Genomic DNA, 112,313 nt, shown 5'->3' on the forward strand with positions numbered 1-112,313 from the left:
CGCCGACTACGGCCGGCACACCGCGGGCGCCCTGCGGCCGCTCCTGGAGGAGGCCGCCCGCCGCACCCCGCTGGTGTGGGACCCGCACCCCGAGGGCGACCCGCCCGTGCCCGGAGCCCGCCTCGTCACCCCCAACGCGGCGGAGGCACGGGCCCTGCACCCCGGCTCAGGAGAGACCACCCTGGGCGCCTACGCCGAACGCGGGGCACGACTGGCCGAGCGCTGGCGGGCCGCCGGTGTCGCCGTCACCCTCGGTGAGCGCGGGGTGCTGCTGGCCCGGCCGGGTTCAGGCACCCCGATGCTCGTACCCGTGCCCTACCGGGCCGTCGGGGATCCCTGCGGCGCGGGTGACTGCTTCGCCGCCACGGCGGCGGCGGCCCTCGCCGACGGACTGCTCCCCGAGGAGGCGCTGCAGCGGGCGGTCGCCGAGGCGGCCTCGTTCGTCGCGGCGGGCGGCGCGGGCAACCCCGACCTGTGGCGGACCGAGCCGGTGCCCGGCGCCGAGGACGACCCCGCGACCGACGCGTTCGGCCTCGCCGAGAGGGTCCGGGCCGGCGGTGGCACCGTCGTCGCCACGGGCGGCTGCTTCGACCTGGTGCACGCCGGTCACGTCGGCCTGCTGGAGAGCGCCCGGCGCATCGGCGACTGCCTCATCGTGTGCCTGAACTCCGACGCGTCCGTCACCCGCCGCAAGGGCCCGGGCCGCCCGCTCAACCCGGCGGCGGACCGCGCCCGCGTCCTGGCCGCGCTCGGCAGCGTCGACGCCGTCGTGGTCTTCGAGGAGGACACCCCCGAGGCGGTACTGGCCCGGCTGCGGCCGGACGTCTGGGTCAAGGGCGGCGACTATTCCGTCCAGGACCTGCCCGAGGCGGAGGTGCTCCGTACCTGGGGCGGTCAGGCCGTGGTCCTGCCCTACCTCGACGGCCGCTCCACGACCCTGCTGGCCCGCAGAGCGGCCAAGGCGGCCGAGGAGGCGCTGCGGCCGTAGAGGGCCGCATGGGGACGGGGCCGCGCGGACCGCGTGTCGAGGGCTGCCCTCGTACGGAGCCCGCTCAGGCCGCCGGGCTCAGCGCCGGCCGGCCCGGCACGTCGTGCTCCTCCGTGCGGAGCATCACCGGTGCCGCGGCCCGGCGCTGCCGCAGCAGGGCGCCCGCCCCGATCGCGCCGGCGATGAGCAGCCCGCCGGTGACGAGGGCGCCGCGGGGTCCGGCCACTTCCATGAGGAGGCCCAGTGCGGGCGGGCCGCCCAGGCCCCACACCGTGCCGATGCTGCCCCACACACCCAGCACCCGTCCCCGCAGATGCGGGGGCGGGTCGGTCTGCAGGACGGCCGTGCCGGCGGTGTCGGAGACGGACTCCACCACGGCCATCGGCAGCACCAGCGCGATCAGCACCGCCAGCGACGGCGACAACCCCGCCACCACCTGAAGCAGCGCCCCCGCGGCCGCCAGCGCGCCCACGAGCCGAACGGACGGCCGGCGCAGCCGGGCACCGAGCACCGCGCCGAGGATGCCGCCGACGGCGAGCACCGTCGACACCGTGCCGAAGGAACCGGCACCTCCCGCGAGCGGCCCGGTGACGAGCACGGCCAGGGTGAGCCCGTAGTTGCGGCCGAACACGGAGCTGATCCCGGTCACACCCGCCAGCGCGACGAGGCGCGGCCGCCGCATGAAGTAGGCGAGCCCCTCGCGCACGGTCAGGGCCGGGCCGGTGTCCTTCGGGGCCGGGGCGTCCTGACGCACCGCGCCGGCCGCCGGGCGCAGGAACGGGATGACCGCGGCCACGAACAGGAACGACAGCCCGTTGCCGAAGTACGCGGCCGACGTGCCGAGGAATCCGACCGCCACACCGGCCAGAGCCGCTCCCACCAGCCGGCCCGCCTGGTGCACCAGCGCCCCGACCCCGATGGCCGAGGGCACGTCCTCCGCCGGCACGAGGTCGTTGCCCAGCAGGGCGCACGCCGGGTTGTCGACGGTCGCGACGACGCCCGTGACGGCGGCCAGCACCATCAGCGAGGTCATGTCGATCCGGTCCAGCGCCACGAGGACGGCCGTGGTGAAGGCGATCGCACCGAGCACCGCCTGGCTCACGGCTGCCGTGAGCTTGCGGGGCCACCGGTCGACGGCGGCCCCGCCCAGCACGCTGATCAGCAGCGCCGGAGCGGCCTGCACGGACATGGACAGCCCCGTCGCGGCGGCGGACCCGGTGATCTGCAGGACCAGCAGGTTCTGCACCGTGAGCTGCATCCACGTACCGGCGTTCGACACGAAGTTCGCGACGGACCACCAGCGCATGCTGCGGTACCGCAGCGACCGCCACGGTGAGCGGGAGGCGGGCAGGGCAGGGGAGGGTGAGGGAGAGGAAGACACAGTGCGGTACTCGAAGACGAGTCGGAGGACTCAGCAGAAGGAGGACGAGGGAGCGACTCGCACCGGCGGCGCTGCGCGGTGGATCCCCTCGACGGGTACGGCGCCGACCATCGTGGCAGAGGGGACCGGAGAAGCGGTTCCACCGCACCTTGATCCGCCGTCCCGCGCCTTCCAAACGTCCTGCCGGGCAAGGGCCTTGAGGCCACAGTGCGTTTGATCACACGCACACGAAAGCGGGGCCCGTCGCCTCGGCGACGGGCCCCGCTCAGCGCGGTGGGTGCCTACTCGAACTTGCCGCGGCCGCTCAGCGCGTCGCGCAGCCGGTCCACCATGCCGGCGCCCGGAGCCAGGAGCTTGTTCGCCGGAGGCTTGTCGGGGGCGGCCGGGTGCGGCCGGGTCGGGGCGGTCTTCTTCGCCTTGCGCACCTTGTCGCCCAGCTCGTTGAGCGTGTCCATCGGACAGGCCTGCCGCAGACGCGGGAAGAGGTTGCCCTCCTCGTCGGCGATGTGCGAGCGGATCTCGCTCATCAGCATGCCCATCAGCCGGTCGAAGTCGGCGTCGCCCGCGTCACAGCCCTCCAGATCCTTCATGATCTGCTCGGCCGTGGCATGGTCCTTGAGTTCCTGGTCGGCGAGGGTGTCCCCGCCCGCCACGTGCTCCCGTACGGCCGGGTAGAGGTAGGCCTCCTCGGCCACCGAGTGCCGCACGAGCTCCATCGTGACCTGGTCGGCGTACACCTTGCGGTCCTGGTGGCCGGACGGCAGCGCCTCGATCCTGCCGAACATCTCCTCGACCTCGCGGTGATCGCTCACCAGCTCGTCGATGACGTTTCCTCCGTGTCCCATGTCCTTCACCTCCAGAGCTCGGGTCCCCCCGGCCTCAGGGGGATAACGCGCGGTCCCGCCGCGGCCGTGCCGACGGCTCAGGCGGGCAGCTTGGCCCGGACGCGTCCGGCCGCCGCGGCCGGGCGGGCGGTGGCGCGGACGGAGCGGCGCACCAGACCCGCGTCGCGCCGCAGACCGCGGGCGGCGTGGGTGCCGCGCCACACCACGGAGGGGCGGGCGCCGGTGTCATCGGCGGCGATCAGCAGTCCGCCCAGCATGGACAGGTTCTTGAGGAAGTGGATGCGCTGCTGTGCCCGCTCCTCGGGGTCCTCCGCCTCCCAGAAACGGTGCCCCGCCAGCGTGGTGGGCACCAGCGTGGCCGCGATGGCCAGGGCGGCAGGACGCGGCATGCGCCCCGTGGCGAGCATCAGCCCCGCGGCGACCTGCACGGCGCCGCTCAGCCGCACGATCTGCTCGGTGCGGTCCGGCAGCGCGGGGATGCGCTCGGTGACCGGTTGGACGACAGGCTCGGCGGCGTCGGCGACCTGTTTCGGGTCGCGGACGGAGTTCATGCCGCCCGTGAGGAACATCGAGGCCAGCATGGGGCGGCCGAGCACACGCAACAGACTCATGGCCCTCTCCAGAGAGTCGGTGGGTACAGCGCTCGCCGGGTTCCCCAGCCGGAGCCGAACCACTCACCCCGTCCGGTGCCGCGCCCACGCCTCCTCGCGCAGCTCTGCGGACAACAGGACGTCGGCGGCGGTGCACGCGAGGGCCTCGGCCGCCGCGAGCAGCACCTCGCGGGCCCGGGGAGAGGCGGCCGCCTCGGCGAACTCCGGAGTGTGGTCGGAGCCGTCCTCGCCCGTGATGGCCACGAACGGATGGATGGCGGGCACCCGCGTGCTGACGTTGCCGATGTCGGACGATCCGAGGTACACGCCGGGCGTGGGCGGTGACAGCGGGATACCGGCCCGGGCCAGGTGCGCGGCGAACCGCTCGGACAGCACCTCGCTGTCCCGGAAGTGCTCGTAGCGGACGGTGGCCCGCTCCACCTCGGCCGTGGTGCCGGTGGCCCGGGCCACCCCGTCGGCGCACACCCGCAGCCGCTCCGCCAGGTCCTCCAGCGCCGCCGTGGTGGCCGCGCGCAGGCCGAAGAGGCCCTCGGCGTACTCCGGGACGATGTTCGTCGCCGTACCGCCGTGCGTGACGATGCCCTGCACGTGCGAGCCCTCCGGCAGCCGGCGCCCCAGCACGGCCAGCACGTTGAACAGCTCCACGAGCGCCGCCAGCGCGTCGACCCCCTCGGCCGGATTGCCCGTGGGGTGGGCGGCCCGCCCGCGGAAGGCCACCCGGTACTGCACCTGCGCGGTCAGCGGTGCCCGCGTCCAGCTGTACACCCCCGGGTGGAACATCAGCGCCGCGTCGACGTCGTCGAAGACGCCGGCCTCCACCTCGACGGCCTTGCCGCCGCCGCCCTCCTCGGCGGGCGTGCCGACCGCCAGCACCGTCCCGTCGGACGCCTGGGGCAGGGGGGCGGCAACGGCCAGTGCGGCGCCCAGTCCGGCCGCCGCGATGAGGTTGTGGCCGCACGCGTGTCCGAGACCGGGCAGGGCGTCGTACTCCATCAGCAGCGCCACGGCGGGCCGGCCCCGGCCCGAGCGCGCGGTGAACGCCGTCGGCATCCCCGCCACGCCCCGCTCCACGGCGAAACCGGCGCGTTCCAGCTCGCCCGACAGCAGGCTCGCCGCCCGGTGTTCGGCGAAGGCGTACTCGGGGTCGGAGTGCAGGCGCCGGGCCACACCCCACAGTGCGTCGGCCCGGGCCGCCACCTCCTCATGGATGGCCTGGTGCACGGCGTCACGCTCAAGGGTCACGGGGTCTCCTCGACGTCGGCCGGCGGTGCGGTGCGGGCCCCACCGGCGGTTCCGCGGCGTTCCCGCCCCGGGTTTCTCCGCCCGCCGCCGCGACACCGCCGCGTTTCGGCCGGGGCAGAGGACCCGGGAGGAACCACGGACCACTCGCCCGTGCCCGTCCTGGAGGCGCTGGAGGACTTCCGGCGCCGCGGCGCCATCCCCCACGGCTCCATCCCTCAGCCTGAGATGTTGAAGATGTTATTTAAGTGAATTCTGAGAAAGTTGGCATGCTTTGTCCGATTCCGGTGATCCGGAAGGTGAAGGTACTTCGCTTCACTCAGGGAGATGGTGCTATGCCTTCCAAGGAAAAGGTCATCGAAGAACTGACCGGTGTGCCGAGCGTCGACATCGAGGCGGCACTCGACCCGGCGGAACTCGACGGCGTCTACCGCGACAGCCGTGAGTGCGCAGCACTTGCTCTGTCCTCCGGGGCGACCAAGCTGCTGCTGTCGCCGCCGACCCCGCGCCCGAAGAAGGGCTAGTGATCGACGGGAGTAGTCAATGGAGCAGTCTGGCACTTCGACCCTCTTGCAGGGCGCGGTGCAGGACCTCGCCTCCAGTGTGGTCTCCGCCCTCCGGGGCGGAGACCACGCGCGAGCGGCCGCCACCGGGCCGGTCGACGCGCAGGAGGGAAGTCTCGCACTCGCGGCCGTCCGCGTGCTGGGAGCCGATGCGCTGCTGCCGGCCGTCCTGCTGGGCACCCCGCCCGACCCGGACGAACTCGCCGTGTTCCGCAAGTCCGTGGAGTCCTACCCGCCGCGCGCCGACTCCGCCCCCACCGTGCTGTGGAGCCACTGGGCCATGGCACGCACCCTGCGCCGGCTCGACCCGCCGTCCGCGGCCGGAACCGCCGACGGCACGGAACCCGGTGCCGAGTGGCTCGCCGACGCGAGCTGGCAGGTCCTGACCCATCAACTCGCGGTGCTGGCCCCCCTCGCCCTGCCCGGCGAGGACTGCGCCGTGTCCCGCGTGGCACAGGGCCGCCCCGTGGACGTGGCCCGCGGATTCGTGCGCGCGGTGCGCCGCAGGGACTGGCGGCAGGCCGCCGGTGCCGGCCGCTGGCTCACCCTGCTGCACGGCGTCCCCGAGACCCTGGGACTCCCGGCCGGCCTGGACTTCGTGGAACTCATGGCCGGCCACGACCCGCTCGTGGAACTCCAGGTGGCGGCGGCCCGCCGCCTGCGCGCCGGAGCACCGGTGTGACGACGGCACAGGCCACGCAGCTCCGGCAGGTGGCGCGGACCGCGCTGGCCTGGGCGTCCACGCACCGCGCGGACTTCGCCCTCGGCGAGGACGCGCTGGCCGCCGACGCGCAGGTCAACAGCAGCTGGAAACCGCTGGGCGAACTGGCCCAGGTGTGTGCGAGCGTCACCCGCCGCACGCCCCCCGCCGACCCCCTGCACACGTGTGCGGCCGACCTGCTGGCCTTCGCCTGGCGGCAGACCGGCGACGGCGAGCTGTTCCTCCTGCTGCAACGGCTGGAGCCCTTCGCCACCTACCCGCTGGAGGTCTACGCCGCCCTGGCCGCGGCCGGATTCCGCCACGCCACGTACGAAGCCGCGACCGCCACGGTCGCCCGCACCCGCGGCTGGCAGCTCACCGAACAGGAACCGACCCGCCGCCTGGGCGTCCTCAAGGCCGAGGAACGGGGCGGCGTCCACCGGGACGGGCCCGGCGAGCAGGTGCTGCGCCGCACCTGGCTGGGCGGCCTGCCGGAACCCTGGACCTTCGAGCGGTCCGCCGGCTACGCGCTCACCCACGTCGTCTTCCACCTCACCGACTGGGGACGCGCCCCGCAGGGCTTCCCCTCCGACCTGACCGCCTACCTCGCCGACTGGCTGCCGCCCTGGCTCGACACCTGCCTGGACGCGCGGATGTGGGACCTCTCCTGCGAACTGCTCGCCGTGGCCGCGAGCGTGCCCGGCCTGCCGGACGACGCCGTCCCCGGCGACGCCTGGGAGCGGATCGCGGCGGCGCAGGACCCGTCCGGCGCGCTCCCCGAGGAGGCAGACGCGGGGGACCCGGACCGGTACTTCGCGCACCACTACCACTCCACCCTCATGGCGGCCTTCGCGGCGGCACTCACCGCCGGACAAGGAGCACCGGTATGACCGACACCCGCCTGATACACACCGTCGGAGTGGGCGCCATCGAATGGCTGTGGGCCCACCGGGACGGATTCCGCCTGGAACCCGACGTGGACCCCGAGATCGGCTTCCTGGAGCGCTTCAAGCCCGTCGGCGAACTGGCCCTGATCTGCAAAGTGCTGTTCCGCGAGGGAGTGGCCGGCTCACGCCAGGCCCAGCTCGCGCGCCAACTGCTCGACCACGCCTGGCGCGAGACCCTCGACGGCGGCACCATGCTGGTCCGCGGACAGCGGACGGAGCCGATCTCACCCATCCCGTTCGAGGTCTACCTCCCCTTCAAGGAACTGGGCTACAGCCAGCCGGACGTCGAGAGGGCCGCCGTCCTGAACCACCGGCTGGACAGCTGGATCGCGTTCGAGACGACCCCGACCCGACGGCTCGGCCTCTCCGCGTTCCAGCGCCGCTACGGCCTCACACCCCGCCCGCCCGAGGCCGACCTCGTGGGCACGACCTGGCTGGCCCGCACCCCGGAACCCTGGACCGTGGAAGGCCACATCGCCTACGACGTCACCCACACCGTCTTCCACCTCACCGACTGGGGCGAGAACCCCGACGGCCTGCCGCCGGACATCGTCGACTACCTCGCCACCTGGCTGCCGGTCTGGATCGACGACTGGCTGGACCTGGAGCGCTGGGACCTGCTCGGCGAGCTGCTCGTGGTCGACGCCTGCCTGCCCCGTCCGACCCTGGACGACCGCGCCTGGCGGGCCTTCGCCGCCGCGCAGCAGCCCGACGGGGCGATGCCCGCGATCCGCACGATGCCCGAGGGCACACCCGACGAGGTGTTCGACATCGTCTACCACCCGACCCTGGTCGCCGCGTTCGCCTCGGTCCTGGCCACGTCCCGGGCCCTGTCGGGGCTGGCGCACGCGTCATGACGCTCCGTCGGCCGCTCCCGTGGCCGGGCGAACCCGAACCGCTCGACGATCAGGCCACGGCACCGGCCGGCCCCTCCGCATGGGGGACCGTGTCCACGACCGGCGCTCCCGCCTCGCGGGCCGCGCAGCCCTCGACCCCGCGCGACTCACCACCGGGGGGTACGACTCCTCGGGCCGCTGCCACGACCCGGGCCCTGCGTGTCCCGCCCGCGGACGTTCCCCCGGACGACCTGCGACCGGCCGAGCGCCTGGCGGACGCCGTCACCGCGTCCGACGCCCCGGACGTCGTCTTCGCCCTCTCACGGCACGGCCACCGCACCGTCGTGAGCGGCGGCACCGCCCCGCCCCCACCGCTGCCCCGCGAGGACCTGCGCCACGAGATCGGCTCGGCCACCAAGACGTTCACCGGCCTGCTCCTGGCCCGGCTGATCCACGCCGGCGAACTGTCGGGGGGTGAACCGGCCACCACCCTCCTGGACGCGGGCCGGCCCCCCGGTGCGACCCCGGTGACGCTCGCCCACCTGATCACCCACACCTCGGGACTGCCCGCGCTCCCGGCCGGCTTCTTCCTGCGCGGCCTGCCCGCCTGGCACTCCAACCCCTACGCCCGCTTCCCCGCCGCCCTTGTCGTCGACGCCTACCTGCGCCACCGGCAGCGGCGCCGCCCCGGCACCCGCTGGCGCTACTCCAACTACGGCGTCGCCGTGCTCGGACACGCCCTGGCCGCCGCGACCGGCACACCCTGGGAGGACCTGCTCACCGACCAGGTGCTGCGCCCGCTGAACCTCGGCGGCACGACCCTGCGCGCGGACGACTCCGGACTCGACGCCGTCGGACACGGCAAGGACGGCGAGACACCCGTGCCCCCCTTCGACGCCGGCGGCTTCCAGGCGGCCGGTGCCGTACGCGCCACGCCGCACGACCTGCTCACCTTCCTCGAAGCCCACCTCTACCCGGACGACGCGCCACCGGCCCTCGCCCCCGCTCTGCGCGCGGTGCGCCGCCCCGTGCTCCGCCGGGGCCTGACGCACCGCCACGTGCACACCATCGCCTGGTTCCGTCACCCCACCGACGGCGGGCCGATGTACTTCCACAGCGGCGCGACCCTGGGCCAGCAGGCGTTCCTGGGCTTTTGCCCCGGCACCGGCACGGCACTGGCCGCCGTCTGCACCCGCCGCTTCCGCGCCCACGACCCGTTCGTCGCCACCGCGTACGCGCTGCTGGCGGGCGAGTAGCGGGGCAGGCCCGGCGCCGACGGCACGTGCCGCGCCGGCACCGGACAGCCCTGACCCTTCGTCACACCCGCTGCCAGAGGGCAGGGGTGGCGGTGGGCGCCCAGGGGCCCTGGGCCTGGTGCGTCTGAAGACACTGGTAGCGCACACCGGCGTGCGTCACCGTGACCCCGGCCTCGTAGACGCGGCCCGCGGCCCAGGTCTGCGCGGCGTTGCCCTGGGGTGGCGGGGACTCCTCCTCGGCGGTGGCTAGGGTGAGGCCGAAATCGCTGAGCAGCGCGTTGATCGGCTGGTAGAATGTGGTGCCGCCGGTCGCGCAGTCGCCGGAGCCGCCGGACGTCACGCCCTGTGCCTGGACGCCCGAGACGTACGGCCCGCCGGAGTCGCCCGGCTCGGCGCACACCGTCGTCTGCGTCAGGCCGTCCACCTTGCCCTCGGCGTAGCTGACACTCGTGTCGTGCTGCTCGACCTTGCCGCAGTGCCACCCCGTGGTGGAGCCCGAGCGGCAGATCGCCGCCCCGACCAGCGCCTGGACCGAGCCGGTGATCTGCACCGCCTGCCCGCCCTCGCCCTTCACGTTCGGCGTGGCCTTCCACGGGTCGTTGACGGCCACCCACGACATGTCCTTGCCGGGGAAGGTGGAGGCCTGGAACGTGCCCTGGTCCGCCTTGTTGTGCCCGGTCGTCTTGGCGCCCGGCTTGCCGCAGTGGCCCGCCGAGGCGAAGCCCTCCTGCTCGCCCTTGGTGACGGAGAAACCGATGGAGCAGCGAGCGGTGCCGTCGATGTAGTAGGCGTCGCCGCCGGTGATGTCCTCCATGAGCCGCGGCCGGTTCGCCGTGAGCTTCACGCTCACGCTCCTGGCGTCGAGACCGGCGGCCTTGACGAACGCGGCCGCCGCGGCCTTGGTCCCGGCCTCCACCACGACCCGGTTGGCCGGAATGTCGACGTACCACAGGGGCGTCTCGCGGGTGCTGACCCGGGCGGACGCCGCGTCGAGCTTCTGCTTGGCGGCCCGCAGGTCGCGCAGCGGCCTCTTCACGACGATCGCCTTCGCGCCCTGCGCCTTGATGGCGGCCACGTCCGCGGCGTCCGTGGTGGCCACGACGAGCTCCTGCGACGTCGTACCGCGCAGCCAGGCCCCGGCGAAGCGCTCACCCAGGGCGTTGCGCAGCCGCCCCGCCCGCGTGCCCGCCTCCGCCTCGTTGACCAGTCGCCGGGACGCCTGGGCCGGCGTCAGCCCGAGGTCGCGCTCCATGGCGCGCAGTACCGGGGTCGAGGGCCGGTCGGCGCCGAGGGTCTGGGCGGCCGAGGGCAGGGGGCCGGCCGCGGGCGTCGGCTCGGCCGCCACGGCGGCGGGGATCCCGGTCGCGACGAGCGCGCCGAGCGCGGTCAGCGCCACCCGGCGACCGGTCACGGCATGTCTGTGGACCATGCGATGCGTCTCCTTCGATCACAGCGTCGGTGCGTGTTGCGGTGCGGTTTTCGGTGCAGGCCTTGCCGGAACGGCGCGGTGTGATGTCCCGGGCCGCACCGTTTCGCGCTTTGGTGCGGGGAACGGCGCCATGTGCAGTACGGCGGACGCCTCACGCGGACTTCAGGCCGGGCGAACCCGCCTCCGTGACGAAGGACGCGGTCGTCGAGATGCCGCCCCCGGGCGTCGTGATGGCCGGGACGGTCCGGAAGTCGACCTGCGAGAGGTCGCGGTCCATGTCGACGCGGACGTATCCGCGCCGGCCGTCGAAGTACTTCATGTGGGGGTTGGCCTTCATGTAGGTGTCCCACTCGGCGGGCTTCGCGGCGCCGTTCCCGCCACTGGCGACGGAGGTGCAGGTGAACTCCGTTCCGACCGTCTTGGAGGCCGGGTCGTCGAAGTTCTCCTTGATGTCGAAGGCGTATCCGACGTGGACGTCGCCGGTGAGGACCATGAGGTTGGAGATGCCCGCGGCCTTCGCGCCGGCCATGACGCGGTCGCGGGAGGCCCGGTAGCCGTCCCAGGCGTCCATGGAGACCCGGGCCGGTGCTGTCAGGTCGAACTTGCGCTGCGAGAAGCACACCTGCTGGGGCATCACGTGCCACAGCGCGTCGGAGTCCCGCCAGCCGTTCAGCAGCCACTGCTCCTGAGCGGCACCGGTGAGGGTACGGGCCGGATCGTCCGACTCCGGTCCCGGCGCGTGCGGCCGGTCGCTGTAGGCCTGGTCGGAGCGGTACTGGCGGGTGTCGAGGATGTCGAACTGGGCGAGCGAACCCCATGCCAGCCGGCGGTACAACCGGGCGTCGGGCCCGTTCGGCAACTGCTCGGCGCGCAGCGGCTGGTTCTCCCAGTACGCCCGGTAGGCGGCGGCCCGGCGTACCAGGAACTCCTCCGGGGGGCTGCCCTTCTCGTCGTAGGAGCCCGCGTAGTTGTTCTCCGTTTCGTGGTCGTCCCAGGTGACGACGAACGGGTGCTGGGCGTGCGCGGCCTGAAGGTCCGGGTCGCTCTTGTAGAGCGAGTAGCGCAGCCGGTAGTCCGCGAGCGTGGTCGTCTCGCGGTTGAACACGTCGGGCAGTTTGCGGTCGGTGTAGCGGCGGGCCCCGCCGGCGGAGTCCACGGCGTACTCGTACAGGTAGTCGCCGAGGAAGAAGACGACGTCGACGTCCTCCTGCGCCAGATGCCGGTGGGCGGTGTAGTACCCGTCCTGGTAGGCCTGGCAGGCGACGGCGGCGAGCCGCAGGCGGTCGGTGTCACTGCCCGGCGGCGGGGCGGTGCGGGTGCGGCCCACGGGGCTGATCCACGAGCCCACCCGGAACCGGTAGTAGTACTCGCTGTCCGGCCTCAGGCCCTTGACGTCGACGTGCACGCTGTGGGCGTACTCGGGGTGGGCCGTGGCGGTGCCCTCCTGCTCGACGATGACGAACCACTCGTCCATGGCCACTTCCCAGGAGACGGCGACCCGCTCCTGGCCGAGGCCGCCGTCCTCCGCGAACGGCTGGGGCGCGAGCCGTGTCCAGAGCAGCACCGAGTCCGGCAGCGGGTCCCCGGAGGCCACGCCGAGAGTGAACGGGTCGTCGGTGATCCGGGCCGCGTCGAGTTCGCGAGCGGCGGTGGCGCCACGCGCCGGCCGGTTGGTGCTGAAGGCGAGCATCGCGGCGGCCGCGGTGACGGTCAGGAAGCGACGGCGGGCGACGTGCGGCGCCGCACCGCGCAGTACGGCGTCGTGCGGGGAGAAGGCGTGCTCGGAGGGTGGTTTTTGACGGCCCGTCAGCGCCATCTGATGTCCTCTCGTACGGGGCACGTGCGCCCCGGGCGGACGCGTGGGGACATCGCCGACGTGCGGAGCGCGGAGCTCGCATGCTAAGCAGACAAAATGCCTGAAACGGGCTCGACGTGCGGGGGGTTCACACCACAGGCGGTACACGAGCGGTCCGGCGCGCCCGGGGGAGGACAACACGAAGCGCCGCCGGCGTTCGCCGGCGGCGCGAGGGTAAAGGGGTGGCTCAGCGGGCCTGTTGTGCGGCGGCTCCGGTCGTGGCGCGCTCGTGGACCGGAAGGTGGTAGACGTGGAAGGCCCGTCCGATGACCGGCTGGGCGACGTTGCGCACCCGCACGCCACCGCTCGTCATGCCGTGTTCCGTGCCGGCGTGCGCGTGCCCGTGCACCGCGAGGTCGGCACCGGCGGTGTCGATCGCCTCCGCCAGCAGATAGCTGCCCAGGAACGGGTGGATCTCCAGCGGCTCGCCCGCCAGTGTGTCCGCGACGGGGGAGTAGTGGGTCAGGGCGATCCGCGCGTCACAGTCCTCCTCGTCCAGTTGCTCCAGGGCGGTTCGCAGCCCGTCGGCGCATCGGCGCGAGTGCCGGACGAACTCCTTCATGACCGGCTCGCCGAACTCCCCCGCGCAGCGACCCACGAAGCCACCGCCGAACCCCTTGGTCCCGGCGACGCCGATCCGCGCCCCGCCGCTCTCGACGACCGTGCCCTGCCCTTCCAGGACATGGGCGCCCGCGTCCCGGAGGATGGCCGTGACCTCGTCCGGGCGGTCGTCGTGGTGGTCGTGGTTGCCCAGGACGGCGACGACCGGAACGGCGAGGCCCTCGATCTCCCGGGCCACCACCCGCATCTCCTCGGGCGTGCCGTGCCGGGTGAGGTCCCCGGCCAGGAGCAGGAGGTCGGCGCACTCGGGCAGGGTCTCGAAGGCGGGGCGGAGCACGCCCTGGCTGTCGGGCCCCATGTGGATGTCTCCGACGGCTGCGATGCGGATCATGAGAGTTCCTCCGCGTGGTCGGGGGAGGACGCCTCGGTGACCACGAGGTCGCTGTGCACGGGGAATCCGGCGAGCTCCTCGTGGACGGTGCGCACGATCTCGTCGCGGCAGGGCGTCGAGGGCACGGTGCCGGTCAGCAGGACCGTCCGGCCGCGGGCCTCGACGCGTACGCCCAGTTCACCGAGTTCGCCGGAGGCGAGGCGGTCCTGGAGGTGGGCGATGCGGTATTCCAGGTTCTCGGCGGGCGGCCCGCCGCCCGCGTCCTGTGAACCGTGGGTGCTCATGGGTGCTCCTTCAGATGACGTTCAGGCGCTCCAGGAGGAAGAAGAAGGCCGCGGGCATGGGCTCGTCCCCGCACTCACGCCGTACCTTCTCCCAGTCGACCTTCTCCCGCAGGGCGCGCGCGATGGGCAGGGCCGCCCCGAAGTCGCAGTGGTGCTCGGAGAACGCGGCGGTCAGGCTCCACAGCAGATCGGTGGGGGCCAGCACGGGCATGCGCACCGAGTCGACCGACAGCTCCTCCGCCCGCTCCAGCATGTCCGTGCCGACCGGCCGGTGCGCCAGTTCGAAGATGATGTCCACCGGCTGCCCGAAGCACGTGGCTTTGATCAGCCAGTCCTCCGGCGGGGTGTACACCGTCAGCCCGGCTTCGTGAAGCGTGGCCGCCACCGCTTCCGCGTCCTCGGGGCGGATAGCGAAGTCGACGTCGTGCTGGAGGTTCTTCTCGCCGCCGTGGGCGTACGCGGCCACACTGCCGGCCAGTGCGAACAGGTGCCCCTTGCGTTTCAGCAGGGCGCCGACCTGCTTGGCCGCCTCCAGGAGCGCCTGGTTGCGGTCCTGCGGGAGTTCCTGCAGCGGCTGGTCCGCCTGCGGGTCCTGTGGTGGCGCGGGCTCGTCCCCGTCCGGTGCCGTGCGGAGATCGGGGATCCCCGGTCGCCGGACGAGCGTCGCGTCATCACCGTTCTGCGTCATGACCACTCCTTCGCCGAACCGGACACGTCGCTCCCGTGCGGTGCCCGGACCCGAGACGGCTGTTTGCCTGCATTGAGTACCCGGCGCTCCCGCCCCGACACGGACGGCTTCCGAAGAGCGGCGGAGCCCTGCCCCTCACCGGCCCGGGCGGTGCGCCACCACGGGTTCCCCCGGAGACCTGCCGCAGGTCGTTCGCCGCGCAGTGCACCTCGCCCCCCGCCGGATGCGACCGGGCGAAGTCCTCCGCCCGGTGCATCCGCACTCCGTCGGCGGCGAGGGCCTCCCCGGTGCGCACCCTCGGCCCGGGTGGATCGGGCGGGGCGTAGTCCCGGGGTGTCAGCGACAGGCCGGGCCGTCGGCGACGCCGGGGGAGTGGGCGATCGCACCCCGGGCCTGCCCCGCTCCCCGGAGATCGTCGCGTACCGGACCGGCATCCGTACGAGGACGCCGCGGGGCAGCGAGGAACCCAACCCCCGGTCTGCCGGCGGCGCGCCGGCGGTGGGCCTGCGCTCGGCGTCGGTGTCCGCGAACAGACCGCTGCCCACCCGCTCCGGCGCGCTGCGGGAAGCCCGCCGCCGGGCGGGACGGCGACGGCCGGAGTCCGGCCGCGCTCGTTCGCGACCGCACCGCGGGGCTCGGCTCGTCCTCGCGGCCGACCGGCAACCGCGAGGCGTCGACCGTGACGGCCGGCTGCCTGCCCTGCGCCGAGGGCATCCGCACGAACACCGGACCGGGTGCCCGGTGCGCCGTTCGTGGCGTTCGTGACGGCGGACGAGGGGACGGTGCCGGAGGACGTCCGCGGACCATGCTCCGGACCGCCGGGCGCCGAGGCGACGGCGCCATCGATGGCCCCACCGGCCCGGCCCTCCTCCCCGGGTGGCGACGACCGCGCACTCTGGCGAGCCTGATACGGCGGACCGCCCGGCCGCCCGCCCGCTGAAGGAGCCCCGATGCGCACGCTGCCGTACGCCCTGCTCACCGCCCTGACCGTGTCCCTGCTCGCCCTGCCCGCCCACGCCGCCGCCCTGCCGGCGGACGTCACCGCGAGTCAGTGCGTCGCCGGTGGCGGCATGATCATCATCTCCGCCGTGGGCGACGGCGCGCAGGGATACACCAAGCGCTGCATGGGCGGAGTCCACGACGGCGAAACCGTCATCTGACCTCCCGGCCCCACCGGGTCCGGCCGAACAAGACAAGCGCATACCCCACCAAAGACGGAATATGGGTCACAGAGCTGGGAAACCGGATGAAGCCGCTGGACGACGCGCTTGTGGAGGTCGACATGAACCAGGAGACACCACGTTCGTCCGATCTTCCGCAGCCGTTGCGGGCCGTGGCCTCGGGCCTCAGGCACCTGCCGGGTGCGGAGCAGGTCGGCAAGGTGGCCACCGACGCCCTCGACAGGATCGGCGCGGTCTCGCCGCGCGGCCGCCGGATGGCCGTCTACGCCGGTGCCGGCGTGCTCGGCGTGGCCGGAGTCGTGGAGTGGCCGGTGGCCGTGACCGGCGCGGCCGTCGCCTGGCTGACCCAGCCGCGCCCGGGCACACGGCCCGACGGCGCGTCACCGAACGGCGCGACGCCCACGGGCACGACCGGTGACGCCGGCTCCGCCCAGGAGGCGCCGGACGACCAGGACACCTCCTCGTACGGACCGGGCGGCAGACTCGCCGCTTCCCACTACCGTCGCGAGCGGCCGGACCAGCACGTCCACGAACAGCCCGCCAAGGTCGGCGACACCGCCACGGCCTCCGCCCTGAAGCAGGTCGCGGAGGCCACCGCCCACCACCCGCACGGCGAGGAGCCGGACCAGGCCCCCCGGCCCGGACACGACAGCCGGTCCACCGGCTGAGTCGGGACGGCAGCAGATGCTCACACGCTTCGACGCCGCCCCGCTCGTCGGGGCCGTGGCCGGCGCGGCCGCAGGGGCCGCCCGCAGCACCGCCCAGTCGGTGACGTCCGTCTACGACACCACGCGCCGCGTCCGCAACGTCGCGCGCAACGCCCTGACCGGCGACCGGCACTGGAAGGCCGGTCAGCGCCTCCATCTCGCCCTGCGACACCCCGACGGCGACGCCGCGGCGCTCGCCCACAAGGTCGCCGAGGAACTGGTCGAGCACCCGGACGTGCTCACGGCGTACTGGGACGGGGGGCTGGCCCGCCTGGTCGTCACCGTGGCGGAGGACGCCGCCACCGACCAAGTCACCGAACAGGCCACCGCGCTCGCCGCCCGCTTCGGCCTCGACGAGAGCGTCGACCCCACCCTCCGGGACACCAGCCACCCCGGCGACCCCGCAGAGGTGCGCGTGAGCGCGGCGGCGATCCTGCTGGACGCCGCCGGCGCGGCCGGTGCCCTGGCCGGCCGATCCCTGCGGCTCCCGCCCGGCTCCCGCATCATCACCGCCGCCGTCACGCTGCTGCGCGAGAACCCCCGTTTCCGGGCCGTGCTCCGGCAGCGGTTCGGCACGTCCGGCATGGAACTCGTCCTCGCCGGCGCGAACGCCGCCGCCCATGGCATCGGCCAGACCCCGCTGGCACTCGTGCTCGACGGCATCCTGCGCGGCAACCAGCTCACCGAAGCCGTGGCCAGGGCCGCGGCCTTCGAGGCGCTCCACGACGACGTCTGCCACCACCGGCGCACCAGCCTGCCCTGCCCCACGGACACCCGGCCGCCGCTCAAGGTGACCCCCGCCGCGGAGTACGCCTCCCACGCCAGCACCGGCAGCCTCGCCGGCGCCGCCGCCACCCTCCTCGTCACGCACAAGGCGACGGACGCGGCCGAAGCCGTCCTCGCCGGATCCCCCAAGGCGGCCCGGTACGGACCGGCCGCCTTCGGCGCGACCCTCGGCACCTACCTCGCCCACGCCGGGATCCTCCTGCGCAACGGGGAGCGCCTGCGGCAGCTGGAGATCGCCGACGCCCTCGTCCTGCACGCCGACGCGCTGCGCAGCCTGCGGCAGGACGACACCGGGGACGGCCTGCCCGACGACCTGGTCCACCCCTTCGCCGAGGCCGTCCTGGACGCCGCCCGCCGGGCAGGACTGCACGTCGTGATCGCGGGCGGCTCCGACCTGAAGGACATCACCCGGCTCGCCGACGAGGTCGCCCCGAGCGTCAAGCCGTTCGGAGACGTCGTACGGGCCCTGCAGGACGAGGGGCGCGTGGTGGTGACCGTCGCCCGCCTGGACGAGTCCGGCGACGGGCACGTCGCGGCCGGACTGCCCGCCGGTGACGTGGCCATCGCCCTCATCGACGGGCGGGCGGCCGTCTCCTGGGGAGTCGACGTGCTGGCCCCGGGCGGACTCGCCGACGTCTGGCGGCTGCTGACCGCCATCCCGGCGGCCCGGCGCGTCGGACGCCGCTCACAGACCCTGGCCCGCGCGGGCGCGGCCCTCTCCGGGCTCCTCGTCGCCCGGGGCGGGCAGCCCCCCGGCCGGCACCTCCTGTGGCCCCTCTCCCGGCACGCCCCCGTCAACATCGCCGCCGCCAACGCCCTGATCACCGGCTGGCTCGAAGCCACGCGTGTCGCCCGGGCGACCCCGCCGCCGCCCCGGCTGCACATCCCCTGGCACGCCCTCGAACCCCACGAGGCCCGCGACCGGCTGAGGCGACCCGACCGCGACGACGAGCCCAGCGGACTCGCCCTGCTCGCGGACCGCTCACGGCAGCAGGCCGCGCGTCTGACCCGCCATCCCGTCGCCGCACCCGCCCGCTGGACGTGGCAGGCGGCCGGAGCCGTCCGCCGCGAACTCGACGACCCGCTCACACCCGTCCTCGCCACCGGGGCCGTCGCCTCCGCGCTGCTCGGCTCGGTCGTCGACGCGCTGCTCGTCGTCGGCGCCATGGACCTCAACGCCGTGACCGGAGGACTGCAGCGGCTGCGGGCCGAGCAGGCCCTGGCCCGGCTCGCCGCCCGGCAGCAGCCCAAGGCCCGCAGGCAGGACAGCCGCCGGCGCACGGTCACCGTCGACGCCGCCCGGCTGCGGCCCGGCGACGAGATCAGCCTCGGCGCCGGCGACGTCGTACCCGCCGACGCACGGCTGCTGGAGGTCGACGGTCTGGAGGTCGACGAGTCGGCGCTCACGGGCGAATCCCTGCCGGTGACCAAGTCCGTCGACGCCACGCCCGGCCTGCCGGTGGCGCAGCGCACCTGCATGGTCTTCGAGGGCACCACCGTCGTGGCCGGACGGGCCACCGCCCTCGTCGTGGACACCGGCGACCAGACCGAGGCCGGCCGGGCCGTCACCCTCGCCGCCCGGACCCCGCCGCCCGCCGGAGTGCAGGCCCGGCTCCAGGAACTCACCCGCAAGGCCCTGCCGGTCACCTTCACCGGCGGCGCGGCCGTGACCGGGCTGTCCCTGCTGCGCGGCAGCCCCGTCCGGCGCGCCGTCAGCGGCGGTGTCGCGGTCGCCGTCGCCGCCGTCCCCGAAGGCCTTCCGCTCGTCGCCACCGTCGCGCAGATGGCGGCGGCCCGCAGGCTCTCCCGTCGCGGCGTCCTGGTCCGCACCCCGCGCACCCTGGAGGCGCTCGGCCGCGTCGACACTGTCTGCTTCGACAAGACCGGCACCCTCACCGAGAACAAACTGCGTCTGGTCCGCGTCGCCACCGCCGACGGCACCGTCCTCGCCACCGACACCGACGAGGCCACCCCCGTCGTGCGTCTGGCCGCCCGCGCCTGCCCCCAGGAGGAGACGGGGCAGGGCCGCCGCATCGCGCACGCCACCGACGAGGCCGTCCTCGACGTCGCCCCGCCCGACGAGCGCTGGGCACCGACCGGGGAACTGCCCTTCGAGACCCGCCGCGGTTACGCCGCGGCGGTCGGCCGCGACGGCGACCCGGACATGGGTGAACTGCTCGTCGTCAAGGGCGCCCCCGAGACGATCCTGCCCGCCTGCCGGGACCTGCCCGGCCACGCCTGGGACACCGCCCACGCACTGGCCGGACAGGGACTGCGTGTCCTCGCCGTCGCCCGCCGCCCCTGCCGGGCCGACGACGCCGAACACGAACTCGACACAGCACTGGCCGAGTTGGAGTTCAGCGGTTTCGTCGCGCTCGCCGACGTCCCGCGCGACACCTCGCACGCCCTGCTCGCGGAACTGCGCCGCTCCGGCATCCTGCCCGTCATGCTCACCGGAGACCACCCGGAGACCGCCCGCGCCATCGCCCTGCAACTGGGCTGGCCGGAGGAGACCGAGGCGGTCACCGGTGACGAACTCGTCGCCATGGAACGCCGCGAACGCGTCCGGGTCCTGCGCGGCGCGGGCGTCATCGCCCGGGTCGCGCCCGAGCAGAAGCTGCACGTCGTCGAGGCCCTGCAACAGGCCGGGCGGGTCGTGGCGATGGCCGGCGACGGCGCCAACGACGCCGCCGCCATCCGCGCCGCCGACGTCGGAGTCGGCGTCGAGTCCCGCGGCTCCGCGGCCGCCCGCAACGCCGCCGACCTCGTGCTCACCACCGGTGACCTGTCCGTCCTGGTGGACGCGGTCGCCGAGGGCCGCGCCCTGTGGCGCAGCGTCGCCGACGCGGTGAGCATCCTCATCGGCGGCAACGCCGGCGAGGTCGGCTTCAGCGTCCTCGGCACCCTGCTCGCCGGCGCCTCGCCCCTGTCGACCCGTCAGCTGCTGCTGGTCAACCTGCTCACCGACATGTTCCCGGCCATGGCCGTCGCGGTCACCCCCAGCGACGACCCCTCGACCGCGCAGCACGCCGAGACCGGCCCGATGGGCCTCGACGCCCTCGGCGCACCCCTGTTGCGCTCCATCCGCCGCCGCGGCATCACCACCTGCCTCGGGGCGGTCACGGCGTACCTCATCGGCCGCCTCACCCCCGGCACCGAACGCCGGTCGACCACCATGGCCCTGTGCGGGGTGGTCGGCGCCCAGCTCGTGCAGACCCTCTCCGGGCGGCGTCACAGCGCCCTGGTGTGGGTCACCGCCCTCGGCTCGGCCGCCGTCCTCGCCGCCCTCGTCCAGACCCCCGGGGTCAGCCACTTCTTCGGCTGCACCCCGCTCGGCCCCGTCGCCTGGGCCGGCGTCGCCCTGGCCATCGCCCTGTCGGCCCTGGCCCCCCGCCTGGAGCGCCTCCGGGCCGTCCACGCCCTCTACGACGGGGCGGCCCAACTCGCCCTGCGCCTGGGCGACCTGAGCGGGCAGGCCCGGCGGTTCCTCCAGAGCGGCATCGCCGGACCGGTGGCGGCATGACGGGCGGGCACAGCAGGAGGCCGCCACCACGTGCAGTGGTGGCGGCCTCCTGATGCCGGGTCAGACCTTGCCGCGGGTCAGACCGTGCCGCGCCAGGCGCCCGTCTCCGCTCCGCGGGTCTCCATGAACTCCTTGAACCGCTTCAGGTCACCGGAGACCTGCCGCTTCACGAACCCGAGCTTGTCGCCCACGGTCTCGGCCACACCACTGGGGTCGAAGTCCATCTGCAGCATGACCTTGGTCGTGTCGTCCTGGATGCGGTGGAAGGTCACCACACCGGCCTGCCGCGCCTCGCCGCCCACGGTGGTCCAGGCGACGCGCTCGTCCGGGACCTGTTCGGTGATCTCCGCGTCGAACTCCCGCGCCTGTCCGCCGACCTTCGTCACCCAGTGCGTGAGGGTGTCGGTGCGCTGCTCGATGCGCTCGACACCGTCCATGAACTCGGGGAAGGACTCGAACTGCGTCCACTGGTTGTACGCGGTGTGCACCGGCACGCGGACCTCGATGGATTCCTCTACCTGCGACAAGGCGATACCTCCCTTTCTCGTACGTGAGCGACCGACGGGTACCGGATTTCGCGCCGCTCACTCATCGTCAGCAAAAGTCGTCCGACCAGGTGTTCTTTGCGCCTTCGCTGGTACCCGTCCCGGAACTACGGACCGGGAGGTGATCGCCATCACGGACACACATCGCACGGCCCCCGCCGCTCCCCGCGCGGGAAGCGCGCAGGAGGCCGGGGAAGAACCGGTGGGCGAGCTGGTGCAACGGGCCACCGAGCAGCTGACCGAGCTCGTGCGCGGCGAAATGCGCCTCGCACAGGCGGAGATGACCGAGAAGGGCAAACGCTACGGCAAGGGTGGCGGCCTGTTCGGCGGAGCCGGCGTACTCGGTTTCGTCACCCTGCAGGCCCTGGTCGCCACGGTGATCGCCGCCCTGGCCGTACCGCTGCCGGTGTGGGCCGCGGCGCTGATCGTCACGGCCGTCCTGGCCCTCGCCACGGGCCTGACGGCGCTGGCCGGACGCAAGCAGGTGCGCAGCGCCGCCCCGCCCGCCCCGCAGCGGACCATCGACAGCGTGAAGGCCGATGTGGCCGAGATCAAGGAGAGTGCACAGCGATGACCCAGCCCCCGCACGACGAGCCGACCGCCCGCAGCCAGGAGGAGTTGCGCGAGCAGGTCGAGCACACCCGGCACGAGCTCGGCGACACCGTTCAGGCACTCGCCGACCGTGCCGACGTCAAGACCCGCGCCCGTGAAAAGGCCGTCGCGGTCAAGGAGCAGGCCGGGGCCAAGGCGCAGGAATGGAGCGGGCAGGCCAGGGCCAAGGCAGCGCATGTCGCCCACACCGTGGAGGAGAAGCTGCCCGAGCCGGTGAAGCAGAAGGGCGCCGCCGCCGCTCAGGGCGCCAAGGAGAAGGCCGCGCAGGCCGAGCAGGTCTGGCAGGACAAGGCCCCGCAGCAGGTGCGCGACCACCGTGCCGCCCTGCTGGCGGGCGCCGGTGCCGTCCTGGTGGCCGTCCTGCTGATCCGCCGCCGCGGCAACCGCTGAGCCACGACACCGACATCCGGCCCCCGTCACCGCTTGCGGTGGCGGGGGCCGGACGGCAAGGTCAGGTGCCGTGGCCACCTTGCTGATCGTCCATCACACGCCCTCGCCCCACTGCCAGGCGATGTTCGAAGCCGTCCTGTCCGGTGCGACGGACCCCGAGATCGAGAACGTCAGGGTCGTCCGTGTGCCCGCCCTGTCGGCCACCGCCTCCGACGTCCTCGCCGCCGACGGCTTCCTCCTCGGCACCCCCGCGAACCTCGGCTACATGTCCGGGGCCCTCAAGCACTTCTTCGACCAGGTCTACTACCCGTGTCTGGACGCCACCCGCGGACGCCCCTTCGGCTACTGGGTGCACGGCGGCAACGACGTCACCGGAGCCGTGCGCGGGATCGAGTCGGTCACGACGGGCCTCGGCTGGCGCCGCACCGCCGAGGCCGTGACCGTGACCGGCGAGCCGGACAAGGGCGACCTCGGGCGGTGCTGGGAACTGGGCGCGACGGTCGCCGCCGGACTCACCGGCTGAACCGTCCGGCCCCGTCAGGTCTCTTCCAGCCGGCGCCGGTCCTGCTCGTCCCACGTCCGGGTGTCACGCGGCTGCGTGTACGGCTCGGCCTCCGGCGGGTGACCACCGGCGATGGCCCGCTGCCGCACCGTCTCCGCGTCGAACTCCAGACCCAGCAGGATCGCCAGGTTGGTGATCCACAGCCACACCAGGAAGACGATGACACCCGCCATCGTGCCGTAGGTCTTGTTGTACGAGGCGAAGTTGGCCACGTAGAACGCGAAACCGGCGGACGCGATCATCCAGATCAGCAGGGCCAGCAGACTGCCGGGCGTGATCCAGCGGAAGCCCTTCACCTTGGCGTTCGGGGTCGCCCAGTACAGGATCGCGATCATGGTCGTGACCAGCAGGACCAGGACGGGCCACTTCGCGATCGACCACACCGTCAGCGCGGTGTCGCCGATGCCCAGGGTCGCCCCGACCTGCTGGGCCAGCCCACCGGTGAAGACCACGATCAGGGCGCTGACCACGGCCATCACCAACAGCACCACCGTCACGGCCACCCGCACCGGCAGCAGCTTCCACACCGGCCGGCCCTCGGGCATGTCGTAGACGGCGTTGGCCGAGCGGATGAACGCGCCCACGTAGCCGGACGCCGACCAGACCGCCAGGACGAGGCCGACGATCGCCATCAGCGAGCCGATGCCGGCGTTGCCCTGCAACTGCTCGACGGCCCGGGTGATGATGTCGCGCGCCGAGCCGGGGGTCAGCTTCTGGACGTTCTCCAGCACCTTGTCCGTGGTCGACTTCCCGGTGAGGCCCAGCATGGACACCAGCACCAGCAGCGCGGGGAACAGCGCCAGCACGCCGTAATAGGTCAGCGCCGCCGCCCGGTCGGTCAGCTCGTCGTCCTTGAACTCCCGCAGGCTTCCCTTCAGTACCGCGCCCCACGACTTCCGGGGCAGGTCCGTCGGTGTGTCGGGCGCCGCACGCTCCACCTCGGGGCTCGGCCCGGGCTCCTCGGACACGGGGGCGGAAGCCTCTCGGCGTTCGGCTTCGGCAGGTCCTCGGCGTTCGGCCTGGGCGGGTCCTCGGCGTTCGGCCTGGGCGGGTCCTCGGCGTTCGGCCTCGGCAGGCTCTCGGCGTTCCGCCTCGGGGCCCGGTCGCGGGCTCTCCTGAGGCGGGGCCTCACCCTCGTGGTGTTCTTTTCGTCCTGGAATATGCAGCTTCACCATGTGAGCCGGGTAACCCCTGACGGGGCCCTTAAGCCGCGCTCGTACAAGCCGAGCTCAACGCGTGTCACAAGTGGGTTGAGGGAGCGCTCCCACGGCGTGCACCATGCCGTCATGACAACATCGCCCGTCATCCGGCCGTACCGCCCCGAGGATCGCCCCGCCCTCGACGACATCTGCATCCGCACCGCCCACCACGGCGAGGACAGCCGACCCCACTACGCGGACCCGGGCATCTTTCCGGCGGCCTTCGCGGCGCCGTACGTCCATCTGGAGCCGGACCTGGCCTTCGTGCTGGACGACGGGCGGGGGCAGGCGGTCGGGTACATCCTCGGCACGGCCGACACCCCCCGTTTCGCCGAGGCCTTCCGCACCACGTGGCTGCCCCTGGTGGCCGACCGCTACCCGGAGCCGCCCCGGCCGCCGCGCACCCCGGACGAGGTGATGGCGGGCCTGCTGCACGATCCCGAACGGATGGTGCTGCCCGGGCTCGTCGCCCATCCCGCGCATCTGCACATCGACCTGCTGCCCGACTGGCAGGGCCGCGGTCACGGCCGCCGCCTCATGCGGACGTTCCTGCGGGCCCTCCAGGACAGGGGGGTGCCGGCCGTCCATCTGGCCATGTCGACCGCCAACACCCGGGCAAGGGCCTTCTACGACCGCATGGGCTTCGAGGAGATCGACATCCCCGCGCCGGGCGAGGTCTGCTACCTCGGACGCGCCACGAAGGAACTCGACCGGCTCTGACGGTCCTGCCCACCGAACGTATCGAACGCGTCGAATGCGCCAGGAGGCACGGAAGTGGCGCAATCAGGCGTTGCCGAGCCGTGCCATCGGACGCAGCCTGTGCGATGCGGGAGCGCTCCCACGCTCCCGTACTCCCCACGTATCGAAACATGATCGAAAACGGAAAACGAGCACGGTCGAAGGTACGAAAACCCCCACACCCGAAAGAAGGAGATCATGAATTGTCATGGTCATGATCTGCGCCTCCCCAGGCTCAGGTCCCGTCTGGCACTCGCCCTGAGCGCGCTGGTCGCCGCACTGCTCAGTCTGATCCCCTGGAGCGGCACCGCCGTCGCCCACGGGTCGGTCGTGGACCCCGCCTCCCGCAACTACGGCTGCTGGCTGCGCTGGGGGAGCGACTTCCAGAACCCCGAGATGGCCCGTCTCGACCCCATGTGCTGGCAGGCGTGGCAGGACAATCCCAACGCCATGTGGAACTGGAACGGCCTGTACCGCAACGGCTCCGGCGGGAACTTCCAGGCCGTCGTCCCCAACGGCCAGCTGTGCAGCGGCGGACGGACCGAGGGCGGCCGGTACAACTCCCTCGACACCGTCGGCGCCTGGAAGACCACCGACATCACCGGCAACTTCACGGTGAAGCTCCACGACCAGGCCAGCCACGGCGCCGACTACTTCCTGGTATACGTCACGCGGCAGGGCTTCGACCCCACCACCCGCCCGCTGACCTGGAACGACCTCCAGCTCGTCAAGCGCACCGGCAGGTACGCGCCCAGCCAGAACTACGAGATTCCCGTGAGTACTTCGGGGCTGAGCGGCCGACACGTCGTGTACACGATCTGGCAGGCCTCGCACATGGACCAGACCTACTTCCTGTGCAGTGACGTGAACTTCCGCTGACCTGCGCGTCCCCGCCGGACGGTGCGTCCGGCGGGGCTCGGGCCGGGCCGTGTTCCATGAGAGTTCTCCGAAAGTTTTCGAGGTGAGTGAACACGCCGGTGCTCCCGTACGTATGGGGCGAGGGGATTTTCATGCCCGGCACGCCACAAGCGCAGGAGAGCACCCTTGGGACGCAACACGCGAAGACGCCCTACCGGCCCACGACGCGCGACCTTCGCCGCATTCGCACTGATCCTGGGCGGAGGCGGCCTGATGGCCGCGAACGTCTACGCCTCGGCCACGGACGGGGGTTCGGGCGGCGACTCCGCCCAGACGCGGTCCGGCACGGGGGTTCGGACCGCGGGCGCCACGATCGACTGCCCGGACGTCGGCAGCAAGCTGACCTCGGTCCCCGAACCGGCCCGAGGGGAGGTCGACAAGGAACTCGCCCTCCTGGACGAGCAGATCGCCAAGGCCTACCAGCGGCTGAGCGAATCGGCGCAGCAGGTGCAGCAGGACCCCGGCTTCGCCGACAACGCGGTCGTGAACCCGCTGAAGGAGAAGCGGGCCGCGACCCTGGAGCGCATCGCGATCGCCATCGACCGGGTAGGGGAGCGCCCCGAAGGGCTGGAGGCCCTCGCCGCCTGCACCGTGGAGGACGGCAACCAGGCTCCCGCGCAGGCCGAGGGCCAGGACGGCGCCGGAGCCGGGCAGTCCGGCCAGGAGCAGGGCGGGCCCGGTCAGGAGCCGGGGAACGGCCAAGGCCAGGGCGCCAACGGCGGGCAGGCGGGCAACGGCCCCGTCGCCGCCGACTTCGCGGACATCAAGAGCGTCCAGCCCAACGTGAACAACCCCGGCCCACAGGGCGACGCGTCCCGGGGCTCCTTCGCCACCAGTTGTGGCGTGAACGAGAACGGCCTGTTCAACTCCGACAACATCATCGCCGCCCCGGGTGTGAGCAACGGCGCCCACCACTTCCACGACTACGTCGGCAACCAGTCCAACAACGCCTTCGCCAGCGACCAGGACCTCGCCAAGGCGGAGACCAGCTGCGACGACCAGGGCGACAAGTCGTCCTACTACTGGCCCGTCGTGCGTCTGCAGAACGGCGCCCAGGAGCAGGACGCCGACAAGCCCGGCGGCGGCATCGAGGGCAACGCCGGCGAGATCGTCACGCCGAAGCAGGTCACGCTGACGTTCGTCGGCAACCCGCGCGAGAAGGTCACGGCCATGCCGCGGCTGCTGCGCATCATCACCGGCGACGCCAAGTCGTTCGTCAACGGCCCCGCCAACGCCAACGCCTCCTGGAGCTGCACGGGCTTCGAGGACCGGCAGCTGAAGGACAAGTACCCGCTGTGCCCCCAGGGCAGCGACGTCGTACGGACCTTCAAGTTCCAGAGCTGCTGGGACGGGCGCAACATCGACAGCGCCAACCACCGCACCCATGTGGCGTTCGCGGACGCCGCCGGCAACTGCCCGTCCGGCTTCCGCCCCATCCCGCAGCTGGTCCAGCGCATCGTCTACGACATCGACGCGCCGAGCCTTCAGGACGGCGGCCGTACGACACCGCTGTTCGCGGTCGACTCCTTCCCGGAACAGCTGCACAAGCCGGTCACGGACCACGGCGACTTCATCAACATCTTCGACGAGGATCTGATGGGGGAGATGGTCGACTGCATCAACGACGGCCGTACGTGCGGAGCCGGAGCGGACGGCGGGCAGAACCCGGGGCCGTCCGAGGAGCCCCAGGAGGAGCCGACCAAGACGCCGGAGGCCCCGCAGGAGGAGCCGACGAAGACCCCCGAGGCCCCGCAGGAGGAGCCGACGAAGACGCCGGAGGCCCCGCAGGAGCAGCCCACCCGCACGCCCGACGCCCCGCAGGGCGGGAACGACGCCGGCAAGCCCGGTGACAAGGGCGACGGCGCTGACGACGGCAAGGGTGAGGCTTCGAAGCCCCCGGCGGACAAGCCGGCGCCCGAACCGGAGTCCGCAGGCGCGTCCACGGCCCCCGGCCGGGCCGAGCCCGAGGTGAAGGCGACCTCCACGGCCGGTGGCGGCAACGCCGCCGAGCAGGGCGGCGGTTCGAAGGACGACTCCGGTGAGGACGCGGACGGACTCGGTGAGTCCCAGGCCGTCGGCACGGCGACCAGTGCCGCACCGACCCCGTCGGCTCCTTCGCAGACGGAGCCGCAGGCGGTCGGCGGGGGCGGCCTGGCCGACACCGGCGCCCAGCTCTGGCCGGCCGCGGCGGGCGCAGTCCTGGTCATCGCGGGCTTCGTCGTCCTGCGCCGGGTGAGGCGCGGCTAGGAGTCACGCCCGGGCACGACCCACGAACGGCGGCGGGATCCCCCCGGATCCCGCCGCCGTTCCGTGCGCCCGGTCGAGGCCGCGCCCGGCACCCTTCGACGACCGCCGAAGGACCCACCCCCTACCGTGACCTCATGAACCTCATGCGGAACGGCGCACGCGGCGGAGCGGCAGCGTGACGCCGTGGGAGATGGCCGCCGTGCTGGCCGCCGGCACCGGTGCCGGGGCCGTCAACGCCGTCGTCGGCTCGGGAACGCTGATCACCTTTCCGGTCCTGCTGGCCGCCGGACTGCCCCCGGTCACCGCCACGGTGTCCAACGGCCTGGGCCTGGTCCCCGGCTCCATCACCGCGGCCGTGGGCTACCGCGAGGAACTGCGCGGCCAGGGTCGGCGCGTCCTCCTGCTGGGCATGGGAGCGGTGCTGGGTGGTCTCACGGGCGCGGTGCTGCTGCTGACCCTGCCCGCGTCGGCGTTCGAGCGGATCGTGCCGGTCCTGGTGGGGCTCGCGCTCGTCCTGGTCGCCTGCCAGCCCTGGATCGCGAAGCGAGTGCGCCGCCGACGCGAGTCCGGCAGGCCCGTCCGCCGTGACGGCGGCCCCCTGCTCTTCACCGGCCTGACGCTGGCCAGCGTCTACGGCGGCTACTTCTCCGCCGCGCAGGGCGTCATCTACGTCTCCCTGATGGGCATGTTCCTCGACGAGACGCTGCAGCGGCTCAACGCCGTCAAGAACGTGCTGGCGGCCGTCGTCAACACCGTCGCCGCCCTGCTCTTCGTCTTCTTCGCCGACTTCGACTGGACGGCGGTCGTGCTCATCGCCGGCGGCTCCGCGCTGGGCGGCCTGGTCGGAGCCAGAACAGGCCGCCGCTTCAGCCCCGCCGTCCTGCGCACCCTGATCGTGTCGGTCGGCACCGTCGCCCTCGTCCACCTGGTCCTGCACTGACGCCCCTACGACGCCGGACGCGCCCGCGCCCGCGTCGCCCCCTCGGCGTCGATGTGCGGCAGCACCCGGTTCAGCCAGCGCGGCGTCCACCAGGCGTGCCGCCCGAGCGGGGTCATCACCGCCGGCACCATGAGCAGCCGTACGACGGTCGCGTCGATGAGCACGCTGACGGCCAGCCCCAGCCCGAGCATCTTCACCACGATGGTGTCGCCGACGATGAACGCCGCGAACACGCTCACCGTGATCAGCACGGGACAGGTGATGACGCGGGCCGTGAGCTCCAGGGCGTGGGCCAGGGAGGCCTTCGCGTCCCCGGTGCGCTGCCACGCCTTGTGGACACGGGAGAGCAGGAAGGTCCGGGGCGTTCGGTGCCGCCCATGAGAGGCGCGCGGGATCACTCCGGCGTGTCAGGCACGCGCACGGCCCGGGAGTCCCGGCGGCCGTTCCCCCGAAAGGCCCGGCTCCGTGACCGGCGCTCGCGCCCCGCCCGTCGCAGCGCTCCCGACCCGAGTGCCACCCCGAACCCCACCAGCGCGCTGCCCGCCGCCTGCGCGAGACCGTAGGAGCCCGTGCCGACGAGCGGTGCGGTGCCGGCCGCCGCGACGGGGATGAGGCCGGAGAACAGGGTGGCGCGTTCCGCGCCGATCCGCTGCATGCCCATGTACCAGCACACGAAGCCGACCACGGTGACCACCACCGCCTGCCACAGCAGCGCGGCCGTCTCGACGCCGTCCGGCCGCCGCAGCCAGGAGCCCCCGTCGGCCCACAGCCCTAGCGCCGCCGACTCCACTGCGGCGACCGCGCACACCGTGGCGGACAGCAGCCGGGGCCCGAGCGGCCGCAGCACGGGGACGGCGAGCACGGCGAACCCGACCTCCCCCGCCAGGGCGCACACGGAGAAGGCGATGCCCACGCCGTCCGTGCGGCCCCACCCTTGGACCGTGAAGGCGCCGACGGCCACGAGCGACGCCCCGTACAGCACCGTGCGCCTGGGCCTGCGCCCGTCCAGGAGGGGCACGAGCACGGCGACGGCCACCGGCGCGCAGCCCACGAACACGCCAGGAACCGCCGGTTCCGCCGTGCGCTCCGCGGCGATGACGGCCAGGTTGAAACCGACCATGCCGACCGCCGCGAGCAGGGCGAGACGCCCCCACCGGCGCAGTGTGAGTGCGCGCAGCCGGTCGGCGGCGCCCTTCCCCGCCGCCGGGACCAGCAGCAGGCAGGCCAGCCCGTAGCGCAGGAACTGGCCGCCCGCGTACGGGTAGTCGCCCAGCACGCTGTTGGCGGTGAAGGACCCTCCGACGAGGACGCAGGCGAGCGCGGCGAGCAGGGCGCCGCGCGTGGTGGTGGCGTTCATGCGGGTGACGCTAGGCAGCCGGGCGGCCCGGGAAGGAGTCCACTCGCGTGCCTGCTCGATGGACCAATTTCCCGCCCGGGCCGCGGTGGTCAGCCGATGTGGTAGCTGTCGCCGTAGACCTTCCAGTCCAGTGGCGGGTTCAGGTCGAGGTTGCGTTGGCGCAGGAACACGCGCTGCGCCGTGTCGACCCGGCTCGTGTCGCTGTGTGCCTCCTCCTGCTTCATGGCCCACACCCGTGCGTCGAGGAAGGCGTCGAGGTACCTCACCTCGTCACCGCCCTGGGCCGGGGGCTTCGCCGTGCGCAGGGCCCGCTTGCGGATGTTGCGGAAGCTCGTGGGATCGCCGCCGTCGCCGTGCATGACGAGGGCGTCGTAGTAGGCGAACTGGCCCAGCACCCGCAGCCCGTCCGCTTTCCCCTGCCGGACCGCCGGGTCGAAGTACACCCGGTCACGTTCGTCGTCCTGGGCGCGCCGGAACTCCACGTCGCGCGCAGCCCGGCGCCAGTCGCCGGGGAAGCCGGGGTCCAGTCCGTCGTGAGAGTCGGAGCCGTCGACCTCGCGCAGGGCAGGGAGGTACTTCGCGAGGACGTTGCCGGGCTTGCGGGCGGTGTAGAGCTCGACGAGGTCCAGCATGTCGCCGGTGCCGGAGCAGAATCCGATGATGCCGGCGGTGTAGCCGCGGCCGTCGCCGATGTCCTCGATGTACTGGTACTGCGCCTTCCAGTCGAGCGAGGAGTTCTCCGCGCTCGACACGAGCTGCATGGCGATCTCCTTCTTCGCCGGGTCGTCGAGTCCGACCGCGCGCCCGGATGCCGTGGCGTGCGCCGGCTTCAGGAGGGGGGTGGCCACGAGGGCCGCGCCGAACAGCGCCAGGACGGTGCGGCGCGTGGCCGGGGCAGAGGGGTGTCTCACGGTGCCTCCAAGCAGGGTGGGGGATTGGGAGAGCGGGCCGTGCGGAACTGATAGGAAGGTTTCCTATCATTGGGAGGGCGGAAGGGAAACAGCGGAGTTGAAAGTTCGTAGGGTCGAACAAGCCGGCGCCCGCCGAAACCGCCGTGATCTCCGGCGGGTGATCGCCTGAGGTGGGTGCAGCCGACGGCACCTGCCGTCGGAGGGCCGCCGAGCCGTGGAGGTGCACCGCGGAGCGACGAATGGGCCGGCCGCGGCGACCGGCTGGAGACGGTCGACACCGTCCACGTCATCTACGACATCGTCGACCAGCCACCGGCCGAGCACCTGCTCCCCGCCTGCGCGGAACACGACGTCGGCGTCATCGTGCGCGCCGCCCTCGACGAGGGGGGAACTGACCGGCCGGATCACGGCCGGCTCGACCGTCCCCGAGGGCGATTTCCGCAACCGCTGCTTCCGCTACGACCGGACCGCCCGGGTCGAGCGGCGCGTCGCGGTGATTTGCGCCGACCTCGGCATCGGGCCCGACGACATGGCCGAGACCGCGCTGCGCCTCGCCCTCGGCGCCCCGCCGTCTCGACCGTCGTCCCCGGCATGCGCAGCGTCCGCAACGCCGAGCGCAACACCGCCCCGAGCGACGGCCGGCCGCTCACGGAAAACCAGCTGGCCACCCTCGCCCGGCACCGGTGGCAGCGCAACTTCTACGGCTGAGCGCCGCCACGGGAACCATGAACCGCTCCCGCACGTCCACTCTTTGCCCAGCAAGGGCCGAACGGTCGATCCGACCAGCCGGAGAGGGGAATCGCCGTGGACGAGGCGACGTCGCAGCAGGGGAGCGAGGCGGAGACGGCCGCCCGCCGGGCCCGTTTCGGGACACTCCCGGAACCGGTGCGTGTGGAGGACATGGTCGAGGAGCGGGCGGCCAGCGTGCCCGACCCGGCGCGCACCGCGTACAACCAGGACGAATGGCTCGTGCGCTACTGCCTGTGAGCCGCCCCGCCCGGCCGGGACGCTAGGAGCCGACCTGCCCGTCCAGGCCGTGCAGCCACCGCACGACGTCGTCGGCGTCCCGGGCGCGGGCGATGTCGAGCGGGGTCATGCCGTCGTAGCCGCGCCAGTGGGGGTCGGCGCCGCGTTCGTGGAGGTACCGCGCGGTGGGCAGGTGCCCGCCGTGGCAGGCGCCCCAGAACGCGCTGGTGATCTCCTCATGCTGAGGGCGGCTCGTCCGCCTCGGCATACGCCCGCACCCGGTCGAGCAGGCCGAGCGTGGCGGCGTCCTGGAGGGTGACGTGGGCGCCGTGCTCGACGAGCCGGTGCGCGGCGCGCCACTGGCCGAACCCCCGGGCGTCGGCCAGCGGGGTGCCACCGCCGATCACCGCCCCTCGCGCTTCGATGTCGGCCCCGGCCGCGATGAGCGCGTCCAGGGCGGGCACATCGTCGCTACTGGCGGCCCAGGGCAGCGGCGTCTCCGCGTGCGCTCCGCCGAAGCGGGCGTCGGGATCGGCCCCGGCGGCGACGAGGATCGCGATCACTTCGGGACCGTGGGGGAAGTGACCGGGCCAGTCGGTCGCGATGTGCAGCAGACTGCGCGTGCCCGTGCCGTCCTCACCGTGCTCGGTGACGCGTGCGGCGGCGAGACCGGGGTGGTCGGCGAGCAGCCGCCTCAGCCAGGGCAGATCCCCGGCCCGGATCGCCTCCGTGACGGCCACGGCCGGCGGGTCCTGCGATGTCAGCGTCAGCAAGCCGGCCTCCCGATGCCGTCCAGGGCTCCCGATTCTCGCAGCGGGCGCCCGCACGCACAGCCGCCCGCACGAATCGGCCGGACCACCGTCCCCGGCAGCGCCCCCGGCTTGCGCATCCCGGTGTCGAAGGCGGGCACCCCCGCCGAGGACATGCCCGCAGCCCTCGCCAGGCGTAGCGTCCGGGTAGGAGCGGGAGGACACCATGCCCGGGAGCGACGAGCAAGCCGGAGGCGCCGGATCGCTGGACGACGCCCTGGGAGCGGCCCTGGCCGACACCGTGCGCGGTACCGGCGCCTCGATCGGCGGCCTCTACCTGATCGAGGAGGCGGAGCCGGTGCTGCGCCTGGTGGCCCAGTGCGGCCTGCCGGCGGCCTTCACCGCCCCGTGGCAGCGGCTGCCCCTGACCGCACCCGTCCCGGTCACCGACGCGATCCATGACGACACCCTGGTCAGCGTCACCGGCCAGGACGAGATGGCCCGCCGCTATCCCAGGGCCGCCGCCGTCCTGCCCTACCCGTTCGCCCTGGCCGCCGTCCCGCTGACCGGGGTACGGCGTTCCTGGGGCGGCCTCGTGCTGATGTGGCCCGCCGGGCGACCCCGAAGGATCACACCCCGCGAACACGGACACCTCACCTCCAGCGCCCGCCGCATCGCCCGCCTGCTGGACGACACCACCCAGGCGCCGCAGCTGCCCGATGTGCCGCGCGTCGTCCCCGTCGACGCCTCACGCCACCCCGCGCAGACCGGCCTGGCCGCCGCCGACTACCTCGAACGCCTCCCCGAAGGCGCCCTGGCCCTCGACCTGGAGGGCCGCATCATCTTCGTCACCGCCACCGCGGCCCGCCTGCTCGGCCGCGGCGCCGACCTGCTCCTCGGAACCCGGCCCTGGCACGCCCTGCCCTGGCTCGACGACCCCATTTACGAGGACCACTACCGCACGGCGCTCGTCAGCCGCGCACCCGTGTCCTTCACCGCGCTGCGGCCGCCGGACCAGCCGCTGACCTTCCAGCTCTACCCCGACACCAGCGGCATCAGTGTGCGCGTGGCCGCGAGCGCCCGGCAGACCGAGGACCCGCCGCCCGCCCCGGCGCGCCCGGCCGTCGTGGCACCGACGGGACGCCTCTACCAGCTCGTGCACCTCGCGGCCGCGCTCACCGAGACGGTGACCGTGAGCGACCTCGTCGCGCTGATCGCCCACCAGATCCTGCCCGCCTTCGGCGCCCAGGGACTCGTCCTGTCCGGCGTCGAGGCCGGCCGGCTGAAGATCACCGGCCACCACGGCTACCCGACCGACGTCATGGAGCGGCTCGACGCCCTGGCCCTGGACACCGACCTCACCCCCGCCGGCCAGGTCCTGGCCGACGGCACCCCGGCCTTCTTCGCCCACCCCGCCGAACTGGCCGCCAGCTACCCCAGAGCACCCCAGATCAGCGGCAAAGAGGCCTGGGCGTTCCTCCCCCTGATCATCTCCGGCCGGCCGGTCGGCTGCTGCATCCTGTCCTACGCCCGGCCGCACACCTTCACCGCCGACGAACGCGCCGTCCTCACCTCGCTGTCCGGCCTCATCGCCCAAGCCCTCGACCGCGCCCGCCTCTACGACACCAAACACCGGCTCGTGCACGAACTGCAGCGCGCCCTGCTGCCCCGGGCCCTGCCCCGCCTGCCCGGCCTCGACGTCGCCGCCCGCTACCTGCCCGCCGGCCACGGCACCGAGGTCGGAGGGGACTTCTTCGACGTCCTGCGGCTGAACGACACGACCGCGGCCGCCGTCATCGGCGACGTGGAAGGCCACAGCGTCGCCGCCGCCGCCCTCATGGGCCAGGTCCGTACCGCCATCCACGCCCACGCCACCGCCGGCGCCGCACCCGGCGAGGTCCTCACCCGCACCAACCGGCTCCTGGCCGACCTCGACTCGGAACTGCTCGTCTCCTGCCTCTACGTCCACCTGGACCTGGCGGGCCGGCAGGCCTCCTTCGCCAGCGCGGGGCACGTGCCGCCGCTGCTGCGCCACGCCCGGCACCCGGCAGGCGCCCTCGACGTCGAGCCCGGCCCCCTCCTGGGCATCGACACCGGCGCCCACTACCCGGTCACGACCGTGCCGCTGCTGCCCGGCACCACCCTCGCCCTCTACACCGACGGTCTGGTCGAACTCCCCGGCACCGACGCCACCCGCACCACGGCCGACCTCGCCGGGCACCTGGACGGCGCCGACGGCCACGATCTGGAACGGCTCATCGACCGGCTCGTCCGCCACACCACACCCACCGGACGGCACACCGACGACATCGCCGTGCTCCTCCTGCGCGTCTCCCGACTCCGGGACGGAGCGCTGTGAGGCCGCTGCCCGGGCCGGCCCGTCAGGCCGGATCGGGATGGCCGGCCCGGACCCGCCGCGCCACGTCGCGCAACTTGAGGTTGTGGTCCTGGGAGATGCGCCGCAGCACGCCGAAGGCCTCGTCCTCACCCAGCCGATGCCGCTCCATCAGGATCCCCATGGCCTCGCCTATGGCGTGCCGGGTCTCCATGGCGTTCTCGAGCTGGTCGACGGTACGGGCCGTGGCCAGCGCCACCGCGGCGTGGGAGGCCAGCAGCCACCCCGCTGCCTCGGTGTCCTGGCCGAACGCCCCGGGGCGGCGCGAGTAGAGGTTCAGCGCGCCGAAGTCCTGCCGGTCGGTGTACAGCAGGACACCGGTCATGCTGCCGATACCGAGGTCGCGGGCCGCCTGGCTGTACCGCGGCCAGGACGGCTGCGGCAGGGTCATGTCGGCGATACGGAACAGCCGCTCGCCGTCCACGCGGCATGCGGCGTCGAAGCACGGCCCCTCGCCCAGCTCGCCCTGGAGCCGGTCCGACTCCTCGACCATGTCACCGCACACGGCCAGCGTCACGGACCGGCCCTTCGAAACGGTCAGGATCCCCGCCGCGTCGCACCCCTCGACCAGCTCCACCGCCGCTGCCGCGATCGCGTCCAGCGTCGCCTGAACCGAGTCCGCCGCGACCAGGTCACGGGCGAGCCGTGCCATCTGCTCGGCGTACCGCTGCCAGTCCACCGTCACCACCGCCTTGCTCGCCGGTCCCGCCTACGCTACCTGGCGCCCCTCACGTGGGGCCGTTCGCCCGCCCGTCCGGGCAGCCTGCCCGGCGTCGAGCGCCGCGATCACCGGTACGCCGTCAGCAGCAGCGCCACGTCGTCCGGCCGCTCCCTGGCCTGCCGGGCGGTCCCCACCAGCCGGTCGGCGAGATGCTCCACGGAGTCCGCCGGGGTCTCGGACAGACGGCGGCGGACCGCGTCGATGCCCATCTCGATGTCACTGCCGGGCCGCTCCACCAGTCCGTCGGTGTACAGGGCGAGAACGCTGCCGGGGGCGAGCGTGAGCGCGGTGACGGGATAGACCGAGTCGGGCTGCACGCCCAGCATCACGCCGCCCACGAGGTCCAGCGTCTCGACCCGCCCGTCGGGATGGCGCAGCAGCGGCGGGGGATGGCCGGCCCGCACGGCGAGGGCGCGCCCGGTGGCCGGGTCGAGTTCGATGTAGCAGCAGGTGGCGAAGACGTCCGACTCCAGCTCGGTCAGCAGCCGGTTGGTGTGCGTGATGACCTCCTGCGGCGGGCGCTCGCTCGCGGCGAAGGCGTGCACGGCGCTGCGCAACTGCCCCATCACCGCGGCGGCGCCCACGCTGTGGCCCTCGACGTCCCCGATGACCAGCGCCACGCCACGCCCGGTGGTGATCACGTCGTACCAGTCGCCGCCGATCGCCATGCCCTGCGTGCCGGGCAGATAGCGGCCGGTGGTGCGCAGGCCCTCGACGGCGGGCAGCCGGTGCGGCAGCAGCCCCTCCTGGAGGCCGCGGGCGACGGCGGACTCCGAGTCGTAGAGCCGCGCCCGCTCCATCGCCTGGGCGGCCAGGCCGCTGAGCGCGGTGAGGGCCGAGCGCTCGTCGGGCGTGAACCGGTGCGGGGTGTCCCAGCCGAGGATGCACGAGCCGACCGAATGACCGGAGGCGATCAGCGGCAGGAACGACCAGGCGTTCATCCGGTCCAGGACGATGCCCGGATAGGCGAGGGAAAGGTCCTCGGGCGACTCGAAGAACAGGGGGAGCCGCGTGGTGAGCGCGTGGACGCCGGGCAGCTGCGTGTCGAGGGTGACCCCTTCGAACGGGGTGAGGAAGTCCTCCGGGTAACCCGACTCCCACAGCAGGTACATCCGGCCCTCGCGGACGGTGTACAGGGCCAGCTCCCGGGCGCCGAAGGCGGGCAGCAGCTGCTCCGACACCGCCCGGCAGACGTCCTGCACGGTGACCGCCTCGGTGAGCACGCTCGCCATCTGCACCACGTGGTACAGCGCCCCGGCACGCGCGGCGGCGACCGGCCCGGGCGGCGGGGCGACGGCGCCGATGCCGGGACCGGCGCCGGAGCCGGCTTCCTCTCCCGCTTCGGCCCCCGTGGGCGGTCCGGTCGGAAAGACCCGGCCGGTCAGCCCGTGCACGTCCGGATACAGCACGAAGCTCAGCCAGTTCCCCTCCGGATGCCGCACGAGGAAGGACACCTGCTCCTGCGACAGCATCGCCGCCCGGTAGCGGTCCTCGTAGGCGGGATCGCGGAGCCAGGTGACCACCTCCCACGGGTAGCGCCCGAAGAGCTCTTCCCGGCCTGATCCCAGCAGTTCCTCGCAGCGGCGGTTGGCGTACGTCAGGCGGCCGTCCTGGTCCAGGGAGAACAGCCCGTCGGGAAGCCGCTCGGCCGCCTCGGCCGCGGTGAGCCCGCCCGCCGCGTCGACGAGGGCGCCGACCAGGATCCGCCCGGAGCCGGCGCCGCCGTGCACGAGGTGGCCCCACAGTTCGACCGGCCGGTAGCTGGTCTTCTCCTCGCCCCGGGACTCGTCCCGCAGCCGGAAGTGCCGGGACCTGACCCGGCCGCTGCCCAGTGCGTCGTGCCGGCTCTCCCGCAGCTCGTGCAGGTCGTCGGGGCTGACCCGGGCCTCGATGTCCGCGATGGTGCCGCCGTAGTCCGCCCGGTCGACGCCCAGCAGTTCGAGGGCCTCGTCGTCCGCCGCGCACCGGTCGCTGTCCAGGTCCCAGTCGATGAGCCCCACCCGGACCGGGCGGGCGGCGGAGGTGGGCAACCGCACGCTGACCGGGTCGTCGTCGTACTCGACCCGGTACACGGCCGAGCCCGAGCCGGGCCGGCCCGCGGCGAGGCGGTCGAGGCGCTCCTCCATGGCCCGCTCGGCGGGTCGCAGCGCGATATCCACCGTCTCCGCCTCGACCGGCGTCCGGGCCGCCGAGCGCAGCACGACGAGGACGCCCACGGTCTCGCCGCCGGCCCGGACGGGCTGGTAGGCGGAGCCGAAGGAGTACGGCAGCCCGGCGGTGAAGTGCGGGAAGCGGACCATGCTGGCCCGTTCGTCCGGCAGCCACAGCGTCTCGTCGCGCCGGTAGGCCTCCGCCATGGGCAGGGCACCGCCCACCGGCACCCGCCACCAGCTCTTGAGCAGTGACCGGGGCACGCCGGTGACCATCGCGAGAACCAGCGAGCGCCGGTCGCGGGAGCGCAGGTAGACCAGTCCGCCGTAGCCGTCGAGGTCCCGCACGGCCTCCACCAGCGGGGTCGTCAGGGCATCCTCGATCCGGCCCGTGTCCCCGCTCGGGACCCGGCCGTCAGCCCCGTCCCGGCTCCCACCACCGGCTGACCGTGGCCGGTCCGGTACGGCGGCTGCCTCATCCATGTCGCGTCCTCCCGGTACGGACGCACCGGACACCAATCGCTTCCCACCAGGATGTGCCATCGTCGGCGGTCCGGCGCGGCAAGTGCAACCTTTCGGTCGGCCCGGTCGTCTCACCCGACATCAGCCACATGCAAGCCTCGGGGGCGGCAATGGTAAGAATCAGAACAGCATGCGCGACGCTCGCACTCGTGGGCGCCACGGTGGCCGTGGCGACGGTTCCGGCCGGCGCCGCACCGGCCGCAGCCCAGCGGTCCACCACACAGGCCACGTGTCCGACCGGCTGGGGAAGCCTCGCCAAGACCGACGCCGGCGCCACGCTCGCATCGGTGACGAACATCAGGACCGGCCGCCACACCTGTTTCGACCGGATGGTCATCGACGTGCCCGGCGGCGGCAGCGGCGTCGGCTACACCGTGCAGTACGTCGACCGGCTGTACCAGGACGGCTCGGGCCGGCACATCCCGGTGGCGGGCGGCGCCGTCCTCGAGGTGCGCGTGACAGCGCCCGCGTACGACCCGGAGACCGGCGCGGCCACGTATCCCGGACGTCCGGCGCTTCCCCTGCCGGGCGTGGACCTCACCGGCTACCGCACCTTCCGGGACACCCGGTTCGCGGGCAGCTTCGAGGGGGACACCCAGATCGGTCTCGGCGTCCGCGCGCGGCTGCCCTTCCGGGTGCAGCAGCTGGACGACCGCGTCATCGTGGACGTCGCACACAGCTGGACCGCCACGGGATGACCGCGCGGTGCCCGGCCCTCAGGGGCCGGGCACCCGGGCCCCGATCAGCGGGCCCGGAGCCGGACGGCCCGGCCTCAGCCGCCTCGCAACCGGCTCAGTTCCTCAAGGGTCCGTGCGGCCGCGCCGGCCAGGCGGGGCCGGTTGCGGACGAAGCGGCGGGCGGCCCGTGCGGGCTCCCGGCCCAGCCAGTGGGCGGCCCCGCCCGGCACCGGCCGTAGCACCGCTCCTTCGTACACCCGCAGGTCCCGGGTCTTGAGCGAATCCTTGTAGCGGGCCGGACCGCTCCCCAGGTCCACCGTCTCGACCCCGTCGGCCGCCGCGGCCTCCAGCATCCTCAACTGCAGCACGAGGCCGGGGGAGTACTTGGCGTACGCCCGGTCGTACGCCGGGAACCACCAGGACAGCACCGAGCGCGAGCGCAGCCCGAAGTGCGCTGCCACGGGCCGGTCCGCGGCGTACAGCACGGACAGCACCCCACGGCACTCAGGGTCCTCGCTCTCCCCGAGCAGCCCCACCAGCCGGGTGATCCACTCCTGCGCGAACCGGTCCCGGCGGCCGGTCCGCCGGTACTGCGCCGACTTCCACCGCATCAGCGCCCGCAGCGCCCCGGGATCCGCGGTGTCGTACGCGAACCGCACCGTCCCGACCTGCCGCGCCAGTTTGCGTTCCTTCGCCAGCGTCTGTCTGAGGAATCCCGGCGACTTCGCCCGCAGCCGCTCCGTGTACGCCTCGAACCCCCTGCCGATGTCGACGACCGGGGAGGCGAGCTCCTCGACCGCGTGCGGCACGAACACCCCCTGACCGGCCTCCAGGTTGTCGAACTCCCAGGACGACAGCCCGCAGACCCGTAACAACCGGCGAGCGTCCAGCCGGATCCCGGGACGCAGCACGGCCCCCTGACTGTCGGACACCCCCAGTCCGATGGCCCGGCCCCGCCCCAACGCCCCCGCCTCGTAGGGGAAGAACCCCACCGGGGAACCGTCGTCCTGCAACACCGCCACCCTGGCTCCCGGCCTGACCCGTCCCACCGCGACGGTGAATCCCGGGTCGAGAAAGGGATTGGCCGGGGCGCCGGACTCCGTCCGGATCTCACGCCACATCTTCTGGTCGTTCGGGCTCAGTTCGTCCGGCCTCAGAACGAGAACGCGCTTACCGGGCAACTCTGCCTCCTGTGTCATCGGCGTGGGGACACACGAAGGCCTGCACATCACCGCGTACCGGCACCAGGCAGTACTCGGGCCGCACGGCGCAGGCCCTGGTCGGTACTGCCGTCACTCAGCAGCGAAACGTCTGCAACCGGGCGGCGCTCGGGGCGGATCCGGCCGCCCCGGGACACGAGCCCATTCGTCCCGCGTGGACGTCCGTACCGCCCCGGTCCACCACGGCCGCCCCGGTCACCACCGGGCTCACACCGGCCGCTCCCGCGGCCCGCGGCGTCCGCGCCGCGAGCTGCCGCCCGGACGGTGCGTCCTCACAGGGACACGGTTCTTCGACCTCTCCGGGGCCTTCGGCCCCGGCACGCGAAGCCGCGCCCGGTTCCATCGCGTCCGCAGTGACCGCGACCGCCGTGCGCCCTTCGCCCGCGAGTCCCGGAACGACGAGGTGCAGCAGCAACAGGCAGGCCACCAGACCCGCCGCCGCTGCCCATCGTCGCCGCACCCTCAGACCCCTGACCTGCGTCTCGGCGGGGGAGTACGGAAGCCTCGACCCCCAGGGCCGGCACCGGGCCGGACCCCCGCCCCGGCCGGCTGCGCCTTCCAGTAGGCCGACCCCCGTCCCGCCCCGTCAAGCCCCGGTGAGCCGATTTGCCCCACTCGACCGGTTGCTACCGGAAATCCAACGGAAAGCGCTACCGGGACACGAGTTCCTCGCGGCGACCTCCTGACCGGCTCAGCCGGCGTCGCCCACGCTCAGCACCTCACCGGGCTTCGGCGCCCGCACGTCGAGCGGTTCGCCGAAGCCGCTGAACGACGTGGTGGTGCGCTGCCCGCCGTTCTCGTACACCGTCTTCAGCAGGTACGGCTCGCCCTCCTCGGCCACGTAGAACGTGTACGTCCCTTCCTTGTCCGCCTTGTCCGTGACGATCAGCTCGACGGCCGTCGTGTCCGCGACGCGCTTGGTTCCGCCCTTCCTCGCGGTGCCGAAGGAGTCGAAGGGCCGTTTGCAGGAGGTGAGTCCGTCCCCGCCTGCAGAGGCCGGGTCCACGGGCGTCTTCACCCACAGTCTCTGCTCGCTGCTCAGGCCGGGGTTGTTCTTCCACTTCCGGAGGTACTCCCGGTTGGGCCGGACGTAGTCGGTCGTGCCCAGCCGGATCTGCTCCAGGGCGCTGCCGCCGGGATAGGTGGTCCTGGCCCTGCACCTGCTGTCCAGGTCGGTCACGAGGTGGCTGGTGACCGTGCCGCCCGTGGTGCGGTTGGTGATGTCGACGGTGACGGAGTCCAGCTTCCGCATCGTCGCGTTGGCCTCGTCGAGGATGTCGCCCGCGGACCTCTCCTCGCCGGTGCCGCCGGCTCCGCATCCGGCCAGGACCGCGCCCGCCACCAGGCAGAGCGCGGTCGTCGTCACGGTGGTCATGGCCCGCACGGAGCCCCCCTGTTGTTCATGTCGGCCGATGATCAGCAGGGGAGCTTACCCGCCCGCGTCACGGCTGGGTTTCGTGCACCAGCTCGATCGCCCGGCCGAGGGTGTCGAGCCGGTCGTCGAGGGTCTCTCCGGCCGGGTAGAGGCGGACCGTGTCCACACCGGCGGCACGCCAGACGCGCAGGCGCCGCCGCACCATCTCCTCCGTGCCGATGAGCGTGGTGGCCAGCACCATCTCGTCGGTGACGAGACCGGCCGCACCGTCCCGGTCGCCCGCCTGCCAGCGCTCACGGACCTCCGCCGCCACCTCGGCCCAGCCCTGACGGCTGTACGCCCGGTTGTAGAAGTTGGTCGACGCGGAGCCCATCCCGCCCAGACTGAAGGCCAGTTCCCTCTTCCGGCCCGCGACCATGGCGGTCAGTGCCTCCTCGTCCCGGGCGAACGCGACCTCGGCGCCCTGGCAGACATCGAACCCGGCGCGCTCGCGGCCGGCGGCGGCCAGGCCCTCCTCCAGAGGCGCGAAGTAGGCCTCCGCCGCGCCCTCGGGGACGAAGCTGGTGCCGAGCCAGCCGTCCGCGACCTGGCCGGTCAGCCGCAGCATGGCGGGCGACAGCGCGGCCAGATGGACGGGGACGGGATGCTCGGCGCGCATGGACAGGCGCATCGGCACCGCCTCCCCGCCGGGCAGCGGAATGCCGAACTCCGAGCCCGTGTAGGAGATTTTGCCGCCCGCGACCACCTGCCGCACGATCTCCACCGTCTCGCGCATCCGCGCCAGGGGACGCGCGAACGGCACCCCGTGCAGGCCCTCCATCACCTGCGGGCCGGACGGGCCGAGCCCCAGCAGGAACCGTCCCCCGGACAGGTTGGACAGGGTGATCGCCGTCTGCGCGAGGGCGACCGGTGTGCGCGTGCCGACCTGCATGACCCCGGAGCCGAGCAGCATCCGCTCCGTACGGGCCGCGTAGAAACCCAGGGCGGACGGGGCGTCGGATCCCCACGCCTCGGCCACCCAGCAGACGTCGAGTCCGAGCTTCTCGGCCTCCACGACGAAGTCGGCCTGCCGGGACCAGGAGCCGAGAGCCGCCGCCTCGACGGTCGTCGCCGCGCGCATCAGGACTCCGCCCGCTGCCTGATGTGCTCCAGCGTGGCGGTCATGCCCCGCTCGAACTCCCGCAGCCTCACGAACACGATCTTCTGCTCCTTCTCCGGCATGGCGTCGATCGCGAACGACAGGCCGGAGCGTCCGGGGCCCATCCGCATCCACTGCGACAGATCGGTTCCGCCGTCCCTCGGCTCCAGCCCGAACCGCCAGAGGGCACTGGGCTCCGCCGGATCCCCGACCGCCCAGGCGAACACCCGCTCCGGATCGCACGCGACGACGGTCGAGGTCGTCTCCCACTCCCCGAACTGCTCGTGCCTGCTCCGGCCGACGAACCGGGCTCCGACGGCCGGCCCGGCGGCGCCCTCCGCCCATCGCGCCGCCAGCAGTTCCTCACTCATCTCCGGCATCCGCGTCACGTCCGACACCAGCGCCCACACCCTTCCCGGCGGGGCGGCGATCCACGTCGTCACCTCGACCGTCGGCTGATCCGCGTACCGGGCGCCCGTCCACTCCATCGTGTTCCGGCCTCCTCGTCGGACTGGGACTTGGGCACAGAGTTGCGCAATAAGACTCAACAGGTCAATAGCGGGAAGCGGGAAAGGGAGTGCGTGTGCGTGCCGATGTGCGCCGGTGCGCGGAACCGCGCCCGGAGAGCCGCGTACGCTACCGATGGCTCCGCCCTCAGGGATCTTCGCGTCTGACGTGCCCGGCGGAGGGGGAGCCGTCCAAGGACGGCAGTGGCAGAGCCGAGGCGTCGGCGGGCACCATGGTCACGGCCGGGCGCGGTCTCGACAGTCCGCCCGCGCCTGCCTTCGAGCGGAGGGACGAGATGGGATCGGCGATGAACGAGCGGTTTCACCGCCGGCAGAGATGGGCCGCCAGGGGTGCCCTGGCCGCGGCCGCTCTCGCGGCCCTGCTGCCCCTCGTCTCCGGCGGTCTGCGAGGGCTGCTGCTGCTCCTGACGGCCCTCGCGGGCCTCGCCCTGACCGCGGCCGCGCTGTGGTGGGTCCTGTCCCGGCGCGGAGTGGTCCGCGTCGCCGCGGCCGCGCTGGTCGTCGTCGCGCCCGTCGGCCTCATCACCCTCTTCGCCACCGCGAATCTGCTCTGGGTGGTCTTCCTCTCCCTGCTCCTGTGGTGCGGGGCGGTCTGGAGCGGCCGCTACGCCCTGCGCAGCACTGGCCTGCGGTCCGTACGGGTCAAGGAGTACCGCACACCGCCGCCGCTACGGCCCTTCCTGCTGCTCAACCCGCGTTCCGGCGGCGGCAAGGTGGAGAAGTTCAACCTGAGGGAGAAGGCCGAGTCGCTGGGCGCCCAGGTCGTCCTGCTCGACCCGGACCAGCACCAGGACGTCACCGCCCTGGCCAAGGCCGCCGTGGCCGACGGAGCCGACCTCTTGGGCGTAGCGGGCGGCGACGGCACCCAGGCCCTGGTCGCCGCCGTCGCCGCGGAGCACGGCCTGCCGTTCCTCGTCATCGCCGCCGGCACCCGCAACCATTTCGCCATGGACCTGGGCCTGGACCGGGAGGACCCGGCCACCTGCCTCGACGCCCTCACCGACGGCGTCGAACTGCGGGTCGACCTCGGGTTCGCCGACGACCACCCGTTCGTCAACAACGCGTCGTTCGGCGTGTACGGGGCGGTCGTCCAGAGCCCCGGCTATCGGGAGGACAAGGTGGGCGCGGCCCTGGAGCGTCTGCCCGACCTGCTCACCCGGCAGAGCGGTCCGCGTCTGACGGCCACCGCCGACGGCATCACCGTCGCCGACCCGCAGGCGATCCTGGTGAGCAACAACGCGTACCGCATGGACGACCCCTTCGGTTTCGGCCGGCGTGAGCGGCTCAACTCCGGGCGGCTGGGTGTGGTGGCCGTCCGTGTGGACAGTGCCGTGGAAGCGGCCGAACTCCTGCTGTCGCCGCGCCCGGAAGGGCTCACCGTGCTCACCGCGCAGCACGTCGTCGTCGACGCCGACGAACCGCAGCTGGAGGTCGGGCTCGACGGCGAGGCGCTCACCATGTCCGCCCCCGTCCACTGCCGCATCGCACGCCGCGCCCTGCGTGTCCGGGTGCCCCGCAATCGCCCGGGAGTCCCGGAGGCGCCCCCGCGCCTCGACTGGCGCCGGTTGCGCAAGCTGGCCGCCGCGGTCGGCCGCACCGCCGCGCCCGCCCGCTCCCGCCGTACCTGAGCGCCGGTCACGAGGCCACGCACGAGGTCCCCCATGCGTTGCGGCACGGGGGACCTCGTGCATGCGCGGCCGGTCAGGCCTCCTTGGGTCCGGCCTGCTGCACCACCTCGAAGGACCACAGCGTCGAGCCGCTCGCCGCGGGCTTCGGCCGCTCGCCGCCCTCACCGCCACCCTGGTGTGCGGTCTTCATCGGCCCCTCCATCCAGGCCTGGAACGACTCCTCGTCGCGCCACCGCGTGTAGACGAGGTAGGTGTCGGTGCCCTCCACCGGGCGCAGGAGCTCGAACCACTCGAATCCGTCGGAGTTCTCCACGGCGTGCGCACGGGAGGCGAACCGCTTCTCCAGCGTCTCCCGCTGCTCGGCCGGCACGGTCAGCACATTGATCTTCACTACGCTCATGGGCCCCATCTTGCCCGACGGCGCATCCGCGCAGGTTGAGCGCTCCACCCTCAAGGGGTTTTGAACGCGTTCAAATATGGGCTAGGGTCGCTGTGACACGTCGAGGGGGAGACCTTCATGAAGTTCGTGATACCCGGTGGGACCGGACAGGTCGGTGTGATCCTGAAGCGCGCCCTGGGCGCGGCGGGGCATGACGTCGTGGTGCTCAGCAGGCACCCCGCCGGACCGGACGAAGTGCACTGGGACGGCGCGAACCTCGGGCCGTGGGCGGCGGAGATCGACGGCAGCGATGTCGTGGTCAACCTGGCCGGCCGGAGTGTGAACTGCCGCTACACGCCCGCCAACCTCCGGGAGATGATGGACTCACGGGTCCACTCCGCCCGGGTCGTGGGCGAGGCGATCGCCGCGGCCGCCCGGCCGCCCGCGGTCTGGCTGCAGATGAGCACCGCGACCGTCTACGCCCACCGCTTCGACGCGCCCCACGACGAGGCCGGCGGCGTGATCGGCGGCGCCGAACCCGGCGTCCCCGGCTACTGGGGATACAGCGTCGACATCGCCAAGGCCTGGGAGCGCGAGCAGGAGAGCGCCGACACCCCGCACACCCGCAAGGTGGCCCTGCGCGCCGCCATGGTGATGAGCCCGGACCGAGGCGGCGTCTTCGACGTCCTGCTGCGGCTGGCCCGGCTCGGGCTCGGCGGCCCCGTCGCCGGTGGCGGCCAGTACGTGTCCTGGATCCACGACCGGGACTTCACCCGGGCGGTCGAGTTCCTCGTGGCCCGGGACGACATCGAGGGCCCGGTCAACCTCGCCGCTCCCGGGCCCCTGCCGCAACGCGCCTTCATGCGCGCCCTGCGTACCGCGTGGGGCGTCCCGGTGGGCCTGCCCGCGACACGCTGGATGGCGGAGATCGGCGCCTTCGTCCTGCGTTCGGACACCGAACTGCTGCTGAAGAGCCGCCGCGTCGTCCCCGGCCGCCTCCTCGAAGCGGGCTTCGCCTTCGACCACCCGGCATGGCCGACGGCCGCGAAGGACCTCGTAGGGCGCCTCCGCGGCCGGGCGGTGGGGTGACCTCGGGTCAGCTCTGCCGCTTGCCCTGCTCCAGGGCCTTGCCGGTCATGTCGGTGACCTGCCCGGCCGGGGGCGCGTCCGCCTCCACCTCGGTGCCGAAGTCGGTGAAGTCCATGACCGTGCGCACGGTGACCTTCTCGGGCGCGGACGAGGCGTCGGTGGAGGACCGCTGCGTCGCCGCCGGGGACTTGACGGTCATGTCGATCTGCTGGCGGCGCATCCGGCCCTCGTCGTCCAGCCAGACGTCCATCGGCAGGGTCGGACCGACCTGCCTGCGCAGGGTGTCGCCATTGGGCAGTTCGGCGACGTCGACCAAGACGCGGTAGTGCGTGGTCTTCACGCCGTCGATCGTGTCCGTGCCCTTCTCGGTCACGTCCTTGTCGGTGATCGCCTTGGCGTACGCGGCGGACTGCGCCGGGTCACTCATGGACTGGTCGCCCGAGCCCTGCTGTGCGGCGACCTTCCCGAGATCGATCTTGATCCAGGGCTTGCCGCCGGGCGCCTGCCCCTTGGGCATCTTCTGGTAGAGGATCCGGTCGACCACCCGTTGCTCGATCTGCTGCCCCTGCATCGTGAGCGTCATGACGCTGTCACCGTCGTCCAGGTCGACCGCGCCCTGCCCGTTCGCGGTCTGCGAGGTGCCCTGGGCGGAGGTCCGCACCTTCAGCCTCACCTTTGCGGTGTCCTCCTCGGCCGTCCTGTCGTAGGCCGACCGCACCGCCCGCGTGCCCTGCTCCTGGGCGCCGGCGCTGGTCTTCGCCGACGATCCCTGCGCGTCGTCGCCCGAGTCGCCGCCGTCGCCGCAGCCGACCAGCACCGTCCCCGCCAGGACTCCGGCGACGCCTAAGGCGCAGACCCGCGTGCCGTTACCTGCCCTGCCCATCGGACCATCCCCTCTCAGGTGTGTGGTGCGACCCAAGTGCCCCAGTCGGACATGAACACACCTGTGTGCCCGAGGAGTTGGATACCGGGAGGAACCGGCGTCCCGGTCAGTGGCCGCGGCCCCTGAGCTTGCCGAGCAGACGCTGGGCCTGGGCCCGCTTGCGGGGGTCGGCCGCTGCCCGCCGTGCCTGCTCCGCAGCCCGCCGTCCCTGCGGGCTCTTGGCGAACTCCTTGATGCGATTCAGCATTCCGGCCATGACGCACCTTCCTTCCTGATCCGACGTCGGTTGCCTGTAGCTCGTCTACCCCTCGGGTGAGGGGCTCAGGCACCCTCCTGCCCGGACGGTCCGCGACCGAACGTGTTTGCCGCCGGAGTCAGAGGCAAGTCGGTGTCCATGACTGAAGAGAACAAGCGCACGAATCAGAAGCCGACCACCGTACGGACCGCCGAGTCCAAGACCCGCCGCACGGCGGACAAGGCCACCGCGCCGGCCTCCCAGGCGGCCAAGGGCGCGGCGGGCAAGGCCGGTGAGGCGGCGTCAGCGGCCAAGTCCGGCGCGGAGCGCTCCGCCGAGACGGCGAAGTCGGCCGCGCAGACCGCGGCCAAGGGCGTCGAGGCGGGCCGCCAGGCGGTCGTCACGGCCTCGGGCCATGTCGCCACCACGGCGAAGACGGCCTGGACGGTCATCGCCCACCGCAAGCTCGTGGCCGCGGGCGTCGGAGCGGGGCTGACCGCTCTGAGCGCCGCGTCCTACGCCGTCGGACGCCGCGCGGAACGCGGCGCGCACGGCCCCCTCACCCGGCTCACCGGCGGACGCATCTGAGGACGGCCGGCGCGATGGACGTGCCGGCACGAGGGAAGCAGGCGGCGCGACGCACCACCGGGTGTCCCGGTGGTCCGTAGCGCCGCCTCCTCGTGCGCCGTGCCGCTTCCCGCGTGGTGTGGCGCACATCCGGCCCTCACTGGGGTGCCCCCCTCGCGCGGCACCGCTGTGACGAGGAAGGATGGGAGCGCAAGCGAAGGATCAACCCATGCGGAGGAGCGGGCCCATGCAGCACGAGCGAGCGGGAAGTCCGGCCGGACCCGAAGATCTCGTCGATGTCGCTCGGCTGGTCACCGCGTACTACGCGCTCCGCCCCGACCTGGACGACCCGGGGCAGCGCGTCACGTTCGGGACCTCCGGACACCGCGGATCGTCACTGGCAGCCGCGTTCAACGACGACCACATCGCGGCGACCAGCCAGGCCATCTGCGAGTACCGCGCCGGCCAGGGCATCGACGGCCCCCTCTTCCTGGGCGCCGACACGCACGCCCTGTCGGAGCCCGCGCGCGTGACCGCCCTGGAGGTGTTCGCCGCCAACGAGGTGACCGTGCTGATCGACGACGCGGACGGCTACACGCCGACCCCGGCCGTCTCGCACGCCATCCTCACCCACAACCGGGGCCGCACCACCGGTCTCGCGGACGGCGTCGTCGTCACGCCCTCGCACAACCCGCCCGCCGACGGCGGGTTCAAGTACAACCCGCCCAGCGGCGGCCCCGCCGCCTCCGACGCGACCTCCTGGATCCAGGACCGCGCGAACGAGATCATCCGGGGCGGCCTGAAGGACGTACGGCGCGTCTCCTACGCCCGCGCCCTCGCCGCCCCCACCACCGGCCGGTACGACTTCCTCGGCACCTACGTCGCCGACCTGCCCGGCGTGCTCGACCTGGACGCGATCCGCTCGGCCGGCGTCCGCATCGGAGCCGACCCGCTCGGCGGGGCGTCGGTCGCCTACTGGGGCCGCATCGCCGAACAGCACGGCCTGGACCTGACCGTCGTCAACCCGCACACCGACCCCACCTGGCGGTTCATGACGCTGGACTGGGACGGCAAGATCCGCATGGACTGCTCGTCGCCGTACGCGATGGCCTCGCTCATCGAGCAACGCGACCGCTTCCAGATCTCCACCGGCAACGACGCCGACGCCGACCGGCACGGCATCGTCACCCCGGACGCGGGCCTGATGAACCCCAATCACTACCTGGCCGTCGCCATCTCCTACCTCTACGCCCACCGCGATCGCTGGCCGGCCAGCACCGGCATCGGCAAGACCCTGGTCTCCTCCGCCATGATCGACCGGGTCGCCGCCGACCTGGGCCGCGAGCTGGTCGAGGTGCCCGTCGGCTTCAAGTGGTTCGTGGACGGGCTGGCGGGCGGCACCATCGGATTCGGCGGGGAGGAGTCCGCCGGGGCGTCCTTCCTGCGCCGGGACGGCTCCGTGTGGACCACCGACAAGGACGGCATCCTCCTCGCGCTGCTCGCCTCCGAGATCACGGCGGTCACCGGCAAGACCCCTTCCGAGCACTACGCGGCGCTGACCGCCCGCTTCGGCGAACCGGCCTACGCGCGCATCGACGCTCCCGCGACCCGCGAGGAGAAGGCCCTGCTCGCCAAGCTCTCTCCGGCCCAGGTCAGCGCGGACACGCTGGCCGGGGACGCGGTCACCGCGGTGCTCACCGAGGCCCCCGGGAACGGAGCCGCCATCGGCGGCATCAAGGTGACCACCGACAACGCCTGGTTCGCGGCCCGCCCCTCGGGCACCGAGGACGTCTACAAGATCTACGCCGAGTCGTTCCTCGGCCCCGACCACCTCGGCCGGGTCCAGGAGGAGGCCAAGTCCGTGGTGCTGGCGGCCCTGTCCGCCTGACCACGAGCACAGCACGGCCCGGGCCACCGCACGTGGTCCGGGCCGGCCGCCGGTCAGCCGCGCAGGCTGCGCGCGGGCAGGACGACATGCGCCGCCGAGGCCATCGCGTCCTCGTCGGAGGTGAAGGCGGCGAGCGTCTCGACGTCACCGGGCTCGGCGCCCTGCGGCCACGGCCGGGTGGTGAAGATGAGGTAGGCGAAGCCGAGTTCGCCCACCGCCTCCAGCCAGGTCTCCGGCGGGACGAACTGGGACTTGAGGTGCTGCACGGTGAGGACGGCCGACCCGGGTACGACGAGCAGGCTCACCGGCAGACTGGGCCGCTGGGCCGCGTGGACGAGTCCCTCGCCCAAGGGGAGCCCGGCGTTCAGCAGCAGCCGCTCGATGGCCTTCGAGGTGCCCTCCGGACCGTTCGCACCGTCTCCGAGAGAACAGGCCAGGAGGTAGGGGACGTCTCCGGCGGGGGTCGTGCCCCGCCAGGACTGGACGACGAGGGAACCCAGGTCGTCGGCGGGCACGGACTGCGTTTCGGGTGAGATCGTGGTCACCGCGGAACCGTACCGGCGCCCCGGGAGGCACCCGGGCCGCCGTCACCCGAGTGGACCAGCCCCCGCCGGGCTCTCCACACGAACGAGGGGCTCACGCCCCGGGCGTGCCCGCGATACAGGACACTGGGTGAAGATCCGACCCGGGAAGGACCGACACGTGATCATCTTCGGCACCAAGGGATACCTGTACCAGCTGGCGATACTGACGCTGGTGTGCGGCCAGTGCGGAAATCCAGCCGCCCACACGCTTCGCAAGCGCGTCACGAAGTTCACCCTGTTCTTCGTCCCGCTGTTCCCGATCTCCACGAAGTACCTGACGCAGTGCACCTTCTGCGGTGCGGAACAGAAGGTGACCAAGGAACAGGCGGAGCAGTTGCAGACCCAGAACGCGGACGGCCCGAGCGGCCAGGCCCACGGGCAGCCGCAGCAGCACGACCGGTTCTGATCCGGGGCCGGAGCGCTGCGGCGAGCGCCCGTAGGCCGGTCACCGGCCCCTCCTCACCGGCCGGCACTTCGGCGGGCGACGAAGTGTTCCGCCCGTAGCGTCCTGAGCCATGACGACCGACGCCCACCTCGTGATCCAGCCGAGCATCCTCTACTTCGGCACGCCCGTGGTCCTGCTGACCACGGAGAACGCCGACGGCGGCTTCAACCTCGCCCCCATCTCCTCCGCATGGGCCCTGGGCCGGCACCTCGTCCTGGGGCTGGGCAGCGAGAGCCAGACCGTGCGCAACCTCGCACAACGGCCGGAACTGGTGGTCAACGTCGCCTCGCCGGAGCTGTGGCAGCACGTGGAACGCCTGGCACCGCTGACGGGGGCCAGCCCGGTGCCGGAGGCCAAACGGCCCGTGTACCGGCACGAGCGGGACAAGTTCGCCGCGGCCGGACTGACCCCGGCCGCCGCCGACCTCGTGAAGCCCCCGCGCGTCGCCGAGTGCGCCCTGCAACTCGAGGCCCGGGTCCGGGCGCTGACACCGGGCGGAGCGGGCCTCTTCGTCAGCGTCGAGTGCGAGGTGCTGCGCGTCCACGCGGCCGAACGCATCGTCGTGCCCGGCACCCAACACATCGACCCGGCCGTCTGGAGCCCGCTCGTCTACAACTTCCGCCACTACCACGGATTGACCCCCGAGCTCGGCCACGGCTTCCGCTCGGAGACGTCGAGGACCACCGGCCCCGCGGCCTGAGCCGCACGGAGCCGGTGAGGTGCGGGAGGTGTCCCGTCCGTCGGGGCGCCTGATCGCATTGCGATGTGGCAACCGCGGCTTCCCGGGTACTCGGCCTCCGCGGGCCCGGACCTGAGTGGGCCGATGGGCCTCCTGCAGTCGATCAGTGAAAACGGAGGCATACGGATGAGCACCATCAAGGAAACCGTCGAAGTCGACGTCCCCGTCCATACCGCCTACAACCAGTGGACGCAGTTCGAGGAGTTCCCGAACTTCATGGAGGGCGTCGAAGAGGTCAGGCAACTGGACGACCGCCACAACCACTGGACCACCAAAATCGGCGGAGTACGGCGCGAGTTCGACACCGAGATCGTCGACCAGCTGGCCGACGAGCGGGTCACGTGGCGCACGACCAGCGGAGACACACATCAGAGGGGCTCGGTCCGCTTCGAGCGCCTCGACGACACCCACACCAGGGTGGAGCTCGTGATGGATGTCGAGCCCAGCGGAGCCGTGGAGAAGGCCGCTGACATGATGGGCACGATCGACCGCCGGATCAAGGGCGACATGAAGCGCTTCAAGCAGTACATCGAGGAGCGCGGAGTCGAGTCGGGCTCCTGGCGCGGCCGAGTCCAGCCGGGCGGCCCCAGCGGCTCCGGCCCCATCCTCTGACACCAGCGACGCGCCCTTCGAACCCGGCCTCCACGCGGAGGCCGGGTTCTTCGTGCCCGGATGTCCCGTTCCGTGCGGGGCGGGCGTGAGGTTTTGGCCATCGTCGTGACATGCACCTGTCCATATCGGTCTCCGGGTGGCACGCTGCCTCCTGACTGTCCGCAGTGACACCCCCTGCCTGACCGGGTGACGGCTCCCCGTCGCCCGGCCCCCACAGCAGAAGGAGACCGCGTGATGGGCGAACCCCGCAGAATTCCCTCCACCGGCGGCACCACCCGCGTCCGCCGCTCCGTCCTCGGCGCGCTCGCCGGCGTCGCCGCGCTCCTCGCCACCGGCGTCACCGCCGCACCGGCGAGCGCCGCACCGGACCCCGGCCCGACGACCCCCTCGGCACAGGAACGCGCCCTGGCCTTCTGGACCCCGCAGCGGATGCGCGAGGCCACCCCGCTCGACGTCCTGACCGTCGACCGCTCCGACGTGCGGTCACCGGCACTCCGCAAGGGCAAGGCCACCGTCGTGGCCCCCAGCGCCCCCGCCTCCGCCATGGGCCCGCTGGCCTTCCCGCACGGGGGCGGACCCTGGTCCGGCGGGGGAGCGGTGACCAAGACCGCCGGACGGGTGTTCTTCACCTACCAGGGCCGCACCGCGTCCTGCTCCGGCAACGCGGTCACCAGCGCCAACAAGAGCACCGTGATGACCGCGGGCCACTGCGTGAAGCTGGAGGGAGCCTGGCACACCAACTGGGTGTTCGTGCCCGGCTACCACGACGGGCAGCGCCCGTACGGAACCTGGGCCGCGTCCAAGACCCTGTCCACACCGCAGTGGACGGCCAGTGAGGACATCAACTACGACATCGGCGCGGCCGTGGTCGCCCCGCTGGACGGGAAGAAGCTGACCGATGTCGTCGGCGGTCAGGGCCTGGCCTTCAACACCGGCTACAACAAGGCCATGTACTCCTTCGGCTACCCGGCCGCCGCGCCGTACGACGGCGAGAAGTTCATCTACTGCAGCGGCACCACCACCCGGGACTTCCTGCTGTCCAACGACCACGGCCTGACCTGCAACATGACCGGCGGCTCCAGCGGCGGCCCCTGGTTCACCCAGTTCAACGAGGCCACCGGAACCGGCCTGCAGTCCTCGGTGAACAGCTTCAAGTACAACTTCTTCCCGAACGCCATGTACGGCCCGTACTTCGGCGCGGACGCCCAGAACCTCTACCAGAGCGCCCAGTCGTCCTGATCCGACCCCCCCACCGGGAGCCGGGTCCTCCGCCCGAGCAGGGCGAAGGACCCGGCTCCCGGTGTCGGCGCGACCACTTTTCCGGCCCCTCGTCGGCAGGTCGGCGCCGGTCGCGTGTGACGCAGAGAGCATGGACGGCCGGAATTCCGCGGGGATGCGTTGGGCATGCATCGATCGTTTGCCGACGCCCCCACAAGGAGTGAAACCGGCCATGAACGCTCCCACGACGTCGCCCACCCGCACCGCCCCCGGAGGGCTCCCCCTGATCGGCCACGGCCTCCGGCTCGCCCGCGATCCCTTGCCTTTCATCAACTCCCTGCGCGACCACGGCCCCGTCGTCCGCATACGCATCGGCCCCACGCCCGCCTACGTCGTCACCGACCCCGCCCTGACCCGCAAGGTCCTCGTGACCGACGCCGCGCACTACGCCAAGGGCGGCAGGATCATCGACGCCCTGCGCGTGTTCTTCGGAGACGGCCTCGCCACCATCGCCGACGGCGACGCCCACCTGCGCAACCGCCGCCTGATGCAGCCCATGTTCAACAAGGCGCACATCGCCGACCGTGGTGACGCCATGATCGAGCAGGTCGCCGCGACGGTCGGCGCATGGCCCGAGGCGCAGCCGCGCGCGGTGTACGAGGACATGAACGAGGTCACGCTCGCGGCCTTCCTCGTCGCCCTGTTCGGCGCGGACCTGCCCGAGCATCTGGCGGGCGAGTTCACCGCGTTGATGCCGGAGATCATGAAGGGAACGATTCGGCAGACGATTCTCCCGCCCTGGGTGACCCGGCTGCCGCTCCCCGCCAACCGGGCGCACGCGCGGCGCGTCGCCCGCCTGCGTGCCCTCATCGACCAGGCCATCGACCACCGTGCGAGCCGGCCGTCCGGCCCTCCCACCGACGCCGGGGCCGCGGCGGCCGAAGCGGGATGCCCGCACGCGGCGGCCGCCCGGGAGCAGCGGACCGGCCTCTTCGACACGCTGCTGACCGCCGAGGAGCCGCTGCCCCGCCAGCAGCTCCAGGACGAGGCCATCACCCTGCTGACCGGTGCCATCGAGACCACCGGCACCACCCTGGCCTGGACGCTCTACGAGATCACCCGGCACCCGCGGGTCGAGCAGCGGCTGCGCGAGGAACTCGCCTCGGTGTGCGCGGACCGCCCCCTGACCTACGGCGACCTCGATCATCTCCCGTACGCGCGCCGGGTGTTGCAGGAGGCCATCCGCAAGTACGGCCCGGCCTGGCTGGTGACCCGGACCGCCACCCGCGACCTCGACCTCGGCGGGCATCTCGTTCCCGAGGGTGCCGACGTGGTCTGGAGCCCCTACCTGCACCAGCACGACCCCGACGTGTTCGCCGACCCCGACGCCTTCGACCCGGACCGCTGGACACCCGAGAACGTGTCGGCCACCCGCGGTTCGTTCCTCGCCTTCGGCGACGGCCGCCGCAAGTGCATCGGTGAGAACTTCGCCTGGGCCGAACTCCAGATCATCCTGGCGACCATCCTGCGGACCTGGCCGTCCTTCCGGCTCACGTCCCGGGCGCCGCGGCCCCAGGCCGTGGTCACGGTCAAGCCGGACCGCATGACCATGGAGTTCCACCGGCAGGCGGCCTCGGCCCGGCATGCGAATGACGCCCCGGCCCGCACCGCGACGGTCCCTGATCCCGCCACGAAGCCCTCACCGTCCGCCGGCTGATCCCGCGGCCGGTCGGGGCGGTCCCCGCGGGCAACCTTCGCGTCCCCCGGCGGTCTATCTCTTCGGGGGTGGCCATGGGGGCGGACCATCAGATCGCTTATTTCCTGCGGGAGTCGGCGCGGCCGGAGCCGGAGCGGCGGGCTGCGGCCCTGAAGGGGCTGGGGAGAATCGGCCGGGCCGAGCACGTTCGCGGGATCGCGGGCGCGGCCGACGATCCCGTCCCCTCCGTGCGCGCGGCCGCCGCCCTGGCCCTGGGCCGGCTCGGCATCCCGGAAGCCGCCGCAGAGGTGCTGCCCCTGCTGATGCGGGACGCGCATCCGCAGGTGCGGCGCAGGGCTTCGGCCGCCGCCGTCCGACTGCGGCTCGGCACACCCACGCTCACCCGGGCCTTCGCCCGGCTGCTGTCCGACCCGGACCACCACGTGCGGATCAACGCCCTGGACGGACTGGCCGCCCTGGGCGTGCCCGGTGACGTCACGGCCCTGGCCGCCCTGCTCGGTGACCCCCATCACGCCCTGTGGGGACGGGCCCGGGCCCTGCTGTACACGTGCAGGGAAGACCCGGCCGTGCGGGCGGAGTTGATCCGTACCGCCCGGGAGGGCATGGGCGCCGCCCGTGCGCGGGCCCTGGAATGGCTGCCGGCGCGCTGCACCGAGCAACTCCTCGACTCACTGCTCTTCGGCCTGCACGATCCGTCCCCCGCCGTACGGATCGAGGCTGCCCGCCGTTTGTTCCCCGTGGAGCAACGGCAGGTACAGGACACCTTGACCGCGGCGTTGCACACCGAGGAGCACCCCGAGGTCGCCGCGAGACTCCTGAGCGGTCTTGCCGGACCGGGCGAGGACCGGGTGACCGGACCGGCCGTGCGATGGCTGCGCGATCCCGTCGCCGGACCCCCGGCCGCACGTGCCCTGGGCGCCGCCGACCCGGCCACGGCCGCCCCGCACCTGCGCACCGCCCTGACCGACGAGACGCTGCCCGCCCGGACGCGGGCCGCCGTCGCGGCGGCCATCGGGACGGCAGGACGCTGGGACGCGGTGTGGCTGCTGCTGCCCCTCCTGGACGACCCGGACGACGACCTGCGCGCGGGCGCACTCGACGGCCTGGAGACACTCGTCGAGAACGGCCTCCGCCCCTGGGAACGCCACCCCGTGGCCTGGGCCCTGGCCGCCCACCTGGCCACCGACGAAAAGCACGTCTGGCGCACACGCGACGCCCTCGACGGCCTCACCCAGGCCCTGCCCGACGTCCGGCGCCTCGCGGACAACGCCCCGTCCGGTGAGGTCCTGGCCGCCGCGCTGTCCCTCCTCGACGGCGACGACCCGGCCGACGAGCACACCCGCCACGACGTACGGCGCTTCCGGCGCGGCCTCGACGACCCCCACGAACCGGTCCGCTACCAGGCCGTCCTCGGGCTCGAACGCTGGGCGGGCGCCACCGGTTCACTCCCGCAGGACAGCGACAAGGCCCATGGCCGGCTGACCGCGCTCACCGAGGACGAGTCCCCGCGACTGCGTCAGGCCGCCACCCGCCTCCTCGGCACACTGGACAGCGGCCCGCCGTGAGCGGACGCGGCCGGAGAACAGCCGCACCGGCGATTTTCGTCCACGTGCGGCCGTGCACCGCGTGTCGCCCGCCGGGCAGGTCCACACTGGGACCCATGCGCGTGGTGATCATGACGGCGGGATCGCGCGGCGACGTCGCGCCCTACACCGGGCTGGGCGTGGGACTGGCACGCAGCGGGCACGAGGTCACGCTCGCCACGCACGCCCTGTTCGAGCCCCTGACCGCCGGCTCGGGGGTGCGCTTCCACCCGACGCCGGTCGACCCGCACGCCGTGTCCCACTCCGACCGGGGCCGCGACCTGCACGCCAGCACCACAGGCGTCGGCAAACTGCTCCGCGCGGCGTCGATGGCCCGGTCCGCGGCCGAGGAGATGACCGACGCCCTGGTCCAGGCGGCTCGCGGCGCCGACATCGTCCTGGCCGCCGGAGCCGTGGCACCGCTGGGCCGTGCCATCGCCGAGGGGCTGAAACTGCCCAGTCTGGGCCTGTTCCTCCAACCCCAGCATCCGACCCGCGAGTTCGGCGCACCCATGCTCGGCGGCCGCTCGCTCGGCACGGTGGGCAACCGTCTGGGCGGACGCGCCGTCCTCTCCGCCGTCGACCGGGTCTTCACCCACGCCATGCACCGGCTGCGCACCCGGCACGGCATGCCCCTGCGCGGCCCCTCCGCGAGCCGCAGGGCCCACGAGCGGGCCCACTGGCCCGTGCTGCACGGCTTCAGCGAACGGGTGGTGCCCCGCCCCGAGGACTGGCGCCCGGGACTGGAGATCGCCGGGTACTGGTGGCCGCACGACCCCCGCACGCTGCCCGCCGAAGTGGAGGAGTTCCTGGCCGCCGGGCCCCCGCCGGTGTTCGTCGGACTGGGCAGCGCGACGGTGCCGGACCCCGGCCGCCTCAGCGGTGAGATCGTGCGGGCGCTGCGCTCGGCAGGGCTGCGCGGCATCATCCAGCAGGGCTGGGCGGGCCTCGCCGCACCCACCGGCGACGACATGATCACCGTCGGGGACGTGCCCCACGCCCTGCTGTTCCCCCGTACCGCCGCCGTGATCCACCATGCCGGAGCCGGCACCACCGCCGCCGTCCTGCGGGCGGGCGTCCCCACGATCGGGGTGCCGGTGCAGTTCGACGGCTTCTTCTGGGCGGCGCGCCTGGTCGCCCTGGGGACGGCTCCGGACGCCGTCCCCCTGCGGCGCCTCACCGCCGGCACCCTCGCTACCGCCCTGCGCCGCGCCACGGACGACCCTCACCACCGAAGCCGCGCCCGGGAGCTTGCCCGGTGCCTGGCCGAGGAGGACGGCGTGGCCCCGGTCCTGGCGGCGCTGGACCCGCTCTCCTCCTGACCGGTCCGGCGCGGCCATGTCCGGGCGGCCGTCGCCGACCGGGTCAGCGAGAGCGGCGGGCCTTCCCCCGTGGGAAGCGGTGGTGCAGCCGGATCGCGACGGGGGCGGCGGTGAACACCGAGGAACAGGTCCCGACGGCGAGGCCGATGAGCAGCGCGAGCGCGAAGTCCGTGAGCGAGGAGCCGCCCAGCACGGCGAGGGCGGTGAGCATGAACGCGGCGCCCATGCCGGTGTTCACGGTGCGGGGCAGGGTCTGCAGGATCGCCTGGTTCACGCTGCCGGAGAACGACGACTCGGGGGTGCGCCGCACCAGTTCCCTGACCCGGTCGAAGAGGACCACGGAGTCGTTCACGGAGTAGCCGATGACGGTGAGCAGGGCCGCCAGGAACACGCCGTCCACGGGCTTGCCGAGCCAGGCGAAGACCCCGAGGAGGATGACCACGTCGTTGACGAGGGCGACGACCGCCGCGGAGCCCAGGACCCAGCGGAAGCGTGCCGCGAGGTAGACGAACTGCGCCCCGAGGGCGACGGCCAGCGCGATCAGCGCACCCCGGCGCAGTTCCTCGCCGAGACTGGGACCGATCAGCTCGTCGCGGACCTTGTCCGTCCGGCCGTCGAGGTCGCGCAGGGCGCCGGTGACCTCCGCCTCTTCGGCGTCGGTCAGTGGATCGGTGCGCACCGTCAGACCCGTGTCGCCGGAGGACTGCACGACCGCACGGGGGAACCCGGCGTCGGCGAGGGCGGTACGGACCCGGCCGGGATCGACGGGGCCGCTGGTGGAGTACTCGATGAGGCGGCCTCCGGTGAACTCCACGCCGAGGTCGACACCGCGCACCGCGATGCCCGAACCGGCCAGCACGAGCACGGCGGCGGACGCGGCCAGCCAGCGGCGCGGGTGGCGCATCAGCACCGGGTCGTGACGGGTGAGGCGGTCGCGGACCGCGCCGGTGGTGGCGATGCCGGTGAGGCGGGGTCGGCGGCGTACGCCCGGGCGGCCCGCGGCGAACTCGGCGAGCACTCGGCTGACGACCAGGGCGCTGAACATGGAGGCGAGCACACCGATGCCGAGGGTGACGCCGAAGCCGCGCACGGGCCCGGAGGCGAGGAAGAACAGCAGGGCGGCCGCGATCAGCGTGGTGATGTTGGAGTCGGCGATGGCGCTGAAGGCGTTGCGGTGGCCGGCCGCCAGCGCCGAGCGGATGCTGGGCCGCCGGCGCACCCCGTACTCCTCGCGGGCCCGCTCGAAGACCAGCACGTTGGCGTCCACGGCCATGCCGATGGCCAGGACGAAACCGGCCAGACCCGGCAGGGTCAGGGTGGCGCCGAGGACGGCCAGGGCGGCGTAGGAGACCAGGCCGTAGCAGGCCAGGGCGAGGGCGGCCAGAGCACCCATCAGCCGGTAGACGACGATGATGAACAGCGAGGTCAGCGCGGTGCCGATGGCCGCCGCCCAGGCGCTTGCGGTGATGGCCTGCGCGCCCAGGGTGGGACCGACGGTGCGCTGCTCGACGGTCTCGACGGGCACGGGCAGGGCACCGCCGTTGATGAGCAGCGAGAGTTCGCGGGCCTCCTCGGGGCTGAAGGAGCCCGTGATCCGGGTGGCGCCGTCGCGGATGCCGGACCCGCAGGCGATCGACGGGTCGACCTGCGGGGAGGAGATGACCTTGTCGTCGAGGACGATGGCGACCCGCCGTGCCGGATCGCCCGCGGGACGGCAGGCGGCCTCGCCGGTCAGACGGGCCCAGCCGGACCGGCCGGCACCCTCGAAACCGACGGTGACATGCCACCCGGCGCCGCCCTGCTGGTCGAACCGGGCGGCGGCCTCCTCGACGTCCTCGCCGGTCAGGGACGTGGGCCCGAGACGCAGGGGCGTGCCGGACTCGTCGGGCAGGACGCGTTCGGGAGGCCGTTTCGGCAGTGACCGTGAGGCCTCGCCGGTTTCGTCCGCGGTGCCGAGCACGGGGTGGAAGGTGAGGTGTGCGGTACGGCCCAGGACGTCGGCGGCCTTCTTCGGGTCCTGGACACCCGGCAGCTCGACGATGATCCGATGGTCACCGGAACGCACCAGGGTCGGTTCGGCGACGCCGAGCGCGTCGATGCGTCCGCGCAGCACCTCCAGGGTGCGGTCGGTGGCCGCGCGGTCGGCGTCGGCCGTGGGGGTGGAGCGGGTCTCGAGCACGATCTGCGTACCGCCGCGCAGGTCCAGTCCGAGCCGGACCGGCACGGTGGCGGCGATGTACAGCGACAGGGCGAGCACGGCGAGGGCGAGCAGAGCCCTCACGCGCGGGGAACGGTTCAACGGGAGCCTCCGGCAGGCACACCACGGCGGCGGCCGTCGCGGGCCGCTGCGGGGCGAGTCGAGAATGAAGGGGAAGGGGCGTCAGGTGCCGGAGAACACCGGGGGCGCCCGCCCCTGGTCCTGGGCCGTGTGCGGCGGCGAGGAGGGCACGTGCCCGGCCGGAGCCCCGTACGGGCCCGGAACGGGACAGGGGGTGGCGTCCACGCTCCGGCCGCAGGTGCCGAGGTGTCCGCGCGAGGCCGGGTGCTCGCCGTGCGGCTCAGGGCGGGTGGCCATCCGGACGACGCAGGTGGCGTCGCACCCGTCGTCGGCGCAGGTCCCGTCGTAGCGGTACTGGTCCGCCGCCACGGGTGCGCCGCCGAACGCCGGGTGCGGGGCGCCGGGCGGCGGGGTGGCGATGCCGAGGGTGGCGAGCACCGCCAGGACGACGGCTGCCAGCAGCGCGCCGCCGGGGGAGCGGGGGCGGGTGCTGCCGGTGACGGGCGCTGTGCGCGCGCTGTGGTGCACCGTCCCCCCTCTCGTCGTGGCGTGCGGGACTGGCCCGGCTCCCGCTCGGGAAGCGGGCAGCCGGCGGGTCAGGGCTCGATCAGTCCGGCGCGGATGGCGTAGCGAGTGAGGTCGAGGCGGTCGCGCAGGCCGAGTTTCTGCAGGAGGTTGGCGCGGTGGCGCTGAACGGTCTTGATGCTGATGAACAGCAGGTCCGCGATCTCCTTGGACGAGTGGCCCTCGGCGACCAGCTTGAGAACCTCTTCCTCGCGGGGGGTGAGGATCTGATCGGGAGTCTCCTCGCCGTGGCGGGCCCGGTCGAGGTAGTTGCGGATCAGGGCGGTGACCGCGCCGGGATACAGGAAGGGCTCGTCGCGCATCGCGGCCCGGCAGGCGGCGACCAGGTCCCGGTCGGCGACGGACTTCAGCACATATCCGCTCGCTCCGGCCTTCAACGCCTGGAAGAAGTACTGCTCGTTGTCGTGCATGGTGAGCATCAGGATGCGCAGTCCCGGCCTGAGGGCGGCCAGTTCGCGGGCGGCCTGCAGCCCCGTCAGGCGCGGCATGGCGATGTCGAGCACGGCCAGGTCGACCTCCAGGGTGCGGGCCAGCTCGATGGCCTCGGCCCCGTCACCGGCCTCGGCGACCACTTCGAGATCCGGTTGCTGGTCGAGGATGAGCCGCACACCGCGGCGGACCAGCGCGTGGTCGTCGGCGAGCAGGATGCGGATCGTGCGCGACGGGGTCGGAGGGGACGGGGCCGTGTCGGGCATGGTCAGGGCTGCTTCCTTGCGACGGGCGCGGTGAGCTGGACGCGGGTGCCGGCGTGCGGTGCCGGGGTGATCTCCAGGCTGCCCTCGACGAGCAGGGCCCGCTCGCGCATGCCGCGGATGCCCGCGCCCTCGCGGGGGGCCTCGATGCCGCTGCCGTCGTCGGTCACCGTCAGCACCACGCTGTCGTCGGCGCGACGCAGGGCGACGGTGACCCGCCCGGCGTCCGCGTGGCGGGCGACGTTGGTCAGCGACTCCTGGGCGACGCGGTAGAGGACCAGCTCCGTCTCCGGCGCCAGAGAGGGCAGGTCGGCATCGAAGCGGCGCGTCACCAGCAGCCGGGTGTGGGTGGCGAAGTCCTCGCTGAGCGAGGTCAGCGCGCTCACCAGACCCAGATCGTCCAGCACACCGGGCCGCAGTCTGCGCACCAGGCGACGGACCTCGTCCAGGCTCTCCCGGGTGATCTCCTGGAGCTCCTGGAGCTCCTTGCACAGCGGCTCGGGTGCGTCGTCCGCGGAGCGCTTGAGGCCCAGCAGGATCGCGGTCATGCTCTGGCCGACCTCGTCGTGCAGTTCCTGGGCGATGCGGCGGCGTTCCGCCTCCTGGGCCAGCAGGGCGCGTGCGCTGCTGGCGACCCGTTCCTGCTCCAGCCGCTCCAGCATGGCGTTGAACGTACGGATCAGCTCGGCGACCCCGCCGCCGCCGGAAGCGGGCAGACGCTGGCCGGGGCGCAGCAGGTCCACGGTGGTCATCAGCCTGGTGAGGCGTTCCAGCGGGGCCAGGCCGAACCGCAGCAGGGCGGCGTTCGCGACCAGCATGACGGCCAGACCGCCGACGAGGATGACCGCCTCGGTCAGCAGCACCGGTACGGAGACGGTCACCGGCGCCCACAGCAGCAGGGCCGTGGCCGTGCCCAGCACCACGGCGTTGAGGGCGAAGATCCGCCAGAACAAGGACACCGCCCCTGCGCCTCCCCTTCTGATACCTCGGTCCCACCTCCACTGTCGGGCATCGCGCGGCCCACCGCGTTCGCGGCCCGGGCGCTTGAGCAAGCCTGCGGTCAGGCTGCCCCCTCGCCCCGTGTCCCGTCCATGGGACCTGACCCCCATTTCCCCGGGCACGCGGCACCCATGGCCCGGCCGCATGGGTTCCCCGACCCGGTGCAAATGGGGCCCGCGCCCGATGGGTATCCGCCGCGGACCGGGCGAGGGTGGACACCACACGACCACCCGCCGGCCGACGGGCGGCCCGGCGACACCGCCGGGCCGCCCGCCGCGCATGACCCGCGCCGTCGCGCACCCGACGTACGCCACCGAGAAGAGGACCCGCCATGTCGCTCGATGTCACCCGGGCCGAACCCCACCCGCACGAGGCCCGTCAGCGCCTGGAGCACGCCCGCACGTCCCGGCTGGCTCAGCTGCGCGCCCTCGCCGAGACCGAGCGCGGCTCCGACGATCACCTGCTGGCCGCGCAGAAGGCGGGGATGGAGCGGGTCCTCAAAGAGATCGAGGAAGCCTTCACCCGCATCGACGACGGCACCTACGGAACCTGCGTCGGCTGCGCGAAGCCCGTCCCCGCGGAACGGCTCGAAATCCTCCCCTACACCCGCTACTGCGTCGCCTGCCAGCGCCGCGCCGCCTGACCCCGCCCGACCGACCTCCTACGCCCTGCCGCAAAGGGGTGACGTGGTGAACCACCAGACCATCGACGAGAGCACGACGCAGCTGTCGGCCGAGGACCTCGCCGCGCTGCGGGAGCACCTCCACGAGCAGCGCCTGTTCCGCCAGGAGCAACTGCGCCTGCTCGCCGGACCGGGCACCTCCCGGACGGAGGACCGGCTCCGGCGGCGGGCCGCCGCGCAGATCGAGGTCCGCGTCAAACTCACCGCCTCCGCCCGCATGGTCCTCGCCGACGTCGAAGCGGCCCTCACCCGCATGGACGAGGGCTCGTACGGTGCCTGCCACCTGTGCCGGCGCCCCGTCGAACGGGAACGGCTCCTGATCGTGCCGCAGGCCCGCTACTGCGCCCGCTGCCAGCAGGTCAAGGAGGCCCGGCCATGACCGGCGCCCACGACCTGCCCGGCGACGCCGGGCGTCACCGGCCGTGGCCTCTGTGCCGGCGCTGCTGCGGCATCGCCCTGGACATGGGCAGCGCCCGCACCCGCGTCTGGCTCGCCGGCAAGGGCACCGTCGTCGACGTGCCCACCGTCACCTTCCCCGGCACCGGCGCGGTCCATCCCGTCCAGCGCGGCACCATCATCGACCCCCCGGGCTGCTCCCGGATGCTGCAACGCCTGCTCGGCCACCGCGTGCCCCGCTCCACCCGCCCGATGGTCATCGTCACCACTCCCGTCCTGGACGGCGTCGCCTACCGCACCCGGGCCCGCGCCGCGGTCGAGGTGCTGCGGCCGCGCAGCGTTCTGACCGTGCCCAGCGCCCGGAGCATCGCCCTGGCCGCCGACGAGGACATGTCCCGTCCGGTGATCGTGGTGGACATCGGCGCCCACCTCACCGAGGCGGTACTGCTGTGCGACGGTGCCGTCACCGACGCGCACCGCACGGCCGTGGGGACGGTAGACCTCGACGAGACGACCACGCCCCGGCAGCTCGTCGAAGCGGTGGTCTCGATGCTGGACGCGATCCGCCGCCACGACCGCACCCCGGTCGCCACCGGCGCCCTGCGGCGCGGCATCCTCCTGGCCGGCGGGGGAGCCCTGCGCCCCGACATCACGCACCCGCTCACCGCTCGCCTGAAGGCACCGCCGCGTATCGTCCCGGCCCCGCACACCGCGGCCGTGCGGGGCGCCGCCAGGTTCCTCCAGGCCGCCCACACCCACCCCTCCGCATCGGTGTCCCTCCCGCCCGTCGCCCACCCCCACTAGGGGGTGCCCGGCATCGCCGTCGGGCGGAGGACGGGGCATGCCGGACCGGCTCCGGGGCACGCCCTGCCCTCGCGTTCGGCCGGCACCCCGCAAGCGCCGCGTCACCGCCGAAAGGAGGACACATGCCCGGTCGCGAACCCTCACCTCCGCCGCCCCCGCGGGAGTTGCCCCGGGTCATGTTCTGGCGCCTGCGGCGCAACCCCCTGCGCCGCCGCAGCGACCTGGCCCAGGCGTGGATCGGCCTCGGCCTGACCCTGGCGGTGCTGGCCGCCACCCCGCTCGCGATGTTCCTCGCCCGCGACGCCGCACACCGCCACTACGCCCGCACCGCCGAGCACCAGAACGCCACCCGCCACCACACCACCGCGGTGCTCCTCGAAGACGCCCGGAGCCACCCCGAACCCGGTTCCGCCGAAGCGAGAAAGACCCTCTACCCCACCAAGGTCCGCTTCACCGACCCCGGCGGACGCACCCGCACCGACCATGCCGACGTCCAGCCGGACCTGCCCAAGGGCAGCACCCTGCGCGTCTGGGCCGGTACCGACGGAAAGCTCACCGGCCCGCCCCTGACCCCCCACCAGGTCCGCAGCCGTGCCATGGGCTCGGCCCTCATCGCCGTCCTCGGCGTCCACGCCGCGGCAGCCGCCGCCTACCGCACGGCCCACCGCGTCATCCAGCATCACAACCTCGCGGCATGGGAGACCGCCTGGGCCCGGACAGCCCCTCGCTGGACGACATCCCCATAAGGCGGCGTGCCCTGATCATCGGTGTGGGCGAAGTCTCGTTCGTCCGAGGATCTCCAGGTCAGGATCAGTACCGCCGGGTCCGCCCCACCCCCGGACGGCCGATCCGGGTGGCGTGGCCAAGCGCCCAAAACCAGCTTCGTACTAGCATTTCCGGCTTGTTACCGAGCTGGAGCCGGACAACCCCAGGCACACCTGCGGGCCCGCCAGCGCCCCCGGAGGCATCCGGGCTCTCGACGCGAGGACCGGATGGCAGCCATACAGGAGAGTGACGCTCTCGGCCTGCTCGGCGAAGAGCTCGACGCGGAGATCCAGCAGGAGTTCGGGGACGCGGCCCGCTTTCCGGGGCGCTCGGCCGCCTCGCCGCGCACCCTCGTCGACGTCTTCGACGCGTCCGTACGGTCGTATCCGGACGAGCCCGCCCTGGACGACGGAACGAGCAGCCTCACCTACCGCGCGCTGGCCGCGGAGGTGGAGCGACTGCGGTGGCGGCTCGGCTCCGTCGGGGTCGGGCTCGGAGACCGGGTGGGCGTCCGGGTTCCGTCCGGCACCAACGAGCTCTACATCGCGATCCTCGCCGTGCTCGCGGCCGGTGCCGCGTACGTCCCCGTCGACGCCGAGGACCCGGACGAGCGGGCCGGGTTGGTGTTCGGGGAGGCGGACGTCCGGGCCGTCATCGGGGCCGGGCACGAGATCACCGTGCACGCTGCCGGAAAGGCTCCCGCGGCGCGCCCCGGCATCGAGCACGACGCGTGGATCATCTTCACCTCCGGCTCCACCGGGAAGCCCAAGGGCGTCGCCGTCTCGCACCGCAGCGCCGCCGCGTTCGTGGACGCCGAGGCCGCCCTGTTCCTCACCGACGACCCGATCGGGCCCGGCGACCGGGTCATGGCGGGGCTGTCCGTGGCGTTCGACGCCTCCTGCGAGGAGATGTGGCTGGCGTGGCGGTACGGCGCCTGTCTGGTGCCGGTGCCGCGCTCGCAGGTCAGAAGCGGTGCCGATCTCGGGCCCTGGCTGGTCGAGCAGGAGATCACCGTCGTGTCGACGGTGCCCACACTCGCCGCCCTGTGGGCCCCGGAGACCCTCAGCGACGTCCGGCTGCTGATCTTCGGCGGTGAGGCCTGCCCTCCCGAACTGGCCCAACGGCTGGTGACCGAGGGACGCGAGGTCTGGAACACCTACGGGCCCACCGAGGCGACCGTGGTGGCCTGCGCCTCGCTGATGAGCGGTCAGGAGCCGATCCGGATCGGACTGCCGCTGGACGGCTGGGAACTGGCCGTCGTGGACGAGGCCGGCGAGCCCGTGCCCATGGGCGGCAGCGGGCACCTGGTGATCGGCGGCGTCGGGCTGGCCCGGTATCTCGACGTCGGGAAGGACGCGGAGAAGTACGCGCCCCTGGAGTCCCTGGGATGGGAGCGGGCGTACCGCAGCGGCGATCTGGTCAGGGCGGACCCCGAGGGGCTGGTCTTCCTCGGTCGCGCCGACGAGCAGATCAAACTCGGCGGACGGCGCATCGAGCTCGGTGAGGTCGACGCCGCGCTCCAGCGCCTGCCCGGGGTCGCCGGCGCGGCCGCCGCCGTACGGACTGCCCGCGGCGGCAATCAGCTCCTCGTCGGCTACGTCGTCACCCAGGACGGCTGGGACCACACCGTCGCCGTCGAGAGGCTCCGCGCCGAACTGCCCGCCGCGCTCGTGCCGTTGCTCGCGCCGGTCGGGGAGCTGCCGACGCGCACGTCGGGCAAGGTGGACCGCGACGCGCTGCCCTGGCCGCTGAAGGGCCTGGAGACAGGCGGCCCGGCGGAACAGCTCTACGGCACCGAGGCATGGCTCGCCGAACAGTGGACCGAAGTGCTCGGCATCCCGGTCACCAGTGCCGTCGACGACTTCTTCGCCATCGGCGGCGGCAGCCTGTCCGCCGCCCAGCTGACCACCCGGCTGCGCGGCCGCTACCCGCGCGCCGCCGTCCTCGACATCTACCAGCAGCCGGTGCTGCGCAAGCTGGCCCGACGGCTGGAGAAGTCGGTGCACGACGACGAGGCCCGGCGCACGGTCGCCCCGGTGCCCAGGCGCGCCCAGGCACTCCAACTGCTGATCCTCCTCCCGTTGTTCACCCTGCTCGGTCTGCGCTGGATGGTGGCGCTGGCCGCGCTCGGCAATCTGCTGCCCGACCGCACCTGGCTCCCGACGGCCCCTTGGTGGCTCCTCGCCGTCGGGGTCGCCGTCCTGTTCAGCCCGCCGGGGCGGCTCGCCCTGGCCGCCGGTGGCGCCCGGCTGCTGCTGCGCGGGGTGAAGCCCGGCAGGTACGCGCGTGGAGGCGGCGTCCATCTGCGGCTGTGGACCGCCGAGCGGCTGGCCGAGTTCAGCGGCGCGACATCACTGACCGGGTCCTGGCTGGAGCGGTACGCGCGGGCGCTGGGCGCCAAGGTCGGGCCGGACGTCGATCTGCACTCGCTGCCCCCGGTCACCGGGATGCTCAAGCTGGGGCGGGGCGCGGCCGTGGAGTCCGAGGTGGATCTGTCGGGGTACTGGCTGGACGGGGACCGGCTGGAGATCGGCGCGCTGAAGGTGGGCGCGCACGCCGTCGTCGGTACCCGCAGCGTGCTCTTCCCGGGCGCCCGGGTGGGCAAGCGGGCCGAGGTGGCGCCCGGTTCGGCCGTCACCGGTCAGGTTCCCACCGGTCAGCGGTGGGCGGGGGCGCCCGCGGTCAAGCTGGGCAAGGCCAAGCGCAACTGGCCCGAGGAACGGCCGCGGCGCGGGACGTACTGGAGCGTGATGTACGGCCTCACCGGGTTCGCGCTGACCATGCTCCCCGTACTGGCGGGTGCGGCCGCGTTCCTCGTCGCCCGGATCTTCTTCACGCCGGCCTCGCCCCTGGCGGGCGCCGCCCTGGCCCTCGTCCCGGCGACGCTCGCCTTCGGGCTGGCGTACGCCGTGCTGATCCTCATCGCCGTACGACTGCTGAGCCTCGGCCTGCGCGAGGGAACGCATCCGACGCACAGCCGGGTCGGGTGGCAGGCGTGGACGGTCACGCAGTTGATGGACCGGTCACGCGAGATGCTGTTCCCTCTCTACGCCGGGCTGGTCACGCCGGTGTGGCTGCGGTTGCTCGGGATGCGGATCGGGCGTGGTGCCGAGGTGTCGACCGTCCTGGCACTGCCCAGTCTGACGACGGTCGGCGAGGGAGCGTTCCTGGCCGACGACACCCTGACCGCGCCCTACGAGCTCGGCGGTGGCTGGATGCGGATCGGGCGGGCCCGGATCGGACGGCGGGCCTTCCTCGGGAACTCGGGGATGACGGCTCCCGGGCGGAGCGTGCCGGACGGCGGGCTGGTCGGCGTGCTGTCGGCGACGCCGAAGAAGGCCAAGAAGGGCACCTCCTATCTGGGACTGCCGCCGGTCAAGCTGCCGCGCGCCGCCGCCGACGGCGACCGGAGCCGCACCTACGAACCGCCGGCCCGGCTGCTGTGGGCGCGCGCCCTGGTGGAGCTGTGCCGGATCGTGCCGGTGTTCTGCTCGGCCGGGCTGGCGGTGCTGACGATCGCCGCGTTGTGTGCGCTGGGGGCGTGGGCGCCGCTGCTGTCGGGGCTGGTGCTGCTCGCCGTGGGAGGGGGCGCGGCCCTCGTCTCGATCGCCGCCAAGTGGGCGCTCGTGGGGCGGCATCACAGCGGGGAGCACCCGCTGTGGTCGTCCTTCGTGTGGCGCAACGAGCTGGCGGACACCTTCGTCGAGGTGCTGGCCGTGCCGTGGCTGGCCGGCGCCGTGCCGGGCACGCCGGTGATGACGGCCTGGCTGCGGGGCCTGGGCGCACGGATCGGCCGGGGCGTGTGGGTGGAGAGCTACTGGCTGCCGGAGACCGATCTGGTGACGCTCCAGGACGCGTCCACCGTGAACCGGGGCTCTGTCCTTCAGACGCACCTCTTCCACGACCGGATCTTGCGGACGGATACTGTGGTCCTCCGTGAGGGCGCGACGCTGGGCCCTGGCGGGATCGTCCTGCCCGGCAGCACGATCGGGGCCCGCACCACGCTGGGTCCCGCGTCGCTCGTCATGGCCGCGGAGTCCGTCCCCGACGACACCCGCTGGCTCGGCAACCCGATCGAGGCATGGCGCCCCTGAGCGCGGGCCACCCGGAGCCTGAGGGCGACGGACCGGCAGGCAGTGGCAGCGGCGCAGCGCAGGGAGAACAGACGGCAGTGGCAGTCCAGCAGGCGGCGGGCGCGGACCCGTACTTTCCGGAGCACGGCGACCCCCGCTACCGGGTGCACCGGTACGAGCTGGCGCTGGACTACCGCCCGGGCCCGAACCGGCTGTCCGGGACGGCCCGCATCAACGCCATAGCGGGGCGGGCGCCGCTCACCGAGTTCGTGCTGAACCTGGCCGACTACAAGATCGGGCGGGTGCGGGTCGACGGACGGCAGCCCCATTACACGCACCGCGGCGGCAGGCTGCGCGTCCGCCCGGCCAAGCCGGTCCGCGCCGGGGCGCCGTTCACGGTCGAGGTGCACTGGTCGGGCAACCCCGAGCCGGTGAACAGCCCCTGGGGCGGACTCGGCTGGGAGGAACTGGAGGACGGGGCGCTGGTGGCCAGCCAGCCGATCGGGGCGCCGTCGTGGTACCCGTGCAACGACCGGCCCGCCGACAAGGCGTCCTACCAGCTCTCGATCACCACGCCGTCGGCGTACGCGGTGGTGGCGGGCGGACGCCTGCTGACCCGGACCACGAAGGCGAGCACCACCACCTGGGTGTACGAACAGTCGGCGCCGACGTCCAGCTATCTGGTCGGCCTGGCGATCGGCAAGTACCAGACGGTGCTGCTGGGCGACCCGGGGCCGGGCGGAGTCCCGCAGCACGGGCACATCCCCGCGCAGCTGCTGGGTGACTTCTCGCGGGACTTCGCGCGTCAGCCGCAGATGATGGAGGTGTTCCAGGAGCTGTTCGGGCCGTACCCGTTCGAGGAGTACGCGGTCGTGGTGACCGAGGAGGAGCTGGACGTGCCCGTCGAGGCGCAGGGACTGTCCCTGTTCGGCGCCAACCACGTGGACGGGGCGCGGGGTTCGGAGCGGCTGGTGGCGCACGAACTGGCTCACCAGTGGTTCGGCAACAGCGTCTCCATCGCCGACTGGCGGCACATCTGGCTGAACGAGGGGTTCGCGAAGTACGCGGAGTGGCTGTGGTCGGAACGGTCGGGCGGACGTACGGCGGAGCAACTGGCGTCGGCGGCACACCGGTTGCTGTCGTCGCTGCCGCAGGACCTGCGGCTGGCCGACCCGGGTCGCAAGTCGATGTTCGACGACCGGCTGTACGAACGCGGAGGGCTCGTGCTGCACGCGGTGCGCTGCGCGCTGGGCGACATGGCCTTCTTCCGCATGCTGCGCGCCTGGGGGCAGTCGCACCGGGGTGGCACGGTCACGACCGCGGCCTTCACCTCGCACGTGGCCCGCTTCGCGTCCGAGCCGGTGGACGAACTCCTCCAGGCGTGGGTGCGGGGGACGGCACTGCCGCCGTTGCCGGAGGCCGGGAGGCGTGCGGCGGGCTAGGCCCCACCCGCCTCTCGGCCGCGCCGACCGGTCAGGTTCTGGGCGTGCAAGGCTCCGAGGTCAGGTTCGGCCGGTGGTCCCGGTCGCGAACGGGCCGCCTTCGCCGCACGCGAGCCGCCCGAGGTTCTCGCCGATGCGGCGGTGCCCGGCCGGGCCGGGGTGGGCACCGTCGGGCAGTTCGATCGTGGTGGCCCAGGTGCGGAAGACCGACAGCACACCGGAGGGCTGGGCCTCGGCCGTGAACCGTTGGTCGCCGGGGATCTGCCTGCGCGCCCCGGCGGGCAGCCGGCGCGGCAGCAGGCCGTGTTCGGACGCTTCCACGTCGAGGTGTCCGCACGGAAGGCCGGCGGTGACGGGGGTGGTGATCGTGTCGTGCTCGGTGCTCATCGCCTCGGCCTGTTGCTCGGGACGTCGTGATGCCCGGATGTGCCGGCGCCCCGCGCGAGGACCGGGCTGTGCGGACGGCCGGTCAGGGGGTGGCCCGGTTCCGTAGCAGGGTGTCGAGGGAATCCACGATCCAGGTCCAGGATTCCCGGGCGCCGGGGGCGCTGTGGTCGAAGCCTCCGGCCAGCTCCAGGCTGACGTAACCGTGGAAGACGCTGCCCAGCATCCGGACCGCGTGCGTCTGGTCCGGCTCCGCGAGGTCGTAGCCGCGCAGGATCGCCCGCGTCATCTGGGCGTGCCGCACCCCGGCGCTCGCGGCCGCCGTCTCGGGATCGAGCCGGAGACGTGCCGCGGCGTAGCGGCCGGGGTGCTCCCGGGCGTAGTCGCGGTAGGCATCCGCGAAGGCGGCCAGGGCGTCCTTGCCGGCGCGCCCGGCCAGGGCGTCGGCGACGCGGTCGGCGAGTTCCTCCAGGGCGAACAGGGCGATCCTCGTCTTGAGCTCCTGGGAGCTCTTCAGATGCGAGTACAGGCTCGCGACCTTGACGTCGAAGCGCCGGGCGAGCGCCGACACGGTCACCTGATCGAAACCGACCTCGTCGGCGAGTTCCGCCCCCGCCCGGGTCAGCCGCTCCGGGGTCAATCCCACTCTGGCCATGACCTGCCTCCTGTTCGACGATACATATTATGTGTTTGCCTAAAACCTTTAGGCAAATTAGCGTGTGGTTCATGAGAGCCCTGACCGAGCGGGAGATCCGCACCGCCTTCGTGAACTGCACCAAGGGCGAGGCCAAGCGCCTCTCCATCCCGCACGACCTGGCCGAACGACCCTGGGACGACCTGGACTTCCTCGGCTGGAGGGACCCCGGGGCACCCGACCGGGCCTACCTCGTCACCGAGCTGGACGGCCGTCCGACAGCGCTCGCCCTGCGCTGCTCCGGCGCCACGTCCTGGCAGACGCGGCGCAGTATGTGCTCGATATGCCTGACCACCCACACCGGCGGCGTCTCCCTCATGGTCGCCGCGAAGGCCGGCAAGGCCGGACAGCAGGGCAACTCCGTGGGTGTCTACATGTGCGACGACCTGGCCTGCCCGTTGTACGTGCGGGGCAAGAAGGACGCGGGCGTCGGCGCCCGCCTCCCCGAGTCGCTCACCCTGGAGGAGAAGATCCAGCGGACCGTCACCCACCTCACGGCGTTCATCGCCCGGGTCACCGCATGACCCGACCGGCCTTCGAGGGCCGGCGCGGTCAGCGGGGGACGCCCGAGGCGTCCAGGTACTGGTGCATGACGCGGACGGGGAGGCTGGGGTTGCCCAGGGCCGAGTCGGATGTTTCCTCGTTCTCGCAGCCGCGGATGATGAGGTCGACCGGCAGCGCGGGATGGGCGGCCGCCATGGCGCGTACGCGTGCGTCGGGGTCGGCGAGCAGCCGGACCACCACGTCGACCGGAGCCTGCGGGTCGAGTCCGACCAGCCACCTCTTCCCGGGATCCGGGTCGTCGGCGAAGCGCCGGCCGGCGCCCGCGCGGGGGAAGTTCGGGTGGGCGAGCAGACCGCCCTTGGTGATGACCTCGCAGTCCAGGTAGGTCTGCAGCACGACCTCGCCGTCGACGGTCGGCTGGTTCTCGCACAACAGGAGTCTCACCGGGTAGTCGTCGTCCTGCGAGAGCAGTTCGACGGCGTCGGCGGGCAGGTGCGCACTGCAGGCGGCGCTGCGACGCAGGAGGATGTTGGCCGAGCGGGCGCATCGGCGCAGGATTTCCGGATCGGCGCAGCGGCGCACCCACTCGACCGGGTACAGCCGGTCGGCCGCGCCGATGGAGATGTCGACGGCGGCACGCTCGGTCTCCGTCAGCTCGGGGCGTACCGACACGGCCAGCCGGACGCTGTGCGCTTCGTCGTCGGCCAGCCCACGGACGATGCCGATGGCCACGTCGAGGTTGGCCGCCAACTCCCGCCGCTCCGCCTCGTCGCCGCTCGCCGCGAGCCGTTCGGCGGTCGCCGTGTTCATGGCGCCGGAGCGGATCACCTCCTGCCGTGCGAAGGAGCCCAGGTCCGCGTCGAGCAGGAGGTCGGTGTACTCCGCGTCGTCGCGGCAGGCCTTCATCATGGCCGCCAGGCGTACCTTCTCGTCGGGGTCGTGGAGCAGGCGGTCCCGGGTTTCTTCGGAGAGCAGGGCCCACGCGCGGCACGCCGCCTCCCGGAGGTCCGCGTCCTCGTGGTCGGCGAGTGGGGCGACCAAGTCCGGAGCGGTGTGCCGGCAGCGTGCGGCGCTGCGGCGGACCCGTGCCTCCTGGTCGGCGAGCAGACGCTTCTGGGCGGCCAGGGGGAGGGGTTCCACGGGGATGCGGAACCAGTCGGGCCCGTCCGCCAGAGCATGGCGCACCCGTACGTCGGGATCGTCGACGAGCCGGGCGCGCTGTTCCGGCGTCACCGAGGGGTTCGCGGTGAAAGCCGACCGCAGCCGGCGGTCGGGATGGGCGACGATGGCGTCGACCACCTCGTCCGGCAGAGCACGCCAGGCCAGCGTGTCCCAGGCCGCGATGGCCTCCTCGGCCAGCAGTCTGGTCAGTACCCCGACCGGTGCCGCCGGATTGCGCGCGATGGCATCGATCGGCTTGCGGTGAGCACACCTGTCGCACATGGTTCCCCCCGTTCGCCGGCGAATGACGCAGGCTCGCAGATTGTGCTCTGCCCCCTATGCGAGGTCAACGGCGGTGATCACGCTCGACCGGACGCTGCTTCGTCCCTCGTTCGGCAGCGGGGCTGTCCGAGCCGCCCGTACGGGGGTACCCGGCGAGGCCGTCGCGTCGGTGGCCGGTGCGTGGAGGTGCCAACGGGCGCGGATCACAGGTGGCTTGAGAAGCGCGGAGTGGGGGGCGGATGGCGGTCGACCTGGTCGGTTTCCTCGGCGTTGTCCTGGTGGCGTACGTGGTGCCGGGCCCGGACTTCCTCGTGGTGGTCAGATCGGCGGCCGAGGACCCCTCGAAAGGCAGAGCCGCGGCGCTCGGCGCGCAGGCCGGGCTGTGCGTGCACATGCTGGCCGCCGCGGCCGGTCTCTCGGTGATCGCCACCCGTTCACCCATGGTGTACGACGCGATCAAACTGATGGGCGCGGCCTACCTCGTGTATCTCGGTGTACGGGCCGTGCTCGCCGCCCGCCGGGCCGTTCGGGAACGGAGGAGCCCGAACGAGGCCGCGGCGTACGCCCCTCGGGAGCGCGGGCCGGCCCGGGGGCGTTTCCGGTCCGGTTTCACGCAGGGGTTGCTCACCAACGTGCTCAATCCCAAGGCCGCTCTGTTCTTCCTCAGCGTCCTGCCGCAGTTCGCGGACGGCAACGGCTCGCTGGCGCGGCAGATCTTCTTCCTGGGCATGCTGGACGTCATCATCGGCGTCGTCTACTGGTTCGCCCTCGTCGTCGTCGCCGCGCGACTGCGAGCCCTGCTCGCCAGGCCGACGGTCCGCCATCGCTGGGAGCTGACCACCGGCTGGTTGTTCATCGTCATCGGCATCTCGGTCGCGGCCGTCGCCTGACGGTCCGGCAGGCGGTGTGCGTACCCCGTTCGATGGATTCGGTGGCGACCCCGAGGGGCAAGGGGCTAGAGAATGTCATGAGCACGACTGCCCTTTCCCCACGAGGAGGTCGATCATGCACGTCCGCTCGCTGACCGGCGGCCTGGCTGCCGCCTGTCTGGTGTCCGTGTCCCTGACGGGTGGCCAGGTCGCCGCCGCCGCGCCCCATGCGCCGGCCGCCCGGGTCCTGACCTATGACGCCGCCGGCTCCGCGGAGTTCAGGAGCGCCGTCGATCGGGGTGCCGCGATCTGGAACGAGAGTGTCGACGCCGTCGAACTGCGGCCCGTCGCGGCCGGACAACGCGCGAACATCCGGGTCCTCGCGGACAACGGCTGGCCGCGCGCCCTGCCCACCACCCTCGGCAACGGGACCGTGTACATCGGGCGCCAAGCCGTCGACCAGGGCTACAACACGATCCGCATCTCCGCGCACGAACTCGGGCACATCCTGGGCCTGCCGGACCGCAAGCCCGGACCGTGCTCGAGCCTGATGTCCGGTTCCAGCGCGGGTACTTCGTGCACGAACCCGTATCCGAACGCGGCGGAGAAGGGGGAGGTCGAGGGGAACTTCGGCGGCGCACTCGCCGGACCGGCCCCGGTGGTGCGTGCCGGCGTGATCGTGGACTGACACATCGCGCCCCACCCGAAAGGGATGCCCGGCGGATGCCAGGCATCCCGCACCCGGCCGTCGCGGCCGTGCACGCGGTCACCGGACCGCGCGCACGGCCGCTTCGCCTGAGCGGGCCTTCCAGAGCGGACCCGCTTTCCTGCCCACCCTCACCCTGGGCCCTCTCCCCGGGGTGGGGTGGTGAGCCGCGACGCGCAGGGGCCGGGAGTCCGGCTGGAACTCCGTACGCGCGGCGACCCGCGCACCGGCTGACTGATCGCGAGGGGCCGCTGCCCGCCGTCTCGGCGTACTCGACGCGGGCGACGGTGAAGCCGTTCCCGAGAGCAGGGCGTGGCCGGGCTCCGTGACGATCTGCTGGTCGCCGCTGAACAGGCGGGCGCGTGCCGGCTCAGCCGGCCGCACACGTGTCGAATCCGGGGGCCGGGCCGTCACCGGCGAAGCCGACCGGCAGGCCCCGCCGAACGTCGGTGCCGACGCTCTGGCACCGGCAGGCCCCGCCGAACGTCGATGCCGACGCTCTGGCACCGGCAGGCCCCGCCGAACGTCGATGCCGACGCTCTGGCACCGGCCGGTCCCGGCGGCCACCTTCTCGGCGAACGCGAGGGCCTTCGCGATGCTCCGGGCGATCAGGCCGGGCCGGCCGCCTTGTGATCCGGCAGGAGCGTGCAGCCAGGTCGGCAAGCGACGTTCCCGGTACGCCCGAAGCAGCCGATCAGCGTCCGTCGGCGGCACAAGACCGGTGACATTGCCGGTCCGCACGCGGTGGCCGGTCCCTGACAGTGGCACGGCCAGCCCGACGGCGGTGCCCGTCACGGGCACGCGGCGGACTCCCCAGGTCCCGCGTGCCCGCGAACGGGCCGACCGCCACGACAGAGAGGACGACTCGTCGTGCGACTCCACCCCCACACCGCTTCACCCCCTCGCGCCCGTGGATCACGTGGGCGCAGGGCCGGGCGACTGGCCGCCGCCGGGGCGGCACTCGCCGTCGTCGTCGGCCTGGGCCCCCTGGCCGGCCCGGGCGCCCACGCCGCGGACAACCCCTACGAGCGCGGTCCGGCCCCCACCACCTCCAGCATCGAGGCGCTGCGCGGCCCGTACGCCGTGTCGCAGACGTCCGTCTCCTCGCTGTCCGTCACCGGATTCGGCGGCGGCACCATCTACTACCCGACGAGCACCAGTGACGGCACCTTCGGCGCGGTGGCCGTCTCGCCCGGCTACACCGCCTACGAGTCGTCCATCTCCTGGCTCGGGCCGCGCCTGGCCTCGCAGGGCTTCGTGGTGTTCACCATCGACACGCTCACCACGGTCGACCAGCCCGACTCGCGCGGCCGCCAGCTCCTGGCCGCCCTGGACTACCTCACCGAGCGCAGTTCGGTGCGCAGCCGCGTCGATGCCTCTCGCCTCGGCGTGATGGGCCACTCGATGGGCGGCGGCGGCAGCCTGGAGGCCGCCAAGTCGCGCCCTGCCCTCCAGGCGGCGATCCCGCTGACCCCGTGGAACCTCGACAAGACCTGGCCCGAGGTCACCACCCCGACCCTGATCTTCGGAGCCGACGGGGACACCATCGCCCCGGTCGCCTCCCACGCCGAGCCCTTCTACTCGAGCCTGTCCTCGTCGCTGGACCGGGGCTACCTGGAGCTGAACTCGGCGACGCACTTCACGCCCAACTCGTCGAACACGACGATCGCGAAGTACAGCATTTCCTGGCTCAAGCGGTTCATCGACAACGACACCCGCTACGAGCAGTTCCTGTGCCCGCTGCCCCGGCCGAGCCTGACCATCGAGGAGTACCGGGGCAACTGCCCGCACCGCTCCTGACGTCCCGCGCCCCCGGGCTGCGGAAGGCGGCAGTGAGGGGGAACCGGCGGCGGACGCGTCACACGCGTCCGCCGCCGACGGCGTGCCGGGGCACGGCCGGGAGGGCCGGCCGTTGGGCCGCGGCACAGTCCGTCCCCCGGCCGAGTTCGGTCGACGCGCGGACCGAGCTGCGGGTTTGCATGCTGGGACGCCCGGACGTCAGCCTTCCGGTCTTCTTTACGCGCAAGTAACCTCCGTGGGGTGACCGGAGAAAGCAGCAGGGCGCGGACGGCTCCCCGCGCCGGGAGCCGGAACGGACGGGACGCCGCCCGGTCGGCCGCCGAGGACCGCGGTGGTGTCGAACTCGCTCGCGGCAAAAGGCAGTTGTTCGACGGGCCGGTGGGTGACGCGCGCGAGTCCCTGTTGCTGGCCGCATCCCTGCTGACCTCTCACGCCCCCGAGGCGGCCGAGGCCGCCGGCCTCTGCGCGGCGGACGCCGCATGGGCCTCGGGCGACGTCCCGGCCTGTCTGGCCGTCCTCGACGGCATGGAGAACCCGGCGCGGTCCGTGGAGTACGGCGCACCGGACACCGCGGCACACGCGACCGTTCCCGAGGGCGGGCAGTCGGGGCCGGGGCCGGAATGGGCCCGGGACCCCTTCCTCCGGGACTACCGCGACGGCCTGCGGGCTCTGCTGGCCCGCAGGCCGGAGCACGCTGCCGGGCCGCTGCGGCGCGTGCTGGACCAGGCGCACATCGACGGCCGGCCGGAGCGGCTGCTGCGTGCCGCGGCGGCGGCTCTGCTGCTCGGGGACGTAAGGGCGGCTCGCGCCGCCGGCTCACGCGCCCTCGCGGCCGCCCGCAACGTGCAAAGCGCCGCGTACGAAGCACGGGCCCTGGAATACCTGGCGTACGGCGAACTGCGCGCCGGCCGCCATGCGCAGGCCCGCGCCCACGCGGAGGAGGGCGTGTGCGCGGCACTCCTGGCCGGCCACCGCAACATCGCGGCGAGCCACCACGCGATGCTCGCCCTGGCCGCTTCGATCGAGGGGGACACCGCCGCGGTCGCGGGCCACGCCTCGGCCGCCCTGCATACCGCCCGTCGCCATGGCCTGGCCCAGGCCGCGACCCTGGCGGAGTGGGCCATCGCCCGCGCCGACCTGGCCCGCGGCCGTCCCCTGGACGCCGCCGACCGGCTCGGCCCGCTCGTCGGGGCCGGTCCGCGGCGGGGTCACTTCGCGGTGTGGATGCTGGCCGTGCCCTGCTTCGTGGAGGCCGCGGTGCTCGCCGGGCAGCCGGAGGACGCGCGGGGGGTCGTCGACGATCTCGCCCGGTGGGCGGCCTTCGGCGCGGATCCGCACGCGCCCGCCCAGCTCGCGCGCTGCCGTGCCCTGCTGACCGCCGAGGACGGTGAGGCCGACGAGCTCTACCTGAGGGCGCTCACCCTGCACGACGCGTCGGGCGGCGACTTCGAGCGTGCCCGCACGGAGCTTCTCTACGGCCGGTGGCTGCGGCGGCGCCGTCGGCTGCGGGAGGCCCGTGGCAGGCTCGGAGCCGCCCTGGTCGCGTTCGAACGCTGCGGCGCCGGCGCCTGGGCCGATCAGGCGCGTGGCGAGCTGCGCGCCAACGGAGCCGCGTCCGGTACGGAGCCGAGCGCAGGGCTCTCACGGCTCACGCCGCAGCAGCTGCGGATCGCGCGCCACGTGGCCGAGGGCGCCACCAACAGGGAAGTGGCCCAGCGGCTGGCCGTCAGCACCCGCACGGTCGACTACCACCTGCGCAACGTCTTCGCGGTTCTCGGCGTGCGCTCCCGCGTCGAGCTGGCCCGTCTGGTCGACCAGGAGAGCCGCTGAGACTCCGCCCCGGATCGAGAAGACTGCCGCACGACTCTGGGGACCGACCGGACGGTATGCCATTCTTCGAGGCAGGACTATTGGGTGACGACGGCCGAACGCGCAGCGCACCCGCCGGACGCCGCTGAGCCCGGCCGGCGCCGGACGCTGCCGGAAGGCCGAAGTTTGGGGGAGGACCGCGATGCATCCTGCCGCACGCACACGCACGACGTTCCGCACCGGACCGGCCCCCGTCCCGCAGCCGCGGACACGACGGATCCGGTCGCTGATCGACGCCGACGCGCTGCGCGTCCTGCACCGTGCGGCCCGCGTCCTGCTCGACGACCTGCCGGACCTGACCGACCGGCTGCTGGCGGTCCTGCGTGAGCAGGAACCGGCGTACCGGACCGCGCTGGAGAACGACCACGCCGCCACCTGGCAAGAGGCCTACCGCTCGTTGCGGCACAGCGTGACCTCGCTGCTCGACCCGCGCGGCACCCGCGAGGCCGCCCAGCGCTGCACCTGGCGGATCGGTGTCGCCCGGGCCGAACAGGGCCTGCCGCTGGACGCCCTGCTGCACGCGTTCCGGCTGGGCGGGTCCCTGGTGTGGCAGCGGCTGGTCGAGGAGACCACCCGCTCGGAACCGGAGGACATCCGGCTCCTCGTGCACGTGGCCACCGACGTGTGGAACTTCGTCGACGAGCACTGCACCCTCGTGGCGGACGCCTACCGGCAGGCCGAGCGGCAGCTCGCCTGGCGGCGCGAGAACCGGGTGCGTCTGCTGGCGGCGGCCCTGCTGGACGGCACGAGCCGGATCGCGGACCTGCCCGAGACCGCCGAGCGACTGTGCCTGCCGGAGCACGGCCGGTACGTCGTCGTCGCGGTCGCCGGCGGCCGCCCGCAGGACCCCGCGCCCGGCGGGAGCGTCTACTGGCATGCGGGAGTGGAGGCGGACTACGCCATCGTCCTGCTCGGCGACGAGGGGGAGGAGGAGAGCGGCCGGGACCCCGTGGTGGCCCTGGCCCTGCCCACCGACGGCCGGGCCGGATGCCGGATCGGCGTCGGAGGCGCCGTGACGGGACTCGCCGCCGTCAAAGACGCCCGGCGGCTGGCCGACCTGGCCCTGAGCCTCTGCCCACCCGAGGGCGGCACCGTCCGGCTCGCCGAGCACCTGCCCGAGGCGCTGGTCGTCTCCTGCCCGGAGCTCGGCGCGACCCTCACCGAGCGGGTGCTCGGCCCGCTGCTGCGGCTCGAACCGTCCGACCGGGACGTTCTGCTGGACACCCTGGTCGCCTGGTTCGCCTGCGAGGGGTCCGCGCAGCGAGCCGGCGAACGGCTGTACTGCCACCGCAACACCGTCCTGAACCGGCTGCGCCGCTGCGAGCAGCTCATCGGCCGCTCCCTGGCCCGTCCGCACGACCTGGTGGAGGTCGGCCTCGCACTGACGGCGCGCAGGCTGCTGCGCGGCTGACGGGCGCAACGCCCACCCCGGCCACCCCAACACCGCGGCGAGCCACTACGCGGTGTTGGACCTGGCCGCTTCGATCGAGAGGGACACCGTCGCGGTCGCGGGCCATGCCTCGGCCTCCCTGGGCGCGGCCCGTCACCACGGTCTGGCCCGGGCCGCGACCCTGGCGGCGTGGGCCATCGCCCGCGCCGACCTGGCCCGCGGTCGTCCCCTGGATGCCGCCGACCGGATCGGCGCCCGGGCGGCGCCCCTGGCCGAGTGGGTCACCACCTGGCCCGTCGTCCCTCGGACGCCGCCGACCGGATCGGCGCCCAGAGGCTGTCGGCCGGTCGCCACCCCTGGGCAGCCGCACAGCCCCCGCCGACCCGCGTTGGGACCGCGCAGCCACCCCGTCCGAACACCTGTACCGCACGCCCGGGCCCGTGCTGTCGTGAGCTGCCCTTCCCCCGAAGCACCCGTGCCCGACGGCACGGATCCGAGGAGCCGTGATGCCCGAAGCACCACCGGACGAAGAGCCCGCCCTGCACGTCGAGGGCCTCGACGTGACCTACGGCCGCGCCCTGTCCGCCCTTCGCTCCGTGTCCCTGACCGTCCCGCACGGCACGGTCGTCGCCCTGCTCGGCGCCAACGGCGCGGGCAAGACGACCCTGCTGCGGGCGGTGTCGGGCACCCTGCGCCTGCACCGCGGCGCGATCACGGCAGGCCGTATCCGCTACGGCGCCACACGACTCGACGGCCGCGACCCGGTGGCCGCGGTACGCGCCGGAGTCGTGCAGGTCCCCGAGGGACGCCGGGTCTTCGCCGGACTCACCGTCGACGAGAACCTGCGCTCCGGCGGCCTCGGCCTCGGACGACGCCGCCCGGACCAGGTCGCCGAGGCCCGCGACCGGGTCTTCGCCCTCTTCCCGCGCCTCGCCGAACGCACCCGGCAGGCAGCGGGGCTGCTGTCCGGCGGCGAACAGCAGATGCTCGCCATCGGCCGGGCCCTCATGGCCGCGCCACGCCTGCTCCTGCTCGACGAACCCTCCCTGGGCCTCGCCCCGCAGATGGTCTACCGGATCGCCGAGGTCGTCCGCGAGATCAACGCCCAGGGAACCGCCGTCCTGCTCGTCGAGCAGAACGCGGGCATGGCGCTGTCCCTCGCCGACACCGCCCACGTCCTGGAGGTCGGCGAGGTCCGGCTCTCCGGGCCCGCCGACGAACTCGCCCGCACCGACGCCGTGAGGCGGCTCTACCTGGGCGAGACCACCGAAGAGGACACCGAGTCCACACCGAGAGCCCAAACCACCGAGGGGCAGGGAGCCGCGTGACCGTCCGCACCACCGCACCGCCCCCCGAACTGGCCGTGACGGACGTGACCGTCCGCTTCGCGGGGCTCACCGCCCTCGACGCGGTGTCCTTCACCGTCGCCCCGGGCTCCGTCCACGCGCTCATCGGACCCAACGGAGCGGGCAAGTCCACCTGCTTCAACGTGCTGTCGGGGCTGTGCCGCCCGGCCGCGGGCACCGTACGACTCGGCGACGCCGACCTCACCCGGCTCGCCCCGCACCGCATCGCCGCCCTCGGCGTCGCCCGCACCTTCCAGAACATCGTCACCACGCAGGGCACGGTCGCCGACAACCTCATGCTCGGCCGCCACGCCCTGACCCGGGCCGGGTTCACCGCCAGCGCGCTGCGCCTGCCGCACGCCCGGCGCGAACAACGCGCACACCTCTGCCGGGCTCGCGAGATCGCCGAACTGACCGGCCTGGCAACGCACTTCGACAGCCCGGTGGCCCTGCTCTCCTACGGCGACCGCAAGCGCGTGGAGTTCGCCCGCGCCCTGTGCCTGGAGCCGAGCGTCCTGCTGCTCGACGAGCCGGTCGCCGGCATGAACGCGGCCGAACGCGCCCGCACGGTAGAGGTCGTGCACACCGTCCGAGCCGAACTCGGCCTGTCCGTCGTCCTCGTGGAGCACGACATGGGCCTGGTCATGCGGCTCGCCGACGAGGTCACGGTCCTCGACTTCGGCCGCGTCATCGCCCACGGCACCCCGGACGAGGTCCGCCGCGACCCCGAGGTGCTGCGCGCCTACCTCGGCACCGGAGCCGAGCAGGAGGACGCGGCATGACCACCCTCCTGGACAACGTCTTCAACGGCCTCGCCCTCGGCGCGGTCTACGCCCTGGTCGCGCTCGGCTTCGTCATCATCTTCAAGGCCTCCGGCGTCATGAACTTCGCCCACGGCTCCCTGCTGCTGCTCGGCGGCTACCTCACCGCCGTACTCCACGACGACCTCGGCTTCGCCGGCGCCCTCGCGGTGTCCGTGCTCATCACGGCGGCCGTGGCCGGCGCCATGGACCGCTTCCTGCTCCAGGCCGGCGGGGGAGCGGACCCGCACACCGCCCATGTGCAGACCATCGTCACCATCGGCGTGGACATCCTCATCCTCACCGACCTGTCGCGGCGTATCGGCGGTGACCTGCTCTCACTCGGCGACCCCTGGGGCGACTCGGTCAGCGGGCTCGGGCCGGTGACCGTCGCGGACAGCCGGATCGCCGCGATCATGGTCTCCGGCGTGGTCATCGCAGGCGTCTTCGCCCTGTTCCGGTACACCTCGTGGGGCCTGTCGCTGCGTGCCGCGGCGGAGGACGTCGAGGCGGCCTCCCTGATGGGCGTACGACTGGCGCGGATCCGCATGCTCGCCTGGTGCCTCGCCGGGGCGCTGGCCGCCCTGGCGGCGGTCTTCCTCGCCGCGTTCCCCGCACCCGGACTGGAGCGCACCACCGGGCAGATCGCCCTGAAGGCGTTCCCGGCGGCGATCCTCGGCGGGATGGCCTCGCCGCCCGGCGCCCTCGCGGGCAGCCTGCTGATCGGCATGACCGAGGCGCTCGTCGCGGGCTACCAGTCCGATCTGCACGTCCTGGGTGAGGGGTTCGGCGACGTCGCCCCCTACGCGGTGATGGTGCTGGTACTGCTGGTCAGGCCCACCGGGCTGTTCGGCGCGAAGGCGGCGGTCCGTGTCTGAGCGACTCTCCCGCACCCGTGCGATCCGCCTGAGCCTGACCCTCGCGGCCGTCACCGTCCTGTGCGCCCTGCCCTTCTACCTCGACGCGTTCTGGCTGCGCATCGGACTGTTCTCGATGGCGGCCGCCGTCGGCGCCGTCGGCCTCGGTCTGCTGTCCGGAACGGCGGGCCAGCTCTCCCTCGGCCACGCCTTCTTCCTCGCCGTGGGCGCCTACGGCTACGTGTGGCTGGCCGGTGAGCCCGGACCCGGCCTCCCGACCGCCGTGGCCGCCGTGCTCGCGGTCCTGCTCGCCGGGGCGGCCGGCGGACTCTTCAGCCCCGTCGCCGGCCGGGTGCGCGGCATCTACCTGGGCGTCGCCACCCTGGCCCTGGTCTTCCTCGGCCATCACGTCCTGCTCACGGCGGACTCCGTCACCGGCGGCTTCAACGGCCGCTCGGTGCCACCGCTGGAGCTGGGCGGCTTCTCCTTCTCCGCGGACTCCGAACTGACCCTGCTGGGTGTGCCGTTCGGCGCCGAGGAACGGCTGTGGTACCTGGGACTGGCGCTGTTCGCGGTCACCTGGTTCACCGCCCGCGGACTGCTCCGGGGCCGTCCCGGACGCGCCCTGGTGGCGCTGCGCGACAGCGAGACCGCGGCCGCCGTGATGGGCGTGGACGTCTCCCGCTACCGCTCGGCGGCCTTCGTCGTCTCGTCGATGTACGCCGGGCTGGCAGGGGTGATGCTCGCCCTCTCCTTCCGCCGGGTGGTGCCCGACTACTTCGGTCTGGTGCTGTCCGTCGACTACCTCGCCATGATCGTCATCGGCGGGCTGGGGTCGGTGGCCGGAGCCACCGCCGGTGCCGTCTTCGTCACCGCGCTGCCCCTGCTGATGACCCGCTACGCCGACCAACTGCCCCTCGTGGCCGCCCCAGGCACCACCGACGGCACGGTCGGCCCCACCGAGGCCGCCCGCTACCTCTACGGAGCGGCGATCGTCCTGATCCTGCTGTTCGCGCCCGACGGACTGCACGGTCTGGTCCGCCGGCTGCGCGCCCGCCTGCGCGCCCCCGAAACCGCCGCCTCACCACCCGCGAACACCACCTCCCCGTCCCGACCGCACACGCCGGCCGCACCAGCCAAGGAGCCCACCCCGTGAAGCCCACGCACCACACCGCACCACGCACCAGAACGCTTCTGGCCACCGCCCTGGCGGCCCTGCTGCTCGCCGGCACCGGATGCAGTTCCAAGGCCGACTCCTCCGGCAGCACCGGCGACGGCGCCGACGGCGTCAAGACCGGGCCCGGAGTGACCGACAAGGTCATCAGACTCGGCGCCCTCACGGACCTCACCGGCCCCTACGCCACCCTCGGCAAGAGCATCGTGCAGGCCCAGCAGATGTGGGCGGACGAGGTCAACGCCCGCGGCGGCATCTGCGACCGGCGCATCGAGATCGTCGTCAAGGACCACGGCTACGACGTCCAGAAGGCCGTCACCGCCTACGCCGACCTCTCCGCGGACGTCGTGGCGCTGCCCCAGGTCATCGGCTCGCCCGTGATGGCCGCGCTGCTCGACGACATCGAGCGCGACAAGGTGCTCACCTTCCCGCAGGCATGGGCCGCCTCCCTGCTGGACCGGGACGCGGTCCAGGTCCTGGGCACCACCTACGACATCGACATGATCGCCGCGGTCGACTTCCTCAGCCGCACCAAGGGCCTGGCCAAGGGCGACACCATCGGCCACGTCTACTTCGAGGGCGACTACGGCGCCAATGCCCTCGAGGGCTCGCAGTGGGCCGCGAAGAAGGCCGGCGTGAAGGTCGTCGGCCAGAAGATCAAGGCGACCGACACCGACCTGTCCGCGCAGGTCTCCGCACTGCGCAAGGAAGGCGTGAAGGCCATCCTGATCAGCGCCGGGCCGGCCCAGACCGCGTCGCTGGTCGGCGTCGCCGCCTCCCGCGGCCTGAAGGTGCCCGTCGTCAGCAGCGCCCCCGGCTATGCCCCGCAGCTCATGAAGACACCGGCCGCACCCGCCCTCGCGGCCATGCTGAACGTGGTCAGCGCCGCGCCCGCGGTGAGCTCCGACCTGCCCGGGGTGCGCAAGATGGTGGCTTCCTACAAGAAGAAGTACCCGGACTCCCTCCTCGACTCCGGCGTGCTGTCCGGCTACAACGCCGCTCAGCTGATGGGCACCGACCTGAAGAAGGCCTGCGAGAACGGCAGTCTCACCCGCGAGGACGTGGTCAAGGCCCACCGCTCCCAGGCCAGCGTCGACGTCGGCCTCGGCACCGCACAGAACTTCTCCGACAAGGCACAGCCCGCCAGTACCTCGACCTACGTGCACAAGCCGGACGCCAAGGCGGTGGGAGCCGCGGTGAACCTGGAGGATGCCCATGCGGCACCGGGTGTCGAGGAGTACCTCGCCTCTGCCAGCTGACGGGTGCGGACACCCCTAAGATCGGCCCATGATCGCGGACCTGCAGTGTGTGGTGCTGGACTGCACCGACCCGGTGGAACTGGCCGCGTTCTACCAGTCGATCCTCGGGGGCACCGTCAACCAGCCTGACCGGCGGTGGGCGTTGAGCGAGGCCTGGGCCACCTTGCACACGGCGTCCGGTGTCGTCCTCGCCTTCCAGCGGGCAGAGGACCACCGGCCGCCACTGTGGCGGGACCCGGCCGGACCGCAGCAGTTCCACCTCGACTTCGGAGTCGCGGACCTGGACCGGGCCGAGGAGCAGGTACTGGCCCAGGGAGCGCGGTTGCTGGACGCCGGTTCGGACGGGCGGAGTTGGCGGATCTACGCCGACCCGGCCGGGCACCCGTTCTGTCTGGTCCGCCATTGAGAAGCGGGCTGGGACCCTTCTCAGCCGAACCGCAGGATGCGGGGGGCGAAGGTGCCCTCGGGGCCGCCGGCGCGGCCGACCGACCACACGGTCCCCGTGCCCGGCACCGGCGCCAGCCGCAGCAGTGAGGAGTCACCCTCCCCGGCCACGGCCGGTTCGCCGTACTCGGTGAACGAGCTTCCGTTCCAGGCGAGGAAATCCGGCCCCGGAACCAGAGGCGGAGAACTGCCCGGCGGGCCCCACTTCTGCGAGCGGGCCACCGACACCCAGGCCAGTTCGCCGGACGGGCCGGGCGCCAGGGAGGTGACCGAACCGAAGTCGGTCGGCATGGTCACCCGGTTCCACGTCTGCCCGTCGAAGCGGACCAGCAGGGGCGGGATCGGCTTGCCCGCCGGGCCGCCGATGAACCCGCCCGTGCCTCCCGCCCACACCTCCGTCGGCGAGACCGCGAGCACAGTGCCCACGGCGGCCCGAGGGAATCCGTGCACGATCGTCTGCTGCCACGCCTGCCCGTCCCAGTGCGACACGGCCGCGCCCGCGGCGGCGTCGCCCGCGGCCCAGACGTCGTCGGCCGCCAGGATGTGCAGGCCGTACACGGACCCGGGCGGCACCGGCACGTCCCGCCAGCCGTGCCCGTCCCAGCGCAGCAACGCCTGTGCGCCGTTCCGCGCACCGATCAGCCAGGTCTCACCGCCGCCGGCGACCACCTTGGTCAGCACGACCCCGCGCGGCGGACGGCTCTCGTGCCAGGCGCCGTCGAAGCGGAGCAGCCGGGTGCCGCCCGCCGAGTCGCGGCCGATCGCCCAGACCGCTGTCGGTGAGGTCGCGGCGACGGACAACAGCTCTCCCTGCCAGCCGATTCCGGGCAGAGCCTGGCGATCCCACGCGGTTCCGTCCCAGCGCAGCACCAGCGGGAAGCCCGGCGCCTCGCGGCCGACGGCGTCTGCGCCCACCGCCCAGGCCCGGTCCGGCCCGAGCGCCACGGCCTCGTTCAGCCCGGCCTGTGGGCGTACCTGTGCCGGGACCGGAACGTGCTGCCAGGACAGTGTGTCCGCCGTGGCCGAGACCAGGCCGGCCATGACGGTCAGGGCGACGGCGAGGACCGCGACGAGAAGTCGGCGTGCCATGGTCAGCCTCCCAGCCGCTCGCTCATCAGATTCGGTTTCGAGCCGTAGATCTCGACGGTCCCGAAGGACAGCAGCGAGGACCCGGCCCTCGCCAGGGCGCGCGGCTCGACGTCGATCGCGTTCGTGCGGTCCGGGCCGTAGGAGAAGGTGGACCGGATGCCGTCCAGGGCCACCCGCGCGTACGTCGACCGGAACGCGCGGTCACTGCGCACCGGCAGCCACAGCGCGCCGTCCGGGCCGCGCACCATGGCCTCGGTGGAGGTGTCGCCCAATGGCGGGTACGGGGTGCGCCAGGCGTGCCCGTTCCACGTCATCAGGTAGGTGCGGGCCGTCCCGTCGGTGTACCGACCGCCGCCGATCGTGACCCGGCCGGTCGGTTCGAGCAGGATCGTGTGCACGTTGCTGTTCGGCGGTAGCGGCACCTTCGCGTCCCGCCAGGCTGTGCCGTTCCAGCGCAGCACGGCGGTGCCGGTGCTGGTGTCCGCCCAGGCCCAGGCGTCGGTGGCGGTCCGCGCGGTGATGCCCATCAGGTACAGCACCCCGTCCGGGGTGGACTGCGTGGTCCAGCCGGAACCGTCGTGGTGCAGCACCTTCAGTCCGGTGTCGTCCTCACCCACCACCCACGCGGCACCCGGGACGGCGGCGAAGTCCTGGTAGGTCCACAGGGATTGCGGCAGGCGGATGGTGGACCACCCCCCTGCCGACCGGCGCAGGATCTCACCCGCCCCCGCGCGGTACTGGAAGATCCACGTCTCCGCGCCGGCGAACTGCACCTTGCCGAGCCGGCCCGGCTCCCCGGCGCCGGGGAAGGTGGTGTCCCGGCTCCACGCCGTGCCGTCCCACCGGTACAGCATCGGCCGCGGTCCGTCGGGAGCCTGCTCGTACCCGGTCGCCCATGCCTCGACCGGCCCGCGTGCGGCGAGATCGGACACGGTCACCGGCGGGACCGCCGCCGGAACCGGCACCGCCGACCAGCCCCGCGTCACGGCCGCGGCCGGCGAGACGACCGCGGCACAGGCGATGACAAGGCAGACCATGACCGCGCGGAGCCCGTTCACGAGACCTCCCCAGAACGCGAAGGTCGCTCACCTTAATGTCGTTCACCACCCGTGACCAGACAGCACACAGCCAATAGGACGGTCATGTGCGGCGCTCCGGTCGGAGCCCGGGTACGGACGTCGAAGCGAACGTCGGTACCAGGCCGGGGTCGTTGAACGCGGTGATGCGGGCGATCCGGGATCCGGCCAGGGTCAACACCTGGATGCCGTACGGCTCGTGGCGGCCCTCGCCCGTGTGCTGGTAGGCGATCAGAGCGGGCTGGCCGTTGGCCCGGGTGGGCAGCAGGCGCCACAGGTTCCTGCGCAGGACCCTGGTGGCGAGGAAACCGATGACGGCCTGCCGGCCGGTGAACCACGTCGGCGTCGGCGGCATCTCCATCTCGACGTCGGCGCGCAGCAGGCGGACCAGCGCATCGGGGTCGGCCCGGGTGAACGCGTCGACGTAGCCGTTCAGGAGGGCTCGCCGGGTCTCCTCGTCCGGCTCGTGCAGGTCGTCCCACGCCGGTCCGGCCTCGGCCAGGCGGGCCCGGGCGCGGCGCAGTGCGCTGTCGACGGCCGCGGTCGTGGTGCCCAGCATGGCGGCGACCTCGGCCGTCCGGAACGCCAGCACGTCGCGCAGCGTCAGCACGGCCCGCTGCCGTGCCGACAGCAGCTGGAGCGCGGCGATGAAGGCGAGCCGCACTCCGGTTCTCCGGACCGCGACGACCGCGGGGTCGTCGGCGCCGACCAGCGCGTCGGGGGCCGGCTGGAGCCACGCCACCGACGGTTCGCGAGCGGCGACGGCCACCCGGTGATCGTCCGAGGGTGCCCCCAGTCCTGACGGCAGCGGCCGTAGGGTGCGGGTCTCCAACGCGGTCAGACAGGCCATGGTGGCGATCTTGTACAGCCACCGCCGCACCGAGGAGCGGCCCTCGAACCTGGCGAATCCACGCCACGCCCGCAGGTAGGTCTCCTGCACGAGGTCCTCGGCGTCGTGGATCGAGCCGAGCATCCGGTAACAGTGCGCGAGCAGCTCCGGCCTGAACGGCTCGGCCAGGGCGGCGAAGTCGTCGTCCGATGACATCGTGGTCTCTCCAAGGTGCGTGTAGGTGGTGGCATTCAGCCGATCGGGTGCAGCCCGGTGCCGACGACCCGGTACTCGGCGTCGCTAGCGGGGTCCTGGGCTACTTCCATGACGGCCTTGGCCAACTGCTCGGAGGTGAGCACCGGTTGCTCCCGGCCCGCGACGAAGGCGGCCGGGTCGACACCCTGACGCGCGGCGTAGCCGTCGACCGCGACCGCGCCGACACCGCCGGCCGGGGTCATGTTCGGAAGCAGCGTGTGGAACCGGATGCCGAGGCCCGCCCGTTGCGCCTCGTCGGCCGCGTACCCGCGGAGGTAGCGGATGGCCGCCTTGGCGCTGGCGTATCCGCCGCTGAGCGGGGAGCCGCCCAGTGCGGCCCCGCTGGACATCGAGACGACCACGCTGCCCTGCGCCAGCGGTGCGCGCAGAGCGGCCCGGGTCCAGGTGAAGACGTGGCGCGTGTCGGTGAGCCAGTTGCGGCTGAAGGTCTCCCAGGTCTGCTCGTGCACGGGCGCCATGGGGGGCGTGGCTCCGGCATTGAGGACGAGCAGCCCGGGACGGTGTTCGCGGATCACGGACTGAGCGAGTGCTTCGTCGGTGGCGTCGGCGACGAGGGCGGTGAAGCCGGCGCCGAGCTCGTCGCGCACGGCGTGCAGCTCCCGCTCGGTGCGGGCGATTCCGATGACGCCGGTGCCGGTGGCGACGAGCGCGGCGGCGATCGCACGCCCGAAGCCACGGCCGGCACCGGTCACGACTGCGGTTCGGAAAAGGTCGGGCATCGGACACTCCATGGTGGGGTGGGGTTCGGTCGCTGTACTGGACCGGCCCGGGGAGGAAAAACCGTCGCCCCGCCCGCGATGAGACAGTGACGTGCGTCACAGGTGCTGGATCATCCGCGCCGGGCGCCGGAGGTGCCGATCACGCTCGGGCGGGTACACGGCCCGGCATGTCCGAGGTGATACAGGCAGGTGGCTGGGGGTTGCTGGCAGGAAGCGCACTCCTGCTGGGAGCGGCGTTCGGTTACGGGGTGCGCGTGCCCCAGAAGGTCATCGCGCTGGTGATGGCCTTCGGTGCCGGTGTGCTTCTCTCGGCCGTCTCCTTCGAACTGGTCGGTGAGGCCTACGAGCAGGGCGGGCTCGGCCCGGCGGCGGTGGGGACGCTGGCCGGGGCGGTGGCCTACACGGCCGGCAACCTGTGGCTGGCGCGCCGTGGCGCCCGGCATCGCAAGCGATCGGGTCATCACTCGGGGCAGTCGCAGCCGTCCGAGCAGGAGCAGGGCGGCTCGGGTCTGGCGCTGGCGCTGGGTGCGCTGCTGGACGGGGTACCCGAGTCGGCGGTGATCGGCGTCAGCCTGCTCGACGGTGGGGCGGTCAGCCTCGTGACGGTCGCGGCGGTGTTCATCAGCAACATCCCGGAGGGCCTGTCCAGCTCGGCGGGGATGAAGAAGTCCGGGCGCGGCAAGGGGTACGTCTTCGCGGTGTGGGGCGCCATCGCGGTCGCGAGCACTATCTCCGCGGTCCTCGGGTACGCCGTCCTCGGGGGCTTCTCGTCCACCGTGATCGCGGGGGTCACCGCCGTGGCCGCCGGCGCGATCCTGGCCATGATCGCCGACACCATGATCCCCGAGGCGTTCGAGGAAGCCCATCTGGCGATCGGGCTCGTCACCGTCAGCGGCTTCCTGGTCTCCTTCGCCCTGTCCCACGCCTGAGACCCCCGCAGCGGCCGGCAGGACCGATGGGGAGCGCCGGGGTATGGTCCTCGACGTCCCGCCCCGCCACCATGGGCCCTGCGGGCGAGTCGGGGGAGGACCCGGCATGGCGGCGCCTGCGAGACCACCCCAGCGGGAGTTGTCGGAGCGGCGGCCGGAGCTGGACGCGATACGCATGCCGGTGGTCGGTGTCCCCGCCGATCGCCACCGCGGCAACCGGGTGACGACGCCGACGCGAACGCGGCGCCGCCGGATCCACGGTCATCTCTCCGCCGCCGCACTGCCGTTGTACGTCCTCCACCAGCCGATCGTCGTCGCCGTCGCCTCCCTCGTGGTGGGCTGGGCGCTGCCGATCCTCGTCGAGTACGCGGGGCTGGTGACGATCTCCCCCCTGCTGACGCCGACGGCGTAAGAGCTGCTGGTGCGCCGGGCGCGTGTGACCCGTTTCGGGTTCGGGAGGCGGACGACTAGCCGGTCATGAGCATCGCCTCGGCGACCTCGCCGACCCGCGTATCGGGAATCGCGGTGGCGGCCTCCTCGAGGACGAGCAGCCGCGCACCGGGGATCTCGCGCGCGATCGCCTCGCCGTTGCCGACGGGGAAGAACCGGTTGCGACGTCCGTGGACGACGAGCGTGGGGACCGCGATCCCGGGCAGGCGCTCGCGCCAGCGGGGTGCGCAGTCGAGCCGGGAAAACACCATGCCCATCTGATTGGCCGTCTGGACCGGTGCGGTGGTGCCGGGTGTGCGGTCCCAGACGCGGGCGGCGACCGCGCGCGCGGTGACGGGGTCGTCGCCGAGGATCTCCGCCCCGGCGGCGGCGAACTCCGCCACCGCCTCGCGGTCCGTCCAGTCGGGCATCGGGCGCGCGAACAACCGGCTCATCGTCGCCCGGTCATGGTCGGGGAGGTCGTCGTCGGGCGGGCCCGGCGCAACCGCACGGGTGCCGACCAGGGTGAGTGCCGAGAACGCGCCCGGATGGTCGAGCACCGCCACCTGGGCGACCATCCCGCCGACGCCGATCCCCGCGAGGTGCGCCGGCCTCCCGTCGAGCGCGTCGGCGAGGGCCGCCGCGTCGGCGGCGAGGTCGCGCAGGGTGTAGGCGGGCGCCGGCGGGTGCGCCGTCGTCGACTCCCCGCTGTCGCGCAGGTCGTAGCGCACGACACGGCGCCCTCCGGCGGCGAGGCGCTCGCACAGCGCGTCGGGCCAGGAGAGCATCGTCGTCCCGCCCGCGAGCAGGACGAGCGGCGCGGCGTCGTCGCCGTACGACTCGATACCCAGGGTGATTCCGTTGACGTCGAGAGTGGTCATGCGGATCACCGGGGGACGTCGTAGGTCAGGTGCGTCACGGTCGATGTCGAGGTCACGCTCCGCTGTACCAGCGTGCGCGGCGCTCCGCCGGTGAACAGCGGCGTCCCGGCGCCCAGCACGACGGGCGCGAGGTGCAGCGACAGCATGTCGACCAGCCCGGCGTCGAGCGCCGAGCCGACCGTGGCGCCGCCGCCCATCAGAATCACGTCGAGGTCCCTGCCGGCGGCCGACGACGCCGCCTGCGCCCGCTCACGCGCGGCGGCGACGGCGTCGGGCAGCCCGGTGGTGACGAACGTCCAGTCGAGGTCGGTGAGCCGCACCGACTCCGGCGGCGCGCTCGTCACGACGACGAACGCGGGCTTGCCGACCTCCCCGGCGCCGTAGCCGGTCGTGTCGTCCCAGCCGTGGGGCCCGTCGACCACCTCGAAGAGCCGGCGCCCGAGGACGACGGCACCCGAGCGGGCGGTCGCCTCGCGCAGGAACCGGCGGTCCTCGGGGTCGTCGGAGAACGCCCAGGTGTGCAGGGCCTCGCCACCGGTGCCCAGGCCGTTGTCCGGGCCGGGGTCGGGGCCGGTGACGAATCCGTCGAGGGAGACCGAGATGTCAGCGATGATGCGAGTCATACCGGGGCAGACTCGATCCGCCGCGCGAACTCATCGCTCACCTGCTCATTGACTCCTGAGCGGTCGGTCCGGCGACCCGGCCCGCCGGAACGGGCGTGCCGGTGGTCCGGGCCTCCAGGGCGTGCACGACGGCCACCATGTCCTCGCCGCCGTGGCCCTGCCGAACGGCCTCGTCGTAGAGGGCGTGGCACACGTCGAGGAGCGGCGAGGCGAGGCCGGTCCTGCGGGCGGCCTCGGCGATCAGGCGGTTGTTCTTCAGGACGTCCGCGGTGGCTGCCTGGACCGAGAAGTCACGCTCCAGCAGTTTCGGCGCCTTGACCCGGGAGACGGCACTGGCCATGGGACCCGCGTCCAGGACGTCCCGCAGAAGACGCTGATCGAGCCCGTGCCGCTCGGCGAAGTGGAACGCCTCGGCGAGGCCCGTGACCACGGTGATCAGGAACAGGTTCACCGAGAACTTCAGCAGCAGCGCGCCCGGGACGGCCCCGCACAGGAACGTGTCCCGGCACATGGGGGCCAGCAGCGGCCGTACGGCCGCCACGGTGTCGTCGTCGCCCGCCAGCATCCCCACGAGTTCGCCCCGCTCGGCAGGGACGCGGCTTCCGGAGACCGGAGCCTCGACGTAACGCCCGCCCGCGGCCCGGATGTCGTCCTGGAGGCTGCTGGAGTACTCCGCGGAGGTCGTGCCCATGTGGACGACGGTGCGGCCTGCGACCCGCGCGGCGAAGTCCGGGGTGCCGCGCCCCAGCACCGTGTCCACGGCCGCCTCGTCGGCCAGCATGAGGAACACCGTGGCCGCCCGCTGAAAGACCTCTGCGCTGCTCGGCGCGACGTCGGCGCCGACGGCACGCAACGGTTCGCATCGCTCGGGGGTGCGGTTCCAGACCACGAGTCGTGTGCCGGCGCGAGCGAGGTTCAGTGCCATGGGCCGGCCCATGACCCCCAGACCGATGAAACCGACGTACATGACGCACCGCCTTCTCCGGCTCCCGCGGGGCCGAGCCACCGCTGTCACCCCTCGTCTATGACAGCGGTCATAGTAGCCGCCGTTATGACGGCGGTCATAGAGTGGAGCTCGGGAAAACCGTGCGGCGAAAGTGCTGGAGGTCGACGATGGGGAAGGCCGAACGGGGGCCGCGCGAGCGGATGGTCTTCAGCGCGGCCCAGCTCATCCGGCGGGAGGGGGTCGCCTCCACCGGCATGCGCCGGGTCGCCGTCGACGCCGCAGCGCCACGCGGCTCGCTCCAGCACTACTTTCCCGGCGGCAAGACCCAGTTGGTCGACGAGGCGGTGGGCTGGGCAGGCGGATACGCGGCAGGCCGGGTCGCCCGCTTCCTGGCCGCACTGCCCGAGCCGACGCCGAGCGCGTTGTTCGCCGCGATGGTGCGTCAGTGGACCGACGAGTACGAGGCCGCCGGCTTTGCGGGCGGCTGTCCGGTGGCGGCCGCGACGGTCGACTGCGCGGAGTCGGTCCCCTCCACGCGGCAGGCGGCATCCGCCGCCTTCGCCACCTGGACCGGCGCGGTCGCCCAAGCCCTGACGGACTTGGGCGTGCCCGGGGAACGGGCAGGCGCCCTCGCCACCCTCATGATCAGCAGCCTGGAGGGGGCGATCCTTCTGGCCCGGGCCGAGCAGGACGTCCGGGCCCTGACGACCGTGGCCCGCGAACTCGGCCCCGTCCTCGACGCGGCCGTGCGGAAGCGGAACGGCTGACCGGGTGGCGTCGGCCGGTGACCCTGACGGACCGGCGGCACGGACCGCGGACGCTTGCTCGCCTACTCGGGCCAGGCGGAGTTCTGGATGACGTCGACGAAGTCGGTGCGGCGGAAGCCGGGGACGAAGTGCGCCAGGACGTCCGCGTTGACCGTGCCGAACGTGGTGTCCGGACGGTGCCTGAACCCCTCCGTGAACGCGTGCAGGATCTGCCGCTTGAAGTCCGGGCGGGGATGGGCAGCGGTGACCTCCTCGATCTGTGCCCGGGTGAGGTTGGCCAGGTTCAGGCCGAGCACGTCGGTCTCCACACCGGCCGTGGTCGCCGCGATCTCGGGCGCCAGCCTGTAGGGCACCTCCGGCGTGGTGTGCAGGGCGACGGCCGTCCAGACCGTCTCCGCGTCGGTTTCGGACAGGCCATGGGCCAGCAGGAACGCGCGGGCCTGATCCGCACCGTCCATCTCGAACCGCTGGTCGTCGCTGCGGTACGGCTCCACCAGCCCGGTGTCGTGGAACAGTGCCGCCACGTACAGCAGCTCGGGGTCGGGCCGCAGCCCCAGCGCCGCGGCCTGCAGACGGCCGAAGAGATACACCCGCCGCGAGTGATGGAAGATCAGCGGCGGCGTGGTGGTGCGGATCAGGTCCGTGGCGTCCTGGACCAGTTTGCTGTCGGGGATCTCGACACCGGCGATCTTCTCACTCATGACGGTCTCTCCTCGGTGGGCGGTCGGTGTGCATCCACCATCCGTCCGCCGAGACCCCCCAAGCCGCTACCCGATGGCCGACAAACCCTCGGAAACGGCCACGCCGGCTCGGCGTGTCACGCGGTGGGGCGTGGCGAACGGGACCCCGCGCCCGTCGTGGTGAAACGGCGCTGGTACTTGGTCGGCGAAAGGCCCAGGTGCTTGGCGAACGCGCGGCGCAGGCTCTCGTAGCTGGGGAATCCCGACCGTGCGGCTGCCTCCGTCGCGTTGTGCCCGGAGTCCAGCAGCGCCTTCGCCCTGTCGAAGCGGATCAGCTCCACGTACCTCATCGGCGTGGTGTCCAGCTCCGCCCGGAACATGCGGGTCAGATGCCGGGGGCTGACCCGCACCCGTGCGGCGAGGGCCTCCAGGCTGTGATCGGCCGTGGGATCCGCCTGGACGGCGTCCTGCACCTGCCGCAGCACGGGCGTCTGCGGGGCCGGACCCTGGAGCGAGGCGGAGAACTGGGACTGCCCGCCGGCCCGCTGCATGTACACCACGAGCGAACGAGCGACACTGCGGGTCAGGTCCGGGCCGTGCTCGTGCTCCACCAGGGCCAGCGCCAGATCGATGCCGGCCGTGACACCGGCCGAGGTGTAGAGGGTGCCGTCCTTGACGAAGAGCGCGTCGGGCTCGACGCGCGTGGCCGGACAGCGCCGGGCCAGCAGCCGCGTGTGCTGCCAGTGTGTCGTGGCCCGTCTGCCGTCGAGCAGGCCCGCCGCACCCAGGATGAACGCACCGGTGCAGATCGACGCGACCCGGCCGGCCCGGGAGGCCAGGTTCCGCGCGGCGGCCGCGAGGTCCGGGTCGACCGTCGCCCGGGGAACCTGATCACCGCCCACCACCAGCAGGGTGTCGAAGGCCGGAGCGTCGGCGGCGTCTGCATCGACCGGCACCCGGACACCGATGGACGAAGACACCGGCGTCCCGCCGACCGACACGATGCTCAACCGGTAGCGGGCGCCGTACCGATTGGCTTCGCTGAAGACTTCCGCGGGCCCGGAGAGGTCCAGCATCTTCATGCCGTCGAACACGAGTACACCGACGCTGTGCTCGCTCGGCTTCATCGTCCTCACCCTCAGCGATCCCGGCTCCCCGGCGGAGTCCGTACCCGCACATTGTCCTTGCCACCCGGACGGTCGGTCCGGTGGGTTCGCGGTCCCGGGACGCGGCCGTGTCCCGATTCGAGTGATTCATGGCCGGACCGAAGCAGCGCCGGACGCGGCGGGGCGGCACGGTGGAGGAAAGGCACAGCACACGGCACCGAAAGAAGAGACGCATGACTGACATCGTCGCCGGGATCGAGATTCCCGGGATCGAGGCGGCCGGAGCGGCCACTCGCCATGTCCGGGAGATGACGAGCCCCCTCGTCTTCGACCACTCCAGGCGAGTCTTCCTCTTCGGCGCGCTGCACGCCCGTGCACTCGGCCTGCAGCCCGATCCGGAACTGCTGTACCTCGCCGCCATGTTCCACGACACCGGCCTTCTGGTGCCGTTCTCCGACGCGGTACAGCGGTTCGAACTCGACGGAGCGGATCACGCGCGGTCGTTCCTGCTCGACCACGGTTTCTCACCCGGCGCCGCAGACGTGGTGTGGCAGGCGGTGGCCCTCCACTCGACGCCGGGAATTCCCGGCCGGATGGGCCCGGAGATCGCCGCCACCAATCTCGGCGTGCTGACCGATGCGATCGGCTGGGGCCTGGACGGTCTGGACGGCGACCAGGTGGAGGAGATCATCGCCGCTCATCCGCGCGGGGACTTCAAGAAGGAGTTCCTGCGGGAGTTCGTCGCCGGACTCGAGAACCGCCCGGAAACCACGTACGGCACCGTGAACTCCGACGTCCTCGAACACTTCGACCCCGACTTCCGACGCTCGTCCATGGTCGAGCGCGTCACCGGATCGGCATGGCCGACGTGATGCGCCGTCCTCGGCAGGGGGCGGCAGGTGAGCGGTCAGCCGCGGTGGAGAACGACGGCCCGTACGACCGGTGACGGTCACCCTCCGGCGCCGGGCGCGCCGGGCGCTACTCCTGGTACTGAGTGAGGTCGATGCCGTAGACCGCGAGGTCGTGGCCGTGGACCGGGTGTTGTGCGGTTCCCTCCGCCTCCATGCCGAGTTTGTCGAGGACGTTCAAGGAGGCTCTGTCGCCCGCTCGGCACACGGCGGCCACGCGATCCAGGCCGCGGTCCTGCACGGCGAACTCCAGCGTGGCGTGCGCCGCTTCGGAGGCGTATCCCTGACCCCAGAACACTCGCCCGAGCCGCCAGCTGATCACCACCTGGCCGGCGATCTCGGCCGGAGCGTCGGCCACCGACAGACCCACGGCGCCCGCCAGCTCACCGGAGCCCAGGAGTTCGACCGCGAACATCCCGAACCCCTCCTCGTCCCACTCCTCCTCCCAGGCCTCGATGTCCTCGGCGGTCTGGTCCAGCGAGCGCGGCCTGCCGTCGCCGATGCCCTGCATCACCACGGGGTCGGCGTGGATCTCGGACAGGGGGAGGAGGTCGTCGTCGAGCCATCGGCGCAGGACAAGACGCGGGGTGCGAATTTCCGTCATGGCCCCATCCTGCCGACGTGGCCCTGGGATAGCGAACCGCGGCCCCCGCGCCCGGGAGGCCCCTGCCCCACGGCCGCCGCCCGAGCAGCCGGCCCGGGTGGTGGGTGCGGTACTCCTCCAGGTCCTGGGGTGCGCTCCCCGGGACCGCTGCCGCAGGGCGAACACAGGAAGAGCACGTGGCCGGTCGCCGTCCCGCAGAACACCTTCCCCACGGTCAGAAACTCACGGCGTCGACGGCCCCCGCCAGTACGGTGAGCACGGTCATGACGGCCACCCGCCGGACATCGGTCGCGAGCACCGGGAACGCATCGGACATGGGGCCGGTGTGAGCAGCACTGACGCCCCACCGGCGCACGGCGGCCGGGAGGCGCGGCCGATGGGGGCTACCGGGGCAGCCCAGGGCGCGTACGCGGTGAGATGGCCGTCCGACGTCCCGCGGCCGTCGTGACGGGGCCGCGACGGTGCGCGCCCCGTCAGGTGCCGCCCCACACCGGGGCGTCCGTGCCCCACAGCCCCGGCGGGCGTGCCCAGTTCGCCGGGCCTCCCTCGTACGACACGGGAGGCAGCGCGTGCCGCAGCCGGCCCATGGGGCTGTCCCTCTCGGTCAGCCACCGCCCGGCGTCGAAGCCGTCGTCCTCGCCCGGAGCGGGGGCCAGATCGTGGAGGAGCCAGTGCGCGGTCCGGGCGAGGGCCAGCCGGACCAGGCGGGTGCCACCTGTGCGGTGCTGCTCGGTGAGCGCGCGCAGCACTCCGGCCGCCAGCAGATATCCGGTGCCGTGGTCGAGCGCCTGGGCGGGCAGCGCGCCCGGTGAGTCCGGCGAGCCCTCCAGGTCCGCGATGCCGGTGGCCGCCTGGACCAGGCTGTCGAAGCCGCGCCGCTCGTGCCACGGCCCGACGGAGCCCCACGCCGACAACTGGGCGATCACCAGTCCCGGCCGGCGCCCGGCGAGCGCCTCGGGCGTCAGTCCGAAGCGGTCCAGCGCACCCGGCCGGTAACCGGTGACCACCACGTCCGCCTGGTCGAGCAGTTCCTCGAAGACCCGGCGCGCGGAGGCATCGGCCAGGTCGACGGTGGTCGAGCGCTTCCCCATCCCCGTGTCGTTGTGGGCCTCCTGACTCTCCGGCAGCTGCGGGGCGTCGATCCGCAGCACGTCCGCACCGAGCAGTGCGAGTGTCCGGGTGGCGACCGGCCCGGCGAGCACCCGGGTCAGATCGAGGACGCGCAGCCCCGAACACGGCAGCGGGGCGTCGCCGGGCACCCGACCCGGTGCGTCGCCGATGCGTGCCGTCGAGAGCAGGGGCTGCGCCGCGATGAGAACCCCCTGCTCGCCCCCGGCCCACTCCTCGGGGCCGCGCGCCGCGACGGCCAGGCCGCCCGCCGCGTACACGGTCGCCTCCACCTCCAGGGCGGTGCGCCCGGCGATCACCTCGGCCACCGCGTCGACGGCCTCCTCGCCGGCGTCCCCCGGCAGCCCGAGAGCGGTGAGCAGCCGGGCCCGGTGGTGCGGGTAGTTGGCGTGCGTACGAACCCAGCCGTCCGCCGCCCGCCAGAACCGCGACAACGGCGCGAAGGCCGACCAGGCCCGCCCGTCGACCCGCACCAGCCGGTCGCTGAGGAAGGCCGTGGCGACCGACTCGTCATCGACGCTCACCCGCGGCACAGGACGCCCCGTGCGTGCGGAGCCGAGCTCGGCGGCCGCGAGCGAACACACCGCGACGGTGGCCCGCGCCAGCTCCATCACGGGCAGCCGGGCCGGCAGCCCCCCGGACGGGCCGCCATAGGCGACCCGGTCGAGCAGCGACGCATCGGCGCCCAGTGCCGACCACGCCTGCGAGGTACCGGAGGAAGGAGAAGAGGTCACCGCCACACTATGGCACTGAGTGCCAGTGGTGAGGGTGAGTACCGGGCAGCGGCGGAGTCCGACCGGACCGGTACTCGTACTCCCGGTCCCGAGCGTGGTTTCCCCTCACGTTCCGCGTTCGCCGCGCACAGTGCCGGGTGTGGTCGAACCGGCCCCCGTGTTATTCAATGAGGTGTGCGGTCAGGGATCTCGGGGCCCCGCCGCACGGGTCCGCACACTGCCCCGGCACCGTGCCGGGGATTGCTGAGAGAGCCGCATGGACTCCACACCCCCGCCCTCGTCCTCCTCGGCGTTCGACCTGGTCAGCCGCGCTCTGGGACGCTACATCCCGCGCGGTGGAGCGGCCACGGGCGGTTCTGCCGACGCGCGGGGCGACCGCTCCACGGGCGCACGGGTCCCCGACGACCCGGCGGCGAGCCGTCAGGAGCAGATTCTCGGCGCCGTCAACCTGGACACGGACCTGAACATCACCCGCTGCAACCTGGACGCCCCCGTGTTCAGGGGGCTGGAGGCGGGGGCCGGGAAACCGTTCGTCGATCTCCTGCCTCCCGGGGACGTACCGACGGTCACACGGCGGTTGCGGCAGGTACTGGAGAGCGGTGAGGCGCACGTCGCCCGCATCCAGCGCCTGCGGCGCGGCGACGGGTCGGAGCTCGTGGTCTCGATGAGCATCCTGCCCTCCGCGTTGCCCGAGGACGGCCTGACCGTCTCCGTGATCGCCATGGCCAGGCGGCTGCACCTCTACGCCGCCGAGACCGCGATCGGCACCTCGCTGGACATCGGGGAGACCGCGCAGTCCCTGGCGGAGTCCCTGCTGGCCTGGGGAGACGTCGCCGCCGTCGACCTCGACTTCGCCGTCTGGACGGGCGAGGGAGTGTCCGGGAAGGGGCAGGGGCGCATCCGACTGCGGCGGGCGGCCCTGGTGCCGGACCGTGCATGGCCCGAGGGCTACCTGACCCCGGGCGACGACCTGCCCGGCGACGCGAGTCGCCTGCTGACGCAGGCGGTACTGCGGGACGACGTCCCGCAGACCATCGTCGTACCCGACCGGGAGGCGGTCGAGCGGGTCTTCGGCAGTCCACGCGTCGCGCGCGCCCTGGTGCCCAGTGACCGGTCGGCGGGTGTGGCGTGCATACCACTGGTCCTGGACGCCACTCCGCCCGTCGTACTGGGCGTGGCGGAGGTCTGGCGCCGGGCCGACTGTCCCTTCCGCGACAGCGAGCTGTTCGACCTGCAAGAACTGGTGGCCAGGACCGCCCATCACGTCGACCTGGCGCGTCAGCACCAGCGCGAGCACACGCAGGTGCTGGCGTTGCAGCGCCGGCTCCTGCCGCGGACGGGCGGCGCCACCGTCGAGATCGCCAGCGTCTACCAGCCCGCCACCCCCGACAGCGCGGGCGTCGGCGGCGACTGGGTGAACAGCTTTCCCCTGCCCGACGGTCGTACCGCGCTGGTCGTCGGTGACGTCGTCGGGCACGGTCTGGGCGCCGCGGCGACCATGGGTCAGCTGAGCATGGAGGCCCGCGCGCTGCTGTCCGCGGGACTCGCACCCGACGAGGTACTGGAGCACCTGGACGAGACCGTGTCGATGCTGGACGACGCGGACTCCGGACTGGCGGCCGGCTACAGCGCCCTCGGGTCGACCTGCTGCATCGCCCTCTACGACCCGGTCAGGCACGACGTGGCACTGTCCAGCGCCGGCCACCTCCCCCCGGTGCTGGTCTCCCCGGACGGGCGCGCGGGCCCGCTCCCGGTCCGCCCTCACCCCGGGCTGGGCGCCGAGTTCGCGCTGCGCGAGCCGTTCGACGTGTACACGTTCGCCGCGCCGCCGGGCTCCCTGCTCGCCCTCTACACCGACGGCCTGGTGGAGGACCCCGCACTCTCGATCGACGAGGGCATCGGCAGGCTCGCGGGCGCCGTGGCCGTGGTGCATCCCTGGGACGCCCTGCAACAGGCCGCACGGCACATCGTCTCGACGGTGGCTCCCGCGCGCCAGCGTGACGACGTGACCCTGTTGCTCGCCCGGATGATCGGCTACCGCAAGGAGGACACGGCGACCTGGCGACTGCCCGCCCGCAGCGACGCCCCCGCCTGTGCCCGTGCGCAGGTCTCGGCCCTGCTGAGGCAGTGGCGCACCCGGGACGACACCCGGTACAGCATGATGCTGCTGGTCAGCGAGCTGGTCACGAACGCGGTGCGCTATGCCGCCGGACCCGTCACGGTGCGGCTGATCAGGTCCGGTCACGGTCTGCTGTGCGAGGTCGGTGACACCGGCAACGGAAGACCGCGTGTGAGGCGGGTCGATCTGCTGGCCGACGGCGGACGTGGCCTGAGCATCGTGCACCGGCTCACCACCCGGTGGGGGGTGCGGTGGACGGACACCGGGAAGGTGGTCTGGGCGGAAGTCGCGAGGTGACGCGGCCGCGCGCCGGGGACTACGCGATGGCGCGGGTGGCCCCTGGGCCGGTCCGGGCGGGGCGGCCTCGCGCTACAGCCACACGCCGTCCAGGGCCGTGGCGGTGAGACCCGGGGCGGCCGCGTACAGAACGGCGCGATGGCCGGGCTTCTGCTGCCCGGCGTCATGCGCCCGCCGCAGAATGTCGAACACGGCGGCGCCCCCGCGGTTGCCGCTGGTGTAGCTGTCCCGGCTGTAGTCCAGCAGCCCCGACGGCCACGCGTCGGGCATCGTCTGCTCCATGTACTCCAGCACGCGGGTCCCGCCGGGGTGCGCGAGCAGTACGTCGGGGTGCCAGGCAGCGGGGTCGTCCTGGTACCGGACGCGCAGCCACTCCCACATCGCGGTGACCGTTTCCTGTACGGCGCGCGGCCCGCGCCGGTCCATCACGAAGTGGGTGCCGTCCGCCCGCGTCTCCAAGCGGTGCAGGTCCTGGGTGCCGGGCAGGGTGTGGTGCCAGGCGGCGTCCAGCCGCAGCACCGACTCGGGCCTCGGGCGGCCCGTGACCACCGCGGCGACCGCGGTGTCCGCGAACAGCAGCCGGACGATCAGGGACTCGAGGGTGTCGTCCGCGGGCTGGTAGGTCGTACTGAGCGCCTCCGCTATGACGACCAGGACCACCCGGTCCGGGTCGGCGGCCACGAGATCCGCCGCCAGCGCCAGGGAACGGGTCCCCGCTATGCAGGCCCACTGCGTGGCCGGCAGCAGCATCACGTCGTCGCGGAGCGGAAGCTTGTTGGCCAGGGCTATGTCCAGGCCGGGAAGCGCCGGGGTCGTGGAGTGACTGGTGATCAGGCAGTCCACGTCCGCGGCGTCCAGTCCCGTGATCTGCAGGGCCCCGCGCGCCGCACGCTCACCGTAGGACTGCACGGCCTCCCAGGCCGGGGCCGTGCGCTCCTGAACGGTCTGCGGCGCGGGTACGGTCTCGAGGGCGGCGATCACACGGTCCACGTCCTGCCGGGTGAACCCTTCGCGGATCAAAGCCTGTTGGGTCGGCTGGACGCCGACGGCCCGCAGCCCGTTGCCCTTGCCGGGTGCGACGGCGGCCTCCAGGGGCAGCATCCAGCCGCGGGTCTCGATGCCGGTACTGGCGGCGATGCCGTCGATGCGCGGCGCCCACGCCGCCTGCGGATGCCGGTCGCTCACCTCCGCCACGATCTGGCTGGTCTTCACGGCGTGTTCGCCGTGTATCACGGCAGGGGGGCAGAGGTAAGCGGCCATGATGGTGCACCTTCCAAGGGGGACAGGGGGAATGCCACGAGTGCTGTGCCATGGGTCACTTTGGAGCTTCGCGCCCAAGAAGACGCCGATGGGCCCCATTTCAGGCGTCGGCATCCGATTCGAGCATGCACGCCAAATGGACATTTCCGCTGTGATGCAGACAACTTAGGCGAACCTTGAAGGGTGTGACACGCCTCACGACGGCATGGGTTCCGGCTTGCAGCGGAAGTGGCGGAGAAGCGGGGGCTGTTCGAGCAGGCGGTAGCCCGGGATCAGCGGCCGGCTTCCCCGTTGTTCGTCAGCGCCATGATGACCAGGGCGATCTGGAGGCATCGGGACCCCGCAATGCGTCTTCCAGTCGGTGCAGGTCGATGTTGCCCTTGAACAGCTCGTCACTGTCCAGGCCCCTGGCCTGCGGGCAGGGCAGGTCGACCGGGTGGCGGCCGGTCGGTTCCCCATTGGCGCGGGTGGTGTCGACGTGCGGTGCACGGGGCCCGCCCGGGCCGGTGACGAGCAGCCGTTCCAGCATGGGCCCGCACATGGGACCAGTGGTGCACCGGACTTGTGGAGGTGCGGCACGGCGAAGCGGAGAGGGCCTTGGCCCCCCAGCAGAAGGCTCTGGCGCGGCAACAGGCGATCGGGGACGGCTGGGGACCGGTCCGGGTGCTTGGAGACCCTGGCCTGCGCGGTGGCGGCCACCGGTGACTGCACCCGGGCGGCGTGGCTGCTGGGCGCCGCCCACCGCATGCGTCAGGACACGGGGGTGGCGCTGACCGGCCTGCGCCCGTTCCACGAGGCGCACACCACCGCCGAGCAGCGGGTGCGCGCATCCTTGGACGCCGAGGAGTGCACGGCGGCCTGGTCCCCCGGCACCTCCGCCGGGGAGGTCCTGCGACTGGCGCGAGCGGAGGGGAGGTTCCGGGGGGAGCCGACGCGTGCCCGAACGGCTGCTTCACACCCTCCGACAGCGTGGGAGGACGCCTCGTGCAGGGCGGGGGACGCCGGGTGTTCCGGAACCACCGCAGTCACGGTCTCTCCTCCGCCCGGCCGTCGACCGGAATGCCGAGCCGGTCTGCCACGGTGGTGAGGGCCCTACCCAGCGGAAGCGAAACCCTCGTGAGGGAGTGCTGGTCACCTCGGGTCTGGTCCCGGTTGATGATCAGTACAGGCTTCCCGGCCTGGGCTGCCTGGCGGACGAAGCGGAGCCCCGACATCACCGTCAGAGAGGAGCCAAGGACCAGCAGCGAAGCCGCCGTGCGGACCAGCTCGCGGCAGTGTTCGACGCGCTGCGGCGGAACGGTTTCGCCGAAGAACACGACGTCCGGTTTGAGGATGCCGCCGCAGATCACGCAGGGCACCACGCGAAAGCCTCCGACCTGTTCGTCGGTGAGGTCGGCGTCACCGTCCGGATTGATCCCGGCGGACACGGGCTCGAACCCCGGATTGGCGTCCTCCAGTCGCCGGGCGAGTTCACGGCGCGGACTGAAGGCGCCGCAGGAAAGGCAGACGACCCTGGCCAGGGTCCCGTGGAGTTCCACGGCGTCCTCGCTGCCGGCGGCTTGGTGCAGGCCGTCCACGTTCTGGGTGATGACACCCGAGAGCAGGCCCTGTCGTCCGAAGGCGGCCACAGCCCGGTGCCCGGCGTTGGGGAGGGCCCGGCCGAAGCTGCGCCAGCCGAGGTGGCTGCGCGCCCAGTACCGGCGCCGGGCCTGGGCGTCGGCGGTGAAGTCCTGGTAGGTCATCGGCGTGTGCCGGCTGAGGCTCCCGCCCTCGCCCCGGTAGTCGGGGATGCCCGACTCCGTCGAGATCCCCGCTCCGCTGAGCACCAGCACACCGCCGGCGCTCAGTGCATCGACGACCGGCTCCAGATCCGTGGTGCCCGGCGGCAGATCCTCGGCAGGGGTCCAGCTCAGGGTGGGGCGCATGCGCATGCGGTCAGGGTACGGAACGGCAGCCCGAAACGGCTGCCGCGGACCGGGGCGCAGAGCGTTCACCCTCATTCCCGGTTTCGTGAATGCAACGTGGCTCTCCTGGTCAAAACAACGAACCGGTCAACCGAGGAGCGCACGGTGCAGACGACGCCACGCGGCGTGCTCCGTCGCCGAAGCCGTTCACGGCGCACTCATGAACATCGGCGGCGCCGCCGCCGGCCTGACCCTCGCGGCAAATCGAAGCGACGTCCTTCGGGAGCCGCGGTGATGAGCAGGAACCCATCCGAACATCCAGAGCGTGAAGGCCGAAAGCAACCACGGCGCGATCCTCAACGGCGTAGGGCACTGCGGGCACTGAGGGCGAGAGCGGCGGACGGACGGTCAACCAGGCTGCTCGTGCCGCCCGTTCCAGCCCTCGGCTCCCGACCTCGCGGAGTCGACACCAGGAGGAGATGTTTGTTCGGGCGGAATCGGCGCACCCGATGAACTAACACATCCTTTATACGACGAAGCGGAGACGCACCATGGGCATCATTGCTTGGATCATCATCGGGCTGCTCGCCGGCGTTATCGCCAAGGCCCTGATGCCGGGCAAGGACCCGGGCGGCATCATCATCACCATGCTCATCGGCATCGCCGGCGGTCTGCTCGGTGGTTGGCTCGGCAAGGTGATCTTCGGTGTCGACTCCATCGACGGGTTCTTCCACCTTTCCACCTGGATCGCCGCAGTCGTCGGCTCCCTCATCCTGCTCGCCATCTACCGCCTCGTCACCGGCAACCGGCACTCGCACCGTCACGCATGACCCGTTGAGGCATACGCCTCCGGTACACATGGGCGGCTCCTTCCCCGGCGCAGGGGACGGAGCCGCCCTGACGTGTCCGGGCCGCGGCCGGCCTCAGCCGTCGGCCGCCCCGTACCGCAGGCCTCCCTCGTGCGGAAGCAGGTATCCGATCCCGCGCTCCTCCGGCATCCTGCCCGCCAGCGTCGCCGCGTCGGTGCACCCGGAGACCTCCCAGCCGATCAGGCCGAGGCTGAACCTCGCCCGCTCGAAGACCTCGGTCCCCGTGGCCGCGAGCCAGTCGTCCATGACGGCGGACCTGTAGAACGACCGGTCGTCCCCATAGGGGATACCCGCCTTGTCCAGGGCCCCGGCGGGAACGTAGAAGTCCAGCCAGTCGCTGCTGTCGTCGCCCCCTCGGATCGCCACGCAACCGCAGACGGCCACCCGGCCGTTCGGCAAGCGCACCTGGCCATGAAGGTGGCCGTACTCGGTGAGGGAGGCGACCGTGCACGGCGCGGATTCCTGTTCCTCGGGCTCACGGTCCCTGAAGGCGAAACACCCCTGTACCCCGGCCGCGGACCACAGGGCGCTCAGGACCGCCTGTACAGCGGCGTCATCGGTCGAGCCGATCTCGATGCCGAGTTCGTAGTAGCCACCGGACCAATTGGTCTGGTCACGGAAGGAAGCAGCGTTCTGCATGAGCTGATCATGCAGCACGAAGCGATCCCCTGACGAAGATGCCGCGGATGACAGCGGGGGCCTGCCCGGCGAAACCCGCCGGGCAGGCCCCCGCCCCTGAGGAGCGCTCAGCGCTTGAGCGTGAAGGTGAAGTCGTCGGAGAGCTTGCCGCTCAGCCGGACTGCCGAGACGAGCTTCCCTTCCGCGATCAGCCTCTCGGCCTCGGCCCGCGAAAGACCGCAGCCTTGCGCGATGAGCCGCAGCGGCCGGACAGGAATCCGTGCCGCGAAGCGGACCGCGACCTCGACCACCTCGCGTTCCATATGAGCCGATCCGCCAGTGTCGAGACGCCAGGCGTTGTTCCAGTCGAGGGCGATACGGTTGCGGCGCCGCACGGCCGGGTCCTGGAGCAACTCCGTTGCCAGGCCGGGATCGTTGCCGTGCAGCCGGTCCAGCAGTGCGGGTCGTACGGAGCGCACATGGGTCCGCTCCAGGACGGTGAGCTTTGCCGTTTCCTCGCAGGAGGTACAGAGCGCGAGGAGCCAGGCGTCGATGAGTTTGTGGTTCGCGTTGACGCGGAACGCGCCGTCTGCCCGGAATCGCTCCGACGCGCACGCGTGGCAACGGCGGATGACGAGCGGCGGGCAGGTGGGCGCGACCAGCCAGGTATCGAGCACAGAAGTACACCGGTTCCAGTGAGAAGTCCGCAGCAAGAAGCAGCGCGGCGCACAGGCGCGACGCGCGACACATCAGCGCTTGGGAGGTCTCACAGGGTGTACAACGGCACGTCCTTACCCAGACGACTCGGTCCGCCGGCACGGTAGCGGCGCACGGCCGCGCGGTTCTACCGTTTTTCGAACGCCTCACGGCCCGGGGGAGCGGGCGATCCGGGCGGCGCGGTCCGCGTCGGACTCACTCCTCGCCGGCGAAGCGGTCGTCTCCGCCTTGCCCCGGGCCGCCGCCGCGGACCACACCGCCGACAGGCTCCCCATCGACGCCGTCAGTCCCGGCGCGTCCGCCACCGCCCTGTCGCTGCTGTCTGCTCGGCCAGGTGAAGCCGGGTGGGGCAGGGGGCCACTGGAAGAGCTCGGTGGGGACGGCGTCGGCAAGGGCCCGGTAACCGGCGGGGTTGAGGTGAAGATGGTCGCCGATGTCGTAGGCGGGGGAGAGCCGACGGGGGTTCCGGGGATCGCGGACCGCCTGGTCGAAGTCGATGACGGCGTCGAATCGGCCGCTGGTGCGGATCCATGCGTTGACCGCTTGCCGGGAGGACTCGTGGAGGCCGGCAGCGTCGTCGTAGCCGTTCCCCCCGAAGGGGGTGAGCGTGGCTCCGTAGACGCGGATGCCCTGGGCGTGTGCTCGGGTGATGATCTGCTGGTAGGCGTTGACGAGGTCGGCCGTGACCTGCTTCGCCGACGACTCCGAGGTTCCGCCGGGGATGTCGTTGATCCCCTGGAAGACGAGGAGCCAACCGACGCCGCTCTGGGCGAGGACGTCACGGTCCAGGCGGGCCAGCGCGTTGGGGCCCAGGCCGTCGTGGAGGACCCGGTTGCCTCCGGCCGCTTGGTTGAGGATCGCGATGCCGGAGGTGTCAGACCGGGACTGGAGCCGGTCCAGGAGCTGGTCGGGCCACCGGTCGTTCCCGTTGGTGGTGGAACCGCGTCCGTCGGTGAGTGAGTCACCCAGCATCACGGCCGCGACGGTGGTGCGGGTGGACCATGCCTCGACGCCGCTGAGGAAGTACCAGTGATCGACCGGGGTGGCGCCGGGCAGGTCGCTGTCGCCGAGGTGGTCACCGGACAGCATGTAGGAGGTCGTTCGCGAGCCCGGGTGTGAGGTGATGGAGCCGGATGCCTGGCCGTCGGCCAGGTAGAGCGTGACGGTCAGATTGCTCCCCGGCCGGACCTTGAAGTCCAATGGGTCGCTGACCGCCTGCGCGCCCTTCGGAATGTCGATGCCCGCACGCCCGCCGAACGTCACCGGACGCGTACTGTCGGGCACGACGGCGCTGACGCCGGCCTTGCCGTCCGCCGGGTGTGCCACGGAGGCGGCGGTGACGGGCAGGTCCGTGCCCCCGAACGCGTTGGACAGGCGTATCCGCGTGTACCGGCCGCCCACCGACACGCGTACCGTCTGGCGCAGTGTGGCGTCCGCGAAGACGCGGTTGCCCTGGGTGAACGGAGCGGGCGGCATGTTGGTGGGCTCGGTCGGTTGGGGCACGGCGGTCCATGTGGTGACCCAGTGCGCGCCCTTCGTCGTCGGGGTGGGGTAACCGGACGGGTGGGTCGCTTCGCCGCGCGCCGCACCCGCCGCCGCGCAGGCGAAGGGACCGGCGGCCGCCACGGCCGGAGTGACGATGACACTCACCAGAGCTGGTCTCCGTTTCATGAACCACGTACCTCCGTCTGTGCGGGCATGTGCTTCGGACCGGTCAGGCCGTCCGCATGCTCTCCGGGGGACCGAGGTAGCTGTACTTGAGACCGCCTGTGTCGATGACGATCTTGCTCAGGACCACGGTGGGATCGACCATCCAGAACTTCAGTACGTGCCGCCCGGCGGTGTCGATGCGGTGCGTCGTGCTGGTGCGGTTGACGTTGTCCGCGGTGTTGCGGCCCCATGGGCTGTTCACGGTGGCGTCGTTGGAACCCGTGGCGGCGATGATGTCCACGTTCCGGGCCGCCTGGTCGTCGAAGGGCGCGGCGTACCGGAGGCCGGAGGCGGACAACGCCGGATTGCGCGGCGCCAGATGGGCCCAGACGGTGACGGTTCCGGTGGTGGAGGGACTGAGGTCGTACTCGAGCCGGGTCCGGAGCCCGCGGGCTGAGGGGCGGCGGTGACGGGAAAGGGTCGCAGACCGTCGCCGGTGCGGCCGATGCCGGGGATGCGGCGCCAGGAGACGCCGTGGGCGGGGAGGTTGCGGGAGAAGTGCGCGCCCTCGATGCGACGTAGCCGTTCGCCTCGACGAAGCCGGACAGCTGGGAGCGGGGGATGGCGGGATTGTCGACCTCGGCGTGCACGGTGACCGTCGTCCCCTCCGAGCCGGTGATGGTGACCGGGACGCGCCCAGAACCGACCGTCGGCTCACCGCGCGTCCGGCATCGTCGTCCATGCGAACTCCTCGTGATCGCTAGGCATTTCGCGGCATCGTCACCCGGACAGGTCGGTCTCGGCTCGGCCAGGGTCCTGTCCGTCGAATGTTTCGGGAACCGGGCGAATCTTTTGAGGGAAGGGCAGCGGTGAGGGAGATGCAGGCGTTCACATAGGAAGACGGGTGACACGTGGTCGAACTGCCTGGGGAATGTAGAGCTGCTCGTTCGTCGGGGTCAAGATGCCCACGACGTGCTGTGATGCGGAGGACGCGAGGTGGAGGGCGGGACGGTGTCCGTGCGTCCGCGCGGGTGTGAAATTTCCCGGGGCCGGCGCACGCATACCGATCGGTGGCAGAAACATTGCGCTGCCGTAGTGACCGGCCACGCCCGATGTCATCCCGCCGTGAGATCGACTCGGGCCTTCGGCGGCCTCAGGTGCTGAGAGCCTCGTGGAGGGTTTCGCGGCAGTCGATGATGGTGTCGATGCCGACGATGTGCATCGTGCGCTTCACGGTTTCGCCGGCTGCGGTCAGACGCAGCCAGCCGCCGTCTTCGCTCAGGATGCGGTGGGCGGTGATGAGGATGTTGATGCCGGTGGAGTCCATGAAGGTGACACCGCTCATGTCGACCACGACGCGAGGGCACGCGGCGTCGGAGAAGTACAGAGCCTGCTGGAACCGGTTGCCGGTGTGGTGATCGATCTCTCCGCTGAGCGTCAGGACGCGGATGCCTTCCATGGTGGTGGAGACGACCGACAGCTGGCCCGACCGCTCAGCTGGTTCGAGGTTCGTCATATCTCCCTCAGCCATGTCGGTGATACTGGCAGACCGGAACTGTGTACCGGGCACTGCCCGCATCGTAGGGCCAACACCGCCGGGTGACGGAGCCGACGGCGGGCGCAATGGAGCGTCGACCGCGCTCGCCCGGGTACGCGGAGCGTGTGTACGGGGAGCGAAGGCAGCGATGAGGGAACCAGAGCCCTCGGGCCGTGAGGACGCGGCCCCGGACGGGCGTGCTTGGCAGACCAGTGTGGCCCTGGACGGGGCCGGTACGGACATCGCTCAGGCACGTCACCTGGCCGCGGACTTCCTGGCCAGGGGGCAGGCCGAACGAGGGCTGAAGGTCTCCCGGCGCGGCTTGGACCTCACCCAGCTCGTGGTCAGTGAGCTGGTGACCAACGTCTGCAAGTACGCACCCGGCCCGGCACTGATGAACCTGCGCATCGATGGTGATGTGGTCGAGGTGACCGTGTGGGACTCCGACCCCGTACTGCCGGTCGCGAAGGGTGCCGACGCCGGCCGGGTGGGCCAGCACGGCCTGGAGATCGTGAGGGCTGTCGCCCAGGGCTTCGAAGCCCGGCTGGAACGATTCGGCAAGAGCGTCACCGCCCGCATCGCCCTGACGGACGACCCCGCCGACACGCCCCGGGGCGACCGGCACTAGAGCTGCCTCATCCCCGGTCAGGGATGCGGCGGCCAGGAGTGTGGGCGTGGCCGTCCCCCTCAGTGGCGGTCGGTCCGAAACGGCCTCCCGCTCTGCGCCCGGGTTGCCGCTTTCGGCCTGTGGCCCGGGCATGCTGGTAGCCGTGACATGGGGACGGCACTCGCGCGTGCCGCGACGACCGAGCAGGGACGCACGACCGGCGGCCCGGGGCAGGTG

Annotated in this window: 104 protein-coding genes and 4 pseudogenes (1 of these 108 only partly in view); 56 read left to right on the top strand and 52 right to left on the bottom strand. The window is 72.8% G+C overall.

Annotated features, from left to right (window positions below; all coding sequences use genetic code 11):
* On the top strand, positions 1-988 hold the 3' portion of the coding sequence (rfaE2, locus tag ACFY9E_RS27765) for a D-glycero-beta-D-manno-heptose 1-phosphate adenylyltransferase (protein WP_390988497.1). Its footprint begins 410 nt before the window's first position; the window shows 988 of its 1,398 coding nt (coding positions 411-1,398); its start codon lies beyond the left edge, outside the window; it ends in the stop codon at positions 986-988.
* 64 nt (positions 989-1,052) lie between these two features.
* Here the strand turns inward: rfaE2 and ACFY9E_RS27770 are convergent, their stop codons facing one another.
* From ACFY9E_RS27770 to ACFY9E_RS27785, 4 genes are all read right to left on the bottom strand, one after another.
* Positions 1,053-2,339 (bottom strand): MFS transporter, encoded by a 1,287-nt coding sequence (locus tag ACFY9E_RS27770; protein ID WP_390989156.1) that lies wholly within the window; start codon positions 2,337-2,339, stop codon positions 1,053-1,055.
* 311 nt (positions 2,340-2,650) lie between these two features.
* Entirely contained in the window at positions 2,651-3,214 is a 564-nt protein-coding gene (locus ACFY9E_RS27775) for a hemerythrin domain-containing protein (RefSeq protein ID WP_390988498.1), read from the bottom strand.
* A 77-nt stretch (positions 3,215-3,291) separates the two neighbouring features.
* Entirely contained in the window at positions 3,292-3,825 is a 534-nt protein-coding gene (locus ACFY9E_RS27780; RefSeq protein ID WP_390988500.1) for a DoxX family membrane protein, read from the bottom strand.
* A 63-nt stretch (positions 3,826-3,888) separates the two neighbouring features.
* Positions 3,889-5,067: an amidohydrolase gene (locus ACFY9E_RS27785; RefSeq protein WP_390988501.1), complete on the bottom strand. Its 1,179-nt coding sequence runs from the start codon at positions 5,065-5,067 to the stop codon at positions 3,889-3,891.
* A 332-nt stretch (positions 5,068-5,399) separates the two neighbouring features.
* Between ACFY9E_RS27785 and ACFY9E_RS27790 the strand changes: the two genes are divergently transcribed.
* The 5 genes from ACFY9E_RS27790 to ACFY9E_RS27810 all read left to right on the top strand — a co-directional run bounded on the left by ACFY9E_RS27790 (position 5,400) and on the right by ACFY9E_RS27810 (position 9,366).
* A complete protein-coding gene (locus ACFY9E_RS27790) occupies positions 5,400-5,588 on the top strand; it encodes a hypothetical protein (RefSeq protein WP_366053388.1) in 189 nt (62 codons plus the stop codon).
* Positions 5,589-5,607: 19 nt separating this feature from the next.
* The gene (locus ACFY9E_RS27795) at positions 5,608-6,309 is read left to right on the top strand and encodes a hypothetical protein (RefSeq protein ID WP_390988503.1); all 702 of its coding nucleotides are present in this window, start codon (positions 5,608-5,610) and stop codon (positions 6,307-6,309) included.
* Positions 6,306-7,217 (top strand): DUF6895 family protein, encoded by a 912-nt coding sequence (locus ACFY9E_RS27800; protein ID WP_390988505.1) that lies wholly within the window; start codon positions 6,306-6,308, stop codon positions 7,215-7,217. The genes ACFY9E_RS27795 and ACFY9E_RS27800 overlap by 4 nt, the downstream gene beginning before the upstream one ends.
* Positions 7,214-8,131: a DUF6895 family protein gene (locus tag ACFY9E_RS27805; protein ID WP_390988506.1), complete on the top strand. Its 918-nt coding sequence runs from the start codon at positions 7,214-7,216 to the stop codon at positions 8,129-8,131. Before ACFY9E_RS27800 ends, ACFY9E_RS27805 begins: the two co-directional genes overlap by 4 nt.
* A gap of 89 nt (positions 8,132-8,220) precedes the next feature.
* Positions 8,221-9,366 carry a serine hydrolase gene (locus ACFY9E_RS27810; protein WP_390988508.1) on the top strand — a complete coding sequence of 382 codons (1,146 nt, stop codon included), beginning with the start codon at positions 8,221-8,223 and terminating at the stop codon, positions 9,364-9,366.
* Positions 9,367-9,427: 61 nt separating this feature from the next.
* On the opposite strand, the gene ACFY9E_RS27815 is transcribed toward ACFY9E_RS27810, so the two are convergent.
* From ACFY9E_RS27815 to ACFY9E_RS27835, 5 genes are all read right to left on the bottom strand, one after another.
* Positions 9,428-10,795, bottom strand: a complete 1,368-nt coding sequence (locus ACFY9E_RS27815) for an alpha-lytic protease prodomain-containing protein (RefSeq protein ID WP_390988509.1) — start codon at positions 10,793-10,795, stop codon at positions 9,428-9,430.
* Positions 10,796-10,946: 151 nt separating this feature from the next.
* Complete coding sequence (locus ACFY9E_RS27820; protein WP_390988511.1) at positions 10,947-12,611, bottom strand: alkaline phosphatase D family protein; 1,665 nt, start codon at positions 12,609-12,611, stop codon at positions 10,947-10,949.
* A gap of 226 nt (positions 12,612-12,837) precedes the next feature.
* Positions 12,838-13,602 carry a metallophosphoesterase gene (locus tag ACFY9E_RS27825; RefSeq protein WP_390988513.1) on the bottom strand — a complete coding sequence of 255 codons (765 nt, stop codon included), beginning with the start codon at positions 13,600-13,602 and terminating at the stop codon, positions 12,838-12,840.
* Complete coding sequence (locus tag ACFY9E_RS27830; RefSeq protein WP_390988515.1) at positions 13,599-13,886, bottom strand: BON domain-containing protein; 288 nt, start codon at positions 13,884-13,886, stop codon at positions 13,599-13,601. The genes ACFY9E_RS27825 and ACFY9E_RS27830 overlap by 4 nt, the downstream gene beginning before the upstream one ends.
* Positions 13,887-13,896: 10 nt before the next feature.
* The gene (locus ACFY9E_RS27835) at positions 13,897-14,574 is read right to left on the bottom strand and encodes a nucleotidyltransferase family protein (protein WP_390988517.1); all 678 of its coding nucleotides are present in this window, start codon (positions 14,572-14,574) and stop codon (positions 13,897-13,899) included.
* 950 nt (positions 14,575-15,524) lie between these two features.
* Between ACFY9E_RS27835 and ACFY9E_RS27840 the strand changes: the two genes are divergently transcribed.
* The 3 genes from ACFY9E_RS27840 to ACFY9E_RS27850 all read left to right on the top strand — a co-directional run bounded on the left by ACFY9E_RS27840 (position 15,525) and on the right by ACFY9E_RS27850 (position 20,771).
* The gene (locus ACFY9E_RS27840) at positions 15,525-15,734 is read left to right on the top strand and encodes a hypothetical protein (RefSeq protein ID WP_390988518.1); all 210 of its coding nucleotides are present in this window, start codon (positions 15,525-15,527) and stop codon (positions 15,732-15,734) included.
* Positions 15,735-15,820: 86 nt separating this feature from the next.
* Positions 15,821-16,423 (top strand): hypothetical protein, encoded by a 603-nt coding sequence (locus ACFY9E_RS27845; RefSeq protein ID WP_390988520.1) that lies wholly within the window; start codon positions 15,821-15,823, stop codon positions 16,421-16,423.
* Positions 16,424-16,439: 16 nt separating this feature from the next.
* Positions 16,440-20,771 carry an HAD-IC family P-type ATPase gene (locus tag ACFY9E_RS27850; protein ID WP_390988521.1) on the top strand — a complete coding sequence of 1,444 codons (4,332 nt, stop codon included), beginning with the start codon at positions 16,440-16,442 and terminating at the stop codon, positions 20,769-20,771.
* Between the two features lie 77 nt (positions 20,772-20,848).
* On the opposite strand, the gene ACFY9E_RS27855 is transcribed toward ACFY9E_RS27850, so the two are convergent.
* On the bottom strand, positions 20,849-21,298 hold the full coding sequence (locus ACFY9E_RS27855; protein WP_390988523.1) for an SRPBCC family protein: 450 nt from the start codon (positions 21,296-21,298) through the stop codon (positions 20,849-20,851).
* A 220-nt stretch (positions 21,299-21,518) separates the two neighbouring features.
* Here ACFY9E_RS27855 and ACFY9E_RS27860 point away from each other — a divergent pair, with 220 nt between their 5' ends.
* The 3 genes from ACFY9E_RS27860 to ACFY9E_RS27870 all read left to right on the top strand — a co-directional run bounded on the left by ACFY9E_RS27860 (position 21,519) and on the right by ACFY9E_RS27870 (position 22,841).
* Positions 21,519-21,890: a phage holin family protein gene (locus ACFY9E_RS27860; protein ID WP_390989158.1), complete on the top strand. Its 372-nt coding sequence runs from the start codon at positions 21,519-21,521 to the stop codon at positions 21,888-21,890.
* Entirely contained in the window at positions 21,887-22,318 is a 432-nt protein-coding gene (locus ACFY9E_RS27865; RefSeq protein ID WP_390988525.1) for a DUF3618 domain-containing protein, read from the top strand. Before ACFY9E_RS27860 ends, ACFY9E_RS27865 begins: the two co-directional genes overlap by 4 nt.
* Before the next feature lie 70 nt (positions 22,319-22,388).
* Positions 22,389-22,841 carry an NAD(P)H-dependent oxidoreductase gene (locus ACFY9E_RS27870; RefSeq protein ID WP_390988527.1) on the top strand — a complete coding sequence of 151 codons (453 nt, stop codon included), beginning with the start codon at positions 22,389-22,391 and terminating at the stop codon, positions 22,839-22,841.
* 14 nt (positions 22,842-22,855) lie between these two features.
* Here ACFY9E_RS27870 and ACFY9E_RS27875 read toward each other — a convergent pair whose 3' ends face one another.
* The gene (locus ACFY9E_RS27875; RefSeq protein WP_390989159.1) at positions 22,856-24,052 is read right to left on the bottom strand and encodes a YhjD/YihY/BrkB family envelope integrity protein; all 1,197 of its coding nucleotides are present in this window, start codon (positions 24,050-24,052) and stop codon (positions 22,856-22,858) included.
* A 114-nt stretch (positions 24,053-24,166) separates the two neighbouring features.
* Between ACFY9E_RS27875 and ACFY9E_RS27880 the strand changes: the two genes are divergently transcribed.
* The 4 genes from ACFY9E_RS27880 (at position 24,167) to ACFY9E_RS27895 (ending at position 28,922) form a co-directional block, all read left to right on the top strand.
* A complete protein-coding gene (locus ACFY9E_RS27880) occupies positions 24,167-24,799 on the top strand; it encodes a GNAT family N-acetyltransferase (protein WP_390988528.1) in 633 nt (210 codons plus the stop codon).
* A gap of 216 nt (positions 24,800-25,015) precedes the next feature.
* Positions 25,016-25,696 (top strand): lytic polysaccharide monooxygenase, encoded by a 681-nt coding sequence (locus ACFY9E_RS27885; protein WP_390988530.1) that lies wholly within the window; start codon positions 25,016-25,018, stop codon positions 25,694-25,696.
* A 252-nt stretch (positions 25,697-25,948) separates the two neighbouring features.
* Positions 25,949-27,982 carry a DUF1996 domain-containing protein gene (locus ACFY9E_RS27890; protein WP_390988531.1) on the top strand — a complete coding sequence of 678 codons (2,034 nt, stop codon included), beginning with the start codon at positions 25,949-25,951 and terminating at the stop codon, positions 27,980-27,982.
* A 175-nt stretch (positions 27,983-28,157) separates the two neighbouring features.
* Positions 28,158-28,922: a TSUP family transporter gene (locus ACFY9E_RS27895; protein ID WP_390988533.1), complete on the top strand. Its 765-nt coding sequence runs from the start codon at positions 28,158-28,160 to the stop codon at positions 28,920-28,922.
* Positions 28,923-28,927: 5 nt separating this feature from the next.
* Here the strand turns inward: ACFY9E_RS27895 and ACFY9E_RS27900 are convergent.
* From ACFY9E_RS27900 to ACFY9E_RS27910, 3 genes and pseudogenes are all read right to left on the bottom strand, one after another.
* Positions 28,928-29,275 (bottom strand): annotated as a pseudogene (locus ACFY9E_RS27900) (MMPL family transporter); the annotation flags it as partial.
* Positions 29,276-29,316: 41 nt separating this feature from the next.
* Entirely contained in the window at positions 29,317-30,279 is a 963-nt protein-coding gene (locus tag ACFY9E_RS27905; protein WP_390988535.1) for an EamA family transporter, read from the bottom strand.
* An 89-nt stretch (positions 30,280-30,368) separates the two neighbouring features.
* Positions 30,369-31,190 (bottom strand): chitosanase, encoded by an 822-nt coding sequence (locus tag ACFY9E_RS27910; RefSeq protein ID WP_390988537.1) that lies wholly within the window; start codon positions 31,188-31,190, stop codon positions 30,369-30,371.
* 231 nt (positions 31,191-31,421) lie between these two features.
* On the opposite strand from ACFY9E_RS27910, the pseudogene ACFY9E_RS27915 reads away from it, so the two are divergent.
* Both ACFY9E_RS27915 and ACFY9E_RS27920 read left to right on the top strand, forming a co-directional pair.
* Positions 31,422-31,898 (top strand): annotated as a pseudogene (locus tag ACFY9E_RS27915) (aldo/keto reductase); the annotation flags it as partial.
* A gap of 96 nt (positions 31,899-31,994) precedes the next feature.
* The gene (locus ACFY9E_RS27920; RefSeq protein WP_390988539.1) at positions 31,995-32,177 is read left to right on the top strand and encodes a hypothetical protein; all 183 of its coding nucleotides are present in this window, start codon (positions 31,995-31,997) and stop codon (positions 32,175-32,177) included.
* A gap of 22 nt (positions 32,178-32,199) precedes the next feature.
* Here ACFY9E_RS27920 and ACFY9E_RS27925 read toward each other — a convergent pair whose 3' ends face one another.
* A complete protein-coding gene (locus ACFY9E_RS27925) occupies positions 32,200-32,424 on the bottom strand; it encodes an ankyrin repeat domain-containing protein (RefSeq protein WP_390988541.1) in 225 nt (74 codons plus the stop codon).
* Entirely contained in the window at positions 32,393-32,929 is a 537-nt protein-coding gene (locus ACFY9E_RS27930) for an ankyrin repeat domain-containing protein (protein ID WP_390988543.1), read from the bottom strand. Before ACFY9E_RS27930 ends, ACFY9E_RS27925 begins: the two co-directional genes overlap by 32 nt.
* A gap of 202 nt (positions 32,930-33,131) precedes the next feature.
* Here ACFY9E_RS27930 and ACFY9E_RS27935 point away from each other — a divergent pair, with 202 nt between their 5' ends.
* Positions 33,132-35,264: a SpoIIE family protein phosphatase gene (locus ACFY9E_RS27935; protein ID WP_390988545.1), complete on the top strand. Its 2,133-nt coding sequence runs from the start codon at positions 33,132-33,134 to the stop codon at positions 35,262-35,264.
* 22 nt (positions 35,265-35,286) lie between these two features.
* Here ACFY9E_RS27935 and ACFY9E_RS27940 read toward each other — a convergent pair whose 3' ends face one another.
* Positions 35,287-35,979, bottom strand: coding sequence for an ANTAR domain-containing protein (locus tag ACFY9E_RS27940; RefSeq protein WP_390988546.1), 693 nt, complete (start codon positions 35,977-35,979; stop codon positions 35,287-35,289).
* 107 nt (positions 35,980-36,086) lie between these two features.
* Positions 36,087-38,654 (bottom strand): SpoIIE family protein phosphatase, encoded by a 2,568-nt coding sequence (locus ACFY9E_RS27945; RefSeq protein ID WP_390988548.1) that lies wholly within the window; start codon positions 38,652-38,654, stop codon positions 36,087-36,089.
* A gap of 149 nt (positions 38,655-38,803) precedes the next feature.
* Between ACFY9E_RS27945 and ACFY9E_RS27950 the strand changes: the two genes are divergently transcribed.
* A complete protein-coding gene (locus ACFY9E_RS27950) occupies positions 38,804-39,391 on the top strand; it encodes a hypothetical protein (RefSeq protein WP_390988550.1) in 588 nt (195 codons plus the stop codon).
* 74 nt (positions 39,392-39,465) lie between these two features.
* Here the strand turns inward: ACFY9E_RS27950 and ACFY9E_RS27955 are convergent, their stop codons facing one another.
* The 4 genes from ACFY9E_RS27955 to ACFY9E_RS27970 all read right to left on the bottom strand — a co-directional run bounded on the left by ACFY9E_RS27955 (position 39,466) and on the right by ACFY9E_RS27970 (position 43,591).
* Positions 39,466-40,569: a GNAT family N-acetyltransferase gene (locus tag ACFY9E_RS27955; protein WP_390988552.1), complete on the bottom strand. Its 1,104-nt coding sequence runs from the start codon at positions 40,567-40,569 to the stop codon at positions 39,466-39,468.
* 712 nt (positions 40,570-41,281) lie between these two features.
* Positions 41,282-41,965, bottom strand: coding sequence for a hypothetical protein (locus ACFY9E_RS27960; RefSeq protein ID WP_390988553.1), 684 nt, complete (start codon positions 41,963-41,965; stop codon positions 41,282-41,284).
* Positions 41,966-42,032: 67 nt separating this feature from the next.
* Positions 42,033-43,085 carry an LLM class flavin-dependent oxidoreductase gene (locus ACFY9E_RS27965; RefSeq protein WP_390988555.1) on the bottom strand — a complete coding sequence of 351 codons (1,053 nt, stop codon included), beginning with the start codon at positions 43,083-43,085 and terminating at the stop codon, positions 42,033-42,035.
* Complete coding sequence (locus ACFY9E_RS27970; RefSeq protein ID WP_390988557.1) at positions 43,085-43,591, bottom strand: SRPBCC family protein; 507 nt, start codon at positions 43,589-43,591, stop codon at positions 43,085-43,087. Before ACFY9E_RS27970 ends, ACFY9E_RS27965 begins: the two co-directional genes overlap by 1 nt.
* 314 nt (positions 43,592-43,905) lie before the next feature.
* Between ACFY9E_RS27970 and ACFY9E_RS27975 the strand changes: the two genes are divergently transcribed.
* Positions 43,906-45,258: a diacylglycerol kinase family protein gene (locus tag ACFY9E_RS27975; RefSeq protein ID WP_390988559.1), complete on the top strand. Its 1,353-nt coding sequence runs from the start codon at positions 43,906-43,908 to the stop codon at positions 45,256-45,258.
* A gap of 73 nt (positions 45,259-45,331) precedes the next feature.
* On the opposite strand, the gene ACFY9E_RS27980 is transcribed toward ACFY9E_RS27975, so the two are convergent.
* The gene (locus ACFY9E_RS27980; protein WP_033311730.1) at positions 45,332-45,658 is read right to left on the bottom strand and encodes an antibiotic biosynthesis monooxygenase; all 327 of its coding nucleotides are present in this window, start codon (positions 45,656-45,658) and stop codon (positions 45,332-45,334) included.
* Positions 45,659-45,775: 117 nt separating this feature from the next.
* On the opposite strand from ACFY9E_RS27980, the gene ACFY9E_RS27985 reads away from it, so the two are divergent.
* The gene (locus ACFY9E_RS27985; RefSeq protein WP_390988561.1) at positions 45,776-46,726 is read left to right on the top strand and encodes a DUF1731 domain-containing protein; all 951 of its coding nucleotides are present in this window, start codon (positions 45,776-45,778) and stop codon (positions 46,724-46,726) included.
* A gap of 7 nt (positions 46,727-46,733) precedes the next feature.
* Here the strand turns inward: ACFY9E_RS27985 and ACFY9E_RS27990 are convergent, their stop codons facing one another.
* On the bottom strand, positions 46,734-47,609 hold the full coding sequence (locus ACFY9E_RS27990) for a hypothetical protein (protein WP_390988563.1): 876 nt from the start codon (positions 47,607-47,609) through the stop codon (positions 46,734-46,736).
* A 106-nt stretch (positions 47,610-47,715) separates the two neighbouring features.
* Positions 47,716-47,865, bottom strand: coding sequence for a hypothetical protein (locus tag ACFY9E_RS27995; protein WP_167345921.1), 150 nt, complete (start codon positions 47,863-47,865; stop codon positions 47,716-47,718).
* Positions 47,866-48,003: 138 nt separating this feature from the next.
* Here ACFY9E_RS27995 and ACFY9E_RS28000 point away from each other — a divergent pair, with 138 nt between their 5' ends.
* Both ACFY9E_RS28000 and pgm read left to right on the top strand, forming a co-directional pair.
* Positions 48,004-48,432: a hypothetical protein gene (locus ACFY9E_RS28000; RefSeq protein WP_390988565.1), complete on the top strand. Its 429-nt coding sequence runs from the start codon at positions 48,004-48,006 to the stop codon at positions 48,430-48,432.
* Between the two features lie 226 nt (positions 48,433-48,658).
* The gene (gene pgm, locus ACFY9E_RS28005) at positions 48,659-50,299 is read left to right on the top strand and encodes a phosphoglucomutase (alpha-D-glucose-1,6-bisphosphate-dependent) (protein ID WP_390988567.1); all 1,641 of its coding nucleotides are present in this window, start codon (positions 48,659-48,661) and stop codon (positions 50,297-50,299) included.
* 53 nt (positions 50,300-50,352) lie between these two features.
* Here the strand turns inward: pgm and ACFY9E_RS28010 are convergent, their stop codons facing one another.
* A complete protein-coding gene (locus ACFY9E_RS28010; RefSeq protein WP_390988569.1) occupies positions 50,353-50,844 on the bottom strand; it encodes a DUF5949 family protein in 492 nt (163 codons plus the stop codon).
* A gap of 157 nt (positions 50,845-51,001) precedes the next feature.
* Between ACFY9E_RS28010 and ACFY9E_RS28015 the strand changes: the two genes are divergently transcribed.
* The 7 genes from ACFY9E_RS28015 (at position 51,002) to ACFY9E_RS28045 (ending at position 58,519) form a co-directional block, all read left to right on the top strand.
* Positions 51,002-51,289: a zinc-ribbon domain-containing protein gene (locus ACFY9E_RS28015; protein WP_390988570.1), complete on the top strand. Its 288-nt coding sequence runs from the start codon at positions 51,002-51,004 to the stop codon at positions 51,287-51,289.
* Positions 51,290-51,398: 109 nt separating this feature from the next.
* Positions 51,399-52,028, top strand: coding sequence for a flavin reductase (locus tag ACFY9E_RS28020; protein ID WP_390988572.1), 630 nt, complete (start codon positions 51,399-51,401; stop codon positions 52,026-52,028).
* 165 nt (positions 52,029-52,193) lie between these two features.
* Positions 52,194-52,679, top strand: a complete 486-nt coding sequence (locus ACFY9E_RS28025; RefSeq protein ID WP_390988574.1) for an SRPBCC family protein — start codon at positions 52,194-52,196, stop codon at positions 52,677-52,679.
* Positions 52,680-52,913: 234 nt separating this feature from the next.
* Entirely contained in the window at positions 52,914-53,918 is a 1,005-nt protein-coding gene (locus ACFY9E_RS28030) for a trypsin-like serine peptidase (protein WP_390988576.1), read from the top strand.
* 211 nt (positions 53,919-54,129) lie between these two features.
* Positions 54,130-55,614, top strand: a complete 1,485-nt coding sequence (locus ACFY9E_RS28035) for a cytochrome P450 (RefSeq protein ID WP_390988578.1) — start codon at positions 54,130-54,132, stop codon at positions 55,612-55,614.
* Positions 55,615-55,688: 74 nt separating this feature from the next.
* Entirely contained in the window at positions 55,689-57,179 is a 1,491-nt protein-coding gene (locus ACFY9E_RS28040) for a HEAT repeat domain-containing protein (protein ID WP_390988580.1), read from the top strand.
* A 95-nt stretch (positions 57,180-57,274) separates the two neighbouring features.
* Entirely contained in the window at positions 57,275-58,519 is a 1,245-nt protein-coding gene (locus ACFY9E_RS28045; RefSeq protein WP_390988582.1) for a nucleotide disphospho-sugar-binding domain-containing protein, read from the top strand.
* A 43-nt stretch (positions 58,520-58,562) separates the two neighbouring features.
* Here ACFY9E_RS28045 and secD read toward each other — a convergent pair whose 3' ends face one another.
* The 4 genes from secD to ACFY9E_RS28065 form a co-directional block, all read right to left on the bottom strand.
* Complete coding sequence (secD, locus tag ACFY9E_RS28050; protein ID WP_390988584.1) at positions 58,563-60,818, bottom strand: protein translocase subunit SecD; 2,256 nt, start codon at positions 60,816-60,818, stop codon at positions 58,563-58,565.
* Positions 60,819-60,899: 81 nt separating this feature from the next.
* Complete coding sequence (locus tag ACFY9E_RS28055) at positions 60,900-61,325, bottom strand: hypothetical protein (RefSeq protein WP_390988586.1); 426 nt, start codon at positions 61,323-61,325, stop codon at positions 60,900-60,902.
* A 68-nt stretch (positions 61,326-61,393) separates the two neighbouring features.
* Positions 61,394-62,077, bottom strand: coding sequence for a response regulator (locus tag ACFY9E_RS28060; protein ID WP_390988588.1), 684 nt, complete (start codon positions 62,075-62,077; stop codon positions 61,394-61,396).
* Positions 62,078-62,079: 2 nt separating this feature from the next.
* Positions 62,080-63,033: a histidine kinase gene (locus ACFY9E_RS28065; RefSeq protein WP_390988590.1), complete on the bottom strand. Its 954-nt coding sequence runs from the start codon at positions 63,031-63,033 to the stop codon at positions 62,080-62,082.
* Between the two features lie 371 nt (positions 63,034-63,404).
* Between ACFY9E_RS28065 and ACFY9E_RS28070 the strand changes: the two genes are divergently transcribed.
* The 6 genes from ACFY9E_RS28070 (at position 63,405) to ACFY9E_RS28095 (ending at position 71,235) form a co-directional block, all read left to right on the top strand.
* Positions 63,405-63,716, top strand: coding sequence for a TraR/DksA C4-type zinc finger protein (locus ACFY9E_RS28070; protein WP_390988592.1), 312 nt, complete (start codon positions 63,405-63,407; stop codon positions 63,714-63,716).
* Positions 63,717-63,759: 43 nt separating this feature from the next.
* Complete coding sequence (locus ACFY9E_RS28075; RefSeq protein WP_390988593.1) at positions 63,760-64,134, top strand: TraR/DksA C4-type zinc finger protein; 375 nt, start codon at positions 63,760-63,762, stop codon at positions 64,132-64,134.
* Entirely contained in the window at positions 64,131-64,955 is an 825-nt protein-coding gene (locus ACFY9E_RS28080; RefSeq protein WP_390988595.1) for a hypothetical protein, read from the top strand. Before ACFY9E_RS28075 ends, ACFY9E_RS28080 begins: the two co-directional genes overlap by 4 nt.
* 122 nt (positions 64,956-65,077) lie before the next feature.
* Positions 65,078-65,701 (top strand): hypothetical protein, encoded by a 624-nt coding sequence (locus tag ACFY9E_RS28085; RefSeq protein ID WP_390988596.1) that lies wholly within the window; start codon positions 65,078-65,080, stop codon positions 65,699-65,701.
* A 246-nt stretch (positions 65,702-65,947) separates the two neighbouring features.
* The gene (locus ACFY9E_RS28090; protein ID WP_390988598.1) at positions 65,948-69,814 is read left to right on the top strand and encodes a Pls/PosA family non-ribosomal peptide synthetase; all 3,867 of its coding nucleotides are present in this window, start codon (positions 65,948-65,950) and stop codon (positions 69,812-69,814) included.
* 77 nt (positions 69,815-69,891) lie between these two features.
* Positions 69,892-71,235, top strand: coding sequence for a M1 family aminopeptidase (locus ACFY9E_RS28095; RefSeq protein ID WP_390988600.1), 1,344 nt, complete (start codon positions 69,892-69,894; stop codon positions 71,233-71,235).
* A 60-nt stretch (positions 71,236-71,295) separates the two neighbouring features.
* Here the strand turns inward: ACFY9E_RS28095 and ACFY9E_RS28100 are convergent, their stop codons facing one another.
* Positions 71,296-71,622, bottom strand: coding sequence for a hypothetical protein (locus ACFY9E_RS28100; protein WP_390988602.1), 327 nt, complete (start codon positions 71,620-71,622; stop codon positions 71,296-71,298).
* A gap of 82 nt (positions 71,623-71,704) precedes the next feature.
* Complete coding sequence (locus ACFY9E_RS28105; RefSeq protein WP_390988603.1) at positions 71,705-72,274, bottom strand: WHG domain-containing protein; 570 nt, start codon at positions 72,272-72,274, stop codon at positions 71,705-71,707.
* Between the two features lie 71 nt (positions 72,275-72,345).
* Between ACFY9E_RS28105 and ACFY9E_RS28110 the strand changes: the two genes are divergently transcribed.
* The gene (locus ACFY9E_RS28110; protein ID WP_390988605.1) at positions 72,346-72,837 is read left to right on the top strand and encodes an FBP domain-containing protein; all 492 of its coding nucleotides are present in this window, start codon (positions 72,346-72,348) and stop codon (positions 72,835-72,837) included.
* 28 nt (positions 72,838-72,865) lie between these two features.
* Here the strand turns inward: ACFY9E_RS28110 and ACFY9E_RS28115 are convergent, their stop codons facing one another.
* Complete coding sequence (locus tag ACFY9E_RS28115; protein WP_390988606.1) at positions 72,866-74,260, bottom strand: hypothetical protein; 1,395 nt, start codon at positions 74,258-74,260, stop codon at positions 72,866-72,868.
* Between the two features lie 239 nt (positions 74,261-74,499).
* Between ACFY9E_RS28115 and ACFY9E_RS28120 the strand changes: the two genes are divergently transcribed.
* The 11 genes and pseudogenes from ACFY9E_RS28120 to ACFY9E_RS28170 all read left to right on the top strand — a co-directional run bounded on the left by ACFY9E_RS28120 (position 74,500) and on the right by ACFY9E_RS28170 (position 86,736).
* The gene (locus ACFY9E_RS28120) at positions 74,500-75,150 is read left to right on the top strand and encodes a LysE family transporter (protein ID WP_390988608.1); all 651 of its coding nucleotides are present in this window, start codon (positions 74,500-74,502) and stop codon (positions 75,148-75,150) included.
* 115 nt (positions 75,151-75,265) lie between these two features.
* Positions 75,266-75,817: a snapalysin family zinc-dependent metalloprotease gene (locus tag ACFY9E_RS28125; RefSeq protein WP_390988609.1), complete on the top strand. Its 552-nt coding sequence runs from the start codon at positions 75,266-75,268 to the stop codon at positions 75,815-75,817.
* An 888-nt stretch (positions 75,818-76,705) separates the two neighbouring features.
* Positions 76,706-77,635, top strand: coding sequence for an alpha/beta hydrolase (locus tag ACFY9E_RS28130; RefSeq protein ID WP_390988611.1), 930 nt, complete (start codon positions 76,706-76,708; stop codon positions 77,633-77,635).
* Between the two features lie 219 nt (positions 77,636-77,854).
* Positions 77,855-79,465 (top strand): annotated as a pseudogene (locus ACFY9E_RS28135) (LuxR C-terminal-related transcriptional regulator); the annotation flags it as partial.
* A gap of 181 nt (positions 79,466-79,646) precedes the next feature.
* A complete protein-coding gene (locus ACFY9E_RS28140; RefSeq protein WP_390988613.1) occupies positions 79,647-80,915 on the top strand; it encodes a helix-turn-helix domain-containing protein in 1,269 nt (422 codons plus the stop codon).
* A gap of 485 nt (positions 80,916-81,400) precedes the next feature.
* A complete protein-coding gene (locus tag ACFY9E_RS28145) occupies positions 81,401-82,222 on the top strand; it encodes an ATP-binding cassette domain-containing protein (RefSeq protein WP_390988615.1) in 822 nt (273 codons plus the stop codon).
* A complete protein-coding gene (locus ACFY9E_RS28150) occupies positions 82,219-83,022 on the top strand; it encodes an ATP-binding cassette domain-containing protein (protein WP_390988617.1) in 804 nt (267 codons plus the stop codon). Before ACFY9E_RS28145 ends, ACFY9E_RS28150 begins: the two co-directional genes overlap by 4 nt.
* Positions 83,019-83,918 carry a branched-chain amino acid ABC transporter permease gene (locus ACFY9E_RS28155; protein ID WP_390988618.1) on the top strand — a complete coding sequence of 300 codons (900 nt, stop codon included), beginning with the start codon at positions 83,019-83,021 and terminating at the stop codon, positions 83,916-83,918. Before ACFY9E_RS28150 ends, ACFY9E_RS28155 begins: the two co-directional genes overlap by 4 nt.
* 22 nt (positions 83,919-83,940) lie before the next feature.
* Positions 83,941-85,053, top strand: coding sequence for a branched-chain amino acid ABC transporter permease (locus ACFY9E_RS28160; protein ID WP_390989160.1), 1,113 nt, complete (start codon positions 83,941-83,943; stop codon positions 85,051-85,053).
* Complete coding sequence (locus tag ACFY9E_RS28165) at positions 85,050-86,330, top strand: ABC transporter substrate-binding protein (RefSeq protein ID WP_390988620.1); 1,281 nt, start codon at positions 85,050-85,052, stop codon at positions 86,328-86,330. Before ACFY9E_RS28160 ends, ACFY9E_RS28165 begins: the two co-directional genes overlap by 4 nt.
* Before the next feature lie 28 nt (positions 86,331-86,358).
* Positions 86,359-86,736: a VOC family protein gene (locus ACFY9E_RS28170; protein WP_390988622.1), complete on the top strand. Its 378-nt coding sequence runs from the start codon at positions 86,359-86,361 to the stop codon at positions 86,734-86,736.
* A gap of 20 nt (positions 86,737-86,756) precedes the next feature.
* On the opposite strand, the gene ACFY9E_RS28175 is transcribed toward ACFY9E_RS28170, so the two are convergent.
* The 4 genes from ACFY9E_RS28175 to ACFY9E_RS28190 form a co-directional block, all read right to left on the bottom strand.
* Positions 86,757-87,863 (bottom strand): hypothetical protein, encoded by a 1,107-nt coding sequence (locus ACFY9E_RS28175; RefSeq protein WP_390988624.1) that lies wholly within the window; start codon positions 87,861-87,863, stop codon positions 86,757-86,759.
* A gap of 2 nt (positions 87,864-87,865) precedes the next feature.
* Positions 87,866-88,921, bottom strand: coding sequence for a hypothetical protein (locus ACFY9E_RS28180; protein ID WP_390988625.1), 1,056 nt, complete (start codon positions 88,919-88,921; stop codon positions 87,866-87,868).
* An 82-nt stretch (positions 88,922-89,003) separates the two neighbouring features.
* Positions 89,004-90,023: an RNA polymerase subunit sigma-70 gene (locus ACFY9E_RS28185; protein WP_390989162.1), complete on the bottom strand. Its 1,020-nt coding sequence runs from the start codon at positions 90,021-90,023 to the stop codon at positions 89,004-89,006.
* Positions 90,020-90,763: an SDR family NAD(P)-dependent oxidoreductase gene (locus tag ACFY9E_RS28190; protein ID WP_390988627.1), complete on the bottom strand. Its 744-nt coding sequence runs from the start codon at positions 90,761-90,763 to the stop codon at positions 90,020-90,022. The genes ACFY9E_RS28185 and ACFY9E_RS28190 overlap by 4 nt, the downstream gene beginning before the upstream one ends.
* Before the next feature lie 167 nt (positions 90,764-90,930).
* Between ACFY9E_RS28190 and ACFY9E_RS28195 the strand changes: the two genes are divergently transcribed.
* Together ACFY9E_RS28195 and ACFY9E_RS28200 are read left to right on the top strand one after the other, a co-directional pair.
* Positions 90,931-91,692 (top strand): ZIP family metal transporter, encoded by a 762-nt coding sequence (locus tag ACFY9E_RS28195; RefSeq protein ID WP_390988628.1) that lies wholly within the window; start codon positions 90,931-90,933, stop codon positions 91,690-91,692.
* 106 nt (positions 91,693-91,798) lie between these two features.
* Positions 91,799-92,104 carry a hypothetical protein gene (locus ACFY9E_RS28200; RefSeq protein ID WP_390988630.1) on the top strand — a complete coding sequence of 102 codons (306 nt, stop codon included), beginning with the start codon at positions 91,799-91,801 and terminating at the stop codon, positions 92,102-92,104.
* A 55-nt stretch (positions 92,105-92,159) separates the two neighbouring features.
* On the opposite strand, the gene ACFY9E_RS28205 is transcribed toward ACFY9E_RS28200, so the two are convergent.
* The 3 genes from ACFY9E_RS28205 to ACFY9E_RS28215 are packed head-to-tail and all read right to left on the bottom strand — an operon-like array spanning position 92,160 to position 94,592.
* A complete protein-coding gene (locus ACFY9E_RS28205) occupies positions 92,160-93,002 on the bottom strand; it encodes an alpha/beta fold hydrolase (RefSeq protein WP_390988632.1) in 843 nt (280 codons plus the stop codon).
* A 5-nt stretch (positions 93,003-93,007) separates the two neighbouring features.
* Positions 93,008-93,625 (bottom strand): dihydrofolate reductase family protein, encoded by a 618-nt coding sequence (locus tag ACFY9E_RS28210; RefSeq protein WP_390988634.1) that lies wholly within the window; start codon positions 93,623-93,625, stop codon positions 93,008-93,010.
* Between the two features lie 37 nt (positions 93,626-93,662).
* Complete coding sequence (locus ACFY9E_RS28215; RefSeq protein WP_390988636.1) at positions 93,663-94,592, bottom strand: NAD(P)-binding domain-containing protein; 930 nt, start codon at positions 94,590-94,592, stop codon at positions 93,663-93,665.
* Positions 94,593-94,738: 146 nt separating this feature from the next.
* Here ACFY9E_RS28215 and ACFY9E_RS28220 point away from each other — a divergent pair, with 146 nt between their 5' ends.
* Positions 94,739-95,338 (top strand): TetR family transcriptional regulator C-terminal domain-containing protein, encoded by a 600-nt coding sequence (locus ACFY9E_RS28220; protein WP_390988638.1) that lies wholly within the window; start codon positions 94,739-94,741, stop codon positions 95,336-95,338.
* Between the two features lie 62 nt (positions 95,339-95,400).
* Here the strand turns inward: ACFY9E_RS28220 and ACFY9E_RS28225 are convergent, their stop codons facing one another.
* Complete coding sequence (locus ACFY9E_RS28225) at positions 95,401-96,039, bottom strand: HD domain-containing protein (RefSeq protein ID WP_390988639.1); 639 nt, start codon at positions 96,037-96,039, stop codon at positions 95,401-95,403.
* Positions 96,040-96,155: 116 nt separating this feature from the next.
* Positions 96,156-97,145 (bottom strand): DJ-1/PfpI family protein, encoded by a 990-nt coding sequence (locus tag ACFY9E_RS28230; RefSeq protein WP_390988640.1) that lies wholly within the window; start codon positions 97,143-97,145, stop codon positions 96,156-96,158.
* Between the two features lie 212 nt (positions 97,146-97,357).
* Between ACFY9E_RS28230 and ACFY9E_RS28235 the strand changes: the two genes are divergently transcribed.
* Positions 97,358-97,996: an HD domain-containing protein gene (locus ACFY9E_RS28235; RefSeq protein WP_390988642.1), complete on the top strand. Its 639-nt coding sequence runs from the start codon at positions 97,358-97,360 to the stop codon at positions 97,994-97,996.
* A 106-nt stretch (positions 97,997-98,102) separates the two neighbouring features.
* On the opposite strand, the gene ACFY9E_RS28240 is transcribed toward ACFY9E_RS28235, so the two are convergent.
* Both ACFY9E_RS28240 and ACFY9E_RS28245 read right to left on the bottom strand, forming a co-directional pair.
* Positions 98,103-98,636, bottom strand: coding sequence for a GNAT family N-acetyltransferase (locus tag ACFY9E_RS28240; RefSeq protein WP_390988643.1), 534 nt, complete (start codon positions 98,634-98,636; stop codon positions 98,103-98,105).
* 473 nt (positions 98,637-99,109) lie between these two features.
* Entirely contained in the window at positions 99,110-100,498 is a 1,389-nt protein-coding gene (locus ACFY9E_RS28245; RefSeq protein WP_390988645.1) for a CoA transferase, read from the bottom strand.
* 256 nt (positions 100,499-100,754) lie between these two features.
* Here ACFY9E_RS28245 and ACFY9E_RS28250 point away from each other — a divergent pair, with 256 nt between their 5' ends.
* Positions 100,755-102,914 carry a SpoIIE family protein phosphatase gene (locus ACFY9E_RS28250; RefSeq protein WP_390988647.1) on the top strand — a complete coding sequence of 720 codons (2,160 nt, stop codon included), beginning with the start codon at positions 100,755-100,757 and terminating at the stop codon, positions 102,912-102,914.
* A gap of 72 nt (positions 102,915-102,986) precedes the next feature.
* On the opposite strand, the gene ACFY9E_RS28255 is transcribed toward ACFY9E_RS28250, so the two are convergent.
* From ACFY9E_RS28255 to ACFY9E_RS28265, 3 genes are all read right to left on the bottom strand, one after another.
* Positions 102,987-104,174, bottom strand: coding sequence for a type III polyketide synthase (locus ACFY9E_RS28255; protein WP_390988648.1), 1,188 nt, complete (start codon positions 104,172-104,174; stop codon positions 102,987-102,989).
* Between the two features lie 298 nt (positions 104,175-104,472).
* On the bottom strand, positions 104,473-104,703 hold the full coding sequence (locus ACFY9E_RS28260; protein ID WP_390988650.1) for a hypothetical protein: 231 nt from the start codon (positions 104,701-104,703) through the stop codon (positions 104,473-104,475).
* Between the two features lie 496 nt (positions 104,704-105,199).
* Positions 105,200-106,105, bottom strand: a complete 906-nt coding sequence (locus tag ACFY9E_RS28265) for an NAD-dependent protein deacetylase (protein ID WP_390988651.1) — start codon at positions 106,103-106,105, stop codon at positions 105,200-105,202.
* Between the two features lie 524 nt (positions 106,106-106,629).
* On the opposite strand from ACFY9E_RS28265, the gene ACFY9E_RS28270 reads away from it, so the two are divergent.
* Entirely contained in the window at positions 106,630-106,908 is a 279-nt protein-coding gene (locus tag ACFY9E_RS28270; RefSeq protein ID WP_390988653.1) for a GlsB/YeaQ/YmgE family stress response membrane protein, read from the top strand.
* 93 nt (positions 106,909-107,001) lie between these two features.
* On the opposite strand, the gene ACFY9E_RS28275 is transcribed toward ACFY9E_RS28270, so the two are convergent.
* From ACFY9E_RS28275 to ACFY9E_RS28295, 5 genes and pseudogenes are all read right to left on the bottom strand, one after another.
* Positions 107,002-107,586, bottom strand: coding sequence for a hypothetical protein (locus ACFY9E_RS28275; protein WP_390988654.1), 585 nt, complete (start codon positions 107,584-107,586; stop codon positions 107,002-107,004).
* A gap of 107 nt (positions 107,587-107,693) precedes the next feature.
* Positions 107,694-108,242, bottom strand: coding sequence for a DUF1062 domain-containing protein (locus ACFY9E_RS28280; RefSeq protein WP_390988656.1), 549 nt, complete (start codon positions 108,240-108,242; stop codon positions 107,694-107,696).
* A gap of 235 nt (positions 108,243-108,477) precedes the next feature.
* The gene (locus ACFY9E_RS28285; protein ID WP_390988658.1) at positions 108,478-109,953 is read right to left on the bottom strand and encodes a GDSL-type esterase/lipase family protein; all 1,476 of its coding nucleotides are present in this window, start codon (positions 109,951-109,953) and stop codon (positions 108,478-108,480) included.
* 43 nt (positions 109,954-109,996) lie between these two features.
* Positions 109,997-110,505: pseudogene (locus ACFY9E_RS28290) on the bottom strand (hypothetical protein).
* Positions 110,506-111,085: 580 nt separating this feature from the next.
* Complete coding sequence (locus tag ACFY9E_RS28295; RefSeq protein WP_390988660.1) at positions 111,086-111,463, bottom strand: anti-sigma factor antagonist; 378 nt, start codon at positions 111,461-111,463, stop codon at positions 111,086-111,088.
* 154 nt (positions 111,464-111,617) lie between these two features.
* On the opposite strand from ACFY9E_RS28295, the gene ACFY9E_RS28300 reads away from it, so the two are divergent.
* Positions 111,618-112,097, top strand: a complete 480-nt coding sequence (locus tag ACFY9E_RS28300; protein ID WP_390988661.1) for an ATP-binding protein — start codon at positions 111,618-111,620, stop codon at positions 112,095-112,097.
* Positions 112,098-112,313: the final 216 nt, after the last annotated feature.

Origin of the sequence: Streptomyces sp. NPDC012466 (assembly GCF_042955215.1) — a bacterium.
Lineage (GTDB): Bacteria > Actinomycetota > Actinomycetes > Streptomycetales > Streptomycetaceae > Streptomyces.

Coding starts and splice junctions, on each gene's coding strand:
- ACFY9E_RS27775 (WP_390988498.1), bottom strand. CDS start 3,214: ATGGGACACGGAGGAAACGTCATCGACGAGCTGGTGAGCGATCACCGC.
- ACFY9E_RS27780 (WP_390988500.1), bottom strand. CDS start 3,825: ATGAGTCTGTTGCGTGTGCTCGGCCGCCCCATGCTGGCCTCGATGTTC.
- ACFY9E_RS27790 (WP_366053388.1), top strand. CDS start 5,400: ATGCCTTCCAAGGAAAAGGTCATCGAAGAACTGACCGGTGTGCCGAGC.
- ACFY9E_RS27795 (WP_390988503.1), top strand. CDS start 5,608: ATGGAGCAGTCTGGCACTTCGACCCTCTTGCAGGGCGCGGTGCAGGAC.
- ACFY9E_RS27805 (WP_390988506.1), top strand. CDS start 7,214: ATGACCGACACCCGCCTGATACACACCGTCGGAGTGGGCGCCATCGAA.
- ACFY9E_RS27815 (WP_390988509.1), bottom strand. CDS start 10,795: ATGGTCCACAGACATGCCGTGACCGGTCGCCGGGTGGCGCTGACCGCG.
- ACFY9E_RS27820 (WP_390988511.1), bottom strand. CDS start 12,611: ATGGCGCTGACGGGCCGTCAAAAACCACCCTCCGAGCACGCCTTCTCC.
- ACFY9E_RS27825 (WP_390988513.1), bottom strand. CDS start 13,602: ATGATCCGCATCGCAGCCGTCGGAGACATCCACATGGGGCCCGACAGC.
- ACFY9E_RS27830 (WP_390988515.1), bottom strand. CDS start 13,886: ATGAGCACCCACGGTTCACAGGACGCGGGCGGCGGGCCGCCCGCCGAG.
- ACFY9E_RS27835 (WP_390988517.1), bottom strand. CDS start 14,574: ATGACGCAGAACGGTGATGACGCGACGCTCGTCCGGCGACCGGGGATC.
- ACFY9E_RS27840 (WP_390988518.1), top strand. CDS start 15,525: ATGCGCACGCTGCCGTACGCCCTGCTCACCGCCCTGACCGTGTCCCTG.
- ACFY9E_RS27845 (WP_390988520.1), top strand. CDS start 15,821: ATGAAGCCGCTGGACGACGCGCTTGTGGAGGTCGACATGAACCAGGAG.
- ACFY9E_RS27850 (WP_390988521.1), top strand. CDS start 16,440: ATGCTCACACGCTTCGACGCCGCCCCGCTCGTCGGGGCCGTGGCCGGC.
- ACFY9E_RS27865 (WP_390988525.1), top strand. CDS start 21,887: ATGACCCAGCCCCCGCACGACGAGCCGACCGCCCGCAGCCAGGAGGAG.
- ACFY9E_RS27880 (WP_390988528.1), top strand. CDS start 24,167: ATGACAACATCGCCCGTCATCCGGCCGTACCGCCCCGAGGATCGCCCC.
- ACFY9E_RS27885 (WP_390988530.1), top strand. CDS start 25,016: ATGAATTGTCATGGTCATGATCTGCGCCTCCCCAGGCTCAGGTCCCGT.
- ACFY9E_RS27890 (WP_390988531.1), top strand. CDS start 25,949: ATGGCCGCGAACGTCTACGCCTCGGCCACGGACGGGGGTTCGGGCGGC.
- ACFY9E_RS27905 (WP_390988535.1), bottom strand. CDS start 30,279: ATGAACGCCACCACCACGCGCGGCGCCCTGCTCGCCGCGCTCGCCTGC.
- ACFY9E_RS27925 (WP_390988541.1), bottom strand. CDS start 32,424: ATGCCGAGGCGGACGAGCCGCCCTCAGCATGAGGAGATCACCAGCGCG.
- ACFY9E_RS27935 (WP_390988545.1), top strand. CDS start 33,132: ATGCCCGGGAGCGACGAGCAAGCCGGAGGCGCCGGATCGCTGGACGAC.
- ACFY9E_RS27945 (WP_390988548.1), bottom strand. CDS start 38,654: ATGGATGAGGCAGCCGCCGTACCGGACCGGCCACGGTCAGCCGGTGGT.
- ACFY9E_RS27950 (WP_390988550.1), top strand. CDS start 38,804: ATGGTAAGAATCAGAACAGCATGCGCGACGCTCGCACTCGTGGGCGCC.
- ACFY9E_RS27955 (WP_390988552.1), bottom strand. CDS start 40,569: ATGACACAGGAGGCAGAGTTGCCCGGTAAGCGCGTTCTCGTTCTGAGG.
- ACFY9E_RS27960 (WP_390988553.1), bottom strand. CDS start 41,965: ATGACCACCGTGACGACGACCGCGCTCTGCCTGGTGGCGGGCGCGGTC.
- ACFY9E_RS27965 (WP_390988555.1), bottom strand. CDS start 43,085: ATGCGCGCGGCGACGACCGTCGAGGCGGCGGCTCTCGGCTCCTGGTCC.
- ACFY9E_RS27970 (WP_390988557.1), bottom strand. CDS start 43,591: ATGGAGTGGACGGGCGCCCGGTACGCGGATCAGCCGACGGTCGAGGTG.
- ACFY9E_RS27975 (WP_390988559.1), top strand. CDS start 43,906: ATGGGATCGGCGATGAACGAGCGGTTTCACCGCCGGCAGAGATGGGCC.
- ACFY9E_RS27980 (WP_033311730.1), bottom strand. CDS start 45,658: ATGAGCGTAGTGAAGATCAATGTGCTGACCGTGCCGGCCGAGCAGCGG.
- ACFY9E_RS27985 (WP_390988561.1), top strand. CDS start 45,776: ATGAAGTTCGTGATACCCGGTGGGACCGGACAGGTCGGTGTGATCCTG.
- ACFY9E_RS27990 (WP_390988563.1), bottom strand. CDS start 47,609: ATGGGCAGGGCAGGTAACGGCACGCGGGTCTGCGCCTTAGGCGTCGCC.
- ACFY9E_RS27995 (WP_167345921.1), bottom strand. CDS start 47,865: ATGGCCGGAATGCTGAATCGCATCAAGGAGTTCGCCAAGAGCCCGCAG.
- ACFY9E_RS28000 (WP_390988565.1), top strand. CDS start 48,004: ATGACTGAAGAGAACAAGCGCACGAATCAGAAGCCGACCACCGTACGG.
- pgm (WP_390988567.1), top strand. CDS start 48,659: ATGCAGCACGAGCGAGCGGGAAGTCCGGCCGGACCCGAAGATCTCGTC.
- ACFY9E_RS28020 (WP_390988572.1), top strand. CDS start 51,399: ATGACGACCGACGCCCACCTCGTGATCCAGCCGAGCATCCTCTACTTC.
- ACFY9E_RS28025 (WP_390988574.1), top strand. CDS start 52,194: ATGAGCACCATCAAGGAAACCGTCGAAGTCGACGTCCCCGTCCATACC.
- ACFY9E_RS28030 (WP_390988576.1), top strand. CDS start 52,914: ATGGGCGAACCCCGCAGAATTCCCTCCACCGGCGGCACCACCCGCGTC.
- ACFY9E_RS28035 (WP_390988578.1), top strand. CDS start 54,130: ATGAACGCTCCCACGACGTCGCCCACCCGCACCGCCCCCGGAGGGCTC.
- ACFY9E_RS28040 (WP_390988580.1), top strand. CDS start 55,689: ATGGGGGCGGACCATCAGATCGCTTATTTCCTGCGGGAGTCGGCGCGG.
- ACFY9E_RS28045 (WP_390988582.1), top strand. CDS start 57,275: ATGCGCGTGGTGATCATGACGGCGGGATCGCGCGGCGACGTCGCGCCC.
- ACFY9E_RS28060 (WP_390988588.1), bottom strand. CDS start 62,077: ATGCCCGACACGGCCCCGTCCCCTCCGACCCCGTCGCGCACGATCCGC.
- ACFY9E_RS28070 (WP_390988592.1), top strand. CDS start 63,405: ATGTCGCTCGATGTCACCCGGGCCGAACCCCACCCGCACGAGGCCCGT.
- ACFY9E_RS28080 (WP_390988595.1), top strand. CDS start 64,131: ATGACCGGCGCCCACGACCTGCCCGGCGACGCCGGGCGTCACCGGCCG.
- ACFY9E_RS28085 (WP_390988596.1), top strand. CDS start 65,078: ATGCCCGGTCGCGAACCCTCACCTCCGCCGCCCCCGCGGGAGTTGCCC.
- ACFY9E_RS28090 (WP_390988598.1), top strand. CDS start 65,948: ATGGCAGCCATACAGGAGAGTGACGCTCTCGGCCTGCTCGGCGAAGAG.
- ACFY9E_RS28100 (WP_390988602.1), bottom strand. CDS start 71,622: ATGAGCACCGAGCACGACACGATCACCACCCCCGTCACCGCCGGCCTT.
- ACFY9E_RS28105 (WP_390988603.1), bottom strand. CDS start 72,274: ATGGCCAGAGTGGGATTGACCCCGGAGCGGCTGACCCGGGCGGGGGCG.
- ACFY9E_RS28110 (WP_390988605.1), top strand. CDS start 72,346: ATGAGAGCCCTGACCGAGCGGGAGATCCGCACCGCCTTCGTGAACTGC.
- ACFY9E_RS28115 (WP_390988606.1), bottom strand. CDS start 74,260: ATGTGCGACAGGTGTGCTCACCGCAAGCCGATCGATGCCATCGCGCGC.
- ACFY9E_RS28120 (WP_390988608.1), top strand. CDS start 74,500: ATGGCGGTCGACCTGGTCGGTTTCCTCGGCGTTGTCCTGGTGGCGTAC.
- ACFY9E_RS28125 (WP_390988609.1), top strand. CDS start 75,266: ATGCACGTCCGCTCGCTGACCGGCGGCCTGGCTGCCGCCTGTCTGGTG.
- ACFY9E_RS28140 (WP_390988613.1), top strand. CDS start 79,647: ATGCATCCTGCCGCACGCACACGCACGACGTTCCGCACCGGACCGGCC.
- ACFY9E_RS28145 (WP_390988615.1), top strand. CDS start 81,401: ATGCCCGAAGCACCACCGGACGAAGAGCCCGCCCTGCACGTCGAGGGC.
- ACFY9E_RS28155 (WP_390988618.1), top strand. CDS start 83,019: ATGACCACCCTCCTGGACAACGTCTTCAACGGCCTCGCCCTCGGCGCG.
- ACFY9E_RS28170 (WP_390988622.1), top strand. CDS start 86,359: ATGATCGCGGACCTGCAGTGTGTGGTGCTGGACTGCACCGACCCGGTG.
- ACFY9E_RS28175 (WP_390988624.1), bottom strand. CDS start 87,863: ATGGCACGCCGACTTCTCGTCGCGGTCCTCGCCGTCGCCCTGACCGTC.
- ACFY9E_RS28190 (WP_390988627.1), bottom strand. CDS start 90,763: ATGCCCGACCTTTTCCGAACCGCAGTCGTGACCGGTGCCGGCCGTGGC.
- ACFY9E_RS28195 (WP_390988628.1), top strand. CDS start 90,931: ATGTCCGAGGTGATACAGGCAGGTGGCTGGGGGTTGCTGGCAGGAAGC.
- ACFY9E_RS28200 (WP_390988630.1), top strand. CDS start 91,799: ATGGCGGCGCCTGCGAGACCACCCCAGCGGGAGTTGTCGGAGCGGCGG.
- ACFY9E_RS28205 (WP_390988632.1), bottom strand. CDS start 93,002: ATGACCACTCTCGACGTCAACGGAATCACCCTGGGTATCGAGTCGTAC.
- ACFY9E_RS28210 (WP_390988634.1), bottom strand. CDS start 93,625: ATGACTCGCATCATCGCTGACATCTCGGTCTCCCTCGACGGATTCGTC.
- ACFY9E_RS28215 (WP_390988636.1), bottom strand. CDS start 94,592: ATGTACGTCGGTTTCATCGGTCTGGGGGTCATGGGCCGGCCCATGGCA.
- ACFY9E_RS28220 (WP_390988638.1), top strand. CDS start 94,739: ATGGGGAAGGCCGAACGGGGGCCGCGCGAGCGGATGGTCTTCAGCGCG.
- ACFY9E_RS28225 (WP_390988639.1), bottom strand. CDS start 96,039: ATGAGTGAGAAGATCGCCGGTGTCGAGATCCCCGACAGCAAACTGGTC.
- ACFY9E_RS28230 (WP_390988640.1), bottom strand. CDS start 97,145: ATGAAGCCGAGCGAGCACAGCGTCGGTGTACTCGTGTTCGACGGCATG.
- ACFY9E_RS28235 (WP_390988642.1), top strand. CDS start 97,358: ATGACTGACATCGTCGCCGGGATCGAGATTCCCGGGATCGAGGCGGCC.
- ACFY9E_RS28240 (WP_390988643.1), bottom strand. CDS start 98,636: ATGACGGAAATTCGCACCCCGCGTCTTGTCCTGCGCCGATGGCTCGAC.
- ACFY9E_RS28250 (WP_390988647.1), top strand. CDS start 100,755: ATGGACTCCACACCCCCGCCCTCGTCCTCCTCGGCGTTCGACCTGGTC.
- ACFY9E_RS28255 (WP_390988648.1), bottom strand. CDS start 104,174: ATGGCCGCTTACCTCTGCCCCCCTGCCGTGATACACGGCGAACACGCC.
- ACFY9E_RS28260 (WP_390988650.1), bottom strand. CDS start 104,703: ATGCTGGAACGGCTGCTCGTCACCGGCCCGGGCGGGCCCCGTGCACCG.
- ACFY9E_RS28265 (WP_390988651.1), bottom strand. CDS start 106,105: ATGCGCATGCGCCCCACCCTGAGCTGGACCCCTGCCGAGGATCTGCCG.
- ACFY9E_RS28270 (WP_390988653.1), top strand. CDS start 106,630: ATGGGCATCATTGCTTGGATCATCATCGGGCTGCTCGCCGGCGTTATC.
- ACFY9E_RS28275 (WP_390988654.1), bottom strand. CDS start 107,586: ATGCAGAACGCTGCTTCCTTCCGTGACCAGACCAATTGGTCCGGTGGC.
- ACFY9E_RS28285 (WP_390988658.1), bottom strand. CDS start 109,953: ATGAAACGGAGACCAGCTCTGGTGAGTGTCATCGTCACTCCGGCCGTG.
- ACFY9E_RS28295 (WP_390988660.1), bottom strand. CDS start 111,463: ATGGCTGAGGGAGATATGACGAACCTCGAACCAGCTGAGCGGTCGGGC.
- ACFY9E_RS28300 (WP_390988661.1), top strand. CDS start 111,618: ATGAGGGAACCAGAGCCCTCGGGCCGTGAGGACGCGGCCCCGGACGGG.